Annotated in this window: 110 protein-coding genes and 5 tRNA genes (3 of these 115 running past the window's edge); 69 read left to right on the top strand and 46 right to left on the bottom strand. The window is 66.9% G+C overall.

Annotated features, from left to right (window positions below):
- The 3 genes from JQX08_RS01125 to JQX08_RS01115 all read right to left on the bottom strand — a co-directional run.
- Positions 1-205, bottom strand: partial view of a benzoate/H(+) symporter BenE family transporter gene (locus JQX08_RS01125; RefSeq protein WP_204914110.1) — the beginning only. Its footprint begins 986 nt before the window's first position; only the first 205 of its 1,191 coding nucleotides appear in the window; it begins with the start codon at positions 203-205; the stop codon falls past the left edge of the window.
- A gap of 12 nt (positions 206-217) precedes the next feature.
- A complete protein-coding gene (locus JQX08_RS01120) occupies positions 218-817 on the bottom strand; it encodes a LysE family translocator (RefSeq protein WP_204914108.1) in 600 nt (199 codons plus the stop codon).
- A 131-nt stretch (positions 818-948) separates the two neighbouring features.
- Positions 949-1,398, bottom strand: coding sequence for a MarR family winged helix-turn-helix transcriptional regulator (locus tag JQX08_RS01115; RefSeq protein ID WP_204914107.1), 450 nt, complete (start codon positions 1,396-1,398; stop codon positions 949-951).
- Between the two features lie 80 nt (positions 1,399-1,478).
- On the opposite strand from JQX08_RS01115, the gene JQX08_RS01110 reads away from it, so the two are divergent.
- Both JQX08_RS01110 and JQX08_RS01105 read left to right on the top strand, forming a co-directional pair.
- The gene (locus JQX08_RS01110) at positions 1,479-2,645 is read left to right on the top strand and encodes an aminotransferase-like domain-containing protein (RefSeq protein ID WP_204914105.1); all 1,167 of its coding nucleotides are present in this window, start codon (positions 1,479-1,481) and stop codon (positions 2,643-2,645) included.
- Between the two features lie 12 nt (positions 2,646-2,657).
- Positions 2,658-3,260 (top strand): glutathione S-transferase N-terminal domain-containing protein, encoded by a 603-nt coding sequence (locus tag JQX08_RS01105; protein ID WP_204914103.1) that lies wholly within the window; start codon positions 2,658-2,660, stop codon positions 3,258-3,260.
- A gap of 66 nt (positions 3,261-3,326) precedes the next feature.
- On the opposite strand, the gene folE is transcribed toward JQX08_RS01105, so the two are convergent.
- The 4 genes from folE to JQX08_RS01085 form a co-directional block, all read right to left on the bottom strand.
- Positions 3,327-3,872 (bottom strand): GTP cyclohydrolase I FolE, encoded by a 546-nt coding sequence (gene folE / locus JQX08_RS01100; protein WP_204914101.1) that lies wholly within the window; start codon positions 3,870-3,872, stop codon positions 3,327-3,329.
- 108 nt (positions 3,873-3,980) lie between these two features.
- Positions 3,981-4,538, bottom strand: a complete 558-nt coding sequence (locus JQX08_RS01095) for a Smr/MutS family protein (protein WP_204914099.1) — start codon at positions 4,536-4,538, stop codon at positions 3,981-3,983.
- 47 nt (positions 4,539-4,585) lie between these two features.
- Entirely contained in the window at positions 4,586-4,906 is a 321-nt protein-coding gene (locus tag JQX08_RS01090) for a hypothetical protein (RefSeq protein ID WP_204914098.1), read from the bottom strand.
- Between the two features lie 107 nt (positions 4,907-5,013).
- On the bottom strand, positions 5,014-5,607 hold the full coding sequence (locus tag JQX08_RS01085) for a cysteine hydrolase family protein (protein WP_204914097.1): 594 nt from the start codon (positions 5,605-5,607) through the stop codon (positions 5,014-5,016).
- Positions 5,608-5,749: 142 nt separating this feature from the next.
- Between JQX08_RS01085 and prmB the strand changes: the two genes are divergently transcribed.
- The gene (prmB, locus tag JQX08_RS01080; protein WP_204914096.1) at positions 5,750-6,670 is read left to right on the top strand and encodes a 50S ribosomal protein L3 N(5)-glutamine methyltransferase; all 921 of its coding nucleotides are present in this window, start codon (positions 5,750-5,752) and stop codon (positions 6,668-6,670) included.
- Positions 6,671-6,712: 42 nt separating this feature from the next.
- Here the strand turns inward: prmB and JQX08_RS01075 are convergent, their stop codons facing one another.
- Together JQX08_RS01075 and JQX08_RS01070 are read right to left on the bottom strand one after the other, a co-directional pair.
- Positions 6,713-7,495 carry a hypothetical protein gene (locus JQX08_RS01075; RefSeq protein WP_204914095.1) on the bottom strand — a complete coding sequence of 261 codons (783 nt, stop codon included), beginning with the start codon at positions 7,493-7,495 and terminating at the stop codon, positions 6,713-6,715.
- Between the two features lie 54 nt (positions 7,496-7,549).
- Entirely contained in the window at positions 7,550-8,521 is a 972-nt protein-coding gene (locus JQX08_RS01070) for an alpha/beta hydrolase (protein ID WP_204914094.1), read from the bottom strand.
- 129 nt (positions 8,522-8,650) lie between these two features.
- On the opposite strand from JQX08_RS01070, the gene aroC reads away from it, so the two are divergent.
- The 6 genes from aroC (at position 8,651) to JQX08_RS01040 (ending at position 13,286) form a co-directional block, all read left to right on the top strand.
- On the top strand, positions 8,651-9,742 hold the full coding sequence (gene aroC / locus JQX08_RS01065) for a chorismate synthase (protein ID WP_204914093.1): 1,092 nt from the start codon (positions 8,651-8,653) through the stop codon (positions 9,740-9,742).
- Positions 9,743-9,746: 4 nt separating this feature from the next.
- Positions 9,747-10,913: an MFS transporter gene (locus tag JQX08_RS01060; RefSeq protein ID WP_204914092.1), complete on the top strand. Its 1,167-nt coding sequence runs from the start codon at positions 9,747-9,749 to the stop codon at positions 10,911-10,913.
- Positions 10,910-11,524, top strand: coding sequence for a methylthioribulose 1-phosphate dehydratase (locus JQX08_RS01055; RefSeq protein WP_239481944.1), 615 nt, complete (start codon positions 10,910-10,912; stop codon positions 11,522-11,524). The genes JQX08_RS01060 and JQX08_RS01055 overlap by 4 nt, the downstream gene beginning before the upstream one ends.
- An 89-nt stretch (positions 11,525-11,613) precedes the next feature.
- Positions 11,614-12,159: a 1,2-dihydroxy-3-keto-5-methylthiopentene dioxygenase gene (locus JQX08_RS01050; protein WP_204914089.1), complete on the top strand. Its 546-nt coding sequence runs from the start codon at positions 11,614-11,616 to the stop codon at positions 12,157-12,159.
- Positions 12,160-12,294: 135 nt separating this feature from the next.
- Positions 12,295-12,978 carry an acireductone synthase gene (mtnC, locus tag JQX08_RS01045; protein WP_204914088.1) on the top strand — a complete coding sequence of 228 codons (684 nt, stop codon included), beginning with the start codon at positions 12,295-12,297 and terminating at the stop codon, positions 12,976-12,978.
- Positions 12,979-13,094: 116 nt separating this feature from the next.
- The gene (locus JQX08_RS01040) at positions 13,095-13,286 is read left to right on the top strand and encodes a PLDc N-terminal domain-containing protein (RefSeq protein ID WP_204914087.1); all 192 of its coding nucleotides are present in this window, start codon (positions 13,095-13,097) and stop codon (positions 13,284-13,286) included.
- A gap of 3 nt (positions 13,287-13,289) precedes the next feature.
- Here JQX08_RS01040 and JQX08_RS01035 read toward each other — a convergent pair whose 3' ends face one another.
- Together JQX08_RS01035 and JQX08_RS01030 are read right to left on the bottom strand one after the other, a co-directional pair.
- Entirely contained in the window at positions 13,290-13,763 is a 474-nt protein-coding gene (locus JQX08_RS01035; RefSeq protein WP_204914086.1) for a methylated-DNA--[protein]-cysteine S-methyltransferase, read from the bottom strand.
- Between the two features lie 3 nt (positions 13,764-13,766).
- The gene (locus JQX08_RS01030; RefSeq protein WP_204914085.1) at positions 13,767-14,648 is read right to left on the bottom strand and encodes a DNA-3-methyladenine glycosylase family protein; all 882 of its coding nucleotides are present in this window, start codon (positions 14,646-14,648) and stop codon (positions 13,767-13,769) included.
- A gap of 172 nt (positions 14,649-14,820) precedes the next feature.
- Here JQX08_RS01030 and speE point away from each other — a divergent pair, with 172 nt between their 5' ends.
- Positions 14,821-15,681, top strand: a complete 861-nt coding sequence (gene speE, locus JQX08_RS01025) for a polyamine aminopropyltransferase (protein ID WP_204914084.1) — start codon at positions 14,821-14,823, stop codon at positions 15,679-15,681.
- A gap of 298 nt (positions 15,682-15,979) precedes the next feature.
- The gene (locus tag JQX08_RS01020) at positions 15,980-17,818 is read left to right on the top strand and encodes an amidohydrolase (protein WP_204915304.1); all 1,839 of its coding nucleotides are present in this window, start codon (positions 15,980-15,982) and stop codon (positions 17,816-17,818) included.
- A 114-nt stretch (positions 17,819-17,932) separates the two neighbouring features.
- Here the strand turns inward: JQX08_RS01020 and JQX08_RS01015 are convergent, their stop codons facing one another.
- Positions 17,933-18,703, bottom strand: coding sequence for a 2-keto-4-pentenoate hydratase (locus tag JQX08_RS01015; protein ID WP_204914083.1), 771 nt, complete (start codon positions 18,701-18,703; stop codon positions 17,933-17,935).
- A gap of 10 nt (positions 18,704-18,713) precedes the next feature.
- Positions 18,714-19,607, bottom strand: coding sequence for a TauD/TfdA dioxygenase family protein (locus tag JQX08_RS01010; protein ID WP_204914082.1), 894 nt, complete (start codon positions 19,605-19,607; stop codon positions 18,714-18,716).
- A gap of 108 nt (positions 19,608-19,715) precedes the next feature.
- On the opposite strand from JQX08_RS01010, the gene JQX08_RS01005 reads away from it, so the two are divergent.
- A complete protein-coding gene (locus JQX08_RS01005; RefSeq protein ID WP_204914080.1) occupies positions 19,716-20,744 on the top strand; it encodes an AraC family transcriptional regulator in 1,029 nt (342 codons plus the stop codon).
- A gap of 4 nt (positions 20,745-20,748) precedes the next feature.
- Here JQX08_RS01005 and JQX08_RS01000 read toward each other — a convergent pair whose 3' ends face one another.
- A complete protein-coding gene (locus tag JQX08_RS01000; RefSeq protein WP_204914079.1) occupies positions 20,749-21,177 on the bottom strand; it encodes a TOBE domain-containing protein in 429 nt (142 codons plus the stop codon).
- Between the two features lie 128 nt (positions 21,178-21,305).
- On the opposite strand from JQX08_RS01000, the gene JQX08_RS00995 reads away from it, so the two are divergent.
- Positions 21,306-21,713 (top strand): phosphotransferase system, HPr-related protein, encoded by a 408-nt coding sequence (locus JQX08_RS00995; RefSeq protein ID WP_204914077.1) that lies wholly within the window; start codon positions 21,306-21,308, stop codon positions 21,711-21,713.
- A 49-nt stretch (positions 21,714-21,762) separates the two neighbouring features.
- On the opposite strand, the gene JQX08_RS00990 is transcribed toward JQX08_RS00995, so the two are convergent.
- From JQX08_RS00990 to JQX08_RS00970, 5 genes are all read right to left on the bottom strand, one after another.
- The gene (locus JQX08_RS00990; protein WP_204914075.1) at positions 21,763-22,131 is read right to left on the bottom strand and encodes a hypothetical protein; all 369 of its coding nucleotides are present in this window, start codon (positions 22,129-22,131) and stop codon (positions 21,763-21,765) included.
- A 105-nt stretch (positions 22,132-22,236) separates the two neighbouring features.
- The gene (locus JQX08_RS00985; protein ID WP_204914073.1) at positions 22,237-22,707 is read right to left on the bottom strand and encodes a PA2171 family ribosome-binding persister protein; all 471 of its coding nucleotides are present in this window, start codon (positions 22,705-22,707) and stop codon (positions 22,237-22,239) included.
- 82 nt (positions 22,708-22,789) lie between these two features.
- Positions 22,790-23,275 (bottom strand): VOC family protein, encoded by a 486-nt coding sequence (locus JQX08_RS00980; RefSeq protein WP_204914072.1) that lies wholly within the window; start codon positions 23,273-23,275, stop codon positions 22,790-22,792.
- A gap of 102 nt (positions 23,276-23,377) precedes the next feature.
- On the bottom strand, positions 23,378-24,391 hold the full coding sequence (locus JQX08_RS00975; RefSeq protein WP_204914070.1) for an alpha/beta fold hydrolase: 1,014 nt from the start codon (positions 24,389-24,391) through the stop codon (positions 23,378-23,380).
- A 98-nt stretch (positions 24,392-24,489) separates the two neighbouring features.
- On the bottom strand, positions 24,490-25,929 hold the full coding sequence (locus tag JQX08_RS00970; RefSeq protein ID WP_204914068.1) for a methyl-accepting chemotaxis protein: 1,440 nt from the start codon (positions 25,927-25,929) through the stop codon (positions 24,490-24,492).
- Positions 25,930-26,222: 293 nt separating this feature from the next.
- Here JQX08_RS00970 and JQX08_RS00965 point away from each other — a divergent pair, with 293 nt between their 5' ends.
- Positions 26,223-27,092, top strand: a complete 870-nt coding sequence (locus JQX08_RS00965) for an SMP-30/gluconolactonase/LRE family protein (RefSeq protein WP_204914066.1) — start codon at positions 26,223-26,225, stop codon at positions 27,090-27,092.
- A 5-nt stretch (positions 27,093-27,097) separates the two neighbouring features.
- The gene (locus JQX08_RS00960) at positions 27,098-29,185 is read left to right on the top strand and encodes an LTA synthase family protein (RefSeq protein WP_204914064.1); all 2,088 of its coding nucleotides are present in this window, start codon (positions 27,098-27,100) and stop codon (positions 29,183-29,185) included.
- Between the two features lie 236 nt (positions 29,186-29,421).
- On the opposite strand, the gene JQX08_RS00955 is transcribed toward JQX08_RS00960, so the two are convergent.
- The gene (locus tag JQX08_RS00955; protein ID WP_204914062.1) at positions 29,422-30,435 is read right to left on the bottom strand and encodes an AraC family transcriptional regulator; all 1,014 of its coding nucleotides are present in this window, start codon (positions 30,433-30,435) and stop codon (positions 29,422-29,424) included.
- A gap of 104 nt (positions 30,436-30,539) precedes the next feature.
- Between JQX08_RS00955 and JQX08_RS00950 the strand changes: the two genes are divergently transcribed.
- The 9 genes from JQX08_RS00950 (at position 30,540) to JQX08_RS00910 (ending at position 39,516) form a co-directional block, all read left to right on the top strand.
- Positions 30,540-32,015, top strand: a complete 1,476-nt coding sequence (locus tag JQX08_RS00950) for a flavin-containing monooxygenase (RefSeq protein ID WP_204914060.1) — start codon at positions 30,540-30,542, stop codon at positions 32,013-32,015.
- Positions 31,999-32,934, top strand: a complete 936-nt coding sequence (locus JQX08_RS00945; RefSeq protein ID WP_204914058.1) for an alpha/beta hydrolase — start codon at positions 31,999-32,001, stop codon at positions 32,932-32,934. The genes JQX08_RS00950 and JQX08_RS00945 overlap by 17 nt, the downstream gene beginning before the upstream one ends.
- Position 32,935: 1 nt before the next feature.
- Positions 32,936-33,697 (top strand): SDR family oxidoreductase, encoded by a 762-nt coding sequence (locus JQX08_RS00940; protein WP_204914056.1) that lies wholly within the window; start codon positions 32,936-32,938, stop codon positions 33,695-33,697.
- Between the two features lie 235 nt (positions 33,698-33,932).
- Positions 33,933-34,277 (top strand): ribonuclease E inhibitor RraB, encoded by a 345-nt coding sequence (locus tag JQX08_RS00935; RefSeq protein ID WP_204914054.1) that lies wholly within the window; start codon positions 33,933-33,935, stop codon positions 34,275-34,277.
- Between the two features lie 133 nt (positions 34,278-34,410).
- Positions 34,411-35,118, top strand: a complete 708-nt coding sequence (locus JQX08_RS00930; protein WP_204914053.1) for a type 1 glutamine amidotransferase — start codon at positions 34,411-34,413, stop codon at positions 35,116-35,118.
- A 305-nt stretch (positions 35,119-35,423) separates the two neighbouring features.
- Complete coding sequence (locus tag JQX08_RS00925) at positions 35,424-36,833, top strand: circularly permuted type 2 ATP-grasp protein (protein ID WP_204914051.1); 1,410 nt, start codon at positions 35,424-35,426, stop codon at positions 36,831-36,833.
- A 2-nt stretch (positions 36,834-36,835) separates the two neighbouring features.
- A complete protein-coding gene (locus JQX08_RS00920; RefSeq protein ID WP_204914048.1) occupies positions 36,836-37,786 on the top strand; it encodes an alpha-E domain-containing protein in 951 nt (316 codons plus the stop codon).
- Complete coding sequence (locus tag JQX08_RS00915; RefSeq protein WP_204914046.1) at positions 37,783-38,580, top strand: transglutaminase family protein; 798 nt, start codon at positions 37,783-37,785, stop codon at positions 38,578-38,580. The genes JQX08_RS00920 and JQX08_RS00915 overlap by 4 nt, the downstream gene beginning before the upstream one ends.
- Before the next feature lie 201 nt (positions 38,581-38,781).
- Positions 38,782-39,516: a proteasome-type protease gene (locus tag JQX08_RS00910; RefSeq protein ID WP_204914045.1), complete on the top strand. Its 735-nt coding sequence runs from the start codon at positions 38,782-38,784 to the stop codon at positions 39,514-39,516.
- An 8-nt stretch (positions 39,517-39,524) separates the two neighbouring features.
- On the opposite strand, the gene JQX08_RS00905 is transcribed toward JQX08_RS00910, so the two are convergent.
- A complete protein-coding gene (locus tag JQX08_RS00905) occupies positions 39,525-40,334 on the bottom strand; it encodes a cytochrome c (RefSeq protein WP_204914042.1) in 810 nt (269 codons plus the stop codon).
- A gap of 98 nt (positions 40,335-40,432) precedes the next feature.
- Here JQX08_RS00905 and JQX08_RS00900 point away from each other — a divergent pair, with 98 nt between their 5' ends.
- The 3 genes from JQX08_RS00900 (at position 40,433) to JQX08_RS00890 (ending at position 45,277) form a co-directional block, all read left to right on the top strand.
- Positions 40,433-41,320 (top strand): AEC family transporter, encoded by an 888-nt coding sequence (locus JQX08_RS00900; RefSeq protein ID WP_204914040.1) that lies wholly within the window; start codon positions 40,433-40,435, stop codon positions 41,318-41,320.
- Between the two features lie 588 nt (positions 41,321-41,908).
- Positions 41,909-43,117 carry an acetyl-CoA C-acetyltransferase gene (locus JQX08_RS00895; RefSeq protein ID WP_204914039.1) on the top strand — a complete coding sequence of 403 codons (1,209 nt, stop codon included), beginning with the start codon at positions 41,909-41,911 and terminating at the stop codon, positions 43,115-43,117.
- 15 nt (positions 43,118-43,132) lie between these two features.
- Positions 43,133-45,277 (top strand): 3-hydroxyacyl-CoA dehydrogenase NAD-binding domain-containing protein, encoded by a 2,145-nt coding sequence (locus JQX08_RS00890; protein WP_204914037.1) that lies wholly within the window; start codon positions 43,133-43,135, stop codon positions 45,275-45,277.
- Between the two features lie 53 nt (positions 45,278-45,330).
- On the opposite strand, the gene ptrC is transcribed toward JQX08_RS00890, so the two are convergent.
- Together ptrC and JQX08_RS22320 are read right to left on the bottom strand one after the other, a co-directional pair.
- On the bottom strand, positions 45,331-45,537 hold the full coding sequence (ptrC, locus tag JQX08_RS00885; RefSeq protein ID WP_204914035.1) for a type III secretion system co-regulatory protein PtrC: 207 nt from the start codon (positions 45,535-45,537) through the stop codon (positions 45,331-45,333).
- A 45-nt stretch (positions 45,538-45,582) separates the two neighbouring features.
- A complete protein-coding gene (locus JQX08_RS22320; protein ID WP_283246493.1) occupies positions 45,583-45,708 on the bottom strand; it encodes a hypothetical protein in 126 nt (41 codons plus the stop codon).
- A gap of 271 nt (positions 45,709-45,979) precedes the next feature.
- Between JQX08_RS22320 and JQX08_RS00880 the strand changes: the two genes are divergently transcribed.
- A complete protein-coding gene (locus tag JQX08_RS00880; protein WP_204914033.1) occupies positions 45,980-46,708 on the top strand; it encodes an amidotransferase in 729 nt (242 codons plus the stop codon).
- Between the two features lie 33 nt (positions 46,709-46,741).
- On the opposite strand, the gene JQX08_RS00875 is transcribed toward JQX08_RS00880, so the two are convergent.
- Positions 46,742-47,713 carry a magnesium and cobalt transport protein CorA gene (locus tag JQX08_RS00875; RefSeq protein ID WP_204914032.1) on the bottom strand — a complete coding sequence of 324 codons (972 nt, stop codon included), beginning with the start codon at positions 47,711-47,713 and terminating at the stop codon, positions 46,742-46,744.
- Between the two features lie 150 nt (positions 47,714-47,863).
- Here JQX08_RS00875 and JQX08_RS00870 point away from each other — a divergent pair, with 150 nt between their 5' ends.
- Positions 47,864-48,715 (top strand): alpha/beta fold hydrolase, encoded by an 852-nt coding sequence (locus tag JQX08_RS00870; protein WP_204914031.1) that lies wholly within the window; start codon positions 47,864-47,866, stop codon positions 48,713-48,715.
- A gap of 43 nt (positions 48,716-48,758) precedes the next feature.
- Here the strand turns inward: JQX08_RS00870 and JQX08_RS00865 are convergent, their stop codons facing one another.
- Positions 48,759-49,448, bottom strand: coding sequence for a crotonase/enoyl-CoA hydratase family protein (locus JQX08_RS00865; protein WP_204914030.1), 690 nt, complete (start codon positions 49,446-49,448; stop codon positions 48,759-48,761).
- Positions 49,449-49,674: 226 nt separating this feature from the next.
- On the opposite strand from JQX08_RS00865, the gene JQX08_RS00860 reads away from it, so the two are divergent.
- The 3 genes from JQX08_RS00860 to efp all read left to right on the top strand — a co-directional run bounded on the left by JQX08_RS00860 (position 49,675) and on the right by efp (position 51,635).
- Positions 49,675-49,764 (top strand) — tRNA-Ser (locus JQX08_RS00860).
- A gap of 118 nt (positions 49,765-49,882) precedes the next feature.
- A complete protein-coding gene (gene earP, locus JQX08_RS00855; protein WP_204914029.1) occupies positions 49,883-51,025 on the top strand; it encodes an elongation factor P maturation arginine rhamnosyltransferase EarP in 1,143 nt (380 codons plus the stop codon).
- 34 nt (positions 51,026-51,059) lie between these two features.
- Entirely contained in the window at positions 51,060-51,635 is a 576-nt protein-coding gene (efp, locus tag JQX08_RS00850) for an elongation factor P (protein ID WP_204914028.1), read from the top strand.
- A 57-nt stretch (positions 51,636-51,692) separates the two neighbouring features.
- Here efp and JQX08_RS00845 read toward each other — a convergent pair whose 3' ends face one another.
- Positions 51,693-52,121 carry an organic hydroperoxide resistance protein gene (locus JQX08_RS00845; protein WP_204914027.1) on the bottom strand — a complete coding sequence of 143 codons (429 nt, stop codon included), beginning with the start codon at positions 52,119-52,121 and terminating at the stop codon, positions 51,693-51,695.
- Between the two features lie 144 nt (positions 52,122-52,265).
- A complete protein-coding gene (locus JQX08_RS00840; RefSeq protein ID WP_204914025.1) occupies positions 52,266-52,703 on the bottom strand; it encodes a MarR family winged helix-turn-helix transcriptional regulator in 438 nt (145 codons plus the stop codon).
- 143 nt (positions 52,704-52,846) lie between these two features.
- Here JQX08_RS00840 and JQX08_RS00835 point away from each other — a divergent pair, with 143 nt between their 5' ends.
- Positions 52,847-53,350 (top strand): RDD family protein, encoded by a 504-nt coding sequence (locus JQX08_RS00835; RefSeq protein WP_204914023.1) that lies wholly within the window; start codon positions 52,847-52,849, stop codon positions 53,348-53,350.
- Positions 53,351-53,362: 12 nt separating this feature from the next.
- On the opposite strand, the gene JQX08_RS00830 is transcribed toward JQX08_RS00835, so the two are convergent.
- The gene (locus JQX08_RS00830) at positions 53,363-54,217 is read right to left on the bottom strand and encodes a LysR family transcriptional regulator (RefSeq protein ID WP_204914021.1); all 855 of its coding nucleotides are present in this window, start codon (positions 54,215-54,217) and stop codon (positions 53,363-53,365) included.
- A 97-nt stretch (positions 54,218-54,314) separates the two neighbouring features.
- On the opposite strand from JQX08_RS00830, the gene JQX08_RS00825 reads away from it, so the two are divergent.
- Genes JQX08_RS00825 through JQX08_RS00810 form a run of 4 tightly spaced genes read left to right on the top strand, consistent with a single transcriptional unit; the run spans position 54,315 to position 57,251 of the window.
- Positions 54,315-54,548 carry a DUF1127 domain-containing protein gene (locus JQX08_RS00825; RefSeq protein WP_204914019.1) on the top strand — a complete coding sequence of 78 codons (234 nt, stop codon included), beginning with the start codon at positions 54,315-54,317 and terminating at the stop codon, positions 54,546-54,548.
- A gap of 17 nt (positions 54,549-54,565) precedes the next feature.
- Complete coding sequence (locus tag JQX08_RS00820; protein WP_204914017.1) at positions 54,566-55,057, top strand: DUF3291 domain-containing protein; 492 nt, start codon at positions 54,566-54,568, stop codon at positions 55,055-55,057.
- A gap of 16 nt (positions 55,058-55,073) precedes the next feature.
- Positions 55,074-56,009 (top strand): DMT family transporter, encoded by a 936-nt coding sequence (locus tag JQX08_RS00815; protein ID WP_204914015.1) that lies wholly within the window; start codon positions 55,074-55,076, stop codon positions 56,007-56,009.
- Between the two features lie 30 nt (positions 56,010-56,039).
- Positions 56,040-57,251 carry a winged helix-turn-helix domain-containing protein gene (locus JQX08_RS00810; RefSeq protein WP_204914013.1) on the top strand — a complete coding sequence of 404 codons (1,212 nt, stop codon included), beginning with the start codon at positions 56,040-56,042 and terminating at the stop codon, positions 57,249-57,251.
- A gap of 207 nt (positions 57,252-57,458) precedes the next feature.
- Here JQX08_RS00810 and JQX08_RS00805 read toward each other — a convergent pair whose 3' ends face one another.
- The 4 genes from JQX08_RS00805 to JQX08_RS00790 all read right to left on the bottom strand — a co-directional run bounded on the left by JQX08_RS00805 (position 57,459) and on the right by JQX08_RS00790 (position 61,972).
- On the bottom strand, positions 57,459-58,805 hold the full coding sequence (locus JQX08_RS00805) for a class II 3-deoxy-7-phosphoheptulonate synthase (RefSeq protein WP_204914011.1): 1,347 nt from the start codon (positions 58,803-58,805) through the stop codon (positions 57,459-57,461).
- A 166-nt stretch (positions 58,806-58,971) separates the two neighbouring features.
- Positions 58,972-59,703: a sulfite exporter TauE/SafE family protein gene (locus JQX08_RS00800; protein ID WP_204914009.1), complete on the bottom strand. Its 732-nt coding sequence runs from the start codon at positions 59,701-59,703 to the stop codon at positions 58,972-58,974.
- A 149-nt stretch (positions 59,704-59,852) separates the two neighbouring features.
- A complete protein-coding gene (locus tag JQX08_RS00795; protein WP_204914007.1) occupies positions 59,853-60,638 on the bottom strand; it encodes an SDR family NAD(P)-dependent oxidoreductase in 786 nt (261 codons plus the stop codon).
- Entirely contained in the window at positions 60,635-61,972 is a 1,338-nt protein-coding gene (locus tag JQX08_RS00790; RefSeq protein ID WP_204914005.1) for a flavin-containing monooxygenase, read from the bottom strand. Before JQX08_RS00790 ends, JQX08_RS00795 begins: the two co-directional genes overlap by 4 nt.
- Positions 61,973-62,122: 150 nt before the next feature.
- Between JQX08_RS00790 and JQX08_RS00785 the strand changes: the two genes are divergently transcribed.
- A complete protein-coding gene (locus tag JQX08_RS00785; RefSeq protein WP_204915303.1) occupies positions 62,123-62,872 on the top strand; it encodes a spermidine synthase in 750 nt (249 codons plus the stop codon).
- A 177-nt stretch (positions 62,873-63,049) separates the two neighbouring features.
- Positions 63,050-65,209 (top strand): methyl-accepting chemotaxis protein, encoded by a 2,160-nt coding sequence (locus tag JQX08_RS00780; protein ID WP_204914004.1) that lies wholly within the window; start codon positions 63,050-63,052, stop codon positions 65,207-65,209.
- Positions 65,210-65,289: 80 nt separating this feature from the next.
- On the opposite strand, the gene JQX08_RS00775 is transcribed toward JQX08_RS00780, so the two are convergent.
- Positions 65,290-66,081 carry a crotonase/enoyl-CoA hydratase family protein gene (locus tag JQX08_RS00775; RefSeq protein WP_204914002.1) on the bottom strand — a complete coding sequence of 264 codons (792 nt, stop codon included), beginning with the start codon at positions 66,079-66,081 and terminating at the stop codon, positions 65,290-65,292.
- A gap of 357 nt (positions 66,082-66,438) precedes the next feature.
- On the opposite strand from JQX08_RS00775, the gene JQX08_RS00770 reads away from it, so the two are divergent.
- On the top strand, positions 66,439-68,124 hold the full coding sequence (locus tag JQX08_RS00770) for a DEAD/DEAH box helicase (protein WP_430472486.1): 1,686 nt from the start codon (positions 66,439-66,441) through the stop codon (positions 68,122-68,124).
- Between the two features lie 57 nt (positions 68,125-68,181).
- Here JQX08_RS00770 and JQX08_RS00765 read toward each other — a convergent pair whose 3' ends face one another.
- The 4 genes from JQX08_RS00765 to JQX08_RS00750 form a co-directional block, all read right to left on the bottom strand.
- Positions 68,182-68,949 carry a DODA-type extradiol aromatic ring-opening family dioxygenase gene (locus JQX08_RS00765; RefSeq protein WP_204913998.1) on the bottom strand — a complete coding sequence of 256 codons (768 nt, stop codon included), beginning with the start codon at positions 68,947-68,949 and terminating at the stop codon, positions 68,182-68,184.
- 146 nt (positions 68,950-69,095) lie between these two features.
- Complete coding sequence (gene htpX, locus JQX08_RS00760) at positions 69,096-69,986, bottom strand: protease HtpX (protein WP_204913996.1); 891 nt, start codon at positions 69,984-69,986, stop codon at positions 69,096-69,098.
- A 94-nt stretch (positions 69,987-70,080) separates the two neighbouring features.
- Positions 70,081-70,521, bottom strand: coding sequence for a hypothetical protein (locus JQX08_RS00755; RefSeq protein WP_204913994.1), 441 nt, complete (start codon positions 70,519-70,521; stop codon positions 70,081-70,083).
- 16 nt (positions 70,522-70,537) lie between these two features.
- Positions 70,538-71,749: a pyridoxal phosphate-dependent aminotransferase gene (locus JQX08_RS00750; RefSeq protein WP_204913992.1), complete on the bottom strand. Its 1,212-nt coding sequence runs from the start codon at positions 71,747-71,749 to the stop codon at positions 70,538-70,540.
- 176 nt (positions 71,750-71,925) lie between these two features.
- Between JQX08_RS00750 and msrB the strand changes: the two genes are divergently transcribed.
- The 4 genes from msrB to JQX08_RS00730 all read left to right on the top strand — a co-directional run bounded on the left by msrB (position 71,926) and on the right by JQX08_RS00730 (position 74,361).
- A complete protein-coding gene (msrB, locus tag JQX08_RS00745) occupies positions 71,926-72,321 on the top strand; it encodes a peptide-methionine (R)-S-oxide reductase MsrB (protein WP_204913990.1) in 396 nt (131 codons plus the stop codon).
- 106 nt (positions 72,322-72,427) lie between these two features.
- Positions 72,428-72,913: a glutathione peroxidase gene (locus JQX08_RS00740; RefSeq protein WP_204913988.1), complete on the top strand. Its 486-nt coding sequence runs from the start codon at positions 72,428-72,430 to the stop codon at positions 72,911-72,913.
- Positions 72,910-73,377 carry a MarR family winged helix-turn-helix transcriptional regulator gene (locus JQX08_RS00735; RefSeq protein ID WP_204913986.1) on the top strand — a complete coding sequence of 156 codons (468 nt, stop codon included), beginning with the start codon at positions 72,910-72,912 and terminating at the stop codon, positions 73,375-73,377. The genes JQX08_RS00740 and JQX08_RS00735 overlap by 4 nt, the downstream gene beginning before the upstream one ends.
- Before the next feature lie 93 nt (positions 73,378-73,470).
- Positions 73,471-74,361, top strand: a complete 891-nt coding sequence (locus JQX08_RS00730) for a DUF815 domain-containing protein (protein ID WP_204913984.1) — start codon at positions 73,471-73,473, stop codon at positions 74,359-74,361.
- 40 nt (positions 74,362-74,401) lie between these two features.
- Here JQX08_RS00730 and JQX08_RS00725 read toward each other — a convergent pair whose 3' ends face one another.
- A complete protein-coding gene (locus JQX08_RS00725) occupies positions 74,402-75,079 on the bottom strand; it encodes a glutathione S-transferase family protein (RefSeq protein ID WP_204913982.1) in 678 nt (225 codons plus the stop codon).
- A gap of 30 nt (positions 75,080-75,109) precedes the next feature.
- Complete coding sequence (locus tag JQX08_RS00720; protein WP_204913981.1) at positions 75,110-75,877, bottom strand: hypothetical protein; 768 nt, start codon at positions 75,875-75,877, stop codon at positions 75,110-75,112.
- A gap of 224 nt (positions 75,878-76,101) precedes the next feature.
- Between JQX08_RS00720 and JQX08_RS00715 the strand changes: the two genes are divergently transcribed.
- From JQX08_RS00715 to JQX08_RS00700, 4 genes are all read left to right on the top strand, one after another.
- Positions 76,102-76,177: transfer RNA gene (locus JQX08_RS00715), tRNA-Glu, on the top strand.
- Positions 76,178-76,192: 15 nt separating this feature from the next.
- A tRNA-Gly gene (locus JQX08_RS00710) sits at positions 76,193-76,268 on the top strand.
- Positions 76,269-76,299: 31 nt separating this feature from the next.
- A tRNA-Glu gene (locus tag JQX08_RS00705) sits at positions 76,300-76,375 on the top strand.
- Between the two features lie 15 nt (positions 76,376-76,390).
- Positions 76,391-76,466 (top strand) — tRNA-Gly (locus JQX08_RS00700).
- A gap of 101 nt (positions 76,467-76,567) precedes the next feature.
- On the opposite strand, the gene JQX08_RS00695 is transcribed toward JQX08_RS00700, so the two are convergent.
- Together JQX08_RS00695 and JQX08_RS00690 are read right to left on the bottom strand one after the other, a co-directional pair.
- The gene (locus tag JQX08_RS00695) at positions 76,568-76,978 is read right to left on the bottom strand and encodes a PA2817 family protein (protein WP_204913979.1); all 411 of its coding nucleotides are present in this window, start codon (positions 76,976-76,978) and stop codon (positions 76,568-76,570) included.
- 75 nt (positions 76,979-77,053) lie between these two features.
- The gene (locus JQX08_RS00690; protein ID WP_204913977.1) at positions 77,054-79,501 is read right to left on the bottom strand and encodes an acyl-CoA dehydrogenase; all 2,448 of its coding nucleotides are present in this window, start codon (positions 79,499-79,501) and stop codon (positions 77,054-77,056) included.
- Between the two features lie 162 nt (positions 79,502-79,663).
- Between JQX08_RS00690 and JQX08_RS00685 the strand changes: the two genes are divergently transcribed.
- The 4 genes from JQX08_RS00685 (at position 79,664) to JQX08_RS00670 (ending at position 82,840) form a co-directional block, all read left to right on the top strand.
- Positions 79,664-80,338, top strand: coding sequence for a transglutaminase-like domain-containing protein (locus JQX08_RS00685; RefSeq protein WP_204913974.1), 675 nt, complete (start codon positions 79,664-79,666; stop codon positions 80,336-80,338).
- Between the two features lie 86 nt (positions 80,339-80,424).
- On the top strand, positions 80,425-81,045 hold the full coding sequence (locus JQX08_RS00680) for a glutathione S-transferase family protein (RefSeq protein ID WP_204913972.1): 621 nt from the start codon (positions 80,425-80,427) through the stop codon (positions 81,043-81,045).
- Positions 81,046-81,116: 71 nt separating this feature from the next.
- Positions 81,117-82,049 carry an ABC transporter ATP-binding protein gene (locus JQX08_RS00675; RefSeq protein ID WP_204913970.1) on the top strand — a complete coding sequence of 311 codons (933 nt, stop codon included), beginning with the start codon at positions 81,117-81,119 and terminating at the stop codon, positions 82,047-82,049.
- A gap of 11 nt (positions 82,050-82,060) precedes the next feature.
- On the top strand, positions 82,061-82,840 hold the full coding sequence (locus tag JQX08_RS00670; RefSeq protein WP_204915302.1) for an ABC transporter permease: 780 nt from the start codon (positions 82,061-82,063) through the stop codon (positions 82,838-82,840).
- Positions 82,841-82,909: 69 nt separating this feature from the next.
- On the opposite strand, the gene fusA is transcribed toward JQX08_RS00670, so the two are convergent.
- From fusA to gspG, 5 genes are all read right to left on the bottom strand, one after another.
- Positions 82,910-84,955, bottom strand: coding sequence for an elongation factor G (gene fusA, locus JQX08_RS00665; RefSeq protein ID WP_204913968.1), 2,046 nt, complete (start codon positions 84,953-84,955; stop codon positions 82,910-82,912).
- A gap of 118 nt (positions 84,956-85,073) precedes the next feature.
- A complete protein-coding gene (locus tag JQX08_RS00660; RefSeq protein ID WP_204913966.1) occupies positions 85,074-86,429 on the bottom strand; it encodes a heavy metal sensor histidine kinase in 1,356 nt (451 codons plus the stop codon).
- A complete protein-coding gene (locus JQX08_RS00655; protein ID WP_204913964.1) occupies positions 86,426-87,106 on the bottom strand; it encodes a heavy metal response regulator transcription factor in 681 nt (226 codons plus the stop codon). The genes JQX08_RS00660 and JQX08_RS00655 overlap by 4 nt, the downstream gene beginning before the upstream one ends.
- Before the next feature lie 91 nt (positions 87,107-87,197).
- A complete protein-coding gene (locus tag JQX08_RS00650; RefSeq protein ID WP_204913962.1) occupies positions 87,198-88,385 on the bottom strand; it encodes a type II secretion system F family protein in 1,188 nt (395 codons plus the stop codon).
- 3 nt (positions 88,386-88,388) lie between these two features.
- Complete coding sequence (gene gspG, locus JQX08_RS00645) at positions 88,389-88,808, bottom strand: type II secretion system major pseudopilin GspG (RefSeq protein ID WP_204913961.1); 420 nt, start codon at positions 88,806-88,808, stop codon at positions 88,389-88,391.
- 138 nt (positions 88,809-88,946) lie between these two features.
- On the opposite strand from gspG, the gene JQX08_RS00640 reads away from it, so the two are divergent.
- Positions 88,947-89,576 (top strand): lytic transglycosylase domain-containing protein, encoded by a 630-nt coding sequence (locus JQX08_RS00640; RefSeq protein ID WP_204913960.1) that lies wholly within the window; start codon positions 88,947-88,949, stop codon positions 89,574-89,576.
- A 568-nt stretch (positions 89,577-90,144) separates the two neighbouring features.
- The gene (mnxG, locus tag JQX08_RS00635) at positions 90,145-95,988 is read left to right on the top strand and encodes a manganese-oxidizing multicopper oxidase MnxG (protein ID WP_283246492.1); all 5,844 of its coding nucleotides are present in this window, start codon (positions 90,145-90,147) and stop codon (positions 95,986-95,988) included.
- A 52-nt stretch (positions 95,989-96,040) separates the two neighbouring features.
- Positions 96,041-98,017, top strand: a complete 1,977-nt coding sequence (locus JQX08_RS00630; RefSeq protein WP_430472503.1) for a cytochrome D1 domain-containing protein — start codon at positions 96,041-96,043, stop codon at positions 98,015-98,017.
- Positions 98,018-98,038: 21 nt separating this feature from the next.
- Entirely contained in the window at positions 98,039-98,698 is a 660-nt protein-coding gene (locus JQX08_RS00625) for an SCO family protein (protein ID WP_204913959.1), read from the top strand.
- A complete protein-coding gene (locus JQX08_RS00620) occupies positions 98,695-99,318 on the top strand; it encodes an SCO family protein (RefSeq protein WP_204913958.1) in 624 nt (207 codons plus the stop codon). The genes JQX08_RS00625 and JQX08_RS00620 overlap by 4 nt, the downstream gene beginning before the upstream one ends.
- A gap of 6 nt (positions 99,319-99,324) precedes the next feature.
- Positions 99,325-100,884 carry a cytochrome c/ABC transporter substrate-binding protein gene (locus JQX08_RS00615; protein ID WP_204913957.1) on the top strand — a complete coding sequence of 520 codons (1,560 nt, stop codon included), beginning with the start codon at positions 99,325-99,327 and terminating at the stop codon, positions 100,882-100,884.
- A gap of 14 nt (positions 100,885-100,898) precedes the next feature.
- On the top strand, positions 100,899-101,858 hold the full coding sequence (locus JQX08_RS00610; protein WP_204913956.1) for a peptidylprolyl isomerase: 960 nt from the start codon (positions 100,899-100,901) through the stop codon (positions 101,856-101,858).
- Between the two features lie 363 nt (positions 101,859-102,221).
- The gene (locus tag JQX08_RS00605; RefSeq protein ID WP_204913954.1) at positions 102,222-102,719 is read left to right on the top strand and encodes a response regulator; all 498 of its coding nucleotides are present in this window, start codon (positions 102,222-102,224) and stop codon (positions 102,717-102,719) included.
- A complete protein-coding gene (locus JQX08_RS00600) occupies positions 102,719-104,485 on the top strand; it encodes a GspE/PulE family protein (protein ID WP_204913952.1) in 1,767 nt (588 codons plus the stop codon). Before JQX08_RS00605 ends, JQX08_RS00600 begins: the two co-directional genes overlap by 1 nt.
- Complete coding sequence (locus JQX08_RS00595; RefSeq protein WP_204913947.1) at positions 104,466-105,263, top strand: hypothetical protein; 798 nt, start codon at positions 104,466-104,468, stop codon at positions 105,261-105,263. The genes JQX08_RS00600 and JQX08_RS00595 overlap by 20 nt, the downstream gene beginning before the upstream one ends.
- Before the next feature lies 1 nt (position 105,264).
- Entirely contained in the window at positions 105,265-105,834 is a 570-nt protein-coding gene (locus tag JQX08_RS00590) for a pilus assembly protein (protein ID WP_204913945.1), read from the top strand.
- On the top strand, positions 105,806-106,354 hold the full coding sequence (locus JQX08_RS00585; protein WP_204913944.1) for a GspMb/PilO family protein: 549 nt from the start codon (positions 105,806-105,808) through the stop codon (positions 106,352-106,354). Before JQX08_RS00590 ends, JQX08_RS00585 begins: the two co-directional genes overlap by 29 nt.
- Positions 106,354-106,893 (top strand): secretion system X translation initiation factor, encoded by a 540-nt coding sequence (locus JQX08_RS00580; protein WP_204913942.1) that lies wholly within the window; start codon positions 106,354-106,356, stop codon positions 106,891-106,893. Before JQX08_RS00585 ends, JQX08_RS00580 begins: the two co-directional genes overlap by 1 nt.
- Positions 106,890-109,157, top strand: coding sequence for a secretin N-terminal domain-containing protein (locus JQX08_RS00575; protein WP_239481941.1), 2,268 nt, complete (start codon positions 106,890-106,892; stop codon positions 109,155-109,157). The genes JQX08_RS00580 and JQX08_RS00575 overlap by 4 nt, the downstream gene beginning before the upstream one ends.
- A gap of 2 nt (positions 109,158-109,159) precedes the next feature.
- The gene (locus JQX08_RS00570; protein ID WP_204913941.1) at positions 109,160-109,633 is read left to right on the top strand and encodes a type II secretion system protein; all 474 of its coding nucleotides are present in this window, start codon (positions 109,160-109,162) and stop codon (positions 109,631-109,633) included.
- A gap of 2 nt (positions 109,634-109,635) precedes the next feature.
- Positions 109,636-110,000 carry the 5' portion of a type II secretion system protein gene (locus tag JQX08_RS00565; RefSeq protein WP_204913940.1) on the top strand. It continues 13 nt past the right edge of the window, so only the first 365 of its 378 coding nucleotides appear in the window; it begins with the start codon at positions 109,636-109,638; its stop codon lies beyond the right edge, outside the window.
- On the top strand, position 110,000 holds a 1-nt sliver of the coding sequence (locus JQX08_RS00560; protein ID WP_204913939.1) for a type II secretion system protein. Its footprint extends 497 nt past the window's final position; only 1 of the gene's 498 nt is visible here; the start codon is cut by the window's right edge — 1 of its three bases falls inside, at position 110,000; the stop codon falls past the right edge of the window. Before JQX08_RS00565 ends, JQX08_RS00560 begins: the two co-directional genes overlap by 14 nt.

Genomic DNA, 110,000 nt, shown 5'->3' with positions numbered 1-110,000 from the left:
CGATGCTGCAGATCGCCATGCCGATCGACAGGGCCCAGATCCACGAGGAAATCTGCCCGCTGCTCAACCCGGCGGCCTGGCCGGCCTGGAACATCAGCACCAGTGAACTGGTGTAGCCGGTGAGCATGGCGATAAAGCCGGCGACGATCGCCGACGGCGAGCTGTCCGCCAGCGGACGCAGGCGCGAGTGGGTGACGTCGGTCATGAAGCGTCCTTGTCAGAAGTCGGAAAGGATCGGGTACAGCGAAGCGACCAGCAGCACCGCCATGCCGAGGTTGAAGGCGCGCAGCACCTGCGGCCTGTCCAGCCAGCGCCGCAGCAGGCTGCCGGCCACGGTCCACAGGCCGACGCTGGGGCAGTTGATCAGCGCGAACAGCGCGGCGATCAGCACCACGTTGGTGAAGAACTGCTCCTGCGGGGTATAGGTGGTGATGGCGCCGATTGCCATGATCCAGGCCTTCGGATTGACCCACTGGAACGCCGCCGCCTGCAGGAAGCTGAACGGCTTGCCGCGCGACTCGCCGCTGTCCGGTGCGCCGGAGCGGGCGATCTTCCAGGCGAGGTACAGCAAGTAGGCCGCGCCGAGGTAGCGCAGGGCGGTGTAGGCGGGCGGGAAGCGCTCGAACAGCTGGCCGAGGCCGAGGCCCACGGCGACCACCAGGACCATGAAGCCGATGCTGATGCCGAGCATGTGCGGCACGCTGCGGCGCACACCGAAGTTCACCCCGGAGGCGAGCAGCATCATGTTGTTGGGGCCGGGCGTCACCGAGGTGACGAAGGCGAAGAGGGCGAAGGCAAGCAGCAGTTCGAGGCTCATGGCAGGGTTTCCCGAAGTCAGGAAGCCAGCCTAAGCGCGGTGGGGCGACGCGTCGCGGTACAGCGACTCGCGCAAATGGCGGTACAGTTCTGCGTAGATGCGAAGAATTGCGTAGCTGTTCTAGCGGCGCGTCAGCCTTCGCTCGGCTGGCGGGTCTTGCCCAGCGCCTGGTTGACCTCGAGCCAGCCGGCGGCCGCCGCTTCGCCGGTATCGGCGAACACCCGCTGCAGCAGCTTGGTCTGTTCGCGGCGCAGCGCGGCTTCGAGCTTGGCGCCTTCGTCGGTCAGGCCGAGCAGGCGTTTGCGCTTGTCGGATTCGGCGGTGACGCTTTCCACCAGGTGCATTTCCATCAGCTGGCGCAGCGGAATATTCAGCGCCTGCTTGCTGACGCCAAGCACGCCAAGCAGCTCCGTCATGCTCGCGCTTGGGTAGCGTGCGATGAAGAACAGGATGCGGTGGTGCACGCGGCTCAGGCCGCGGCGCGCGAGCATTTCGTCGGGCTTGGCGGTGAACGCCTGGTAGCCGAAGAAGAACGCCTCGAGGGCGAGCTGCTGAGCGGTCGGGGTTTTCAGGTCAAGCATATTGACGTTTCTGTCCGGGACGGCGTAGTTTCGGTCAACCAGTTTGACCCATTTTTCCCTGCCTCCGCTACCGGTGACCCATGGCCTTCTCTGAACGCATTGCCCGCCTGAAAAGCTCCCTGATTCGTGAAATCCTTGCCGCGGCGCAGCGTCCGGAAGTCATGTCGTTCGCCGGCGGCCTGCCCGCCGAACCGATGTTGCCGAAAGTCGAGTGGGCCGAGATGCCGGCGAGCATGGGTCAGTACGGCATGAGCGAAGGCGAGCCGGCGCTGCGCGAGGCGATCGCCGCCGAGGCGCGTGCTCTGGGCATTGCCTGCGAGGCCAGCCAGGTGCTGATCGTCAGCGGTTCCCAGCAGACCCTCGATCTGGCCAGTAAGTTGTTCATCGATCCGGGCACCGAAGTGCTGCTCGAGGCGCCCACCTACCTGGCCGCGCTGCAGGCGTTCCAGCTGTTCGGCGCCGACTGCATCACTGTGCCGCAGGAAGCCGACGGCCCCGAACTGGTTGCCCTGCGCCAGCGTCTGGAGCAGCACAAGCCGGCTTTTGCCTACCTGATTCCGACCTTCCAGAATCCGTCCGGTGTGCGCTACAGCGAGGCCAAGCGCCAGGCGGTAGCGGCGCTGCTCGACGAGTTCGGCGTCACGCTGATCGAGGACGAGCCCTACCGCGAGCTGGTGTTCGACGAAGGCCGCGCCGCGCCGATCGTCAGTCGCCTGCAGAAAGCCAGCTGGATCTACACCGGCACCGTGTCGAAGACCCTGCTGCCGGGTCTGCGCGTCGGCTTCCTGATCGCCACCCCGGACCTGTTCCCGCATCTGCTGCGCCTCAAGCAGTCGGCCGACCTGCACACCAACCGCATCGGCCAGTGGCAGGCGCTGCAGTGGCTGGGCAGCGAGCAGTACAAAGCGCACCTCGCCGAGCTGCGCGACTTCTACCGGGTGCGCCGCGACGCGATGCAGGTCGCGCTGGAAGAGCACTTCAGCGACCTGGCGGACTGGAATGTGCCGGAGGGCGGGCTGTTCTTCTGGCTGACCCTCAAGGACCCGCTGGATACCCGCACCCTGCTGAACCCGGCACTCGAGCAGAACGTCGCGTTCATGCCCGGCGAGCCATTCTTCACCCACCCGGAACAGCACCCCGGCTACCTGCGCCTGAACTTCAGCCATGTGGCGCCGGAGCGCCTGGGCGAAGGCCTGCGTCGTCTGGCACTGGTGATCCGGCAAGCCCAGGCCGCCAAGGCGGCATAAAAGGAGAGCGCGGTGTACAAGGTCTACGGCGACTACATTTCCGGCAACTGCTACAAGGTCAAGCTGATGCTGCACCTGCTCGGCCGTGACTATGAGTGGATGCCGATCGACCTGCTCAAGGGCGAAACCGAGACGGCGGAGTTCCTCGCCAAGAACCCCAACGGCAAGATTCCCGTGCTGGAACTGGAGGATGGCACCACGCTGTGGGAGTCCAATGCCATCCTCAATTTCCTCGCCGAGGGCAGCGAGCTGCTGCCGAGCGAGCCGCGCCTGCGCACGCAAGTGCTGCAGTGGCAGTTCTTCGAGCAATACAGCCACGAGCCCTATGTCGCGGTGGCGCGCTTCATCCAGCTCTACCAGGGCATGCCGGAAGCGCGCCGGGCCGAGTACGAGGTTTGCCACAAGCGCGGCCACAAGGCCCTGCGCGTCATGGAACAGCAGCTCAACAGCACGCCGTACCTGGTCGGGGATCGCTACACCATCGCCGACATCGCCCTGTACGCCTACACCCACGTGGCGCACGAAGGCGGTTTCGACCTCAGTGGCTATCCGGCGATCAATGCCTGGATGGCGCGGGTCGCCAGCCATCCGCGGCATGTCGGCATGCGCGACTGACACTGTCGGTCGCACCTTGAAACGAAAAAACCGGCCAATGGGCCGGTTTTTTCATGGCAGCGGCGATCAGTTGATGAGGCTGAGGAACTCGCTGCGTGTCGCGGCATTCTCGCGGAACTCGCCAAGCATCACCGAAGTGACCATCGACGAATTCTGCTTCTCCACGCCGCGCATCATCATGCACATGTGCTGCGCTTCGATGACCACCGCCACGCCGAGTGCGCCGGTGACCTTCTGGATGGCCTCGGCGATCTGCCGGCTGAGGTTTTCCTGGATCTGCAGGCGCCGTGCATACATGTCGACGATCCGCGCGACCTTGGACAGGCCGAGCACCTGGCCATTGGGGATGTAGGCCACGTGCGCCTTGCCGATGAAGGGCAGCAGGTGGTGCTCGCACAGCGAATACAGCTCGATGTTCTTCACCAGCACCATTTCGCTGTTGTCGGAGCTGAACAGGGCACCGTTGGTGACCTCTTCCAGGGACTGTTCGTAGCCGCGGCAGAGGTACTGCATCGCTTTGGCGGCGCGCTTGGGCGTATCGCGCAGACCTTCGCGGGTCACGTCCTCGCCGAGCTGGCCGAGAATCGCGGTGTAGTTCTGTTCCAAAGACATGGATCTACCTGTTGGCTTATCTAAAGAGGACGCAAAGGCGCAGGGTAGGGCGCGAGTGCGTTGGTGGCAAGCTGAAGGGCGCCGTGTTGGCAGGCATTTCGCGCCGGATTACTCGTCCCGGCCGTCGAGCATGGTGCGTTTGAGCAGCAGATAGATCGCCCCGGTGCCACCGTGCTTGGGCAGGCAGGAGCAGAAGCCCAGCACCTGCGGATGCTGACGCAGCCAGGTGTTGACGTGGCTCTTGATCAGCGGGCGCTTGCCGTCCATGCGCGCCGACTTGCCGTGGGTGACGCGGACGCAGCGCACTTCCAGGCGGGCGGCTTCGGCGAGGAATTCCCAGAGCGTGTCGCGCGCCTTCTCCACGGTCATGCCGTGCAGGTCGAGGCTGCCTTCGAAGCTGACCTGGCCGAGCTTGAGCTTGCGCATCTGGCCTTCCTGGACGCCGTCGCGCGACCAGTGCAGTTCATCCTCGGCGCCGACGTCGATGACGAACTGATCGGAGAGGCCATCGACCTTGGTGGATTCGACGCGTTGCGTCGCGGCCTCGCGCAAGGTGGCGATGCGGCTGCGGTCGGCCTTCGGTTTGCCGGTGTCGGCGCGGTCGTGCTTGATCGGCTTGACGCCGTGCATCTGGGTTTTGAACAGGGAAAATTCGTCGTCTTGCATGAGGGCCTCCGCGCAGGGCCCTAGTTTAACGTCCCGGCAGGCGGGCGTCAGTCATGCTTCTTCATCAGGTGCGGCGACAGGCTCAGGTCATTGCCGCGGCGCAGCTTACGGCGGCAGGCGCGCCAGGCGAGCACGCCGAACCACAGCAACAGCAGGCCGGTGATCAGCAGGGCGATGGCCGCCCCGGTCGAGGCGTTGAAGTTGCCCAGGGTGGGCGGGTGGCCGAACAAGGTGGCGGCGCCGGCCATGGCCAGCAGGATGCCCAGCGTAGCGAACAGGGCGGCGAGCGCTGCGCCGAAGCGCCAACGCCAGATGCGCGGGCCGCGAGGTCGCAGGCGACGTGCATCGAATCCACCGGATAATTTCATGCCGACTTCCTCACAAGTTACCGGCGGTATGACCGGGAGCCGGCGGCGAGGTTCTGGCCGCTGCGCGGTTTGGACCACGCAGCCGGTGAAAAGTGCGGCGGCGTGGGTTAAATCAGTGCGGCGGCGTTCGGCAGGACGACCGCGAAGTTGTCCGCCAGGGCTGCCATTTCGACGCGGTGCAGGTCGACGGCGCTGATCACGCTGTCGCCATAGGGTAGATCGCGGGTGGCGCACGCGGTATCGACCAGGGTGCAACGATAGCCGTAATCCTTGCAGGCGCGCACTGTGGTGCTGATGCTCGAATGGGTCATGAAGCCGCAGATGATCAGGTCGAGGCGGCCGATGGCCTGCAGTCGATCATGCAGGTCGGTGCCGGCGAAGGCATTCGGCAGACGCTTCTCGACGATCTGTTCGCCAGGATGCGGTGCCGCCTCGGGGAGGAACTGGCCGCGCGGACCGCGCGGATCGAGGAAGCTGTCCGGCACGCCGAGGTGTTTGACGTGCACGATCGGCGTGCCGATGGCGCGCGCCGCAGCCAGCAGACTGGCGATCTCGCCCAGCGTGGCATCCAACCCCGGCAACGGCACGACACCGCTGCGGTACTCCCCCTGGGCATCGATGATGATCAGGCAGGCGTTCTGCAATGTCGCGGGGGCATAACTACGGCCGGTGATCTGGAGGAGGGTAAGGGGGCGGGACATGCATGCAACTCCTGGAAAACGCGCGATGCCCCCATTGTCACCCCGCTGGTCGGCGCTGTGAACCTCCCCTGTGTTTTTAGGCGCCGCTGGCATTCGTTATCCACGGCTCTACAATGCGCGCCTGGCCTTTGGAGATACCACCGTGACCGCACCTTCTTCGCAACTGCGCACACTGCGCGACCACATCCGTTGGGCGGTCAGCCGCTTCCACAGCGAGGGCCTGTTCTTCGGTCACGGCACCGACAACGCGTGGGACGAGGCGCGCCAGCTGGTGCTTGGCGCGCTGCATCTGCCGTGGGAGATCGCCGACAGCTACCTCGACTGCCGCCTGGAAGACGACGAGCGCGAGCACCTGCAAGCGCTGCTGCGCCTGCGCATCGAGGAGCGCGTGCCGACCGCCTACCTGCTCGGCGAGGCGACCTTCTGTGGCCTGACGTTCAGCGTCGATGAGCGGGTGCTGGTGCCGCGCTCGCCGATCGCCGAGCTGATCCAGCAACAGTTCGCGCCCTGGCTGCCGCAGGAACCGACGCGCATTCTCGACCTGTGCACCGGCTCCGGCTGCATCGGCATCGCCTGCGCCTATGCCTTCCCCGAGGCCGAGGTGGCGCTCGCCGATCTGTCATTCGATGCCCTGGAAGTGGCCTGGCAGAACATCGAGCGTCACGATCTGGAGGCGCGCGTGTACACGGTGCAGAGCGATGGCTTCGATGGCCTGCCCGGGCAGCGCTTCGACCTGATTGTCTCCAACCCGCCGTATGTCGATGCGGAAGACTTCGCCGACATGCCGCCCGAGTATCACCACGAGCCGGAGATGGGCCTGGCCTGTGGCGAGGACGGCCTGGACCTGGTGCGCCGCATGCTGGCCGAAGCGGCCGATCACCTGACCGAGCAGGGGCTGCTGATCATCGAAGTGGGCAACAGCCAGGTGCACGTCGAGGCGCTGTACCCGGAAGTGGACTTCACCTGGCTGGAGTTCGAGCACGGCGGTCACGGGGTGTTCCTGCTCGCCGCGGCGCAATGCCGTCAGCACCAAGAACTGTTCCGTTCGCGGGTTGGCGGCTAAGCAGGGAGCTGTTTGGCGCTTATCTCTACGTGCAGATAAGCGCTAGCGGGTCGCCATCCAGATCAGCAGGCCGGCCTGGAACACGGCAAATGCCACCAGGCAGGTGATGGTGAAGCGCAGGGTGCCATCCTCGCGCTTGAACACGCTGATGCGCTCTTCCAGCTTGCGTAGCCGGCTGTCCTGCTCAACCAGGTTGCGGTCGGCCTGCTCGAGCATCGCTGCGGCGTCGAGCAGGCTGATGCTCTGCACCTTGTCCTTGTGCCAATCGCTGTGCAGCACGTTGACCCGGTCGGCCTTGTAGCTGGCCTTGAGCTGCAGCGGGTCGAGGTATTCGACGTCGAAGCCCTGCACGCGCAGGAAGTGGTCGCGCAGGGTCCGTGCGTCTTCGCTGAGCGCGTCCTTGATGCCCAGCGCGCCGCCTTCGACCTGATAGTGCGCCCAGCGCTGCTTGGCCCAGGCGATGCCCTGGGCGGCCAGGAAACGGCCGAGACCCCGGTTCGGCGGCTCGACCTGCAGGCCGCTGTCGGTGCCGAAGCGCACTTCCTTGCTGCGGTGGTCGGCCCACACCTCGAGCACATTCTGCTCGCGCCGCACGCGTTGGCCGGGCAGCTCGATGGTCAGGCGCAGCAGGCTCTGCGCCGGGCTGTGCCGCTCGAGGCGGCCGAGCTGGACGAAGCGCAGCGGCCGCACGCCGGTGCTGCGGTCGGTCGGCAGCGGCGCCAGGCGCAGCAGATGAAACTGCTCCGGCCCCAGTTCGGCCCACGGGTGGGGCTGAACGGGTTGTTCCGGGGCGTCGGCGGGAGTGGCGGTGCTGGTCTCGGTCATGGCTGATTTGGGACGTTGATGCCAGGTGATACCGGAGTATCGGCCGCTTCGGCGTCAACTAGAGGCTGGCGATGTGCTATTGCGCTTGATGAAGTCGATCAGGCCGCCGAGCAGTTGCCTGGCCAGCGGCAGTTTCGGGTCATTGTACGAGGCCAGCTGGCGCTGCACATCGTTCGGCACGATGCGCAGCACGTGATTCATGCCGGCAATCAACAGCAGCTCGGCATCCGGCTTGGCGGCGTGCAGCGCTTCGGCGTCCGGCACGCCGACCTGGATGTCATGCGTGCCCTGGATGATCAGCGCCGGAATGCTCAGGGAGGCGAACGCGGCGGCCGGGTCGTAGCGGAACAGCGAAATCAGGTAAGGCTGCACGCTGGGACGGAACACCACCTGCAGCGCTTCCGGCACCTGCGTGTCGACGTGTCCGGCCTTGAGGCTGGCGATCAGCGCCTCGCTGCGCGGCAGCAGCGGCGCGGGCAGGCGCGCCTGCAGCTGCTCGCGGAGGACCTGATCGATGGGCCGCGCGCTACCTGCGATCGACACCAGCGCGGTGGCGCCGCTGCGTCCGGCGGCCAGGGTGGCGATCAGCGCGCCTTCGCTGTGGCCGACCAGGATCAGCGGGCCGAAGCGCGGGTCGGCGCGCAGCTGCTGGCTCCAGGCCACGGCATCGTCCACGTAGCGCTCGACGCTGAGGTCGCGCTCATTGGGCGTGGCGGCCAGGCTGGCGGCCACGCCGCGCTTGTCGTAGCGCAGGCTGGCGATGCCCTGGGCGGCGAGCGCCTGGGCCAGGCGCTTGAGGCTCTCGTTGCGGCCGCCGAGCGGGTTGTTGCCGTCGCGGTCGGTGGGGCCGGAACCGGCGATCAGCAGCGCCACGGGCATCTGCTCCTCGGTCTTCGGCAGCAGCAGGGTGCCTTTCAGCACGCCCGCGCCGGTATCCAGCTCGGCCGGTCGCTGCAGCACGGTGTAGGGGCTGGCGCTGGCCAGGCTGGCGAAGAAGGACAGGCTCAAGAGGATCACTCGCAGCATGGGAGGGGCTTCGGAAGGGCGATCTGCCTTGGAACGGCTGGACGGCAGAAGGTTCGTGGATGAACTGCCCAGGCGTGGCGGGTATACTCGTCGCCCCTGAGATTCTGGCTGATTCTGCGGAGCACCCTGATGTCCGGCAACACCTACGGCAAGCTGTTCACTGTCACCACCGCCGGCGAAAGCCACGGCCCGGCGCTGGTCGCCATCGTCGATGGCTGCCCGCCGGGGCTGGAACTGTCGCTGGACGACCTGCAGCGTGACCTCGACCGCCGCAAGCCGGGCACCAGCCGCCATACCACCCAGCGTCAGGAAGACGACGAGGTGGAAATCCTCTCCGGGGTGTTCGAAGGCAAGACCACCGGCTGCCCGATCGGCCTGCTGATCCGCAATACCGACCAGAAGTCCAAGGACTACTCGGCGATAAAGGAACTGTTCCGCCCGGCCCACGCCGACTACACCTACCACCACAAGTACGGCATCCGCGACTACCGTGGCGGCGGCCGCAGCTCGGCGCGCGAGACCGCGATGCGCGTCGCCGCCGGCGCGATCGCCAAGAAGTACCTGGCGACCCTGGGCATCCAGGTGCGTGGCTACATGAGCCAGCTCGGCCCGATCGAAATCCCGTTCAAGACCTGGGACAGCGTCGAGCAGAACGCCTTCTTCAGCCCCGATCCGGACAAGGTGGCGGAGCTCGAGGCCTACATGGACCAGCTGCGCCGTGACCAGGATTCGGTCGGGGCGAAGATCACCGTGGTCGCCGACGGCGTGCCGCCGGGCCTCGGCGAGCCGATCTTCGATCGCCTGGATGCCGAACTGGCCCATGCGCTGATGAGCATCAACGCGGTCAAGGGCGTGGAAATCGGCGCCGGTTTCGCCTCGGTGAGCCAGCGTGGCACCGAACACCGCGACGAGCTGACTCCGCAAGGTTTCCTCAGCAACAATGCCGGCGGCATCCTCGGCGGCATTTCCTCTGGCCAGCCGATCGTCGCCAACCTGGCGCTCAAACCGACTTCCAGCATCACCACCCCGGGCCGCTCGATCGACGTCGACGGCAACCCGGTTGAGGTGATCACCAAGGGGCGTCACGATCCTTGCGTGGGTATCCGCGCTACGCCGATCGCCGAGGCGATGATGGCCATCGTGCTGATGGACCACCTGCTGCGTCACCGCGCGCAGAACGCCGGCGTCAGTGTCGCCACGCCGGTGCTGCCGCAGCTGTGAGGTCATGACTGCCGCGTTGCCGTATTGGCGGCTGTCCAGCTTCTACTGGTTCTACTTTTCCCTGCTCGGCGCCACGGCGCCGTTCCTGGCGCTGTACTTCCATCACCTGGGCTTCTCCAGCGCGCGGATCGGCGAGCTGGTGGCGATTCCCATGCTGATGCGCTGCGTGGCGCCCAACCTGTGGGGCTGGCTCGGCGACTACACCGGCCGGCGCCTGGCGATCGTGCGCTTCGGCGCGTTCTGCACGCTGCTGTGCTTCGCCGGCATCTTCGTCAGCCACAGCTACGCCTGGCTGGCGTTGATCATGGCCGGCCATGCGTTCTTCTGGCACGCGGTGCTGCCGCAGTTCGAGGTGATCACCCTGGCGCACCTGCGCGAGCAGGCGGCGCGCTACAGCCAGATCCGCCTGTGGGGCAGCGTCGGCTTCATCGTCACGGTGGTCGGTCTCGGCCAACTGTTCGAGCTGTTCAGCCTGGACGCCTACCCCTGGGCGCTGGTCGGCATCATGGCCGGCATCGTCATCAGCAGCTGCTGGGTGCCAAATGCGCAACCGCAGCAGCACCCTGGCGTGGCCGGTGAGGGCGGCTTCCTGGCGCAGCTGCGGCGCCCCGGGGTGCTGGCGTTCTATGCCAGCGTGGCACTGATGCAGCTGAGCCACGGGCCGTACTACACCTTTCTTACCCTGCACCTGGAGAGCCTCGGCTACGCGCGCGGGCTGATCGGCCTGCTGTGGGCGCTCGGTGTGGTCGCCGAGGTGGTCCTGTTCCTGGTGATGAATCGCCTGCTGGCACGTTTCAGCCTGCGCCAGGTGCTGGTCGCCAGCTTCCTGCTCGCCGCGCTGCGCTGGCTGCTGCTCGGCAACTTCGCGGAACACCTGGCGGTGCTGCTGTTCGCCCAGTTGCTGCACGCGGCGACTTTCGGCGCCTTCCATGCCGCCGCCATCCACTTCGTCCAAGGCAGCTTCGGCGCCCGCCAGCAGGGGCAGGGCCAGGCGCTGTACGCGGCGATGGCCGGCACCGGCGGTGCCCTCGGCGCGCTGTACTCCGGTTACAGCTGGAATACCCTGGGGCCGGCCTGGACCTTTGGCATCGCCAGCCTGGCGGCGCTCGCTGCAGCCGTTATCATCGCCATCCGTTTACCCGCATCCGCAACACGAGGGGAGTGCCCATGAGCCGCGAACAGCTGGCCCAGGAAATCATCGACGCCGGCCGCTTCCTGTATGGACGGGGCTGGTCCCCGGCCACCAGCAGCAACTATTCGACCCGCCTGGCGGCCGATCAGGCGCTGCTCACAGTGTCCGGCAAGCACAAGGGCCAGCTCGGCACGGACGACGTGCTGGCCACCGACCTCGACGGCAACAGCCTGGAGGCGGGCAAAAAACCCTCGGCGGAAACCCTGCTGCATACCCAGCTGTATCGCTGGAACGGCGGGGTCGGCGCGGTGCTGCATACCCATTCGGTGAACGCCACGGTGCTGTCGCGACTGACCGCCGGCGACCGGCTGGTGCTGGAAGACTACGAACTGCAGAAGGCCTTCAGCGGCGTGAGCAGCCACGAAGGCCAGGTCATCGTGCCGATCTTCGACAACGACCAGGACATCGCCCGCCTGGCTGCCCAGGTGCAACCCTGGCTGGATGCGCACCCGGATTGCGTCGGTTACCTGATCCGCGGCCACGGTCTTTATACTTGGGGTCCGCGCATGAGTGATGCGCTGCGCCAGGTGGAGGCCTTCGAGTTCCTCTTCGAGTGCGAGCTGAAAGTTCGCGCCATCCTCAATCGCTAGGGCCTGCTTCCACCGAAGACGCCTGAATCAGAAGAACAGCGGCCCCGACCCGCGCAGTACGCGGGAGGCGGTCCGAGGAGTACACGACCATGAGCCGACTGACCGTCTATCACGAAGCCAGCCCCGAGCTGCCGAACAAGATGTTGACCCACGTCGAGGACATCGCCTCGACCCTGGCCAGCGTCGGCGTGCGCTTCGAGCGCTGGCAGGCGCAGGCGCCAATCGCCCCAGGCGCCAGCTCGGACGAGGTGCTCGCCGCCTACCGGTCGCAGATCGACCAGCTGATGAGCGAACGTGGCTACATCACCGTCGATGTGGTCAGCATGACCCGCGACCACCCGCAGAAGGCCGAGATGCGCGCCAAGTTCCTCGACGAGCACCGGCATGGCGAGGACGAGGTGCGCTTCTTCGTCGCCGGCCGCGGGCTGTTCACCCTGCACATCGACGACCACGTGTACGCCGTGCTGTGCGAGAAGAACGACCTGATCTCGGTGCCGGCCGGCACCCGCCACTGGTTCGACATGGGCGATGAGCCGCATTTCGTGGCGATCCGCCTGTTCAACAACCCCGAAGGCTGGGTGGCCAAGTTCACCGGCGAGGACATCGCCGGCCGCTTCCCGCGTCTCGAAGACTGAGGCGCGACTTTTCTCCCCGCTCCCTCCGGGAGAGGGGCCGGGGGAGAGGGCGTTAGGCACGCAGGAACCCAAGCCCCTCACCCCAGCCCTCTCCCAGGGGGAGAGGGGGTTGACCGAGTATTCCCAGGAGTTGCCATGCCGATCAAAGCCATCCTCACCGACATCGAAGGCACCACCAGCGCGGTGAGCTTCGTCTTCGACGTGCTGTTTCCCTACGCCGCCGCGCACCTGCCGGAGTTCGTCCTGGCCCATGCCGAGCAGCCGGAAGTCGCCGCCCAACTCGACGCGGTGCGCGCCGAGGCAGGTGAGCCGCAGGCCAGCGTCGAGCGGGTCATCGACATCCTCCTGCAGTGGATCGCCGAGGACCGCAAGGCCACGCCACTCAAGGCGCTGCAGGGCATGGTCTGGCAGCAGGGCTATCAGGCCGGGCAGCTCAAGGGCCACGTCTACCCGGATGCGGTCGAGGCGCTGAAACGCTGGCACGAGGAGGGTTACGCCCTGTACGTGTATTCCTCGGGGTCGATCCAGGCGCAGAAACTGATCTTCGGCTGCTCGGTGGCCGGCGATCTCAGCCCGCTGTTCTCCGGCTACTTCGACACCACCTCCGGGCCGAAGCGCGAGGCGGCGTCCTATGCGCGCATCGTCGCGGCGATCGGCGTGGCGGCGGACGAGGTGCTGTTCCTCTCCGACATCGTCGAAGAGCTGGATGCCGCCGAGCAGGCCGGCCTGCAGACCATCGGCCTGGCCCGCGACGGCGGCGCGCTGGCCGGCCATGAAGCCGTGGCCAGTTTTGCGGTGATCGACCTCAACAGCGTCTGAGACCTTGCCGTTGCAGGCGCGAATTCATTGGCGATCTGGGCGGCGCGGAGATCTGCTGCGGATCGCGCATGAATTCGCTCCTACACTTGGGGGACATCCCCTGAAGGAGCGGCATCATGATGGATATCGGCGGAAGCCTGGTCGGCCTGATCATCCTGGCCTTGGATATCTGGGCGATTCTGCATGTGCTGAAAAGCGGCGCGGACACCGGCATCAAGGTGCTGTGGATTCTGCTGATCGTCCTGTTGCCGGTGCTCGGCCTGATCATCTGGGCGATCACCGGGCCGCGCGGCAACCTGCAGTTCTAAGCGCTACAGCAGCCAGGCACCCTCGAGCTGCAGCAACTGCTGCTTGCGCTCCACACCGCCGGCATAGCCGGTGAGCGTGCCGTTGGCGCCGATCACCCGGTGGCAGGGAATCACGATGGCGATGGGGTTGGCGCCGTTGGCGGTGCCGACCGCGCGCACTGCCTCGGGCTTGCCGATGTGCCGCGCCAGCTCGCTGTAGCTCCAGGTGCGGCCGTAGGGGATTTCCTGCAGAGCCTGCCAGACCTGCTGCTGGAACGCCGTGCCGCTCGGTGCCAGACGCAGTTCGAAGCGCTCGCGCTGGCCGGCGAAGTACTCATCCAGCTGCTGGCACACCGCATCCAGCTCACCCTCGTCGAGGTGCCAGTCGCTGGCCAATTCCCAGGGCTGGGCGGCATCCATGTGCAGCAGGCGCAGGCCGTGCTGGTCGCCGGCGATCAGCAGCGGGCCGAGCGGACTGTCGTGGTAGCGGTAGTGCATGGCTCATTCACTCGCGTAGTTGTGCCACAGGTAGACCGCCGCGTAGGCGCGCCAGGGCCGCCAGGCCTCGGCGCGGGCGGCCAGTTCGCGCGGAGCGATACCGCCGAGGCCCCACAGCGGCGCCTTGAGCAGGCCGAGGTCGGCAGTCGGGAAGGCATCCGCCTCGCCGAAGGCGCGCAGGGCGATGTACTCGGCGGTCCACGGGCCGATGCCGGGTAGCGCGCAAAGGCGTTCGACCAGCGTCTCGACGCCGTCCGCGACACTCAACTGCAAGTCGCCGCTGGCCACCGCGGCTGCAAAGCGGCGCAGCGTCGCCACGCGCTTGCCGGGCATGCCGATGCCCTCGAGCGGATCGTCGGCCAGCGCCGCCGGGCTGGGGAACAGCCACAACGATTCGCCGTGCGCGGTTTCCGCCAGCGGCTCGCCAAGGCGCTGCACCAGCCGTCCGGTGATGGTCACCGCAGCCTTCACCGCGACCTGCTGGCCGACGATGGCGCGCACCGCTTGCTCGAACGGATCGAAGGCCATCGGCAGGCGCAGCCCAGGGGCGCGGGCGAGCAGGGCGGCCAGTTGCGGGTCGCGGCCGAGGTGCGCGGCGATCGTCGCGGGATCGCTGTCCAGATCGAACATCCGCCGCACCTGCTCGGCCAGTTGCGGCGCCAGGTCGGCGCAGCTGGGGCTGAGGGTCAGCTCCAGCGCCGCCACCTCATCCAGCGGGCGCACGCTCAGCCAGCCGCTGCGCGCGCCGAGGCGAAAACTGCGGGTGTAGCGACGGGCTTCCAGCAATTCGACGCCGGCCAGGCGCCGCAAGGCGAAGTGACTGTGGAACTGCTGCCAGTGCCAGGGTTGGCGGTAGGGCAGCTGCAGGGGGGCGGAGTTGGTCATCGGCAGACGATAACGCCGCGCGGGGCCGCTGTCGCTCCGATTCTGGCGGTCCAATTCGGCCCAATGGTTCGACCTGTCATGGCGAGCGTCGTAGAATGCGCCCCTTTCAGGCCTGCGCCTGATACTCGTGCGCTATGCGCCATCACCTTCCAGCCATCAGGGGGAATGACCCATGAGCCACTACCAGGAAACGCTTTACGAGGGCTACGGCCAGCGCTTTGCCGTGGACAAGATGCTTCACGAAGTGCGCACCGAGCACCAGCATCTGGTGATCTTCGAGAACGCCCGCATGGGTCGGGTAATGGCGCTGGACGGCGTGATCCAGACCACCGAGGCCGACGAGTTCATCTACCACGAGATGCTCACCCACGTGCCGATCCTCGCCCACGGCGCGGCCAAGCGCGTGCTGATCATCGGTGGCGGCGACGGCGGCATGCTGCGCGAGGTGCGCAAGCACAAGACCGTCGAGCACATCACCATGGTCGAGATCGATGGCACCGTGGTCGACATGTGCAAGGAGTTCCTGCCCAACCACTCCTGCGGCGCCTATGACGACCCGCGCCTGAACCTGGTGATCGACGACGGCATGCGCTTCGTCGCCAACACCAGCGAGAAGTTCGACGTGATCATCTCCGACTCCACCGACCCGATCGGCCCGGGCGAAGTGCTGTTCTCGGAGAACTTCTACCAGGCCTGCCGCCGCTGCCTGAACGACGGCGGCATCCTGGTGACGCAGAACGGCACGCCGTTCATGCAACTCGGCGAAGTGCAGACCACCGCTGGGCGCATGCACGGCCTGTTCGCCGACTGGCACTTCTACATGGCTGCGGTGCCGACCTACATCGGCGGCAGCATGACCTTCGCCTGGGGCAGCACCGACGCGGCATACCGCAACCTGCCACTGGACACCCTGCGCCAGCGCTTTGCCGGCAGTGGCATCGTCACCCGCTACTACAACCCGGAGATCCACCTGGGCGCCTTCGCCCTGCCGCAGTACGTGCTGCAGGCGATCGGCAAGCCCAGCAACGACTGAGCCCAGCCCTCCGCAGAAGCCGGCGCAATGCCGGCTTTTTTGTGCCTGGCGTTTCCCGCGCGGGGTCGCTTGGGAGGCGCGCGGCAGAGCGCTGTCTAGACTCCGACGAGCGCCAGGCCGATCCATGCCCTGGCTGAACGCGCGATAGGAGACTGTCATGAATTCGGATGAAACTGACCTCGAGCGCCGCCGCCTGCTTGCCGCCGGCTCGGTGCTTGGCGCCGCGGGGGCGCTGTGGTCCGCCTTACCTTTCGCCGGCAGTGCCGGCTCCGCCCATGGCAATCCTACCGGGGGCCCGATGAGCGCCGATCTGATCCTGCACAACGGCCGGTTGCACACCGTCGACCGCGAGAAACCCACCGCCACGGCAGTGGCCATCAAGGACGGCAAGTTCCTCGCCGTCGGTAGCGATGCCGAGGTCATGGCCCTGCGTGGCGACGCCACCCAGGTCATCGACCTGCAGCGACGCACGGTGATCCCCGGTCTCAACGACTCGCACCTGCACCTGATCCGCGGCGGCCTCAACTACAACCTGGAACTGCGCTGGGAGGGCGTGCCCTCGTTGGCCGACGCGCTGCGCCTGCTCAAGGCGCAGGCCGAGCGCACGCCGACGCCGCAGTGGGTGCGGGTGGTCGGTGGCTGGAACGAATTCCAGTTCGCCGAGAAGCGCCTGCCGACCCTCGACGAGCTGAACCAGGCGGCGCCGGACACGCCGGTGTTCGTCCTGCACCTGTACGACCGCGCGCTGCTCAACCGCGCCGCGCTCAAGGCAGTCGGCTACACCAAGGACACGCCCAATCCGCCGGGCGGCGAGATCGTTCGCAATGCCAGCGGCAATCCCACTGGCATGCTGATCGCCCGGCCCAACGCGATGATCCTTTACGCGACGCTGGCCAAGGGGCCGAAGCTGCCGCTGCAGTACCAGGTCAACTCGACCCGCCAGTTCATGCGCGAGCTCAATCGCCTGGGCCTGACCAGCGCCATCGACGCCGGCGGCGGCTACCAGAACTACCCGGACGACTACCAGGTGATCCAGCAACTGGCCGCCGATGGCCAGCTGACCGTGCGCATTGCCTACAACCTGTTCACCCAGAAGCCCAAGGAAGAGCTGGCTGACTTCAAGGCCTGGACCGGCATGGTCAAGCCGGGGCAGGGCAGCGATTTTTTCCGCCACAACGGTGCCGGCGAGATGCTGGTGTTCTCCGCCGCCGACTTCGAGGACTTCCTCGAGCCGCGCCCGGACCTGGCGCAGAGCATGGAGCAGGAGCTCGAGCCGGTGGTCCGTCACCTGGTCGAGCAGCGCTGGCCGTTCCGCCTGCACGCGACCTACGACGAGTCGATCTCGCGGATGCTCGACGTGTTCGAGAAGGTCAATCGAGACATCCCGTTCAACGGCCTGCCGTGGTTCTTCGACCACGCCGAGACCATCACCCCGCGCAACATCGAACGGGTCCGCGCGCTGGGCGGCGGCATCGCCATCCAGGACCGCATGGCCTTCCAGGGCGAGTATTTCGTCGAGCGCTACGGCGCCAAGGCGGCCGAGCAGACCCCGCCGATCGAGCGCATGTTCGCCGCCGGCGTGCCGGTCGGCGCCGGCACTGACGCCACCCGGGTGTCCAGCTACAACCCTTGGACCTCGCTGTACTGGCTGGTCAGCGGCAAAACCGTTGGCGGCCTGCAGCTGTACCCGCAGGGCCTCAGTCGCGAGGTCGCTCTGCAGCTGTTCACCCACGGCAGTGCCTGGTTCTCCAGCGAGCAGGGCAAGAAGGGGCAGATCAAGGTCGGCCAGCTCGCCGACCTCGCCGCGCTGTCGGCGGACTTCTTCAGCGTCGAGGCGGAGCAGATCAAGTGGATCGAGTCGGTGCTCACCGTGGTAGACGGCAAGGTGGTGTACGCCGCTGCCGAGTTCGACAAGCTCGCTCCGCCGGCGGTGCCGGTGCTGCCGGACTGGTCGCCGGTGGCCAAGGTCCCCGGCCACTGGAAGCCCGCCGCGCCGCTGGCCGCCGCCGTGCACCAGTGCGTCGGCGCCTGTGCGGTGCATGCCCACAGCCATGAGCGGGCACGTCTGGCGCAGGTGCCAGTCAGCGACTTCCAGGGGTTCTGGGGGGCGTTCGGCTGTTCGTGTTTCGCCTTCTGAGCGCTCGCCAATCGCGAATAAATTCGCTCCTACAACTTGGTAGGAGCGAATTCATTCGCGATACGAGCCCCGCAACCGGCTATGCGAGAGCAGCCAGCGGTGCCTCGGCAATGGCTAGTCCAGCCAGCTGACGATTCCGCCGAGTCCAGCAATCTCCAGTGTCAGCCGGTCACCCGCGGCAATGCTGATGGCCGGTGCCACCGCGCCGGTCAGCAGTACGTCGCCGGCGCGCAGCGGATAACCCAGGCGGGCCCGGCTGCGCGCCAGCCAGAGCGCGGTCTCCAGCACCGCGTCGAGGCGCACCTCGGCCGGCGGGAACAGCGCCGCGTCGTTGCGCTGCAGACTGACGGTGAGGCTGTCGCCCAGCTGCTCCAGCGGCGTCACCGCCTCGCCCAGTACGTAGAGGCCGGCGGACAGGTTGTCGGCCACCGCATCGAACAGGGTGATCTGCCAGCCGGCGATCGCCGAGTCGTTGATCTCCAGGGCCGGCGCCGCGCCGGCGAGTGCCGCGCGCAGGGCCTCCAGGTCCGGCTCACCGTCGAGGTCACGGGCCAGGACTAGGGCGATTTCGGCCTCGACCTTGGGTTGCAGCAGGCGCTCGGCGGGCAGCGGCCCCGGCGCGCAGCGCGTGTCGGCGAGCAGATGGCCGTGCAGCGGCTCGCTGAGTTTCAGCGCCGCACGCATTGGCGTCGAGGTCAGCCCGGCCTTGGCGCCGGACAGCCGGCGGCCGGCCGCCAGTACGGCGCGCAGGCCGGCGAACTGCACGGCGTAGGCGTCGTCCAGGCTGGCCAGCGTGTAGCTTTCGCTGACCCGCGGGCCAGGGGTGCGGCTGGCGCGGGCATCGGCCAGCAAGCGGGCCGCTGCGTCGAATCGGGTATCGGTCATTTCGGGCTCCTTAGCGGCTCGGGACTTCGCCGACCACGGTGGTGCGGTACATCTCGCGGCGCATGCCGTGGTAGTCGGCGACCGGATAGTGCCAGACGCTGCGGTTGTCCCAGATCGCCAGGGTGCCCTGGCTCCAGCGCATGCGGCAGCCGAACGCCGGGCTGAGGGCGAGCTTGAACAGGTAGTCCAGCAGCGGTTGCGCCTCATCCGGGCGCAGGCCGGCGATGCCGCTGGTGTAGGCCGGGTTGGCGAACAGCACCTTGAGGCCGCTTTCCGGGTGACGGGTGATCAGCGGGTGCGAACGCACTTCGCCGTCGACTTCGCCGTAGTGCACCGCCATGTTTTCCAGCAGGTCGTTGTGCTTGGCGCTCGGCCCGTAGGCGCGCTCAGGGCTGTGCACGCCGTCGAGGCCTTCGAGCAGCGACTTCATCTTCGGCGACAGCCAGTCGTAGGCCAGCGCCAGGTTGGCGTAGCAGGTATCGCCACCGTAGGGCGGGATGTCGTGGCCATACAGCAGGGTGAAGGCCGGCGGACGCTCCTGGAAGGTCCAGTCGGAATGCCAGGCGCCACCGAAGACGAACGGCACTTTCTCGTTGGCTTCCTTGACCACCTTGACCACATGCGGATGGTCCGGCATCCCCGACACATAGGGCTCGCGGCCGAACTCGCCGAACTGCAGGGTGATGGCTTCGAGGTCTTCGACGCGTAGCGACTGGTTGCGGATGAACAGCACCTTGTGCGCCACCAGCGCCTTGCGCAGCTCGGCGAAGCCGGCCGCGTCGAGGCGGGTCAGGTCGACGTCGTCGACATCGGCGCCCAGCGCGCCGGTGGTCGGGGTGACACGGAACTGCGCATAGCTTGCCGGCCGGTTGTGGCTGGGCAGGGTGAAGTAGAACTCGCTCATGGCGGGGCCTCTTGTTGGTGTTGTAGGCGTGTTCAGCATGCGAGGCTGTGCTAGGGTCGTCCATGATCATCCCGGTCAAAAAATGATAATGACTGCCAGGAGTCGAGCATGGACTGGCGCCAGAAGCGCGAAATCACCGGTATCCGTCACGTCCTGGAAGTCGCCCAGAGCGAAGGCGTGAGCGTCGCCGACTGCCTGGTCGGCAGCGCCGTTGGCGCGGAGGCGCTGCAGCAGCGCAACGCGCAGGTCGAGGCCTGGCAGGAACTGGCGGTGATCCGCAACCTGATCCAGCGCGCCGGCCGCCCCGGCCTCGGCGTGCTCACCGGGCAGCGCTACCACCTCACCTCGCTGGGGCTGCTCGGCTTCACCATGCTCGCCAGCCGCACCCTGGAGGAGGCGTTCGTCACCCTCGGGCGCTTCCAGCGCCTGGCGCTGACTCTCTGCCCGGTGCAGGCCGAGCCGGAAGCGCGTGGCATCTGGACGCTGTTCGATTCCAGCGTGCTGCCGCTGGATGCCCAGCCGTTCGTGGTCGAGCGCGGTTTCGCCGCCAGCCTGCGGGTCGCCGCCGAGCTGCTGCAGGGGCCGGTGGTGCCGCTGGCCATCGAGTTCGCCATGCCGGCGCCGGCGGACGACAGCGTCTACCGCGAGGCCTTTGGTTGCCCGATCCGCTTCGCTGCCGGGCGCAATGGCCTGCTGTTCGCCCGTGCCGACCTGCAGCGCGTGTTGCCGCAGGCGCATGCCGACGCGCGCGAACAGGGCGAGGCACTCTGCGAGCAGGCCTGCGCCGCGCTGTCATTGAGCCTGAGCGGCACGCCGACCGCACGCCTGGTGCAGCAGCTGCTGATCCGCGACTCAGCCAGCCTGTTGGATGCCGCGACAGCCGCGCAGCGCCTGGGTATCGCCGAGCGCACCCTGCACCGGCGCCTGGCCCAGGAGGGCCAGTCGTTCCAGCGGCTCGGCGAGGCGATCAAGCGCCAGCTGGCCGAGCAGCTGCTCAGCGATTCGCAGATGGACATCCACAGCATCGCCCAGCGCCTCGGTTACGCCGAGGCGGCCAGCTTCTCGCGGGCGTTCAGTCGCTGGACCGGGCAGTCGCCGGGGCGTTGGCGGCGCCAGGCGGCGTTACCCCTCGGCTAAATGCTCAGGCCGGCACGCCGAGGATGATGTGCGAGGCCTTGATCACCGCGGTGGCCGGCACGCCGATGGCCAGACCGAGCTCCTTGACCGCCTCGCGGGTGACCATGGCGGTGATCTGCGCGCCGCCGGGCAGGGCGAGCGCCACCTCGGCATTCACCGCGCCCTCGGTGATCGAGGCCACCGTGCCTTGCAGGCAGTTGCGCGCGGACAGGCGGATGTCGCTGCCTTCGGTCATCAGCATGACCCAGGGCGCCTTGATCAGCGCGATGGCCTGCTTGCCCACGGCCAGGCCCAGGGATTTCACGCTTTGCAGGGTGACCACCGCCACCAGGCTGTCGCCGCCGGGCAGGGCCAGCACCACTTCGGCGTTGACCGCGCCTTCGACCACGGCGCTGACGGTACCCTTGAAGACATTGCGGGCGCTGACTTTCATGGGGCGTGCTCCAGTGCGGGAAGTCATTCAGGTATAGCAACGGCGCGCCGCCGTGTAGGCGGGCTTTTCCCTGAATCTTTCGCCGTCGCTGCCAGTCCACTCCAGTAAGCACAGCAGAGGAGAAGGTCATGAGCAGCGAGCATCGCGAGAGGACTGGCAAGGGCAGCGACGACAGCGACGAACGCACGGGCGCACTGGAGCCGCTGGATTTCAGTGACGAGCTGGATGAGCGCGAACGGCGCGCCAGCGGTCCCGCCGAGTCAGGCGAAACGAACCTGCGCGGCGCTGAAACGCTGGGCGCGGGTCAGTACGAAGACAATGTCAGCGAGGACGACCTCAGCCCGGAAACCCTGATCCCTGATGACGGTGCGCGTTCGCCACGCGAGCGCGGCCAGGACTTCCCGGCCGACTTCGACCTGAGCATCGTCGACGAAGAAGAGATCGGCGCCGGCCACGGCCTCGACGAGGCCGAGCTGGGGCGGGTCAAGCCGCTCGATGGCAAGCGCTGGAGCGGCCGGCCGCGCGGCCAGCACTAGGTCTGACGTCACCCGGCCGCCATCGCGGCCGGGGCATTTTTAATTTGGCCTAATTGCCGCCGTTGCTGCTGCCGGTTGACTCACCGGTGCCGCTGCCCGGCTGGTGGCTGGTGCCGGGGCCTGTGTGGTCGGTAGGTTCCTTGTCGGTGCTGCTACCGCTGTGGTTGGTGTTCGACGCCGGTGCGCCGCGGTCGAGGCTGCCGTCGCTGTGCTCGCGGTCGATGGTGGTGCCGTTGTCCGTGCGCTTGTCGAGCGGGCGGCCGTCGTTGGCGGGGATCTCCGGCGGTGGCGGGGCAGTGGGGGCGGGTACCGCGGACGGGCTGGCCGGTACGGGACTGTCGGTGGCCGCCGGCAACGCCAGCGGGGCACCGAGCAGCACCGCGCCGAGGACACAGGCAGAGAAGGCGCGCGTGTTCATCTCGATTCTCCCGGGAAAGGGGCCTTACCTAGCTTCAGGCCTCCGGCGACCGGGAAGGTTCGAAGTAAATCGCGCTGGGCGTCGCGCGCGACGCATCCCGCCGGCTCAGGCCGCGTGCGCGGTCATCGACTCCTTCAGCGCCTTGCGGCGGGCTTCCATCTGCGCGCCGAGCGCTTCCAGCTGGTCCTTGCCGAGCAGCTTGCTGGCCTTGGGAAACATGTCCTTTTCCTCCTCCTCGATGTGATGCTCGAGGAGTTCCTTCAGCACCTTGGCGTGGCCGGCGAACGGCAGGGTCGCCGGGTCGGTCTTGAGCAGGTCCGGCAGCACCAGGGCGTCGACCGTGCGGTGCTCTTCCTTGGCTTCGTGGTACAGCACCGCGTCCTTCTTGCCGCCGGCCTTCAGGTAGGCGGGGTAGAAGATTTGTTCTTCGATCTCGGTGTGCACCGACAGCTCGGCATACAGCCGGTTGACCAGCTCGCGGCGCGTCTTGATGCCGCGCTCGGTGGTGTGGCTGAGTTTTTCCAGTAGCTGCTTGACCACCACGTGGTCCTGCTTGAGTAGCTCGACGGCGTTCATGGGGTTCTCCAGGCGGGGGACGGTTTGGCGCGGGGGCCATAAGCAATGACCCGCCGCCTGCCTGGATGGTTCGGGCTTTCGTTCAGCCCTGGCCGGCGCGCTGCAGGGCAGCGATGTCGAGCTTCTTCATTTGCATCAAGGCGGCCATGACCCGCTGGCCCTTGCCCGAGTCGCCACCGGCAATCAGCGCCGGCAGGGCGCGCGGCACGATCTGCCAGGACAGGCCGAACTTGTCCTTCAGCCAGCCGCACTGCTGGGCCGCCGGATCACCGCCGGCGGAGAGGTGCTCCCAGAAATGGTCGATTTCCGCCTGGGTGTCGCAGTTGACCTGCAGCGAGAGCGCCTCGCTGAAGTGGAACAGCGGTCCGCCGTTGAGCGCGATGTAGGGCTGGCCGTCGAGTTCGAAGGCGATGGTCATCACCGAGCCGGGCGGCTTGCCGTGGAATTCCTTGCCGGCTTCGCCGTAGCGCGAGATGTCGGTGATCTTCGAGTTGGCGAAGATCGCGGTGTAGAAGGCGACGGCCTGTTCGGCCTGGTCGTCGAACCACAGGCAGGGGGTGATACGCATGGCGATGGCTCCGGTGGCGGGAAGGACCAGTATGGTCGTCCGGCGCACTGGCGAATCGACAGCGTCGGCGCAGAAACCTGCGCCTGGCGCCGCGCAACCGGCTCAGGGCTGGCGCGCGAGCTGGTCCAGCAGCGTCTTGTGGAAGCGCTCCGGGGCTTCCACCTGAGGCGAATGACCGAGCTCGGGGAACTCCACCAGCGTGCCGTGCGGCAGGCGGGCGGCGGCCTGGCGACCGAGTTCCGGGTAGTTGCCGAGGCGCGCGGCGATATCCTTGGGTGCGCGGTTGGCCCCAGGCGCGGTACGGTCCTTACCGCCGATCATCAGCAGGGTCGGCGTCTGAAGACGAGCGAACTCGTGGATCACCGGCTGGCTGAACAGCATGTCCGAGGTCTGCGCCTGGTTCCACGCCACCAGGCGCTTGTCCGGGCCGTTGTACAGACCGGCGAGCATGGTTACCCAGCGGTCGTACTCGGGCTTCCAGTGGCCGTTGTAGTAGAAGCGCTGCTGGTAGGCCTTGATGCTCTCGTAACTGGTCTTAAGTTCGCCCTGGTAGAGCTGGTCGATGCTCGCATAGGGCACGCCGGCGGCCTGCCAGTCTTCCAGGCCGATGGGGTTGACCAGCACCAGACGCTGCACATTCTGCGGGTAGTTGAGGGCAAAGCGCGCAGCGAGCATGCCGCCCATCGAATGGCCGATCACCGTAGCCTTGTCGATTCCGCGCGCGGCAAGCAGCTGCTGGGTGTTCTGCGCCAGCTGGTTGAAGCTGAACTGGTAGCCCTGTGGTTTGGACGAGGCGCAGAAACCGATCTGATCGGGGGCGATGACCCGGTAGCCGGCCTGGCTAAGCACCGCGATGCTCTGCTCCCAGGTGGCCGCGCAGAAGTTCTTGCCGTGTAGCAGCACCACCGTGCGGCCATTGGCCGGTGCCTTTGCGGCGATGTCGAGGTAGGCCATCGACAACTTCTGGCCCTGCGAGTCGAACTCGAAGTGTTGCAGCGGATAGGGGTAGGTGAAGCCTTCCAGGCGCGCGCCGTAGCTGGGCGCGGCATCGGCCAGCGCAGCGCCGGCGCTGAGTGCCAGGGCGGGTAGGAGCAGGGTGGCGGCGAGTTTGGGCATGGACGTTCTCCTCGATAGGCTGGGGCTTTTGTACGACAAGCCCCGCCTCGCGAGAAGCACTGCCCGGCCGGGCAATCGTGCCGGGATGTTTCCCGTGCCTAGTCGCGCACCCGCTGGTGCAGCTGTTGCGACAGCCGCTCGAGGCGTTCGCCGAGGGCCACCAGCGACTCCTGCTCGGCGAGCAGTTCGGCGCTGGCGGCGCGCTGGCGCTGACTGGCTTCACGCTGCGCGGCGCTGTTGTCGCGCACGCGGGCCAGCTGGCGGTGCGCGTCGTCGAGCGCCTGGCTGTGCTGGAGGATCGCGCCGGACAGGTTGTCGGTGAGCGCGGCGTTGTCGCTGAGCGCCGCGCCGACGTCGCTGACCTGCGCGGCGCCGGTGTCGACGATCTGCTGCGACTCGCCGAGCACGCCCTGCACGGTGTCGGCGGTCTGGTTGCTGCGTTGCGACAGGTTGCGCACCTCGTCGGCGACCACCGCGAAGCCGCGCCCGTGCTCGCCGGCGCGCGCCGCCTCGATGGCCGCGTTGAGCGCCAGCAGGTTGGTCTGCTGGGCGATGGCGCTGATCATCTGCATCGACTCGGCGATGCGCTGGTTGCTCTGCTGGATCGCCTGCATGCTGCCCTGGGCCTGCTGCATGCGCTCGGCGCAGGTGTTGACCTGGTTGCTGCTGTGCTGGGTGTCGCGGCTCAGCTGCTGCATCTGCGCGGTGCTGGCGGCCAGGTCGTCGAGCACGCGGTGCAGGGCGACGTCGAGCTCGTGCATGGCGTCGGCCTGCTGCTGCACGTCGCCGTCGATGCTCTGGCAGCGCAGGCGGATGGTGTCGAGGGTGCGGTACAGCTGCTGCGACAGCTGACGCAGATCGCCGGCGCTGTCGCGCACTTCACTGAGCAGGCCGCTCAGCGCGTGGCTGCTGGAGGTGGCTTCGCGGCTGCTCTGCTCGATGTCCTGCAGGTGCTGCTGGGCGTCGTCGAGCGCCTGCTGGCGCAGCCGCGCGCTGTACCACTGACCGAGCCAGGCGGTCAGCAGCGGCAGGAGGAAGCCGGAATATTCGTTGACCCGCGCATCGCGCGCGCTCAGCTCGAACTGCGGCAGGCTGGCGCCGCTGCGGTCGAGGACGATCAGCCAGACCACGAAGACGATCTGCAGCACCGTCCAGAACGCCGCGGAGACCCCGCCGATCAGCAGGTAGGCGAGGCCGATCAGCGCCACCGGCCAGAGGATATGCGCCGAATGCAGGCCGCCGAGGTGGTAGACCAGGAACATCGCGTAGGCGCTGGTCAGGCCGATGACCAGGTTGGCGATGCCGCGCAGCGGCAGCCAGGCGTTGCGCAGGCTCAGCAGTGCCAGCGGCATGCCGATGATCAGCAGGAACGAGCCGCGCACCAGCGCGCCGTAGCCGAGGTGGCCCCATTTGACGCCGCTGTAGAGGCCCACCAGCAGAGCGCAGACGCCCATCAGCGCGAGCATGCGGCCGAGCAACTCGTCGCTGTGGTTGAGTGGGGTGGGTGGCATGAAGGTGGCGAGTAGCCCGTGTTGCATGGATGAAAAACTCCATTGTCGTTTTATGCCGACTGTGTCGGTCGTTGCTGCTGCCACTTGAGGCGCTGGCGCAGGATGCGGCGCGGCGTTTGCCTGATGGCAAATGGCCTTGCCACGGTACTGGGCGAGACGCCGCGCGGCGACCCGTCGACGATGAACTGGCGCTGCATTGAGCCCCTGAATGGCTGGTTAGCTGCGTGGCTTATGGCTGGGCGCCGCCCGCTGCGCTGCCGCCGACAAAATTTTCACGGGGCGCAGTCGAGAATCCGCGCACTTCCGATTCGAGACCGCCCATGCCCCTGACCTTGCAACCCACCCACCGGCGGCGCTGGCTCTGGCTGCTTGCCGCGCTGCTGGTGGGTGGGCTCGCCGTACCGGCCTGGCGGCATCTGTTCCCGGTCACTGCTGCGGCGGGCTGGGACTACCGCGTCTACCAGCAGGGCATCAGCCGCGTCAGCGCCCTCGCGCTGGACGGCAAGGGCGGCCTGTACGTCAGCCAGGAAGCGCTGGACGGCCGCGGCACGATTCTCCTGCTGGCGGCCGACGGCCAGCGCCGCGAGGTGCTCGGCGGGCTGTCCAAGCCAGACGGTCAGGCGATGTTTCGTGGCGGCCTGGTCACCGGCCAGGAAGAAGGCCCGGGCCCGGTGCTGTGGCTGCACGACGGCCAGCGCAGCGTGCTATTCCAGGCCGACAGCGTCGAAGGCATCGCCGCTGACGGACGCTACGTGTACGCCATCGAAGACAAGACCAGCGGCGGTCGGCTGCTGCGCTACGACGCCGATAGCGGCACGCTGGAGGTGCTGCGCAGTGGGCTGATCGAAGGCGAGGGCGTCAGCCTGTGCGACGACGGCCGGCTGTTCTATGTCGAGAAGGCCAAGGGCTGGGTCAAGCAGTGGCAGGCCAACGGCGTCGACCGCCTGGTGGTCGACGGCCTCAACCAGCCCGGCTTCGTGCAATGCACGGCAGACGGCCTGTGGATCACCGAAGACGCCACGCACATGGCGCGTCTGCTGCTGGTCGACCCAACCGGGCGTTTGCAGGTTATTCTCCGCCACCTGCGTTCGGCTCAGACCATCATTCCGGTCGACTCCAGCCGCTACCTCGTGGCGGAACAGGGACGCGACCGTATCCTCGAAATCAACCGTCAATCCATGGACCCCTAAGCCCAATGACCTCCACGGAAGCCTTGAGTCAGAAACCGCCGTTCCGCATCAGCCACCCGACCATCAAGAGCCACCTGGCCTTCACCCTGCTCAGTGCCCTGGCGCTGCTGGTGCTCTACACGCTGCTGCGCGGGGCCTTGCTGGCCTACAACCGCGACCTGATCGGCGACAGCCCGCTCGCGGTGTTTATCGAAGCCTTCTACAACGGCATGCGCTTCGACCTGCGCGTGATCGTCTACGCCTGCGTGCCGCTGCTGCTGTCGCTGTTCAGCCTGCGCGCCATGGGCGCGCGCGGTCTGCACCGGCTGTGGCTGACGTTCTTCGCCAGCGTCACCCTGTTCCTCGGCCTCACCGAGCTGGATTTCTATCGCGAGTTCCACCAGCGCCTGAACAGCCTGGTGTTCCAGTACTTCGAGGAAGACACCCGCACGGTAATGAGCATGCTGTGGAATGGCTTCCCGGTCGGCCGCTACCTGCTGGCCTGGGCGCTGGCCACGGTGCTGCTGTACCTGCTGTTCAAGCGCATCGACCTGCTGACCCGCCCCAAGGCCGCGACCGCCGTGGCGCCGGGCGCGGCGCGTAGCGCTTCGCCCTGGTACCTGCGTGGTGCGGTGTTCGTGGTGTGCCTGCTGGTGGCGGTGGTGATCGCCCGCGGCCACCTGCGCCAGGGCCCGCCACTGCGCTGGGGCGATGCCTATACCACCGACTCGATGTTCGCCAACCAGCTGGGCCTGAACGGCACGCTGACGCTGGCCGACGCCGCCTCGCACAGCTTCTCCTCGCACCGCGACAACGCCTGGAAGGCGACCATGGAAGACGCGCAGGCGCTCAAGCTGACCCGCGAGATGCTGCTCACTCCGCTGGACACCCTGGTGGATGCCGACAGCGCGGCGGTGCGTCGCGACTTCAACCCGCCGGCGGCGAACACCCTGCCGATCCGCAACGTGGTGGTGATTCTCATGGAGAGCTTCGCCGGCCACTCGGTTGGCGCGCTGGGCAGCCCGATCAAGGGCATCACCCCTTACTTCGACAAGCTGGCCGAAGAGGGCCTGCTGTTCGACCGCTATTTCTCCAACGGTACCCACACCCACCAGGGCATGTTCGCCACCATGGCGTGCTTCCCCAACCTGCCGAGCTTCGAGTACCTGATGCGCTCGCCGGAAGGCGCACACCAGTTCTCCGGCCTGCCGCAGCTGCTCAGCGCGCGTGGCTTCGACAACCTCTACGTGTACAACGGCAACTTCCAGTGGGATAACCAGTCCGGCTTCTTCAGCAACCAGGGCATGACCAACTTCATCGGTCGCGAGGACTTCGTGAACCCGGTGTTCATGGACCCGACCTGGGGCGTTTCCGACCAGGACATGTTCGACCGCGGCGCCGCCGAGCTGGCCAAGCTGCCCACCGACAAGCCGTTCTACGCGCTGCTGCAGACGCTCTCCAACCACACGCCGTATGCGCTGCCGAAGGACCTGCCGGTGGCCCCGGTCACCGAGCACGGCACCCTCAACGATCACCTGACCGCCATGCGCTACGCCGACTGGGCGCTCGGCCAGTTCTTCGAGAAGGCCAAGCAGGCGCCGTACTACAAGAACACCTTGTTCGTGCTGGTCGGCGACCACGGCTTCGGCGGCCAGCAGCAGCTCACCGAGATGGACCTGTTCCGCTTCAACGTGCCGATGCTGCTGATCGGTCCGGGCGTGCAGGAGAAGTTCGGCAAGCGCAACCACACCGTCGGCACGCAGATCGACATCGTGCCGACCATCATGGGTCGCCTGGGCGGCGAAACCCGTCACCAGTGCTGGGGCCGCGACCTGCTCAACCTGCCGGCGGGCGACACCGGCATCGGTGTGATCAAACCGTCGGGCGGCGAGCAGACGGTGGCCATCGTCAACGCCGAGCGCATCCTCATCCAGCCCAAGGGCTTCGAGCCGCGCCAGTACCGCTACCAGCTCGGCGCGCAGCCGGCGGCTGAGCGGGAAAGCGAGATCGACCCGCAGCTCAAGCAGCACCTCGAGGGCTTCCTGCAGACGGCGACCAACAGCCTGCTGAACAACACCGCCGGGGTGAAGGACAGCAAGCAGCAAGAGCAGTAAGCAAACAGGGGCCGCAAGGCCCCTTTTGTTTGGTGCGGGTTTTGTGGTTCTCCATGCAGGCACCTTCCTCGCAGGCCCGGGTGCCGGCGCGAGTTCCACTGGATTCCCGCCTACGCGGGAATGACGGTTCTTGCGGACCAGGCTTCAGAGGCTCGACGCAGCCCAGGTTGTCTCGTCATTCCCGCGCAGGCGGGAATCCAGCAACGCGCAGCTCAGCGCTGTCGGTTGGCGACCCGCTACTGACGACGGTAGTGCTGCGGGGACACGCCTTTCCAGCGCTTGAACGCGTGGCTGAAGTTGGACGCTTCGCCGTAGCCGAGGCGGGCGGCGATCTCCTCGAGGCTCAGGCCGGTAGCCAACAGCTCCTCGGCGAGCACCTCGCGCACCTCGTCCTGCAGCTGGCGGAAGCTGGTGCCTTGCTCCTCCAGGCGGCGGCGCAGGGTGCGCGAGGTGGTGTTCAGCTCGCCGGCCAGGCTCTCCATGCTCGCCAGGTAGGCGGGTTTCGCCAGCAGCCGGTTGCGGATGCGCCCGGCCAGGCCGGTGCGCACCCGGCGCTTGGTCAGCAGTTTCTGGCACTGGTCCTCGCAGTGGCGCACCACTTGCGGATCGGCGCCCGGCAGCGGCAGGTCGAGCACCCGGCTGGGGAACACCAGGCAGTTAGTAGCGGCCTCGAACTCGGGGGCAACGCCAAACCAGTCGTCGTACGCCGCGCTATCGTCCGGCGCGCCGAGGCGAAAGCTGGCGCGGTCGAGGGCCAGCGGGCGGTTGGTGAGGTCGCGATGGATGTTCATGATCGCCGCGGCATCGCGCTCGACGATGAAGCGCCGCAGGTCGCCGGGGAGGGCGCTGTCGTCGAGGAACAGCAGGGCCTGGCCGTCGCGCTCCTCCAGGTAGATGCGCGTGAAGGCGTAGGTCAGGTCGACGAAGCGCAGGCCGATGGACGCCGCGCTGCGAAAGCTCGGGCTGCTCAGCAGGGCGAAGCCCCAGATGCCATAGGTGTTGAGGTGGTAGCGCATACCGGCCTGCACGCCGAGGCCGGGCAGGTGGCCGAGGGCACCGACCAGGTTGCGGATCAGCTGCAGCTCCTGCTCGCTGCCGACCTCGGCGTCGGGGTCGGCCAGCGTCTGCCCGTTCAACCCGGTGCCGGCCAGGCAGCGCTCGGCGCTGAGGCTGTGATCGACGCCGAGTTGGACGAGCAGCTGCACGCTGGTCGCACTGCGGCGGGCGGGTTGGCGGGGCGGCTTGTTCATCGGTGGCGCACGGTTGTCCGGAAATCACATGTGATGACCGACTATGCCATAACGACGTCGCGTCCAGCTGCATTAGCATCCTCGGGATTCGAGAGGAGATAACAATGCACAAGAGTCCTTTGAATACGGCGCCGTTGCGCGTGCTGATCATTGGCGCGGGCTTCGGCGGCCTGGGCCTGGCCATCCAGTTGCAGAAGGCCGGCATCGGCGATTTTCTGATTCTGGAGAAGGGCGCCCAAGTCGGCGGCACCTGGCGCGACAACACCTACCCGGGGGCGGCTTGCGACGTGCCCTCGCACCTTTATTCGTATTCCTTCGAGCCGAAGAGCGACTGGTCGCGCAAGTTCGCCCCGCAGGCGGAAATCTTCGCCTACCAGCAGCACTGCGCCGACAAGTACGGGCTGCTGCCGCAGATTCGCTTCAACACCGAGGTGGCCAGCGCCGAGTTCGACGAGGCGGCGGGGCTCTGGCGGGTACTCACCAGCGACGGCGAGACCTTCAGCGCCCAGGCGCTGGTGAGTGCTTGCGGGCAGCTCAACCGGCCGGCCTATCCGCGTCTGCCCGGCATGGAGCAGTTCCGCGGCGAGGTGTTCCATTCCGCGCGCTGGAACCACGCCTATGACCTGCGCGGCAAGCGCGTGGCGGTGGTCGGGACTGGCGCCAGTGCCATCCAGTTCGTCCCGGCGATTGCCCCCGAGGTCGCCCAGCTGCACCTGTTCCAGCGTTCGGCGGCCTACGTGATCCCCAAGCCGGACCGCGCCTACAAGCCCTGGGAGCTGGCGGTGATGCGCCGCTTTCCGGCGCTGCAGAAGGTCGACCGCCTGCTCAAGTACATCCAGCACGAATCGCGGGTGCTGGCCTTCTCGGTGTTCCCCTCGCTGATGAAGGTGATGCGCGGCGCGTTCGCCCGCCATCTGGCGCGCGGCATCGCCGACCCGCAGCTGCGTGCCAAGCTCACCCCGGACTATCCGCTCGGCTGCAAGCGCATCCTGATCTCCAACGACTACTACCCGGCACTGGCGCGGGCCAACGTCGAGGTGGTCAATGACGGCATCCGCGAGGTGACCGCCAACGGCGTGGTCACTGAAGATGGGCGCGAGCGCCCAGTGGACGCGATCATCTACGGCACCGGCTTCGCCGCCACCGACTTCCTCGCGCCGATGCACATCACCGGGCGCGGCGGTCTGGACCTCAACCAGGCCTGGCGCGCCGGCGCCGAGGCGTACCTGGGCATCAGCGTCAGCGGCTTCCCCAACCTGTTCATCCTCTACGGACCGAACACCAACCTCGGCCACAACTCGATCATCTACATGCTCGAGAGCCAGTTCCGCTATGTGGTCGGCTGCCTGCGCGAACTGCGCGACCAGGGCCTGCGCGCCATGGAGCTGAAGCCCGAGGTGCAGCGCCGCTTCAATCAGGATCTGCACAAACGCGTGCAGCACACCGTGTGGGAGCAGGGCTGCACCAGCTGGTACAAGACCGCCGAGGGCAAGAACACCAACAACTGGCCCGGTTTCACCTTCACCTATCGTCAATACACCCGCCGTCCGGAGCTCGCCGACTATGAATGCACCCGTTGACTTCACCGCCGCCGATGCCGGCCAGCCGCTGCTCCGCGCCGTGCTGCGAGGCACCTTGCGCCTGCTGTTCCGTGGCCTGGTGCGCCCGCCGATGCCGATCGCCGGCCAGCGCGCGCTGATCAAGGCACTGACTGCGATGCCGCTGAAGGTCAGCGGAGTGACCCGCAGCGCCGGCGAGCTCGGCGGACGCCCCTGCGAGTGGCACCGGCCGCAGCACGACAGCGGTGCGGTGCTGCTCTACCTGCACGGCGGCGCCTACCTGATTGGCGCGCCGTCGACGCACCGGGCGATCTGCACCATGCTGGCCAAGCGCGGCGGCCTGGCGGTGTGTGCCCTGGACTACCGCCTGGCGCCGGAGCATCCCTATCCGGCGGCCCGCGAGGACGCGGTGGCGGCCTACCGCGCCTTGCTCGATGCCGGCTATCGCGCCGAGCAGATCTTCATCGGCGGCGACTCGGCCGGCGGCAACCTCAGCCTGATCACCACCCAGCAGCTCAAGCGCCTGGACCTGCCGCTGCCGGCCGGGCTGGTCTGCCTGTCGCCGTGGACCGACGCCAGCGGCGAGCACCTGCACCAGCCGCCGGCCGGCGATCCGCTGCTGCACCCGGCCTGGCTGGATCAGGCCATCGCCTTGTATTGCCCGCCGGGTCTGGATCGCTGCGACCCGGGCCTGTCGCCGCTGCATGGCGACCTGGCGCTTCCGCCGCTGCTGATCCAGGTCGCCGAGGACGAGGTGCTGCTCAACGACAGCCTGCGTCTCGCCGAACGCGCGCGTGCCGCTGGCACGCGGGTGCGCCTGGAGCGCTATCCGGGGCTCTGGCACGTGTTCCAGGCGCACGTCGGCATGCTCAAGGCCGCGGACCTGGCCCTGGCGCGCATCGTCGCCTTCATTCACGAACAGCAGGAAGCCCGCAGCTGACATGGACAACATCCTCATTACCGGTGCCGCCTCCGGCATCGGTGCGGCGACCGCGCGGCTGTTTCATGCGCGTGGCTGGAAGGTCGGCCTGCTCGACGTCAACCACAGCGCGCTGGCCAGCCTCGCCGCCGAACTGAACGGTGCCTGGCATGCGCCGCTCGACGTGACCGACGCGGCCGCGGTGCAGCAGGCACTGGCGGACTTCTGCGCGCAGCACCAGGGCCAGCTGCGCCTGCTGTTCAACTGCGCCGGGGTGCTGCGCTTCGGCCATTTCGAGGCGATCAGCCTGGACGAGCACCTGCGCATCCTCGACATCAACGTGCGCGGCCTGCTGCAGATGACCCACGCGGCGTTCCCTTATCTCAAGGCCACGCCCAGTGCGCAGGTGATCAACATGAGCTCGGCCTCCGGGCTGTATGGCACGCCGCACATGGTCAGCTACTCGGCGTCGAAGTTCGCGGTGCGCGGCCTGACCGAGGCGCTGGACCTGGAATGGCGGCGCCACGGCATCCGCGTCGGCGACCTGATGCCGCCGTTCGTGCGCACGCCGATGGTCGACAGCCAGCAGTTCGAGCCGCCGACCCTGCGGCGCATGGGGGTGAACCTGCAGGCCGAGGACATCGCCGCGGCGGTGTGGCAGCAGGCCCAGGGCGCCGCGGTGCACCGCCCGGTGAGCGGGTCGTTCCGCCTGATGTACGCCTTCGCCCAGGTGACGCCGGCCTGGCTGAACCGCCTGACGATGGGCTGGCTCAGCCGCGAGTAGGCGGCGCGGGCGTCTAGTCCGCTTGTCCGCTGCCGGGGGCAAAACCCGCCTGCCAGCGCTAAGCTCCAGGCAGGGTTCTGGTCGGCCAGTCTCGGTCGATCACCCTGCCTGGGCTGCGGTACTGGGCCTGACACCTGTCTCGATGCGTTATGTGTCTATCGCTATGCCGATCGCAGTGATCGGCCTGGAGGGAAATGCGGAACCATTCATACATCGATTGAAAGGAGGTCATCTTATGAGCACTGCCTTCCACGATGATGCCAGCAGTAAAGTGCTGCACCGCATGAAAGAGGGTGGCTTCGACTTCACCCGGTTCCATCCAATCGAGTTCTACGTCATTTTTCCCGATGAGGAGCGGGCGCGAATGGCGGCGAAGAAATTCCGTCAGGGCGAATCGTTGAATACGCAGGTCAGTGCCGGCGAGAACGGTGACTGGCAACTGGCGGTGAGCAAAGTCATGTATGCCACCTATGAGGACATCGGTGACTTCTCGCAGGACATGGAGTCGCTGGTCACACCGCTTGGCGGTGTGCTCGATGGTTGGGGCGTCACCCAGGAAATCCGTGGCCCGCGGGCCTGATACCTTCACGTCGTAAGGAAGCGCGCCGTCATTCCGCAGCTCGAAGGAATGACGAGCGCTTCATCGAAGCCTGCCCCGTTCCGAATCCGGCACGCGCTTTGCCTGAGATCGGGCCCACGGAGGTAGTTCAGATATGACCGATATCTTGATTCTCACACACGTCGATTTCTGCCCAGCCGGCCATCTGGCACGGGTGCTGGACGAACATCAGCTGGATTTCAGCGTCCTGCGCGTCGACCTTGGCGAGCTGGACGGCTACGACCTGGACCTGCCCAAGGCGGTGGCGGTAATGGGCGGGCCGATGAGCGTCAACGATCCGTTGCCCTGGATCGCGACAGAAATTGACGCATTGCGCCACTTCATCCACCGCGATATCCCGCTGATCGGTCATTGCCTGGGCGGCCAGCTGTTGGCCAAGGCGCTGGGCGCGCGGGTCAACCGGATGCCTTACACCGAGGTCGGCTGGCAGCCGCTGCAGCGCGCCGCGCTGGCGGACAGCGCCTGGCTCAGCCAGCTGCCGGACGAATTCGTCGTCTACCAATGGCACAACGAGACCTTCGACTTGCCCGACGGTGCGCAGCGCCTGCTGTCCAGTCCCTGGTGCCCGAACCAGGCGTTCGTCTGGGGCGACAAGGTACTCGGCCTGCAGGGCCACCCGGAGATGACCGAGGACCTGGTGCGCCTGTGGCTGCGTGACTGGGCGCACGTGCTCGACGAGACGCAGGCCAGCCAGCAGAGCATCCGGCAGATGCTCACCGACCTGCCGACCAAGGTTGCGGCAATGAACGGCGTCGCCGAGCGTTTCTACCGCCACTGGCTAGGCCTGGCCCAATTGGTGTGAATGCAGCGGACGGGCGGCTGCTCGCCCGTCCGGTCCTGCCGAGCGCTATCGGCAGCGAACCATTTCCTTTCCGCTCGACTCCTATCTTTCACCTCGCCCACTCGCGGCGCGACGGCACCGGCTGTGCGGTCGCTGGCCATGCACCTGCCGTGGAATAGGGCGTGCCCTGATTGTGGCTCCTTTGGCGTGCACGGTTGTGGTGCGCTGCAAGGCTGCTGTTTGTCTAAGTGATTGAATCAAAAGGGCTTGATTCGATGGCACGGCGCTTGCGATGAGCGAAGTGCCTGCGTGACAAGGAGTTCGGCATGACTCGTATCTTCTACGACGAGATGTACGCTGCCGACGGCCAATGCCGTCCGCATTACCGGGAATTCGCCCGTTGGCTGCATGAGACTCCGGACGACCTCCTGGCTCAGCGCCGCCGCGAAGCGGACCTGCTGTTTCACCGTGCGGGCATCACCTTCACGCTGTATGGCGACGATCAGGGCACCGAGCGCCTGATTCCCTTCGACATCATTCCGCGGGCCATCCCGGCCAGCGAATGGAAGGTGGTGGAGGCGGGCTGCATCCAGCGCGTCAAGGCGCTGAACATGTTCCTCGCCGATCTCTACCACAGCCAGCGCATCATCAAGGCCGGCATCATCCCCGCCGAGCAGGTGCTGGCCAACGACGGCTACCAGCTGGCCATGCAGGGCCTCGACCTGCACCGCGACATCTACGCGCACATCGCCGGGGTCGACCTGGTACGTGACGGCGACGGCACCTACTACGTGCTGGAAGACAACCTGCGCACCCCGAGCGGCGTCAGCTACATGCTCGAGGACCGCAAGATGATGATGCGCCTGTTCCCCGAGTTGTTCGCCGCGCAGCGCATCGCGCCGATCAACCACTACCCGAACCTGCTGCTCGACGCGCTGAAGAGCTCCAGCCCGCTGGATAACCCCAGCGTGGTGGTGCTGACGCCCGGGCGCTTCAACAGCGCCTACTTCGAGCATGCCTTCCTCGCCCGCGAGATGGGCGTGGAGCTGGTGGAGGGTGCCGACCTGTTCGTCCGCGACGATAAGGTGTTCATGCGCACCACCTCCGGCGCGCGCCAGGTCGACGTGATCTACCGCCGCCTCGACGACGCCTTCCTCGACCCGCTGGCCTTCAACCCCGACTCCATGCTCGGCGTACCCGGCCTGCTGGCCGCCTACCGCTCGGGCAACGTGGTGCTGGCCAACGCGATCGGCACCGGGGTGGCGGACGACAAGTCGGTGTACCCGTTCGTCACCGACATGATCCGCTTCTACCTCGACGAGGAGCCGATCCTGAAGAACGTGCCGACCTGGCAGTGCCGCAAGCCGGACGAGCTGTCCCACGTGCTGGCCAACCTGCCTGAACTGGTGGTCAAGGAAACCCAGGGCTCCGGCGGCTACGGCATGCTGGTCGGCCCGGCGGCCAGCCAGGCGGAAATTGCCGAGTTCCGCGAGCGCATCAAGGCCCGCCCGGAGGCCTACATCGCGCAGCCGACGCTGTGCCTGTCGACCTGCCCGACCTTCGTCGAGAACGGCATCGCCCCGCGACACATCGACCTGCGCCCATTCGTACTGTCCGGCCGCGAGACGCGCATCGTGCCGGGCGGGCTGACCCGCGTGGCGCTGCGCGAAGGCTCGCTGGTGGTCAACTCGTCGCAGGGCGGCGGGACCAAGGACACCTGGGTGGTGGAGGACTGAGCATGCTTTCGAGAACCGCCTCCGACCTGTACTGGATGTCGCGCTACCTGGAACGCGCCGAGAACCTCGCGCGCATGCTCGACGTCAGCTATTCGCTGTCGCTGATGCCGCAGGACGGCCGTGGCGATGGCCTCGACGAACTGGCCATGCCGCTGCTGATCACCGGCACCCTCGACGAATACCTGAGCCGTCACGGCCAGCTGCATGCCGAGCGCATGCTGCACTTCTTCGCCCTCGACGAGGCCAACCAGGCCAGCATCTACTGCTGCCTGCAGGCCGCGCGGACCAACGCCCACGCGGTGCGCGGGCGGATCACCGCGGACATGTGGGAGAACATCAACGCCACCTGGCTGGACATCCGCGGCATCGCCGAGCAGGGCCTCGGCCGTTACGGCATCAGCCGCTTCTGCGAGTGGGTCAAGGAGCGCTCGCACCTGTTCCGCGGCGCCACCTTCGGCACCATCATGCGCAGCGACGCCTACCGTTTCATCCGCATCGGCACCTTCATCGAGCGCGCCGACAACACCCTGCGCCTGCTCGATGCGCGCTACGAGATGCTCGGCGAGGAAGTCGACGAGGTCGACGACCGCTCCGCGCACAGTTACTACCAGTGGAGCGCGTTGCTACGCGCGCTGTCGTCGTTTGAGGCATTCGCCGAGATCTATCGCGGCTCGCCGAATGCCCGCAAGGTTTCCGAACTGCTCCTGCTGCGTCCGGACGTACCGCGCTCGCTGCGCTCGTGCATGGAGGAGCTGCACCAGATTCTCGCCAGCCTGCCCGGCGAAAACGGCCGCCCGGCCCAGCGCCTGGCTGCCGAACTGGACGCGCGCCTGCGCTACAGCGGCATCGACGACATCCTCGAAGAAGGCCTGCACGCCTGGCTCACCGACTTCATCCTGCTGGTTCGCCAGCTGGCCCGTGCCATCCACAGCTCCTATCTGGAGGTCCTATGAGACTTTCCATCCGCCACGACACCACCTACCACTACGAAGATCAGGTGCGCGCGAGCATCCAGTACCTGCGCCTGACGCCGCACGACAGCGAGCGCCAGCAGGTGATCAGCTGGCAGCTCAACTTGCCGTGCCAGGTGCGCGCGCAGCTCGATCCGTACGGCAACATCCTGCATGTGCTGACCCTCGACGAGCCGCATGACTCGATCGTGATCGGCGCGCGCGGCCAGGTGGAGATCGACCCGAGCCGCGAGGCCGAGCACGAGGCCGGCTCGCCGTTGCCGTTCCTGCGGCACACGCGGCTGACCGCCGTCGACGAAGCGCTGGCCGCCTTCGCCCGCCAGCAGTGCGAGACCCGCCGCGACCGCGCCGCGCTGGTCGGGCTGATGGAGGCGCTGAACGCCGAGATCGTCTACAAGCCCGGCGCCACCCGCGTCGACACCACCGCGGCGGAAGCCTTCGCCGCACGGGCCGGGGTCTGCCAGGACCACACCCATGCGTTCCTCGCCTGCGCGCGCAGCCTCGGGGTGCCGGCGCGCTATGTGTCCGGCTACCTGCATTCCGAGGACAACGGCCACCTGGCCAGCCACGCCTGGGCCGAGGCTTGGCTGGACGGCGCCTGGTACAGCTTCGACATCACCAATGGCCTGGCCCGCCCGGAGCGCCACCTGAAGCTGGCGGTCGGTCTCGATTACCTGGACGCCTGCCCGGTGCGCGGCATGCGCCGGGGTGGCGGCGGCGAGCAGATGCACGCCAAGGTGCAAGTCGCACCGCTGCTGATGGTGCAGGAGCAGTAGGGGGAGGGTATTCGTAGGATGGGTGGGGCCGCCTAGGCGAGGAGCGTAGCGACGATACCCATCGCCGCGTTGCTGATGGGTAGCGTTGCGCTCAACCCGTCCTACGAGCTCCATCCGCCGAGTCGTCGCGCGCTGAACGCCGGGCGCTGCCCTGGGGTCGAAACGAGGGTCGCCCATCGCCCTGCACAAGAAGGCATATCCATGACTTACTGCGTCGCCATGAACCTGGCCGATGGCCTGGTGTTCGTCTCCGATTCGCGCACCAATGCGGGTATCGACCACATCGCCACCTTCCGCAAGCTGTTCACTTTCGGCGTGCCCGGTGAGCGGCTGATCGTGCTGCAGACCGCCGGCAACCTGGCCACCTCGCAGTCGGTGATCAACCTGCTCAAGCAGCGCAGCGCCGACCCCAACCTGGTCAGCCTGCACAGCGTGCCGACGCTCTACGACGCCACCGCGCTGGTCGCCGAGACGATCCGCGAGGTGGTCGCCCGCGACGGCGCGCCGCTGGCCGGCAACACCGACCTGACCTGCTCGTTCCTGGTCGGCGGGCAGATCGCCGGCAGCCCACCGGACCTGTACAGCATCTATCCGCAGGGCAACTTCATTCAGGCCACGGTTGATACGCCGTTCCTGCAGCTCGGCGAGAGCAAGTACGGCAAGCCGATCCTCGACCGCAACCTGCATTACGCCACCTCGCTAGAAGAGGCGCTGCGCTGCGCGCTGGTGTCGTTCGACTCGACCATCCGCAGCAACCTGTCGGTCGGTTTGCCGCTGGACCTGCTGGTCTATCACAAGGACAGCCTGATCCTGCCGGAGGGCTACCGGGTCGGTGAGGACGACGACTACTACAGCGACATCCGCAAGCGCTGGGCCAGCGGCCTGCAGGAACTGCTCGGCGCCTTGCCGGCACCGCCGACCAACTACAACGTGTAAGGGCCGGCCTACTGGTCGGCGCCGACCTTGCGCCCGGCCATGTGCCGTAGGTAGGCAATCAACTCACCCAGCTGCTGGTCGCTCAGTGCTTCGCGGCTGAACCCGGGCATCTTGCCCTGCGGCCAGCGCCGCAGGCTCTGCGGATCGCGGATGTAGCGGGCCAGGAAGTCGGCGGCGAAGTACTCGGTGGGGTTGTGCGGCAGGTTCAGGTCCGGACCGAACTGCGCATCGCCGGCGCCGTTGAGGCGGTGGCAGGCCAGGCAGTTCTTCTGGAACTGGGCGAAGCCTGCCTGCACCGCCGGAGCGGCATCGGTCGCCGGGGTCAGCGCCGGAAAGCGCTGTGCCACCGCGTCCAGACAGCGAATCGTCACCACCTGAAACGGCCACTGTTCGCTGCCGATATCGGCCAGCTGCGGATCGCTCCATACCAGGTAGAACGGCCCCGCGCTGGGCTTGCCGGCGCCCAGCGGTGGCCAGGGCGCGGCTGGGTCCTCGATCGCCAGCCAGGCACGCGCGCCGCTGCGCGCCAGCAGCGGCGCGGCCGACAGCTCCGCGGCGAAACCGTCCTTGGCCACCAACTGCAGGTGATCGCCGGGCTGCACGCCATCCAGCAGGCTGGCCAGCGGCACGGCGCGGTAGTGCATGGCGCGCTTGTAGGCGACGTCGGCGGGAATCTCGATCGGCTGCGCCTCGCGGTGGGCGAGCAGGGCGGCGGTGTCCCACTGCCGCGTGCCGCCCGGCAGTTCCAGGCGCAACTCGGCGGCGTGCAGTGCCGTGCTGGCCAGCAGGGCGAGAACGAAGGCAGGCAGGCGACGCATGGCGGTTTGGCTCGCAAAGGCTGAAAAGCGGCACCCTAGCACAATTGCCGCTGATCACCGGAGCCCGCTAGCATGCGGGTTTTCAGAAGGGGATGAGCATGCTGGGCGAGTTGTTTGCAGTCATGGCACCAGTGATGATCGTCGCCGGAATCGGCTACTTCTGGGCCCGCTCGGGGCAGGCCTATCCCACCGAGTTTGTTGCCCAGTTGGTGCTGTACGTCGGCACGCCGTGCCTGGTGCTGTCGACCCTCAGCCAGGCGCAGATCGACCGCCTGGCCTTCGCTCAGGTCGCCGCCGCCTGTGCCCTGGTCACCGTGGCCATGGGGCTCACCGGGCTGTTGCTCAGCCGGCTGTTCAAGCAGGACTGGAAGGTGCTGGTGCCGGCTTACTTGTTTCCCAACTCCGGCAACATGGGCCTGCCGATGAGCCTGTATGCCTTCGGCGAGCAGGGCCTGGCGCTGGCGGTGGCGTTCTTCCTGGTGCTTTCGGTGGCGCATTTCAGCCTCGGCCTGGTGCTCTCCGGCGCCGAGCGCTCGCCGCGCAAACTGCTCACCCACCCGATCCTCATCAGCCTCGCCCTGGCCATGCCGCTGGTGGTGTTCGATCTGCACCTGCCGCGCTGGCTGAGCAACACCGTCGGCCTGCTCGGCGGCATGACCATCCCGCTGATGCTGCTGACCCTCGGCGTGTCGCTGGCCAGCATTCGCGTCAAGCACATCGGTGACGGCCTGCTGCTTGGCGGCTTGCGCTTGCTGTGCGGGGCGGCCATCGCCTGGGCGATCGGCACGGCACTCGGCCTGACGCCGCTGGAACAGGGCGTACTGATCCTCCAGTCGGCGATGCCGGTGGCGGTATTCAATTACCTGTTTGCGGTGCGCGCGGGACGTTCGCCGGAGCAGGTCGCCAGCCTGGTGCTGTGCTCGACGCTGTTGGCGTTCGGGTTCTTGCCGTTGCTGCTGCTGGGGTTGTTGCCCGCGGCTGGATGACGCGGGCGCGTCGTCCAGTTGCGCGGGCGGAAGTGGCAGATCAGGTGAAGAAGCGGGTGAAGTTGGGCAGGATCAGTATCACTGTGGTGGCAAATACGATCAGGCCCGCTTGGCGGATCTTGGCTTTCTTATACATGGCCGTTGCCTTTTGTTCTTGTTCGGTGGCGTCTGTTGCCGGCTCTAACGGCGTGTCCGGCGAACGCGTCACGCCGAAGCGTGGACAAAAAAACCGCCCCGGCAAAACCCGGCGGCGGCCCCTTGCACTGGTAAATCTAGGGCCTGCGTCACGGCTTCTTTAGAAGAGTTCGCGCCCAAACTCAGTGTTTTAGTGCCACTGAGTTATGCCAGACCGGCGCCGCTCGTGCCGAACCCTTGCGCCAGACCCTTCGCCGCACGGTTCTCAGACGTTAGTCCTAGCCCGACCGTTCGTCTGAGCGCTGCAGTCAATGGCGCTGAGCGCTTCGGTCATTGAGCCTGAGGGCCCTGCGAGTAAGGTGTAGAGCGCTCAAACAAGAACGAGTGGAGCTCGGGCTGCGCCCCGATTGCACACTGCCACCGACTCCTCCCTCCGGGAGGCCAGAGGACGACATGACTACCGAAGCTTGGATTTTCGACGCGGTGCGGACCCCGCGCGGCAAAGGCAAGAAGGACGGCGCGCTGCACAGCGTCAAGCCCGTGACCCTGGTGGCCGGCCTGCTCAAAGAGCTGGCGCGGCGCAACCAGCTGGACACCAGCCAGGTCGACGACGTCGTGCTGGGCTGTGTCAGCCCGGTGGGCGATCAGGGCGCGGATATTGCCAAGACTGCCGTGATGGCTGCCGACTGGGACATCAGCGTCTCCGGCGTGCAGCTCAACCGCTTCTGCGCGTCCGGGCTGGAAGCCGTGAACATGGGCGCGATGAAGGTGCGCTCGGGCTTTGAGGACCTGGTGGTGGTCGGCGGCGTGGAATCCATGTCGCGCGTGCCGATGGGCTCCGACGGCGGCGCCTGGGCGCTGGACCCGGAAACCAACCTGCACACCAGCTTCGTTCCGCAGGGCGTCGGCGCCGACCTGATCGCCACCCTGGAAGGCTTCAGCCGCGCCGATGTTGATGCCTTCGCCCTGCGTTCGCAGCAGAAGGCCGCGCGCGCCAGCGCCGACGGTTCGTTCAAGAAATCGCTGATCCCGGTGGTCGACCAGAACGGCGTGGTGGTCCTCGACCACGACGAGTTCATCCGTGGCGACTCCACCCAGGAAGGCCTCGGCAAGCTCAAGCCGAGCTTCGAGATGATGGGCCAGATGGGCTTCGACGCCACCGCGCTGCGCCAGTACAGCCACGTCGAGCGCATCGAGCACGTGCACACCCCGGGCAACAGCTCGGGCATCGTCGACGGCGCCGCGCTGATGCTGATCGGCTCCGAAGCCAAGGGCAAGGAACTCGGCCTGAAGCCGCGTGCGCGCATCGTCGCCACCGCGGTGACCAGCACCGACCCCACCATCATGCTCACCGGCCCGGCGCCGGCGACCCGCAAGGCGCTGGCCAAGGCCGGCCTGAAGGTCGACGACATCGACCTGTTCGAGGTCAACGAAGCCTTCGCCTCGGTGGTGCTCAAGTTCATGAAGGACATGGGCGTGCCGGAGAGCAAGGTCAACGTCAACGGCGGCTCGATCGCCATGGGGCACCCGCTCGGCGCCACCGGTTGCGCCATCCTCGGCACCCTGCTCGATGAGTTGGAGAAGCGCGGTCTGCGCTACGGCCTGGCCACGCTGTGTGTTGGCGGCGGCATGGGTATCGCAACGATCATCGAGCGTGTTTGAGGCCGGAGAAGAAAAATGACTGACGCCATCCGTTACGAAAAAGGCCAGGACAATATCGTCGTCCTGACCATCGATATGCCCGGCCAGAGCGCCAACACCATGAACGCCACCTACGTGGCCGCGATGGGCGCCACCGTGGCTCGCCTGAGCGCCGAGCAGGCGGACATCGCCGGGGTGATCATCACCTCGGCGAAGAAGACCTTCTTCGCCGGCGGCGACCTGAACGACCTGATCAAGGTCACCAAGGCCGAAGCCAGCGACTTCTACCACCACGTACTGGGCCTCAAGGCGCAGCTGCGTACTCTGGAGACCCTCGGCAAGCCGGTGGTCGCGGCCATCAACGGCGCGGCGCTGGGCGGCGGCTGGGAAATCTGCCTGGCGTGCCAGCATCGCATCGCGCTGAACGACAAGGGCGTGCAGCTCGGCCTGCCGGAAGTCACCCTCGGCCTGCTGCCGGGCGGCGGCGGGGTGGTGCGCATGGTGCGCCTGCTGGGCATCGAGAAATCGCTGCCGTACCTGCTCGAAGGCAAGAAGGTCGGCGCCCAGGACGCCCTCAAGGCCGGCCTGATCCACGACATCGCTAATGACCGCGAGGAGATGCTGGCCAAGGCGCGCGCCTGGATCGCCGCCAACCCGGCCGCCAAGCAGCCGTGGGACGTCGCCGGCTACAAGATGCCCGGCGGCACGCCGTCGAGCCCGAATGTCGCGCAGATGCTCTCCATCGCGCCGTCGGTGCTGCGCGACAAGACCAAGGGCTGCTTCCCGGCGCCGGAGAAGATTCTCAGCGCCGCGGTCGAAGGCGCCCAGGTCGATTTCGATACCGCGCACATCATCGAGGCGCGCTACTTCACCGAGCTGGTCACCGGCCAGGTGGCGAAGAACATGATCGGCACCTTCTGGTTCCAGCTGAACGAGATCAATGCCGGCAAGTCTCGCCCGCAAGGTTTCCCGGTCAGCGCGACGAAGAAGGTCGGGGTGCTCGGCGCCGGCATGATGGGCGCGGGCATCGCCTACGTCAGTGCGGTCGCCGGCATCGATGTGGTGCTCAAGGATGTCTCGCTGGAAGCCGCCGAGAAGGGCAAGGCCTACTCCGCCGGCCTGCTGGACAAGCAGGTGGCGCGCGGCAAGCTCAGCGCCGAGAAGCGCGACGCGCTGCTGGCGCGGATCAAGGCGACCGCCAGTGACGCGGATTTCGAGGGCTGTGACCTGATCATCGAGGCGGTGTTCGAAGACCGCGCGCTGAAGGGCAAGGTGACGGCTGCCGCCGAAGCTGCGGCGTTGAGTGATGCGGTAATCGCCTCGAACACCTCGACGCTGCCGATCACCGGCTTGGCCACCGCAGTGGCCAAGCCGGAGAAGTTCATCGGCCTGCACTTCTTCAGCCCGGTCGACAAGATGCCGCTGGTGGAGATCATCCGCGGCGAGCAGACCAGCGACGAGACCCTGGCGCGTGCCTTCGACTACGTGCTGCAGATCAAGAAGACCCCGATCGTGGTCAACGACAGCCGTGGCTTCTTCACCTCGCGGGTGTTCGGCACCTTCACCAACGAAGGCCTGGCCATGCTCGGCGAAGGCGTCAACGCGGCGATGATCGAGACCGAAGCGCGCAAGGCCGGCATGCCGGTCGGCCCGCTGGCGGTGTCCGACGAAGTCTCGATGAGCCTGATGGCGCACATCCGTGCGCAGACTGCCAAGGACCTGCAAGCCGAAGGCAAACCGCTACCGGCGCACCCGGCGTTTGCCGTGGTCGACCTGATGGTCAATGAGTACAAGCGCCCGGGCAAAGCGGCCGGCGGTGGCTTCTACGAATACCCGCAGGGTGGCAAGAAGCACCTGTGGCCGGAGCTCAAGGCGCGCTTCGAGAAGGCCGATCGGCAGATTCCCGCGCTCGATGTGCGCGATCGTATCCTGTTCATCCAGGCCATCGAGACCGTGCGTTGCGTCGAGGAGAACGTGCTGCTGTCGACCGCCGACGCCAACATCGGCTCGATCTTCGGCATCGGCTTCGCCGCCTGGAGTGGCGGTGCGCTGCAGTTCATCAACCAGTACGGCGTGCAGGACTTCGTGGCTCGCGCCCAGTACCTCGCCGAGCAGTACGGCGAGCGTTTCGAACCGCCGGCGCTGCTGCTGGAGAAAGCGGCCAAGGGCGAGCGCTTCTAAGTCGCCTGGCAAGAAAAAACCGGCCCTGGTGGCCGGTTTTTTTCGTCTGCGCTTCAGCGCGCCGACAGTTGAGCGTGGCGCATCACGGCCTGCTGGATGGCCCGCCGCTCCTGATTGGGCGTGGGCAGGTGCAGGGTCAGCAGGCTGCCGTCGTCGAGCTGGAAGGCCAGCTCTGACTCGAAGCACAGCTGATCATCTTCGAGGCTGGCGTAGGTCACGCCATAAGCCTGCTGGATACCGAGGTGCGATGCGCTGGCCATGACAATTCTCCGTGGGGAGCCGGCGCCGCTGGGCGGCGCCAAGGCTTACTGCGGTTTCTTCTCGGTGCGGGCGGCGACCTTGCGGGTCTTGACCTGGTAGCGCTGCGGGTCGCTGCTGCCGATGAAGGCGGAGGCGGCGATCAGGCTGGCGATGGCGGCGTATTTGCTCATGACGATGTCCTCACAGTGGCGAAGGGGGTGGGCCCCGTTGGAGGAGATCATTGCCAAGTCGGCGCGGCGGCAGAAGTGAATGCCCTTCATGGTCAGTATCACGGCCAATGATGATTGCCCGCGTTGTGTTTTATTGACGCGCGCTGTAGCCGGCCATTTGAGGCTTTTTCCTGAGCGCTTAAGGTTTTATGTCGGAAGCCTGTTTTCTTGCCGCCTGGCCTGTGTTAGATAAAACGCACAATCGACACGTTCCACCGCCTCAGGACACTTCATGACGCTGCGCATCTGCATTCTGGAAACTGACAACCTTCGCCCCGAACTGGTCGATCAATACCAAGGCTACGGCCACATGTTCGAAAAGCTGTTCAGCCGTCAGCCGATTCCGGCGCAGTTCAGCGTGTACAACGTGGTGGCGGGCGAGTATCCGGCGGACACCGAGCAGTTCGATGCCTACCTGGTGACCGGCAGCAAGGCCGACTCGTTCGGCCCCGATCCGTGGATTCAGGTGCTCAAGACCTACCTGCTGGAACGCTATGCGCGCGGCGACAAGCTGCTCGGCGTGTGCTTCGGTCATCAGCTGCTGGCCCTGCTGCTCGGCGGCAAGGCCGAACGTGCTGTGCAGGGGTGGGGCGTGGGCACCCACCAGTACCGCATCGCCAAGCAACCGGAGTGGATGACCCCGGCGATCGATGACTTGACCCTGCTGATCAGTCACCAGGACCAGGTCACCCAGCTGCCGGAGAACGCCACGCTGATCGCCTCGAGCGACTTCTGCCCGCACGCCGCCTATGCCATCGAGGACCAGGTGCTGTGCTTCCAGGGCCACCCGGAGTTTATCCACGACTACTCGCGCGCGCTGCTCGACATTCGCCAGCAGCACCTCGGCGAGCAGATCTACCAGCAGGGCATCGCCAGTCTCGATCAGGACCACCAGGGGCATGTGGTTGCCGAGTGGATGATGCGTTTCGTCGCCACCGGTCGCGACAAGCAGCCGGCGTAACGGTGGAGCGGGGCGCGTCCGCGCCCCGCATCGCTACAGCCAGTCCATGCGCTTGAAGTTGGCGTACAGCCCGCCGCAGCCGGCAATGATGATCCCCCATACCCCGAAGTAGCCGTACTGCCAGCTCAGCTCCGGCATGTTCTGGAAGTTCATCCCGTAGATCCCGGCAATCGCCGTGGGGAAGGCGAGAATCGCCGCCCAGGCGGCGAACTTGCGCTGCACCACGCTCTGCCGCGAGGACTCCAGCAACAGGCCGATTTCGATCGCGTGGTCGGCCATCTCGCGCTGTGCCACCAGGTCCTCCAGCAGGCGCTGGACGTGGATCGCCACGTCGCGGAAGTACGGGTGCATGAGCTTGTCGATGAAGGGGAAATCCAGGTGCTGCAGGTCCTGGCAAATCTCCTCGAGCGGCGCCAGGTAGCGGCGCAGGCGCAGCAGGTCGCGGCGGGTGGCCTGGATCTGTTCGACATCCTCCTGGCTCAAAGGATTGTTGAGCACCTGCTGCTCCATCTCTTCCATGCGATCGTGGTACTGGTCGAGCAGCGGCCGGTAGTTCTCGATCACGAAGCTCAGCAGCGCATAGAGCACGAAGTCCTCGCCGTGCTCGAGCATCTGCGGCTGTGCCTCGCTGCGCTGGCGCACCGCGGCGTAGGAGGGTGATTCGCCGTAGCGCGCGCTGATCACATAGCCCTTGCCGGCGAACAGCTGGGTCTCGATGAACACCAGCTTGTCGTCGTCGACGATCGGCGAGTAGACCACCATGAACAGCGCATCGCCGAAGGTTTCCAGCTTCGGCCGGGTGTGCTGCAGCAGCGCATCCTCGACGGCCAGCGGGTGCAGATTGAACTGCTGCTGCAGGCTGAGCACTTCACTGCTGCCTGGGTCGTGCAGGCCGATCCACACGAAGTGGCCGTCCTGCGCGGCCCATTGGGCGCCTTGATCGAGCGAGATATCGGAGACTTTCTTACCTTTGGCATACACCGCCGCGGCTACGACTCGGGCCATGACTTCGTGCTTCTCCTGGCTGGCTGGGGCGGCGCCGTGCGGCGCCGCATTGAGCATGGCAGATGTATTACCTGCGCGGTTATGGTGGAGCTAGAGCAACTGCTCTAAATTCGTCGCTGACGTAACCGCCCCAGAACAAGGAGCCTCACCATGTCCGAAGCCGTGCCCTTTGCCGGCGGCCGCTGCCAGTGCCCGTACACCACCTACTCGGCGGGTTCCGGCGCGCCGGTGCTGCTGATCCTGCCAGCGCTGGGGGTGGCCGCGCGCAAGTACGAAGCGCTGGCGCAGAGCCTGGTGCAGGCCGGTCTGAACGTGCTGGTGGCGGATTGGCCGGGGCAGGGCGAGAGCCGCCCGCGGCCGTCTCGACAGTTCGACTATGGCTATCGACAGCTGGTCGAGGACTTCGTGCCGCAGCTGCGCGGCGCCGCCGAGCGGCACTTTCCCGGCAGCCTGCAGGTGCTGGTCGGGCACAGCCTCGGTGGCCAGGTCGCCACGCTGTACGCCGCGGCGCATCCCAATAGCGGCGTGACGGTGATTGGCGTGGCCTGCGGCAACATTCACTACCGCCATTGGCAGGGCTTGCGCCGGCTGATGACGCCGACTGTGGCGGTGATCTTCAACCTGCTCACTGCCGTGCTGGGCTACCTGCCCGGCAAGCGCATCGGCTTCGGCGGCCACGAAGCGCGCCAGCTGATGCGTGACTGGGGTCGGGTGGCCTGGACCGGCAGCTTCCGCCACACCGGTCTGGCGCAAAGCCGCAGCGCGGACAATCCGACCCGCTCGCTGTACATCGCCATCGACGGCGACACCTTCGCGCCGCCGGCTTCCACGCGCGGTTTGGCGGAAATGATCCAGGCGCCGCCGCAGATTGACCTGCTGCCCTCGCCACGCCCACCGCAGGAGAATCCGCACAGCGCCTGGCTCAAGGCGCCGCACAGCGTGGTCGAGCGGATCGCCAGCTGGCTGGCGCAGCAACCGGCCCAGGTGGAACGACGCGCATAAAAAACCCGGCACACGCCGGGCTTCTTGCAGGGCTGGGTGGGGCTCAGACCGCGTGCTGACGATCCAGCTCGATGGACTTGTCGAGGGTCTCCAGCAGCGCCTTGCGCACTTTCAGCTTGGTGTTGCGGTGTGCGGTCATGTTGATCTTCTTCAGCTGCTGCGCCGCGGCGAGAGCAGTGGCCTGCAGCTCTTCAGCCGGCACCACCTTGTCGAGGAAGCCGGCGTCGACCGCGTCGTGCGGGTTGAACATTTCGCCGTTGATCACCGAGCGATGGAACACCGACTTGCGCAGGCGGTCACGTGCCAGCTCGATGCCGACGTGGTGCATGGTCATGCCGATCTGCACTTCGTTCAGGCCGATGCTGAACGGGCCTTCGACGCCAATGCGGTAGTCGGCAGAGAGCAGGATGAACGCACCCTTGGCCACGGCATGGCCGGGGCAGGCGACGATCACCGGGAACGGGTGGGCGAGCATGCGGCGCGCCAGGGTGGAGCCGGCAGCGACCAGGTTTATGGCGTTCTGCGGGCCGGAGGTCATCACCTTGAGGTCGTAACCGCCGGAGAGAATGCCCGGCTGGCCGGTGATGATCACCACCGCACGATCCTGCTCGGCACGGTCCAGCGCGGCGTTGAAGGCGGCGATCACGTCCGGCGAGATCGCGTTGACCTTGCCATTGCTGAGGGTGAGGGTGGCAATGCCGTCTTCGAATTGGTAGCTGATCAGGTCGCTCATGGCGGAGTTCCTTGCGGCGTGGCAGAGACTGAAAGGTGGGCAGACGTTACCCATCGACATACCCGAGGTAAAGCGCCTTGACTGACCAGCGGGTCACCTCAGTACGGTCGGCGCAATCCAGTCTTCTGGCTTAAGCGCATGAATCTTCTGCAAAAAAACTTTGCCTTTGGCGATCCATTCGGCTAGATTAGCGCGCCTCGACGGACCGCAGCGTCTGTCGAGATCCGGTGAAGTGTCCGAGCGGTTGAAGGAGCACGCCTGGAAAGTGTGTATACAGGAAACTGTATCAAGGGTTCGAATCCCTTCTTCACCGCCACTTTCGCAAAAGCCCGAGAACGATGTTCTCGGGCTTTTTTGCTTTCTGGAGTCCGACACGGGTCGCCACTGCCACAGTGCGGTGGTACAGATGTCGGCGTGCACGTCTGGAGCCGGCAATGAAAGCCACCTGGGACATCTTCTGCAGCGTCGTCGACAACTATGGCGACATTGGTGTGACCTGGCGTCTCGCTCGCCAGCTGGTGGCCGAGCACGAGCAGGGCGTGCGTCTGTGGGTGGATGATCTGCAGGCCTTCGCGCGCCTGTGTCCGCAAGCCGACCTCGCTGCCGAGCGCCAGTGGCAGCACGGCGTCGAGGTGCGCCACTGGCCGGCCGAGTGGCAGCCGGTCGAGGCTGCCGACGTGGTGATCGAGGCGTTCGCCTGTCATCTGCCTCCTGTCTATGTCGCGGCGATGGCCGCCAAGGGGCAGGTGCTGTGGCTGAACCTGGAATACCTCAGCGCCGAGGACTGGGTGGGCGGCTGCCACGGCCTGCCGTCGCTGCAGGCCAGCGGGCTGGCTAAGTACTTCTTCTTTCCTGGCTTCAGCCGCGACACCGGCGGCCTGCTGCGCGAAGCCGGCCTACTCGCACGGCGCCAGGCTTTTCAGACCGATCCTGAAGCGCGTCGGGCGTTCCTCGCCGAGCTCGGGGTGCAGCTGCAACCCGGTGCGCGGCTGATCTCGCTGTTCGCCTATGAGAATGCCGCGCTGGCCGGCTGGCTCGATGCCCTGGCGGCCGGCGCCACACCGACCCAGCTGCTGGTGCCGCAAGGACGCATCCTTGCCGATCTGCAGGCCTGGCTGAAGCTCGACGAACTGGCGGTGGGCGGCAGCTGGCGGCGCGGTAACGTGCAAGTCCATGTCTTGCCATTCGTGCGGCAGGAACAGTACGACCTGCTGCTGTGGAGCTGCGACTTCAATGCGGTGCGTGGCGAGGATTCGTTCGTGCGTGCGCAGTGGGCAGGGCGGCCGCTGCTCTGGCACATCTATGAGCAGGACGAGCACGCGCACTGGGACAAGCTCCAGGCGTTTCTCGATCGTTATCGGCAAGGCCTGTCACCGGCTGCCGACGCTGCACTGGCTGGTTTGTGGCGCGCCTGGAACGCCGGCGAGGGCATGGCCGACAGCTGGTCGGCCTGCCTGCAAAGCTGGCCGGAGCTGAGCGAGCACGCCGAGCACTGGTGCACCGAACAGGCCGCCCAGTCCGATCTTGCCGCGACGCTGGTGCTGTTTTACCGAAATTGGATATCATGCGCGGCCTAGAAATTCGTATCTCCATCTAAATCCGGATATTCGTATGAAAACCGCACAAGAAATGAAGCCCAACAGTGTGGCCCTGATCGACGGTCAACCTTGGCTGATCCAGAAAGCCGAGTTCACCAAGTCCGGTCGTAACAGCGCCATCGTCAAAATGAAGCTGAAGAACCTGATCAACGGCTCGAAGACCGAGACCGTTTACAAGGCCGACGACAAGATGGAGCCGGTGATCCTCGAGCGTAAGGAAGTGACCCTGTCCTACATCAGCGGTGACGACTACGTGTTCATGGATCCGGAGTACAACTCCTACGAGCTGCGCGCCGACGATCTGGAAAGCGTTCTGCCGTTCATCGAAGAAGGCATGACCGACATCTGCGAAGCCGTGTTCTTCGAAGGCAAAGTCATCTCCGTTGATCTGCCGACCACCATCGTGCGTCAGATCACCTACACCGAAAACTCCGCGCGTGGCGACACCTCGGGCAAGGTGATGAAGCCGGCCAAGCTGAGCAACGGTACCGAAGTCAAAGTCGCTGATTTCTGCAACATCGACGACTGGATCGAAATCGATACCCGCGACGGCTCCTACAAAGGCCGTACCCAGGCACCGCAGGCCTAAGCCTCTAGTGCAAGAAAAAGCCCGGCATCGCCGGGCTTTTTCGTTTCTGCGGTTTGCTCAGACGCTAACGTTCAGGCGCACGTCGATGTTGCCGCGGGTGGCGTTGGAGTACGGGCAGACCTGGTGGGCAGCGGCGACCAGCTCTTCGGCGGCGGCCTGGTTGAGCCCCGGCAGGCTGATGTTCAGTTGCACTTCCAGGCCGAAACCGCCGGGGATCTGGCCAATGCCGACGTTGCCGGTGATCGAGGCGTCGGCCGGGAAGGCTTGTTTCTTCTGGCTGGCGACGAACTTCAGGGCGCCGATGAAGCAGGCCGAGTAACCGGCGGCGAACAGCTGTTCCGGGTTGGTTGCTTCGCCGCCTTGGCCGCCGAGTTCGCGCGGGGTGGTCAGTTTCACGTCCAGGTAGCCGTCCGAAGAAACGGCACGGCCGTCGCGGCCCCCAGTGGCGGTAGCGGTGGCGGTGTAGAGCGCTTTGATGGCTTGCATGGCGGTATCTCCAGAATAGTTGTGCGGTAATGATTTGCGCGCTAACTAAGTGCGTGGAGCGAAAGTTAGACGCAAATTAGTTAGTGCGCAAGATAATCTTTGGAAGAGTTTGCGATAAACGCAGTGCTAGCGAGGCATAAGGCTCTAAATGGCGCTTTGCAGATTGCTGCGCAGGTCGACCAGCTCTTCCTTGAGCTCCTGAAGCTCGGGCAGTTTCTGGCCGGTGGCCTTGAAGATACAGGCAGGAATGGCCGCGGCCTGTTCCTCCAGGGCGCGGCCCTTGGCGGTCAGGCGCAGCTCCACGACGCGCTCGTCGGCGCTGCTGCGAGTGCGGTTGAGCAGGCCTTCCGCTTCCAGGCGCTTGAGCAGCGGAGTCACTGAGCCAGGGTCGGTGAGCAGGCGCTGGCTCAGCTCACCGACGGTGATGCCGTCCTCTTCCCACAGCACCAGCATCGCCAAGTATTGAGGGTAGGTGAGGTTTAGCGCCTGGAGCAGGGGCTTGTAGACCTTGGTCATCGCCAACGAAGTCGAATAAAGGGCGAAGCACAGTTGATTGGCGAGGCGTAGCTGATCGTGAGCCATGGTGGCCTCCGCAATGGGTATAGCGATTACGTTAGCGCGCATGACTACTGCGTTCAAAGGTTTTGCGCAAAGCCGGGCGCTTGCCCGGCCACGGCGGCCTCCGGCATGCTCGGCGCTGACCCTCACACGCAAGGAGCGCACCCATGAGCGAAGTCGAAAATCCCTATCAGACCCCCGTGGCCGACCTGCATACCGATTCCAGCGCGCCGCCGTTGGCCGCGCGCGGCTCGCGGCTCGGCGCGGTGCTGATCGACAGTTTGCTGATGAGCGTGCTGACCGTGCCGGTGTTGTATCTGATCGGCTTCTACGAGGGGCTCGACGAAGGCAAGCAGCCGAGCCTCGGCCTGCAGTTGGCCGGTGCATTGTTCGGCATGGTGGTGTTTTTGCTGCTCAACGGCCATCTGCTGCGACGCTATGGCCAGACCATCGGCAAGCGGCTGCTGAAGATCGCCATCGTCGACCTCAACGGCGACACCCCGGCCTGGCTGCCGATGTACCTCAAGCGCTACCTGGTCTGGGGGCTGCTGGTCTACATCCCTTACATCGGTGGGCTGCTGGTGCTGGTCGATTGCCTGTTCATCTTCCGTGGCGACCGGCGCTGCCTGCATGATCTGCTCGCCGGCACCCGCGTCGTCGCGGTGCCTTGAACACCACGGCGATCAGAGACGGAAGCCCTCGGCGATGTGCTCGGCGAGGGTTTCCGTGACTTCGCTCTGGCTGGCCTGATTGCGCAGCAGGACGATGCTGGTCAGCGGTAGCGTCGGCAAGCCTTCGGCTGCGCCGATGATGCGCATGTCCGGGGTGATCAGGCTCTGCAGCTGGGCGGTGACCGCCAGGCCGGCACTGACCACGGCAAAGATCGCCGACAGGCTCGGGCTGGTATAGGCGATGCGGTACTCGCGCTCCATGGCGTCCAGCGCGTTGCAGGCCCAGGCGCGGCAGAAGCAATCCACGTTGAACATCGCCAACGGCATCGGCGTCTGCTCGTGCGGGCTGAAGCCGATCGCTTCGGCCCACACGAAACGTTCCTGACGCAGCAGCTGGCCAATCTCCTTGCCCGGCTCGCGGGTGACGATGGTCAGGTCGAGGTCCTGGCGCTGCAGCAGCATGAACGACGGCTCGCAGTGCACCTCGACCTGCACCAGCGGGTAGGCCTGGGCGAAGCGCGAGAGGATGCCCGGCAGAAAACGCATGACGTAGTCGTCCGGCGTGCCGATGCGCACCACACCGACCATGTGCGGCTCGCGCAGGGTGCTCAGCACTTCGCCGTGCAGCTTGAGGATGCGGCGCGCGTAACCGAGCAGCACCTGGCCCTCTGGCGTCAGGCGCACCTGGCGGCCGTCGCGCTCGAACAGCGAGCGCCGCACCACGTCATCTTCGAGGCGCTTCATCTGCATGCTCACCGCCGACTGGGTGCGGTTGACCACCTCGGCGGCGCGAGTAAAACCGCCGTTATCGGCAATGGCGACGAAGCTGCGCAGCAGTTCGGTATCGATGCTCGGATACTGGGCCATTCATCAATCTCCAAGATGGCTTGCATAAGAAACATTCGTTGGATTGATCTTAAGCCCGCCGCGACACTAGCGCCATCCCCACCTGGAGGGCGGTGAAATGAAAGGACAACGCGGCTTCATCGATACCCTGCAACTCCCCGCGGCCCCGCGCGTATCCGGTCACTGGTGGCGCGCGTTGCGTCTGCAACTGCGGCGCTGGACGGAGCTGGCGCGGCAACGTCGGCAACTGGCCATGCTCAGTGACTATCAACTCAAGGACATCGGCTTGAGTCGGGCGGATATCATGGAAGAGAGCGACCGGCCATTCTGGGACGATCCCCTGAAACCCTGAGCGCACAAGGAAGCACCATGCAGGCGACTTATCACCTTGCACAGATCAACATCGCGAAAGCCCGCGAGCTGCTCGACCACCCGCTGTTGAGCGGCTTCGTGGCGCAACTCGACACCATCAACGCGCTCGCCGAGCGTAGCCCCGGATTCGTCTGGCGGCTGCAGACCGAGGAGGGCGACGCTACCTCGATTCAGGCCTTCGACGATCCGCAGATCATCGTCAACATGTCGTTGTGGACATCATTCGAAGCGCTCAAGGACTACGTCTACAGCGGCGACCACCTGGCTGTGCTGCGCCAGCGCGCGAGCTGGATGGAGAAACTGGCGACGCCCAGCCTGGCGCTGTGGTGGCTGCCGGCCGGCACGCTGCCCAGCGTCGACGATGGCAAGCGTGCGCTGCGCCTGCTCGCCGAGCAGGGCCCCAGTGCCGCGGCGTTCACTTTTGCCCGGTCGTTTGCCGCGCCCGGGGCGGCTGAGTCTGATTCCCTGATCCTCACGTTGGAGCACTGATGTTGGCGGCAATTTCATGATGCCGGTGCGCAAGAGCGCCGACCCGTTCCTGTTTCAGTTCATGTTCGGCCTCTGTGCGATCTGGGGCTTCCAGCAGGTCGCGATCAAGCTGGCGGCGCCGGATATCGCGCCGATGCTGCAGGTCACTCTGCGCTCGGCGATTGCCGCGCTGCTGGTCGGCGTGCTGCTGCTCTGGCGCGGTGAGGCGCGTGGCCGCCTGCGCGCGACCTGGTCCGGCGGCACGCTGGCTGGCGTGCTGTTCGCCCTGGAGTTCTTCTTCATCGCCCTGGGCCTGCGTTACACCTCGGCCTCGCACATGGCGGTGTTCCTCTATACCGCGCCGATCTTTTCCGCGCTCGGCCTGCACTGGCTGCTGCCCAGCGAACGGCTGCGCGCGTTGCAGTGGCTGGGCATCGGCGTGTGTTTCGCCGGCATCGCGCTGGCCTTTGGCGGTGGCGGCGGCTGGGGCGGGCTGGCCTCAGAGACGCTGCTTGGCGACCTGTTCGGCCTGTGTGCTGGTGCGGCGTGGGGCGCGACCACCGTGGCGGTGCGCAAGTCGCGGCTGTCCGAGGCGCCGCCGACCCTGACCCTGTTCTACCAACTGGCCGTCGCCACTTTGCTGCTGTTCGTCTATGTGGCCGCCAGTGGTCAGCTCGGCCCGGTGCGCTGGACGCCGATCGCCATCGGCAGCGTGCTGATGCAGGGGGTGGTGGTGTCGTTCCTCAGTTACTTCGCCTGGTTCTGGCTGTTGCGCCGCTACCTGGCGTCGAACATGGCGGTGTTTTCCTTCATGACCCCATTGTTCGGGGTCAGCTTCGGCGTACTGGTGCTCGACGAGCCGCTGAGCCTGAACTTCATCGGCGGCGCGGTACTGGTGCTGCTTGGCATCACCCTGGTCAGCGGCGAGACCTGGTTGCGCAATCGCTTGGCCGGCGCCGGGCGTGTGCCTTAGGGTAGGGCATCGTCCGTTCGAGGTTGCGCCATGCCCACCGTCGAGTCGTTGTCGCTGCAACAAGCCCGTCGCCTGGCACTGAGCGCGCAAGGTTTCGGCCGGCGGGTGCCAAAGCAGGTCAAGGCAAACCACCTCTCGCAGCTGATCGAGCAGCTGGGCGTGGTGCAGATCGACTCGGTGAATGCCTTGGTGCGCTCGCACTACCTGCCGCTGTTCTCCCGCCTCGGCGACTACCCCCAGGCGCTGCTTGAGCAGATCGCCTGGGGGCCACGGCGCAGTCGCAAACTGTTCGAATACTGGGGCCACGAGGCCTCGTTGCTGCCGCTGGAGCTCTATCCGCTGCTGCGTTGGCGCATGCGCCGGGCGGCCAACGGGCAGGGCATCTACCCGCAGCTGGCGCGTTTCGGGCGCGAACAGCAGGACGTGGTGCAACGGGTCCTGCAGACCGTGCGCGAGCAAGGCGCGCTGGGTGCCGGCAGCCTGAGCACCCGCGAGGAGCGCGCGGGGCCCTGGTGGGACTGGAGCGCGGAGAAGCATGCGCTGGAGTGGCTGTTCGCTGCGGGCGAAGTGACGGTCGCCGGGCGGCGCGGCTTCGAGCGCCTCTACGATCTACCCGAGCGGGTGCTGCCGGCGGAGTTGCTCAATGGTCACGAGCCGGACGAGGCAGCCGCACAGCGCCAGCTGCTGTTGCGCGCGGCAACCAGCCTGGGGGTGGCGACCGCCCAGGACCTGCGCGACTACTTCCGCCTCGACCTGCGCGACACCCGCCAGCGCCTGGTCGAGCTGGTGGAGAACGGCGAACTGGTCGAACTGCGTGTGCAGGGCTGGAACCAGCCGGCCTACAGCGCCGGCGAGCCCCGGGTGCTGCGGCGCCTGCACGCCAGCGCTTTGCTGTCGCCGTTCGACTCGCTGGTCTGGGAGCGCGAGCGCACCGAGCGTTTGTTCGATTTTCGTTATCGCCTGGAAATCTACACGCCGCCGCACAAGCGGGTGTACGGCTACTACGTGTTGCCGTTCCTGCATGGCGAACGCATTGCTGCGCGCGTCGACCTGCGCGCCCAGCGGGCGCACAACCGGCTGGCGGTGCATGCGGTGCACGAGGAGGCGCGGGGGCTGGACGAGGAGGGTCTGCTCGCGTTGGCTGGGCAATTGCGCGCATTGGCGGATTGGCTGGGGTTGGCGCATGTCCAGCTGAATTGCACGCGGGCCGGCGGTGCGCGGTTGAAGCCGTTACTGGGCTAGCGGGGCGGCGATTGCCGTCGGTGCCTGGGTATAGGGGGCGCTGGTGGGCCTGGGACGGTAACGCCAGCGTCTACGGGACGATTTCTGGGTCCCCGCCTGAGCGGGGACGACGGGGGCGTGAGCACAGCGCACTACCTCACCCCGTCATTCCCGCGCAGGCGGGAATCCAGCGGCCGGCAACATCATCCCCGGTCGTCAGGCCAAGGCCTAGCGGCGAACCTGCTTGAGGGTCTCGGCGATCATGAACGCCAGCTCCAGCGACTGGTCGGCGTTCATCCGCGGGTCGCAATGGGTGTGGTAGCGGTCGGACAGGCCGTCCTCGGTGATCGGCCGCGAGCCGCCGATGCACTCGGTGACGTTCTGCCCGGTCATCTCGATGTGGATGCCACCGGCGTAAGTACCCTCGGCCTGGTGCACGTCGAAGAACTGCCGCACTTCGCGGAGGATCTGCGCGAAATCGCGGGTCTTGTAGCCACTCGAGGCCTTGATGGTGTTGCCGTGCATGGGGTCGGAACTCCACAGCACCTGGCGGCCGTTTTCCTTCACCTTGCGCAGCAGTTTCGGGAAGTTCGCTTCGACCTTGTCGGCACCCATACGCACGATCAGGTTGAGGCGGCCTGGGTCGTTGTCCGGGTTGAGGATGTCGATCAGGCGGATCAGCTCGTCTGGGTCCATGCTCGGGCCGACTTTCACGCCGATCGGGTTGCCGACGCCGCGCAGGAACTCGACGTGCGCGCCGTCCAGCTGGCGGGTACGGTCGCCGATCCACAGCATGTGCGCCGAGCAGTCGTACCAGCCGCCGGTGAGGCTGTCCTTGCGCACGAAGGCCTGCTCGTAGTTGAGCAGCAGCGCCTCGTGGGCGGTGAAGAAGCTGACTTCGCGCAGTTGCGGCGAGGTGTCCAGGCCGCAGGCACGCATGAACGCCAGGGTCTCGTCGATGCGGTCGGCGAGCTGGCTGTAGCGCTCGGCCAGCGCCGAGTTGGCGATGAAGTCGAGGTTCCACTTGTGCACTTCGTGCAGGTCGGCGAAACCGCCCTGAGCGAAGGCGCGCAGCAGGTTCAGGGTGGCGGTGGCCTGGTGGTAGGCCTGCAGCAGGCGCTGCGGGTCCGGCACGCGGCTGGCGGGGTCGAAGCCGATGCCGTTGACGATATCGCCGCGGTAGGCCGGCAGGGTCACGCCGTTGATGGTCTCGTCGTTGGCCGAGCGCGGCTTGGCGAACTGACCGGCCATGCGCCCGACTTTCACCACCGGGCAGCCGGCGGCGAAGGTCATGACGATCGCCATCTGCAGCAGCACCTTGAAGGTGTCGCGAATCTTCAGCGTGGAGAACTCGGCGAAGCTCTCCGCGCAGTCACCGCCCTGGAGCAGGAAGGCGCGGCCCTGGGTGACCTCGGCGAACTGGCGGCGCAGCTCACGCGCTTCGCCGGCGAACACCAGCGGCGGGAAGCTCGCCAGGGTGCGTTCGACTTCGCTGACGCGGGCGGCGTCCGGGTAGATAGGTTGTTGCTGGATCGGCTTGTCTCTCCAGCTTTCGGGGCTCCAGGCTTGGCTCATCACGGACTCGATTCGGCAGTGTTCTAGGAATGTCCGCATGGTAACTCATCGCCGCCACGGCTGGCTGCCGATGGCGGTGATAGCCAGGCTGTATCAATGCCTCGGCGCTTGGCTCGCCTGGAGTGGCGAGCGATGCGTAACCCCTCCGACGAGCAGTGACGCCGGCTTAGGCGCGCCAGGCGAGCAGCGCTCCGGTGACGCACAGCAGCAGGTAGATGCCGATGCGAAAGTGCTGTTCGGCGACGCGGTGGTGCAGGCGCTCGCCGAGCAGCACGCCGACGGCCAGCAGCGGCAGGTAGGCGGCGATGTGTGGCAGCGCGGGCGTCAGGCTGCCCTTGGCCAGGAACGCCAGGGTCAGCAGGCTGTTGAGGCTGAACCAGACGCACACCAGAGTGGCGCGAAAGCGTGCCTTGTCCAGTTCGGTGGCGGCCAGGGCGTAGACCAGCAGCGGCCCGCCGGAGGCGAACAGGCCGTGGGTGATGCCGGCGGCGCCGATCTGCAGGCGGGTCATCCACAGCGGCGGCTGCGCGGCGGCCTTGTTCTGGCCCATGCGCAGCAGTTCGCGCACGGCGAACCAGACGATCAGCACGCCGAAGCCCTGCTTCAGCGAGGCGTCGCTGAGCCATGGGCTGAGGACGACCCCGGCCACGGTGCCGAGCGCCATGCACGGCAGGATCAGGCCGAGCAGCAGGCGGCGGTCGATGTGCTGGCGCAGCTTCCAGGTCAGGTAGCCGCTCATGAAGATGTTCAGTGCCACCAGCACCGGCAGCATGTCCTTGATCGGTAGCACCAGGGCGCCAAGCGACAGGGCGATCACCACGCTGCCGAAGCCGGTCATGGCCTCCAGGGTGTAGGCGAGGAAGATGAAGGCGCCGAGTAGCAGCCAGGGGTCGAGCATGGTCAGTGTCCTTGGACGGGCGATGGTGTAGGGCGGAGTGATCAGCGAGCGCGACGAACTCGGCGTGGCCTGCTTATCGCGAATGAATTCGCTCCTACGGGTTGTTGATGGCGCCGTAGTAGCGGATTGCTCCGCAATCGGGGCTGGAGTCAGTGCGGTAGTTCACCCGCGAAGCGGCGGCTCATCTGCCCGTAGTAGAAGCCCGGGGCGATGCGCCAGAGCAGGCTGGCCAGCCTGCTGCCGCGATCCGGGAACAGCCGTTCGCGGCCGGCGGCATCGGCCTGCAGAATCTGCTCGGCCATCCACTCGGCGCCGCGCACCTTGCCGATGGTCGAGCGCGCATGGCCGGCGGGCTGGCCGTCGGCGCCGAGCGCGTGGCGTTCGATGCTGGTGTCGAGAAAGCTCGGGTAGACCAGCAGCAGGCCGATGCCGTCCTGGCTCAGTTCGGCGCGCAGCACCTCGAAGAACTGGCTCAGCGCCCCCTTTGCCGCGCAATAGCCGGCGCGGCCGAGCACCGGCAGCCAGCCGGCCATCGAGCCGATGGTGACGATCCGGCCCTGGCTCTGGCGCAGCAGCGGCAGGGCGGCGAGGCTCAGCTCCACCGGTGCCTGGTAGTCCACCGCCATGACCTTGCGGAACACCGCCGGGTCGGTGCGCGTGGCGGGCGAGCGGTGGGTGATGCCGGCGTTGTTGATCAGCAGGTCGAGGCGCCCGAAGCGCTCGCGGCAACGCTCGAGCAGGCGCTGCTGCAGCTGCGTGTCGGTGATGTCGCCGGCGACGGCGGAGACGCGTTCGTCACCCAGCTCGCGGACCCGCTGGGCGAGCAGCGTGTCGTCGATATCGGTGAGCAGTAACTGATCGCCACGCGCGTGGCAGCTGCGCGCCAGCGCCCAGCCGAGGCCGTTGGCGGCCCCGGTGATCAGGGTGACGCTCATGGCTGCGCGACTGGGTGGAGCGCGGCGCTACTGGCCGCGGGCAGGCCGGCGGCCAGTTCCTGGCTGTGCTGCTTAATGCTGGCGCGGTAGCTGTCCTTATGCACGTAGTAGGCCATGCGCTCGAGGTCCAGGTAGTCGTAGCCGCCGTCGAGGCGGATGCCGGCGCGCTCGCGCTTGAGCGCCTTGAAGCGCTGCGCCGCATCGCTGCCGCTCTGCAGCTGGCGGATGTAACGGGCGACCAGTTCGGCCTGCTCGTCACGGCCCTGCCAGCCGAGGCCGGACGCCTCGACCATGCCCATCATGAACAGGTCGTCGTACTCCGGGTGGAACACGTTGAGGTACAGCTGTGGCGCACCGGCGCGCTGCGGCCAGTTGAGGTGGGCGCGGTCGATGAACGGGTAGTCCAGCTTGTAGCCGGTACCCATCAGGATCAGGTCGTACTCGGCCTGCTCGCCGTCGGTGAAGGTCACCTGCTTGCCGTCGATCTTGGCGATGTCGCGGCGCGCCTTGATGTCGCCGTGGCCGAGGTGGTGCAGGACCAGCGAGTTCATCACCGGGTGCGATTCGTAGAGCTTGTAGTCGGGGTCGGGCAGGCCGTACTGCGACGGCTTGCCGACCAGCGCGCGGACCAGCAGACCGTCGAGCTTTTGCTTGAGCGGGCGCGGCAGCTTGATCGCGCCGCCGAAGGTGTCGGTCGGCTTGCCGAGGATGAATTTGGGCAAGAAGTAGTAGCCACGACGCACCGATAGGTCGACTGAGGCGGCGCGGTGCACCGCGTCGACGGCGATGTCGCAGGCCGAGTTGCCGCAGCCGACCACCAGCACGCGCTTGCCCTCGAACACCGCTGGCGAGCAGTACTCGCTGGAGTGCAGCAGCTCGCCGCCGAACTCGCCGGGCAGACGTGGCAGGTTGGGGGTGTGCAGGGTGCCGTTGGCGATCAGCACGCCGTCGAAGTGCCACTCGCGCTGTTCGCCGGCGCGCTCGCTGGTCAGCTTCCAGCCCTGTTCCAGGCGCTCGACGCTGACCACGCGGGTGTTGAACTGATAGTGCTCGTAGAGGCCGAACTGCTTGGCGTAGTCGCGGAAGTAGCGGCGCATCTCGCTGTGGTGCGGGTACGGCGCGACGTCGGCGCGCATCGGGAATTCGCTGAACTCGGTGGTGCCCTTGGAGGAAATCAGGTGCGCCGATTCGTACATGGTGCTGTGCGGGTTATCGATGTCCCACAGGCCACCGACGTCGCTGTGCAGCTCGAAGCCGACGAAGGGAATGCCGTGCTTGTGCAGCTGCCGGGCAGTGCACAGGCCCATGGGGCCAGCGCCGATAATGGCGTACATAGGGAACCTCGACCGTCTTGTTGGTATGACGGAATTATCCCGTGACCGGGGCCTGCTTCTTCAATGACAATCGGCGCCGATAACCATTGGGCGGTTGGTCGGCGATGTCACGCCGCGTCCGGGAGGAGTTGGTTGGTGTCGCACGAAGACTTGAAAGAAGAGCGCCTGCTGGCCGAAGTGCACGATGCCTTCGGCGTGATCCGCGTGGTCGAGATCGGCGACTACCGGTTCCTCGAGTTCGGTGAGGCCATCGAGCAGAGCTGCGTGTTCACCGCCGATCCGAGCTGGCTGGAGTACGACTACACGCGCGCCATGCTGCTCGCCGCGCTGGCCCATTCGGGTGCGGAAAGCGCGCTGTTCCTCGGCCTCGGCGCCGGCACCCTGACCCAGGCCTGCCTGAAGTTCGTCAGCACTCTGGAAGACGTCGAAGCCATCGAGCTGCGTCCCGAGGTGCCGCGTCTGGCCATCGAGTACCTCGGTCTCGACGACGACCCGCGCCTGACCCTGCGCGTCGGCGACGCTATGGAACTGCTGCCCACCGCCGAGCGTGCCGACCTGATCTTTCTCGACCTGTACACCGACACCGGCCCCGGCGTCGGCCACCTCGCCTGGAACTTCCTCCAAGCCTGTCAGCAGCACCTCAATCCGGGCGGCTGGCTGGTGATCAACCAGTGGGGCACCGACGCTGGTGCGCCGCTGGGCGCCGCGCTGCTGCGCGGTCTGTTCTACCGCCATTACTGGGAGATTCCGGTGAAGGAGGGCAACGTGGTGCTGCTTATTCCCGCCGATCTCGATCAGACCCTCGATGTTGCCGCGCTGAGCGAGCGGGCCCGCGCGCTGGCGCCGCGCCTGGGCTACTCGCTGCAGTCGCTGATCGACGTGATGCGCCCGGCGAGCTGACGCGCTGCACCGCGATCCGCAGCGCTGGGTGGTTTTGGTGCATTTGCCGCGCGCAGCGCCGCCCCGAAGCTGCGGGGTTTCCCGCCGCAGACCCCGCAACCCGCAGGCTAGACGCTCTCTGGCCTGCATATTGCTGAGATGCTGGCTCCTTGATGTCATGTAGTAAGGAGCCCCCGCATGTCTCTTCTGCAAAGTACCGCGATGCACCTGTCGCCCGCCGAGCGCGCCTGGCTGCCCTGGTTCGGCAAGGCCGGCAAGCTGGCGATGTCGCGCGCCTGCTGGCTCAACCGCAGCATCTACCCGCAGGTCGAACGGACCTTCGAGGGCATCGCCCAGACCCGCGTGCGCATCCTGCAGAACTGGGCGCGCGCCAACTGGGAACACATGGCCGAGCTGGCCGCGGCGCTCGGTGACCAGCTCGCCAGTGGCGACGCCAGTCTGCTTGCCGAGAAGCGCCGTCAGGCCGGCGATTTTTCCGAACTGTTCGTCGTCGGACGTGACGGCAAGGTCCTTGCTTCGACCCACGCCGCCCACGTCGGCGCCAGCGATCTGCAGCCGGCGGCGCTGGCCGCCGGGCTCAAGCAGGCGTTCCTGCACGGCCCCTACGTCGACCCGTTGACCCAGGCCATCGGCCCGTCCAGTTCGCGCTTCCACGATGCGGTGACGCTGATGTTCTACCAGCCCATCAAGGTCGCCGGCGAGGTGCAGGGTTGCCTGTGTGGACGGGTGCCGAACGACGTGCTCGGCGACCTGATCCAGCGCGAAGCCGGGCACATCTACCCGGAGTCCGGGGACAACTACCTGTTCATGGTCGAGGCGCGCTTCGACCGGCGTATAGAGCCGGGCACCGCGCTGTCGCGCTCGCGCTTCGAGGACAACACCTTCAGCCACGGCGAGAACCTGAAGAGCGGGGTGAATACCGACTGGGGCGTGGTGCGTGTGCGCGAGCACACCGAGCTGGAGCTGCGCTTCGTCGATCCGGCCACCGGCCAGTTGCACCCCGGGGTGCGCGAAACGATCCGCAACGGCGCCAACCTGTTCGTCACCTATCCCGGCTACTCCGACTACCGGCACATCCCGGTGATAGGCAAGGGCGTGACCTTTGAGCTGCCCGGCTCGCCCGACCGCTGGGGAATGATGTGCGAGGCCGACCTGGAGGAGGTCTACCGGCGTCGTTCGCTGAGCCTCGGGCTGATGAAGACCTATCTCGCCACCGTCACCGTGCTGTTCGCCATCCGCAGCCTGCTCCAGCACTTCAGCGGCCTGCCGTTGTGGGCGCTGGACCTGGTCGACGGCGGCATGCTGCTCGGCGGCGCCTGGTGCTTCGCGACCTTCGGGCCGAAGCGTCTGGCGGCGCGGATGATGGGTATGACCGAGGTGATCCGCACCATCGCCGAAGGCGAGGGCAACCTGCGCCAGCGCCTCGACAGCAGTCGCCTGGTGGCGGACGAGACCGGCGACATGGGCCGCTGGATTAACAGTTTCATCGACAACCTCGACGGCATCGTCGGCCAGGTGATCCAGGCCTCGCTCAGCGTGCGGCAGACCAACGAGGCGATGCTCGACCGCAGCAGCGAGGCGGGCAAGACCACCCGCGAGGTGACCGAGGCGGTGCACCGCATGCTGTTGCTGGTCGAGGAGCAGCTCGGCGAGATCCAGCAGGCCTCGATGACCGCCGAGGAAATGAAGCAGGCGATGGATGAGGTGGTCGAGCGTGCCCGCGAGCGCTTCGCGGTGGTGCGCGCTGGCACCCAGTCGATCCGCGACGTGGTGGCGCGCTCGGCGCGCAGCGTGCAGTCGCTGGACAGTCGCATGGGCGAGATCGGCAACATTGTCGGCCTGATCACCGATATCACCAACCAGACCAACCTGCTGGCCCTCAACGCGGCGATCGAGGCGGCGCGGGCAGGCGAGCACGGACGGGGTTTCGCCGTGGTGGCCGGCGAGGTGCGCACCCTGGCGTCGCGCACGGCCAGCGCGGCGGCGGACATCCGCAGCATGGTCGAGGGCCTGCAGAGCGAGACCCAGGAGGCGGTGGCGTTCATGCAGGAAGGGGTGAAGAACGTCGACAGCAGCCTGCGCATGACCGAGGAAGCGTCCTCGGAAAACCTGCATCTGCACCAGACCGTCGAGCGCATGTTCGAGATCATCCAGCAGCTCAACGAGCGCAGCCTGGACTACGGGCAGAGCATCCGCAGCGTCGACCAGGCCTCCGGGGAGATGGGCGAGACCGTCGGTGTGCTGCACTCCAGCGCCGAGACGGTGCGCCACACGGCGAGCAAACTGCAGCAGCTGGTCGGCCAGTTCCGGGTCAGTTCGACGGCAGTGGCGGCCTGACCCGTAGGAGCGAATTCATTCGCGATAACCGGCAGCTCTGCGTTGCCGCTGTTCGCGAATGAATTCGCTCCTACAGGTTGTCAGCGGCCCTTGAAGTCGCCGGGCCGGCGCTCCTGCATGGCTCGCAGGCCCTCGGCGGCGTCTTCGCTGGCCATTAGCGCCGGCACCTGGGTGGCGAAGCTGGCGATCGCCGCACTTTCGCCTTCGGTGAGCGCCTGGCGGGCCGAGGCGAGGGTCGCCTGGACGCCCAGTGGGGCCTGCTCGGCGATTCGCTCGGCGAGCTGCAGGGCACGCGGCATCAGCTCTTCCGGGGCGACCACTTCCTGGACCAGGCCGAGGCGGTAGGCCTCGAAGGCGTCGAACTGGTCGCCGGTGAGCAGCCAGCGCATCGCATTGCCCCAGCCGGCGATCTTCGGCAGGCGCAGGGTGGCGCCGGCGAACGGGAAGATGCCGCGTTGCACTTCCATCTGCGCGAAGCGCGCATTGCTGGAGCAGAGGTTGATGTCCGAAGCGAGCATCAGCTCGATGCCGACAGTGAAACAGTAACCTTGCGCAGCAACGATCACCGGCTTGCTGACCCGCTGGCCGCCAAAGGTGCCGAACGGGTCGCGGCCCTTGGCCGGGACTTTCCAGCCGGCCGCCAAGCTCGGGCCGATGCTGGGCAGGTCCATGCCGCCGGTGAAGTGCTCGCCGTGGGCGAACACCAGGGCGACCCGCGCGTCGGGGTCGCGCTCGAACTCGCCGTAGGCCAGGCACAGCTCGGTGAGCATCGTCAGGTCGAAGGCGTTGCGTTTGTCGACACGATCCAGGCCAATCAGCAGGAGGTGGCCACGCTTTTCACGGGTGACGCGGCCGCTGGAGCTGTGAGTCATGCCGGCATTTCCTTTGTGTGGGGTGAGGGCGCGAACGCCTTGTATAACGCGGCATTGCAGGGTTTGTCCAAGCCTGCCGCAGATGACCGTCCAGCCGGCTGGGCCGGGATTTTCTGCGCGTGGCCGATTTTTTGCTGTATAGTGCGCGCCGGCCGTAAACCGGTCGCGTTAGAGGTAGTGCAATCTCCCCCGAAGCCTCGCTTCGGCAGCGTGTCCGCTCTGCGGGCTATCCTTGACGATTCACCCATTCACACTTTTCGCAGATCCCCGCCATACAGGCTGCCAGGGTGACCCATCGGGTCGGACACGGCATGCGCAGTCTAGGGCATGGGTCTTTGCGGATTTAGAGGCAGACCCATGACTCAGGTAACCGGCGGCTTCGCCGAGCTCGACCTTCTTCCTTCTATTGTTGCGGCGGTCATCGCCACCGGCTACGAAGAGCCTTCGCCGATCCAGGCGCAAGCGATCCCGATGATCCTCGCCGGCCACGACGTGATCGGCCAGGCGCAGACCGGTACCGGCAAGACCGCGGCCTTCGCGCTGCCGATCCTCAGCCGCATCGACCCGGCCAAGCGTGAGCCGCAAGTTCTGGTGCTGGCGCCGACTCGCGAGCTGGCCCTGCAAGTGGCCACCGCGTTCGAGACCTACTCCAAGCAGATGCCGGGCGTGAACGTCATCGCCGTGTACGGCGGCGCGCCGATGGGCCCGCAGCTCAAGGCGATTCGCCAGGGCGCGCAGATCATCGTCGCCACCCCGGGCCGCCTGTGCGACCACCTGCGCCGCGACGAGAACATGCTGTCCACCGTGCACCACCTGGTGCTCGACGAAGCTGACGAGATGCTCAAGCTCGGCTTCATGGACGACCTGGAAGTGATCTTCAACGCGATGCCGGAAAGCCGCCAGACCGTGCTGTTCTCCGCCACGCTGCCGGCTTCGATCCGTGCCATCGCCGAGCGCCACCTGCGCGAGCCGAAGCACATCAAGATCGCCGCCAAGACCCAGACTGTGACCGCGATCGAGCAGGCCCACCTGATGGTGCATGCCGATCAGAAGATCCCGGCGGTGCTCAGCCTGCTGGAAGTCGAAGACTTCGACGCGCTGATCGCTTTCGTGCGTACCAAGCAGGCCACCCTGGACGTCACCTCGGCCCTCGAAGCCAAGGGCTACAAGGTAGCCGCACTGAACGGCGACATCGCCCAAAACCAGCGTGAGCGCGTCATCGAATCGCTGAAAGACGGTCGTCTCGACATCGTGGTTGCCACCGACGTGGCGGCGCGCGGTCTCGACGTGCCGCGCATCACCCACGTGTTCAACATCGACATGCCGTATGACCCCGAGTCCTACGTGCACCGCATCGGTCGTACCGGCCGTGCCGGTCGCGAAGGCCGTGCGCTGCTGCTGGTGACCCCGCGCGAGCGTCGTATGCTGCAGGTCATCGAGCGCGTGACCGGCCAGAAAGTCGCCGAGGCGCGTCTGCCCAACGCCCAGCAGGTGCTGGATGCGCGTATCCGCAAGCTGACTGCCGGCCTGCAGCCGCTGGTCGCCACCGCCGAGGCTAGCCACGGCGAGCTGCTCGACCGTCTGGTTGCCGACCTGGCGTGCGACCCGCGCGCCCTGGCCAGCGCCCTGCTAGCCAAGGTGACTCAGGGTCAGTCGCTGAGCCTCGCCGAGCTGGAGCGCGAGCAGCCGCTGGTGCCGGGTGGTGGCCCGCAGCGCGAGCGCGCCCCGCGTGGCGAGTTTCGCGAGCGTGACGCCAGTCGTGGTGATCCGCGCGAGCGTCGCGCGCCGATGCCGCTGGGCGAAGGCCGCGTACGTTGCCGTACTGCGCTGGGTCTGCGCGACGGCATCGCCGCCCGCAACTTGCTCGGCGCGATCCTCAACGAAGGCGGCCTGGCCCGCGAAGCGATCGGTCGCATTCAGGTGCGCGAGACCTTCAGCCTGGTCGAGCTGCCGGAAGAAGGCCTCGAGCGTCTGCTCGGCAAGCTGAAGGACACCCGCGTCGGCGGCAAGCAGCTCAAGCTGCGCCGTTATCGCGAGGACTAATCCTCGGCCAAGAAAAAGCCCCGCCATGTGCGGGGCTTTTTCGTTTCCGGGTGGCGCTCAGTCGAAGCGGTAGATGTCCATGCCCAAGGCGCCGAGGGTGAAACCTTGGTGAACCAGGGCGAAGTGCTGGCCGGCACCGCGGGCGAAGTACAGCGGCAGCAGGTGCTCGTCGCTCGGGTGGTTGCGCGCCGCGTGTGGCGCCCGGTTGCGGTAGTCATGCAGCGCCGTTTCGTCGTCGCTGGCCAATTGCTCGACGATCCAGTCGCGGAACTCGCGAGCCCAGGGCTCGACGACTTCCGGTCCGGCGCGCCAGTCCAGTTCGCCGAGGTTGTGGGTGATGCTGCCCGAGCCGATCAGCAGTACGCCGTCTTGCCGCAGGTGTGCCAGGGCCTGCCCCACGCGGGTCTGGAAGGCTGGGCCGAGGCGGCTGGGCAGTGACAGCTGGACGACGGGCACGTCAGCGTCCGGATACATCAGCGACAACGGCACCCAGGTGCCGTGATCGAACGGCCGCTGTGCGTCGAGCCTGGCGGGCAGGCCCTGTTCGCTCAGCAGTTCGGCCACCTGGTGCGCCAGTTCGGGCGCACCGGGGGCGGGGTATTGCACGGCGTAGAGCTCCGCCGGAAAACCACCGAAGTCATGCCAGGTCGCTGGCTGCGCGGCGCTGCTGAGCAACAGTTCAGGGCTTTCCCAGTGCGCGGACACCACCAGGATGACGCGCGGCTTGGGCAGCTCGGCAGCCAGGCGGGCGAGCGCGGGGCCACTCGCGCCGGGTTGCAGGGCGAGCATCGGCGAACCGTGGGAGATGAACAGGCTGGGCAACATGGGGCAGTCCTCGTAAGTCATGCGCTATTGTCCCCAGGCTATCTATCGACAACCAGCATAAATTCTTGGCGATTCCCATCGAATCAGCTGATGGAGTGAGCCATAAAAAAGGCGGCCCGCAGGCCGCCTTTTCAGTTGTGTGCCGATCAGGCTGCGCGACGGCGCAGGGCCTCGATGCGCTGCTCCAGCGGCGGGTGGCTCATGAACAGGCTCTTCAGGCCGTGCTTGATGCCGCCGTTGATGCCGAACGCGGTCAGGCTGTCGGGCATGTGCACCGGCACGCCTTGTTCGGCGCGCAGGCGCTGCAGGGCGTTGATCATCGCTCCGGTGCCGGCCAGGTGAGCGCCTGCTTCGTCGGCGCGGAATTCGCGGCGGCGCGAGAACCACATGACGATTGCGGTGGCGAGGAAGCCGAGTACCAGTTCGGCGACGATGGTCGCGATGTAGAAGGCCGGACCGTTGCCTTCCTCGGTCTTGAACACCACCTTGTCGACGAAGTTGCCGATGATCCGCGCGAAGAACATCACGAAGGTGTTCACCACGCCCTGCACCAGGGCCAGGGTGACCATGTCGCCGTTGGCCACGTGGCCGATCTCGTGGGCCAGCACGGCCTTCACTTCATCCGGCGAGAAGCGCTCGAGCAGGCCCTGGCTGACTGCGACCAGCGCGTCGTTCTTGTTCCAGCCGGTGGCGAAGGCGTTTGACTCGTAGGCCGGGAAGATCCCGACTTCCGGCATCTTGATGCCGGCGTCGCGGGACAGCTCTTCGACGGTCTGCAGCAGCCATTGTTCGTGACGGGTGCGCGGCTGGCTGATGATCTGGGTGCCGGTGCTCATCTTCGCCATCCACTTGGAGATGAACAGCGAGAACAGCGAGCCGGCGAAGCCGAACACGGCGCAGAACACCAGCAGCTGCTGCAGGTTGAGATCGACGCCGTTGGCTGCCATGAACCCGTTGAAGCCGAACAGGCTGAGGGTGATGCTGGCGATCAGCACCACCGCCAGGTTGGTAGCCAGGAACAGCAGGATGCGCATCATGGTGTAAAGCTTCTCCTCACGGCGAGAGACAGAGTTATTTTGCTATGCGGGCTATATAAGGGTTGCCCCGAGCCCGTTCAACCGAGCGACTATTTCAAGCTATGTCGCTAGCGCCGTCGAACAGCAGTCGCGCCAGGCGGGCGACCCGCTCGCTGTGCCCGCTGGCGATGGCTTCGCGCAGCTGATGAGCGAGGCTGGCACACACGCGGCGCACGCTGGCGGGGAGGGGCTCGTCGTCGCGGACTGCATGCGGCAGCCCGCGCGACAGGCGCAGGAAGCCCTTCTCGCTGAGTACCGCCTGGTCCAGTGCGTCGTACTGGATGGTTGATTCATAGCGCAGATAACCCTCGTCGGCCAGCCACAGCAGCGCGCCCAGGCAACTCTGGTGGCGCTTGCTGGGCAAGCCGAACTCGTCGGGTTCTTCGCGGCCGATCAGGTCTTCGACATACAGCGCGATCTTGCGCGGGAAGGCCTGGTAGAGCGCCAGCAGGCCGGCGGCGCAGTCCTTGTAGAAGTCGTCGATCTGCAGGTCCATGCGGGCGCCGTCGCGATTACTGGCTGTAGGTCTTGAGGAAGTTGCCGATGCGCCCGATGGCCTGCTCGAGGTCGTCGACGCGCGGCAGGGTGACCACGCGGAAGTGGTCCGGCCACGGCCAGTTGAATGCTGTGCCCTGGACAACCAGCAGCTTCTCGGAGAGCAGCAGGTCGAGGACGAATTTCTCGTCGTTGTGGATCGGGCAGACCTTCGGGTCGATCTTCGGGAAGGCGTACAGCGCGCCCATCGGCTTGACGCAGCTGACCCCAGGGATGTCGTTGAGCAGTTCCCAGGCGCGGTTGCGCTGCTCGAGCAGGCGGCCGTTGGGCAGCACCAGGTCATTGATGCTCTGGTAGCCGCCGAGCGCGGTCTGGATTGCATGCTGGCTTGGCACGTTGGCGCACAGGCGCATGTTGGCGAGGATATCCAGGCCTTCGATGTAGCTCTGCGCCTTGTGCTTCGGCCCGGAGATCGCCACCCAGCCGGAGCGGAAGCCGGCGACCCGGTAGGACTTGGACAGCCCGTTGAAGGTCAGGCACAGCACGTCCGGGGCCAGCGAGGCGGTGGAGATGTGCTGGGCTTCGTCGTAGAGGATCTTGTCGTAGATCTCGTCGGAGAACACCACCAGGTTGTGCTGGCGCGCCAGTTCGACGATATCCAGCAGCACTTCCTTGGAGTACACCGCGCCGGTCGGGTTGTTCGGGTTGATCAGTACCAGCGCCTTGGTGTTGCTGGTGATCTTCGCCTTCATGTCGGCGATGTCCGGGAACCAGCCGGCCTGCTCGTCGCACAGGTAGTGCACCGGCTTGCCGCCGGCCAGCGCCACCGCGGCGGTCCACAGCGGGTAGTCCGGGGCGGGGATCAGCACCTCGTCGCCGTTGTTGAGCAGCGCCTGCATGGCCATCACGATCAGCTCGGACACTCCGTTACCGAGGTAGATGTCCTCGATGCCGACGCCTTCCACCTGCTTCTGCTGGTAGTACTGCATCACCGCCTTGCGCGCGCTGAACAGGCCCTTGGAGTCGCTGTAGCCCTGCGCGGTCGGCAGGTTGCGGATCACGTCCTGGAGAATCTCGTCGGGCGCTTCGAAGCCGAACGGCGCCGGGTTGCCGATGTTCAGCTTGAGAATGCGTTGACCTTCTTCTTCCAGGCGCTTGGCGTGTTTGAGCACCGGGCCGCGGATGTCGTAGCAGACGTTGGCGAGCTTGTTGGATTTGCTGACCTGCATAGGAGAGTCCTGAATGAACGAACGCCGCAGAAATGGCTGGTAAAGAGTCAGCTGGAGGCGGCTTGGCAGCCTGTAACGCGGGTGACAGACTGGCGGCTTAAGAGTGCGGCAATCATACGTGCGGGCCGGGGCATGGAAAAGGTACCGGCTGGCTTTTTTGATCATGAGGTAAGCCAATGGAAAAGCTCGAAAAACCCCTGGAAGAATGGCGTGACGAACTGTCCGACACGCAATTCCATGTCTGCCGTCTGGGCGGTACGGAGCGCGCGTTCACCGGCGAGTATTACGCGACGAAAACCCCCGGCATTTACCACTGTGCCTGCTGCGCGACGGCACTGTTCGATTCCGACGCCAAATACGATTCCGGCAGCGGCTGGCCGAGCTATTTCCAGCCGGTGTCCGAGCAGGCGATCGCCAGCAAGGAAGACTTCAGTCACGGCATGCACCGTATCGAGGTGAAGTGCGCCAAGTGCGACGCGCACCTGGGGCATGTGTTCCCGGACGGCCCGGCGCCGACCGGCCTGCGCTACTGCATCAATTCGGCGTCGCTGAAGCTCGTGCCGAAGGCCTGAGCAAGGGCTCGCCCGGGTGGCGGGCCTTTTTCTTGATGAAAAAGATTGTGTGCAATTTAATTGCTGGCTATTTTGTTGGCTCCTTCACCAATCAGGACCTGCATTCATGAGCGCGTCGCTTCTCGATATCCCGTGCGCCACCATCAAGGGCGAACAGAAAACCCTCGGCGACTTTGGCGCCAAGGCGCTGCTGGTGGTCAACACCGCGAGCAAATGCGGCTTCACTCCGCAGTACGAGGGGCTGGAAAGCCTGTGGCAGGAGTACAAGGACAAGGGCCTGGTGGTGCTCGGCTTTCCGTGCAATCAGTTTGGCAAGCAGGAGCCGGGTGACGAGGGGGCGATCAGTCAGTTCTGCGAACTGAACTTCGGGGTGAGCTTCCCGCTGTTCAAGAAGATCGACGTCAACGGCGCCAACGCCCACCCGCTGTACGTGCAGTTGAAGAAACGCGCCCCCGGCCTGCTCGGCAGCCAGGCGATCAAGTGGAACTTCACCAAGTTCCTGCTCGACGCCGAAGGCCGTGAGATCAAGCGTTTCGCGCCGACCACCAAGCCGGAAGCGCTGCACGCCGAGATCGAAGCGCTGCTGAAATGAGCGATCTGCCGGCGGAACTGACCTCGCTGCAGCTCGACGAACAGCTGTGTTTCAAGCTGTACGCTGCCTCGCGCGCGGTGATCCGTGGTTACAAGCCGATGCTCGAAGCCCTCGGGCTGACCTACCCGCAGTACCTGGCGATGCTGGTGCTGTGGGAGTGGCGCGATGTGCCGCCGGCCCAGCCGACGGTGAAGGCGCTGGGCGAACGCCTGCAGCTCGATTCGGGAACTCTCACGCCGTTGCTCAAGCGCCTGCAGCAGCTCGGCCTGGTCGAGCGGCGCCGTGCAGTGCACGACGAGCGAGAGGTGCACCTGCATTTGAGTGAGGTGGGAGCGGCGCTGCGTGATCGGGTGCCGCCGCTCAAGGCCCGTCTGCTGTGCGACAGCAGCGTCGGCCTCGAAGAGCTGCGCGGCTTACGCAGTCAACTGGGCACGTTGCTCGATCGTTTGTTGGCTGCGTCCTAGAGCGCGGCGTTGGCGTGGAGTGCGGGTTGTCCCGTGCGCCTGCGCTGGCATAATCGGCGCTCGCCCGCCCATTCGAGTTATCAGGAGCGCACCGTGGACGCCCGCTGGACTACCTTTCTTGATCGTGCCGAGGCCGTCCTGGCTCGTCTGGAACCCTTGTTGCCGAGCCTGCGCGTGGCCATCGACTGGCGCGAGTGTCTGGCGGCGCGCTGGCATCGCGAGGGCCACAACGGCTATCTGCAGCCGCTGCAGGTCAGCCTCGACATGCGCCTCGACGACCTGCTTGGCGTCGATCGGCAGCGCGACCAGCTGGCGCGCAATACCCGCCAGTTCGTCGATGGCCTGCCCGCCAACCACGCCCTGCTTTGGGGCGCGCGCGGTACCGGCAAGTCGTCGCTGGTCCGCGCGTTGCTGGCCGAGCATGCCGGTGCCGGCCTGCGCCTAATCGAGATCGAGCGGGATCATCTGGCCGACCTGCCGCGGGTCGTCGAGCAACTGGCCAAGCTGCCGCAGCGCTTCGTGCTGTTCTGCGATGACCTGTCGTTTGAGGCGGGCGAGGGCGACTACCGGGTCCTGAAGAGCGTGCTCGACGGCTCGCTGGAGCGCGCGCCGGACAACGTGCTGCTGTATGCCACCTCCAACCGTCGCCACCTGGTGCCGGAAAAGCAGAGCGACAACGAGAACTGGCAGATGGTCGACGGCGAGCTGCATCCCAATGAGGCGGTGGAGGACAAGATCGCGCTGTCCGATCGCTTCGGGCTTTGGCTGTCGTTCTATCCGTTCAGCCAGGAGCACTTCCTTGACGTGGTGCGCCACTGGGTCGGCGTGCTGGCTGCGCCGACCGGCCTGCGTTGGGCGTGGGACGAGGCGCTGGAGAAGGAGGCGATTCGCTGGGCGCTGGGGCGCGGCAACCGCAACGGTCGCTGTGCCTACCAGTTCGCCCGCTATTGGGTGGGGCTGAAACTGCTCGAACCCGGCGCCTGATTGGCCTGCAAGAAGAAGCCCGGCAAATACCGGGCTTTTTTCATGGGGCGGTGCTGAGGAACTTGCTGCGAATCTTGGCGACCGTCGCCTGCTCGCCGGGTAGCAGGTTCTGCACGCTGTCGCGCTGCTCGATGCGCGCGACCAGGGCGGCCAGGGCCGGCCAGCGCTGTGCATCCAGGCGCTCGCCGCCATGCGCCATGTTGATCAGCTGACAGGCGATGGCCAGGTCGGCGATGCTCAGGCGGTTGCCGACGAAATACTCGGCCTGGCCCAGGGTCTTCTCCAGGTAGTCGAAATGCGGTGGCAGCTTCTCGTGCAAGGCAGTTTGCACGATCTGCTCGTCGCAGCTCTGCCCCAAGGTCGGCTTGACGATGCGATTGCGGAACACGCAGAAGGTCGCCAGGGGCCCCAGTTCGTAGTCGGCGTATTTTTCCAGCCAGCGAATCCGCGCTGTTTCCTGGGCATCTCGGCCGTACAGCGGTGTGCTTTCGGGATACTGGGCTTCCAGGTACTGGCAGATGACGCTGGAGTCGGCGAGGGTGAAATCGCCGTCGCGCAGCGCAGGGATGCGCCCCAGTGGGCTCATGTCGCGAAACCAGTCGGCTTTTTCGCCAGGCATGGTCATCTCATGCTGATAGGCGAGGCCTTTCTCGGCGAGGCACAGGCGCAGCTTGCGGACGAACGGGGAGAGTGGCGCGCCGTAGACGGTGAGGGTCATGTCGTGGGTTCCTGTGCGGGAGGCGGGCGATCAGTCGTAGATCTGCTTCTTCTTCCAATCGTCGCTGTCCAGCGACTTGAGACCGTCGGTCAACTCATTGGTGTCGTCCGCGGCGGGTTTGCCGGTGTCGAGCACCATCGCGTTGGCGCGCGCCAGCTGCATTTCCAGGCGCTGCAGTTCGGTTTCGTAGGGGGTAGGGTCCGGCAGCTTGCGCAGATACTGCACGCCGCGCTCGAAAGCCAGGCGCGCCTGGCCCGGCTGATTCTGCTGCAACGCCAGATGCCCCAGGTTGGAGAACAGCTCGACGTTGGTGGTGATCAGCATGCGGCGGATTTCCTGATTCCAGTACTTGGCGTCCTGGGCGGGCAGGGCGCCCTCCTTGGCGGCGCGGCCGATCTGGCCGTGCAGGCTTTCCAGCTGGTAGCGGATGTCCTTGGCCTTGGCGTCGCTGAGGATCTTCTGCGGGGTATTGCTGACCGGGATGGATTCGCCCTGGGCGATTTGCCCGCGCAGCTCCTCCATCTGTTCCTTGAGAGCGGCGTTGTGCTTATCCAGTGGCAGCAGGCGCTCACAGCTCTGCAGCTGCAGCTTGGCCAGCAGCAGTTTCAGTCGCGGCGTCATGTACTGGCCGGGAAGGGCTTCGGAGATGTCGCGGCTGCGCCGCACACGGTCGGTGAACTCGGCTTTCTGGCGGGCACGCTCCAGATTGCGGTTCTCGAGCATGTGGTTGATATAGCCGATGACAATGAGGATGGCGATGCCACCCACGATCAACAAAGTGATAACGAGCGGAGACACCTTGACACCTCTCATTGTTTTTTCGCGAGTGTAGAGTGTTGCTCGCGGCAGTCCTAGTGGGGGTGCTCTTTTTGCCCTGAAGTCGTTGATTTTAAAAATATTTTGAATGAGGGTTGACGAGGTTTCAAAGGCTCCATAGAATGCGCGCCACTTTCAGCGCAAGCCGCAAGGCAAAAACTGAAAGCCGGAAGCAGGCGTTTTAGCTGTTGTAAGTTCCGGGCCGCGTCCCCTTCGTCTAGTGGCCTAGGACACCGCCCTTTCACGGCGGTAACAGGGGTTCGAGTCCCCTAGGGGACGCCATTTTCCAAGTTGTATGCGGGAATAGCTCAGTTGGTAGAGCACGACCTTGCCAAGGTCGGGGTCGCGAGTTCGAGTCTCGTTTCCCGCTCCAGTTTTACCGAACAATGCCTGTGGTGTTGTTTGTCCCCTTCGTCTAGTGGCCTAGGACACCGCCCTTTCACGGCGGTAACAGGGGTTCGAGTCCCCTAGGGGACGCCAATTTCAAAGTTGTATGCGGGAATAGCTCAGTTGGTAGAGCACGACCTTGCCAAGGTCGGGGTCGCGAGTTCGAGTCTCGTTTCCCGCTCCAAATAAACGAAAACGCCGCTCATCGAGCGGCGTTTTCGTTTCTGCGCCAGACGCAGTCAGTCAAAAGGCCCGCCGGCTATGCCGCGCGGGCCTTTTGCGTGTTCAGTGCTTGCTGCTGTCGGCGGGCATCGCCAGCAGCTGCTTCTCCAGGTTCCAGTCGAACGGTTCGTCGTTCTCTTCCGCTTCGTAGCGGCGCTCGTCGAGGCGCTGGAACAGCTCGATCTCTTCGTCAGGCATGAAGTGCAGGCAGTCGCCACCGAAGAACCACAGCAGGTCGCGCGGTACCAGGTGGGCGATCTGCGGATAACGGTGGAACACCTGGCTGATCAGCTCCTGGCCCAGGTACAGGTTGCCTTCGAGGTTCTGCGGCAGCTCGCGCAGCAGTTCGTCGAAGCGCTCGAGGAACAGGGCGTGGGTGTCGTCTTCCACCTGCTCGGCTTCGCCCAGGGCGACCAGGATGCCGCGCAGGTGATTGAGCAGAGCGAGGTGATGGTCGAGGTGGTTGGTGGCCATGGCGCTGGTCCTGAATGCGAAAACGGGCGCGGAGTATAAGACTCCCCGCGCCCGCTGTCGTCCATGTGGCGGCGGCTAACGGACTTTGCCGCGACTCAGCTTGAGCTCGTCCTTGGCGAAGTCGTCGACGTCGATCACCGCGCGGCGTGCCATTTCCGCAGCGCGCAGGCGATTGACTTCGGCGTCGTCGAGCACGCCGGCGGCCAACGCCGCGTCCAGCTCGGGTTGCCCCGCCGTCGAGTTGAACTGCTCGGCCTTGAGCGCCTGGTGGAGCTTCTTGCGCTCGGCCTGGCTGGCCTCCAATAGGTCGACGGCATGCTGCAGCGCGCCGACCGGGTCCTGCGGGTCGGTGGGCCGATAGCAGCCTTCGAGCAGCGCCTCCAGTGCCGGGTCGCCGCTGTTGTGGCCGAGCAGGGCGGCAATCTCGCGGTCCTGGGCATCCGACGGGCCTTTGTGGCGGCGGCCCAGGGGGAACACCAGCACGCGCAGCAGGCAGCCGAACACGCGGTTGGGGAAATTGCGCAGCAGTCCGTCGAGCGCGGCTTCCGCCTGGCCGAGGCTTTCCGCCAGCGCCCAGTGCAGCGAGGGGCGCAGGTACTCGGGGTAATCGAGGTCGTGGTAACGCTTTAGCGCGGCGGAGGCGAGGTACAGGTGGCTGAGCGCGTCGCCGAGCCGCGCCGACAGGCGTTCGCGGCGTTTCAGTTCACCGCCGAGCAGCATCATGCTGAAGTCGGCGAGGAGGGCGAAGGCGGCGGCCAGGCGGTTCAGCGCACGGAAGTACGGGCGGCTCACGTTGTCGCCGGGGACTTCACCGAACGCACCGAAAGTCAGGCCCAGCAGCAGGCTGCTGGCGGCGTTGCTCACAGCGAAGCCGACGTGGCGCAGCAGCAGATCGTCGAACTCGACCAGCGCCTGGTCGTGATCCTCGCGCCCAACCAGGGCCATTTCCTTGAGCACGTACGGATGGCAGCGGATCGCCCCCTGGCCGAAGATCATCAGGTTGCGCGAGAGGATGTTCGCGCCTTCCACGGTGATGAAGATCGGCGCGCCCTGCCAGGAGCGGCCCAGGTAGTTGTTCGGGCCCATGATGATGCCCTTGCCGCCGTGCACGTCCATGGCGTGGCCGATGCACTCGCGTCCGCGCTCGGTCAGGTGGTACTTGAGGATCGCCGAGAGCACCGAGGGTTTCTCGCCGAGGTCGACCGCGCTGGCGGTGAGGATGCGCGCCGCGTCCATCAGCCAGGCGTTGCCGCCGATCCGCGCCAGGGCCTCCTGGATACCCTCGAAGGCATTCAGAGGCACGTTGAACTGCTCGCGGACTCGCGCGTACTGGCCGGTGACCAGACTGGTGGCCTTGGCCGCGCCGGTGCCGACTGCCGGCAGCGAAATCGAACGGCCGACCGACAGGCAGTTCATCAGCATCATCCAGCCCTTGCCCAGGTATTCCTGGCCGCCGATCAGGTAGTCGAGCGGCACGAACACGTCCGTGCCGGAGTTCGGCCCGTTCATGAATGCGGCACCGAGCGGCAGGTGACGACGGCCGATCTCTACCCCGGGGGTGTCGGTGGGGATCAGGGCCAGGCTGATGCCCAGGTCTTCTTCCTCGCCGAGCAGATGGTCGGGGTCATAGGCCTTGAACGCCAGCCCCAGCAGGGTGGCGACCGGGCCGAGGGTGATGTAGCGCTTCTCCCAGTTGAGGCGCAGGCCGAGCACTTCCGCGCCCTGCCACTGGCCCTTGCAGATGATTCCGGTGTCCGGCATGGCGCCGGCGTCGGAACCGGCCAGCGGGCCGGTGAGGGCGAAGCAGGGGATGTCGTCGCCGCGCGCCAGGCGTGGCAGATAGTGATTGCGCTGCGCCTCGGTGCCGTAATGCAGCAGCAGTTCGGCCGGGCCGAGCGAGTTGGGCACCATCACCGTCGAAGCCAGATCGCCGCTGCGGGTCGCCAGCTTCATCGCCACCTGCGAGTGGGCGTAGGCGGAGAAACCCTTGCCGCCGTACTCCTTGGGGATGATCAGGGCGAAGAAGCCGTGTTCTTTGATGAACTGCCAGGCGCGCTCCGGCAGGTCCATCTGCTGGCCGATCTCCCAGTCGCTGACCATCGCGCAGAGCTGCTCGGTCGGACCGTCGATGAAGGCCTGCTCCTCGTCGCTCAGGCGCGCCTTGGGATAGTCGAGCAGGGTGTTCCAGTGCGGCCGACCGCTGAACAGCTCGCCGTCCCACCACACGGTGCCGGCTTCAATGGCGTCGCGCTCGGTCTCCGACATCGGTGGCAGGACGCGCTGGAACCACTTGAACAGTGGCGCGGTAATCAGCTTGCGGCGCAGCTCCGGCAGCGCTAGCGGCAGGGCGACGAGCAGCCAGAGCGCGCCGAGCATCACCATCAGCCAGGCGGGCACCGTGCTGAACAGCGCCATCGCCAGCAGGTAGACAGCGACGATGCCCAGGGCGGGATAGGGTGGGGTGCGGCGATGGGCGAGCAGCAGAACGCCGACGACCAGAATCAACAACCAGACAGCACACATGCACGATCCTCCATGGATGACGCGGCGGCGAAGGGCGCCGGTCAAAGCGTAGTCACCGCCGGCGCCGAGGATGGCGCCAAGCGCGGTGAGCTTGGCCGAAACGTCGTGACTGGCGCGCAGAGCGCTCGCTAGACTGGCTGGCGAACCCTTGGAGATCTCCCCATGCGCGAGTACCTCGAGCCCGGCCGCTTCATCGATAGTGACCACCCCCAGGTGGTGGAGTTCGCCGAACAGCGCCGCGGCAGCAGTCGCGACCCGCTCGAACAGGCGGTCAAGCTGTACTACGCGGTGCGCGACGAGATCCGCTACAACCCCTACAGCTTCAGCGTCGAAGGCGATGGCTTGAAGGCCAGCCAGGCGCTGCAGGCTGGCGAGTCCTACTGCGTACCCAAGGCCCTGCTGCTCGCCGCCTGCGCTCGTCACTGCGGGATTCCGGCACGCCTCGGCCTGGCCGATGTGCGCAACCACCTGGCCACTCCGCGGCTGCTCGAAATGCTGCGCAGCGAAGTGTTCGCCATGCACGGCTACACCGAGCTGTACCTGCGCGGGCGCTGGGTCAAGGCCACGCCGGCGTTCAACCGCGAGCTATGCCGCGCCTTCCAGGTGGCGCCGCTGGAATTCGATGGCCTGCAGGACAGCGTGTTTCACCCGTTCAACGATCAGGGTGAACGCTACATGGAGTACCTCGCCGATCACGGCCAGTTCGCCGACCTGCCCGAGGCGCTGTTCATCGGTCACCTGAAGCAGGCGTACCCGCACCTGTTCGCCGTCGGCTCGCCGTTTCTCGGTGGCGACCTGGAGGCCGAGGCGCGAACCATGAAGCGTCTCGATAGTTAACATCAGCATTCGCGTCTGGTCTCTGGCGCCCGGGATGGTAGGGTGCTGGGCTCGAGCCATACGTTCAGGGCGAGGAGACGCGAGCGATGCTGAAAATCTGGGGCAGGAAGAACTCGTCCAACGTGCGCAAGGCGCTCTGGTGCGCCGAGGAAGCGGGCGTCGCCTATGAGGCGCTGGACGCCGGCGGTGCCTTTGGCGTGGTGAACGAGCCGGCCTACCGGGCGAAGAACCCTAACGGTCTGGTGCCGTTGCTCGAAGACGGCGACCTGGTGCTCTGGGAGTCCAACGCAATCGTCCGCTACCTGGCCGCCCAGTACGCGCCCGGCCGCCTGTACGCCGCAGACCCCATGGAGCGGGCCGCTGCGGACAAGTGGATGGACTGGACCACCAGCAGCCTGGCCGGACCGTTCCGCGAAGTATTCTGGGGCACCCTGCGTACCCCACCGGAACAGCGCGACCCGCAGGCCATCGCGGCGGCGATCCAGCGCTGCGGCGAGCTGCTGCGTATTCCCGAACAGGCCCTGGCCCAACAGCCGTGGCTGTCCGGTGCGACCTTCGGCATGGGCGACATTCCGCTCGGCTGCTTCATCTATGCCTGGTTCGAAATGCCCATCACGCGCCCGGAGCTGCCGCACCTGGCCGACTGGTACCGGCGCCTGCGCGAGCGGCCGGCGTTCCAGCGCGCGGTGATGACTCCGCTAACCTGAGACCAACGGTTGCAATTGCCCGGCTCAACCTTTATCTAACCTCCCTTCCTTTTGCAGAGTACGAATCCCTCATGAGTTCCGCCCTGTCCATCCGGCAGCTGACCAAGACCTACGGCAATGGCTTCCAGGCGCTGCACGGCATCGACCTGGACGTCGCCGAGGGCGACTTCTTCGCCTTGCTCGGCCCCAACGGCGCCGGCAAATCCACGACCATCGGCATCCTGTCGACCCTGGTGAACAAATCCAGCGGCACGGTCAACGTGTTCGGTCACGACCTCGACAAAGAGCCCTATGCGCTCAAGCGCTGCCTGGGCGTGGTGCCGCAGGAGTTCAACTTCAACCAGTTCGAGAAGGTCTTCGACATCGTCGTGACCCAGGCCGGCTACTACGGCATCCCGGCCAAGCTGGCCAAGGAACGCGCCGAGCAGTACCTGACCCAGCTCGGCCTGTGGGAAAAGCGCGACTCGGCGTCGCGCGAGCTGTCCGGCGGCATGAAGCGGCGGTTGATGATCGCCCGCGCGCTGGTCCACCAGCCGCGTCTGCTGATCCTCGACGAACCGACCGCCGGGGTGGACATCGAGCTGCGCCGCTCGATGTGGAGCTTCCTCACCGGGCTCAACGAGCAGGGCATCACCATCATCCTCACCACCCACTACCTCGAGGAAGCCGAACAGCTGTGCCGCAACATCGGCATCATCGACCACGGGCGGATCGTCGAGAACACCAGCATGAAGGCGCTGCTGAAGAAGCTGCACGTGGAAACCTTCCTGCTGGACCTGAAGGACTCGATGACCGTCGCGCCGCAGCTCAACGGCTACCCGACGCGCCTGGCCGACCACCACACCCTGGAGGTGCAGGTGGAGAAGAGCCTCGGCCTGACCGAGCTGTTCCGTCAGCTGGCGACGCTCAACATCGAGGTGCTCAGCCTGCGTAACAAGACCAACCGCCTGGAGGAGCTGTTCGTGTCCCTGGTCGAGAAGAACCTGTCGAAGGTGGCGGTATGAACACCGAGCTGATCAATTCCGAGCTGCGCGCCAACTGGGTGGCGCTGAACACCATCGTCTACCGCGAGATTCGCCGCTTCGTGCGCATCTGGCCGCAGACCCTGCTGCCGCCGGCGATCACCATGGTTCTGTACTTTGTGATCTTCGGCAACCTAATCGGCCGGCAGATCGGCGACATGGGCGGCTTCACCTACATGCAGTACATCGTGCCCGGGCTGATCATGATGTCGGTGATCACCAACGCCTACGGCAACGTGGTGTCGAGCTTCTTCGGCAGCAAGTTCCAGCGTTCGGTGGAGGAGCTGCTGGTGTCGCCGGTCTCGCCGCACACCATCCTGCTCGGCTACACCATCGGCGGCGTGCTGCGCGGCTTGGCGGTGGGCTTCATCGTCACCATGCTGTCGCTGTTCTTCACCAAGCTGCAGGTCCATCACCTCGGCGTGACCGTGCTGGTGGTGGTGCTGACCGCGACGATCTTCTCGCTGGGTGGCTTCGTCAACGCGGTGTATGCGCGCAACTTCGACGATATCTCGATCATCCCGACCTTCGTGCTGACGCCGCTGACCTACCTCGGCGGGGTGTTCTACTCGATTACCTTGCTGCCGCCGTTCTGGCAGACGGTGTCGCTGGCCAACCCGATCCTGCACATGGTCAACGCCTTCCGCTACGGCATCCTCGGCGTGTCGGACATCCGCATCGGCGTGGCCATCGCCTTCATGCTGGTGGCGACCGCAGTGCTCTACATCGTCTGCGTGCGCCTGCTGGTGAGTGGCCGCGGGATGCGCCAGTAACGCTTCGCCCCGCACCCTGCGCGGGTCGCCTTAACCCTCTCCCGGCGGGAGAGGGCAGGCCGGCGCTCTTCAATCCTCTTCCTGCACCGCCTTGTAGCTGGCCTTCAGGCGCTGCTGCACATCCTGCGGCACGTTGTGGTGGTGGCTGAGCAGGATGCCGTAGCTGCCGTGCCCGGCGGTGATCGACTTGAGCCGGCCGGCGTAGCCTTCCAGCTCCGCCAGCGGCACCTGGCCGCGGATCAGCGTTAAGCCCTGTGACAGTGATTCGGTGCCGAGCACCTGGCCACGCCGGCCGATCAGGTCAGTGGTGATGTCGCCGATCTTGGTCTCCGGCGCGGTGATCTCGATGGCCACGATCGGTTCGAGAATGATCGCCCCACCAGCGCGCAGCGCCTCAAGCATGGCCTTGCGGCCGGCGGCCTGGAAGGCGATGTCCTTGGAGTCGACCGGATGGCTCTTGCCGTCGTGGACCGTCACCTTGACGTCGACCACCGGGTAGCCGGCCAGCGGCCCGGCCTCCAGCACCGAACGCACGCCTTTTTCCACCGAGGGGATGAACTGGCCGGGAATCACCCCGCCTTTGACCTCGTCGGCGAATTGGAAGCCGGCGCCCCGCGGCAGCGGCTCGACGCGCAGGAACACCTCGCCGAACTGCCCGGCACCGCCGGTCTGCTTCTTGTGGCGGCTGTGGCCTTCGGTCTTCTGGGTGATGGTTTCCTGGTAGGGCACCCGTGGCGTGCAGGTCTGCACTTCCAACTTGTAACTGCCGGAGAGGCGGTCGAGCAGGTAGCGCAGGTGTAGCTCGCCCATGCCGCGCAGCACGGTTTCCTGGGTTACCGAGTGGTAGTCGATCTTCACGCAGGGGTCTTCCGCCTGCAGCCGGGCGAGCACCTCGGCGATGCGCTGCTCGTCGCCACGCCGTTTGGCTTCGATGGCCAGGCCCTGCATGGGCGCGGGGAAGACCAGCGGTTTGAGGCGGATCTGGTCCTCGTCGTGGGAATCGTGCAGCACCGCGTCGAACTCCACTTCGTCGATCTTGGTCAGTGCGCCGAAGTCGCCGGGGATCAATTGGCCGACTTCCTCATGGCGCTTGCCCTGCAGGCGCAGCAGGTGGCCGAGCTTGAAGGCCTTGCGCGCATCGCCGACGAACAGCTGCATGTCACGCTGCAAGGTGCCCTGGTGGACGCGGAAGATGCCCAGCTTGCCGACAAAGGGGTCCATCACCACCTTGAACACATGGGCCAGTACATGGCCCTGCGGGTCCGGCTGCGAGCGGAACGGCTTGGCGTCGTCGCCGACGCCTTTGAGGAACAGCGGCGGATTGCCTTCGCTCGGGTTGGGCGCCAGGCGCGCGAGGATGTCGAGCAGCTCGCCGATCCCCGCGCCCGTGCGGGTGGAGACGAAACACAGTGGAATCAGGTGGCCTTCGCGCAATGCCCGCTCAAATGGCTCGTGCAGCTCCTCGGGGCTGATCTCGCCTTGCTCCAGATAGCGCGCCATCAGCTCCTCGTCGACCTCCACCACCTGGTCGACCAGCGCCTGATGCGCGTCCTCCACAGACGAAAAATCCGGCGCACCGGCCGGATTGAAGAAGCAGTCGACCACCGTGCTGGCGCCGGCGGCCGGCAGGTTGAGCGGTAGCACCTCCTTGCCGAACACCTCGCGCAACTCGGCGAGCAGGCCGGGCAGGTCGACGCGTTCGGCATCGATCTTGTTGACCACCAGCAGGCGACACAGGCCGCGCTCGCCGGCCAGCTCCATCATTCGCCGGGTGCTCAGTTCTATGCCGTTCTGCGCGTTGACCACCACCAGCGCGGTCTCCACGGCCGCCAGCGCGGCAATCGCCTGGCCGATGAAGTCCGGGTAGCCGGGGGTGTCGATCAGGTTGAGCTCGGCGCCGGCATGGCTGCAGTGCGCCAGCGCCGAGGATAGGGAGTGTCGGTATTCGCGCTCCATGGGGTCGAAGTCGCAGACCGTGTCGCCACGCTCGAGACTGCCCATGCTGGCGATCGCACCGCTGCGCTGCAGCAAGGCCTCGACCAGACTGGTTTTGCCGCTGCCGCCCTGACCGACCAGGGCGACGGTGCGGATGGTTTCCATCGAATAGCTGGGCATGACCACCTCCATTCGCCGGGTTCGTCCAGTATAGGCAGGCGGCGGTCGGCTGCAGCGCGGGGCGACCAAGCCCCCGTCGTGCCGGTGCCAGGGCGGGTGGCGGCGGGTAAGCAGCCGCTCAGGTGGGAAATTCGAGGATGAAGCGCGTCCAGCCCAGCCCCGATTCGCAGCGGATCGCCCCGCCGTGGGCGACGACGATCGAGCAGGTGATCGCCAGGCCGAGGCCGGCGTGCTCGCCGGGGCCCTCGCGGCGCGCCGGGTCGGCGCGGAAGAAGCGATCGAACAGGCGTGGCAGCAGCTCGCTGGGAATGTCCGGGCCGGTGTTGGCCACGCTGAGGCTGAGCCGCTCCGCAGCAGTCTCCACTTCCAGGCGAACTTCGCCACCGGGCAGGGTGAAGCGCAGCGCGTTGTCGAGCAGGTTGGACAGCGCGCGGCGCAGCATGCCGCGGTCGGCGAGCAGCTCGCCGGCGCCGCTGCGGGTCAGGTGCACGCCGCCTTCGTCGGCCAGCGGACGGTAGAACTCCAGCAGCGCGTCCAGTTCGTCGGCGAGCTGCAGCGGCTCGCGGCTGGGCACCAGCAGGCCGTGGTCGGCCTTGGCCAGGAACAGCATGTCGTTGACCATTTGGGTCAGGCGCTGCAGCTCTTCCAGGTTGGAGTGCAGGGCCTCGCGGTAGACCTCGCTGCCACGCGGCTGGGCGAGGGTGACCTGGGTCTGGGTCAGCAGGTTGGAGAGCGGCGTGCGCAGCTCGTGGGCGATGTCGGCGGAAAACCCCGAGAGCCGCGCGAAGGCGTCTTCCAGGCGGGCCAGCATGGCGTTGAAGGCTCGCGTGAGTTCCGCCAGCTCGGCCGGCGCGTCGGTTTCGTCGAGGCGATGGGCCAGCGCATGCGCTGATACTCCGCCGGCGACCTCGGCCATCCGCCGCAGCGGCTGCAGCCCGCGGCGCGCCACCCAGGCGCCGAGCAGCGCGGTGGCCAGGGCGCTGAGGCCAACCGTCAGCCAGATCAGCCGCTGCATGCGCTGCAGGAAGTGCTGGTGGTGGGTGATGTCGAGCAGCAGGCGCAGGCGCGGGCTGTCGGCACGCCCCTCGTGCAGCGCGGCGTCGAGCACCCGGTAGTCGCTGTCAGCGCTGCGCAGGTCGTGCAGGCCGGGGTGTGCGGCGGAGCTTAACGGCGGCGCATCGTCGCTGATGAACCACAGCTGGCCGTCGGCACCGAGGATCTGCAGCGCCTGGTCGGGATGGCGGCGCAGTTCGGCCTCCAGCGCAGGGCGGCGGGCGGTCAGGCCGGTCGGGCTGTCGACGCCGTCGAGCAGGTTGCGCAGGGCGACCAGGCGGCCGCTGAGCAACTGCTGGTCGAGTTCGACGAAATGCGCCTCGCTGGCCCGGTTGAACAGCACCCCGGCGAGCAGCGACACCGCCGCGGTGCAGGCGGCGAACAGCAACGCCAGGCGACTGGCCAGCGACAGGCGCCTCATTCGCAGCGCGCCTCCAGCACGTAGCCCATGCCGCGCACGGTGTGGATCAGCGGCGCGGCGAAGCCGTCGTCGACCTTGGCGCGCAGGCGGCGGATGGCGACCTCGATGACGTTGGTGTCGCTGTCGAAATTCATGTCCCACACCTGCGAGGCGATCAACGACTTGGGCAGCACCTCGCCCTGGCGGCGCAGCAGCAGCTCAAGCAGGGCGAATTCCTTGGCGGTCAGGTCGATGCGCCGGCCGTCGCGTTCGACGCGGCGGCGTAGCAGGTCGAGGTGCAGGTCGGCCAGGTGCAGATTGGTGCTTGGCGCGGCGTTGTTGCCGCGCCGCAGCAGGGTGCGCACCCGGGCGAGCAGTTCGGCGAAGGCAAAGGGTTTGACCAGGTAATCGTCGGCGCCGGCCTCCAGGCCGCGCACCCGGTCGTCGACCGCATCGCGCGCGGTGAGCATCAGCACCGGCAGGCCAAGGCCGGCGCCGCGCAGGTTGCGCAGCACCTGCCAGCCGTCGCGGCCGGGCAGCATCACATCGAGGATCAGCAGGTCGAAGTCACCGGTCAGCGCGCGGTGTTCGCCGTCCAGGCCATTTTGCGTCAGCTCCACGCTGAACCCGGCTTCGCGCAGTCCCTGTTGCAGGTAGTGGCCGGTCTTCGGTTCGTCTTCGACGATCAGCAGTTTCATCAGGCTCGGCTTTCAATCGCTCCAGCTGCATAGGGTATACCCCGCAACCGCGGGCGGGGGCAGCCTGACGGATTTGTAATGTGCCGAACGGTTACTGAATGCTCGAGGCCAGCTCGAAGATCGGGATGTACATGAGGATGACGATGACGCCGATGACCAGGCCGATGAAGGTCATCAGCAGCGGCTCGAAGAGTTTGACGAACCACTCGATCCAGCGCCCGGTTTCCTGGTCGTAGAACTCGGCGGCGCGCTCCATCATCTCGCCGAGGTTACCGGCCTGCTCGCCAGCGCGGAGCATGCGCTGCGACACCGGGGTGGTCAGCTTGCAGGCTTCCAGCGAGGCCGACAGCGCCTGGCCCTCGCGAATCCGCGCGCAGGCCTGGTCGAGGCTGGCGCGGGCGGTCACGCCGAGCAGGCTGCGGACCATGCCGAGGGCGGTGAGGATGGGGATGCCGCCCTGCAGGAGAATCCCCAGCGAACGGTAGAAACGCGCCAGTTCGTAGACGAACAAGCGGTGGCGCACCGCCGGCACCCGCTCGATCAGTCGGGCCAGGGCGCGGCGCACGGCGACCTGGCGCAGCAGCACGGTGGCCAGTACCGCGCCGGCCAGCAAGCTACCGTAGAAACCCAGTTGATGCGCGCTGAGGAACTTGCCGGCGCTGAGCAGCACCTGCGACAGCCAGGGCAGCTTCGAGCCGAGGCCGTCGAACACCAGGCTGAAGCGCGGCACGACGTAGCCGATCAGGAACAGCAGCACGCCGCCACCAACCAACAGCAGCATCAGCGGGTAGATGGAGGCGCCGACGATGGTCTGGCGCACTTCGTCCATGCGCTTGCGATAGCTCACGTAGCGGTTCAGCGCCTCGCCGATCGCCCCGGTCTTCTCGCTGGATTGCGCCAGCGCCACGTACAGCGCCGGGAAGGTCTCGGGAAACTGGCTGAGCCCCTGGGAGAACGACTTGCCTTCATACAGCGTGCGCACCAGGCCGAGCAGCACGCGGCGGGCGTGCCCGGGGCCTTCCTTCTCCGCCAGGCTCTCCAGCGCGTCGATCAGCGCCAGGCCGGCGCCCAGCAGGGTGCTCAGTTCCTGGGTGAACAGCAGCAGCGGGAAGGCCTCGCCGCCCGGCCAGCGCAGCCGCCAATGCCGCTCGCTGTGCAGTGCGAGGACGTGCAGGCCCTGGTTCTCGGCGGCGCGCTGGGCCTCGCTGGGGGAGGGCGCGTCGAGGGTCAGCGAGACCACGCCGCCGGTCTTGCGCACCCCCTTGATCAGATAGCGCATGGTTCACCAGTTGGTGATTTCGGCGTTTTCGCCGTCGCCGCCGGGCTGACCGTCCTTGCCCATCGACAGCAGGTCGTAATCGCCGTTCTCGCCGGGCGAGCGGTAGATGTAGTCGCGGCCCCAGGGGTCCTGCGGCACCGCTTTCTGCAGGTACGGCCCGGCCCAGCGCGGCTCGTCGCTGGGCGCGGCGGTCAGCGCAATGAGGCCCTGTTCGCTGCTCGGGTAGTGGCCGAGTTCCAGGCGGTAGATGTCCAGTGCCTTGTTCAGGCCTTCGATCTGCGCGCGGGCGACCTTGGTTTCCGAACGGCCCAGCTGATTGAAGTACTTCGGCCCGACGATGCCGGCCAGCAGGCCGAGCACCACCAGCACCACCAGCAGTTCCAGCAGGGTGAAGCCACGGGCGGAGCGTTGAATGTGTCGCATGGGGAAATCTCCTGTTCGCCGGTCTCCTGAGTGAGGCAATGCAAGAGCCATGCACGTCTGCCTCGGCATGCCGTTTGCGTGCTCGGCGTGCCGGCTGCCTCAGTGCAGCCACCGCGCTCGCAGGACAGGAGAGCCAGCATGCGGATCATCGCCACGCTGTGGACCAGCGCCCTCGTCATCGTGCTCGGCGGAAACGCCGCGCCGGCGCAGGCGGACGTCTACATGGGCGTGGCCAAGGACGGCAGCATCGTGCTCTCCAACATCTACCGCGCCGAGCGCAACTACGTGCGGGTGCGCCGCGAGGCGCCGGTTGCTGCGGCGCCTGCGCCCGTGGCGCAGCCGGCCGCGCTGGCCGGCACGCAGCCATACGAGCAACTGATCGCGGCGGCGGCCACCGCCCACGACCTGCCGCCGGCGCTGCTGCATGCGGTGATCAGCGTCGAGTCCGGCTACGACCCGCGCGCCCAGTCGCCGCAAGGCGCCGCCGGCCTGATGCAGCTGATGCCGGCCACCGCCCGCGAGCTGGGAGTGAGCGATGTGTGGGACCCGGCGGCCAATGTCGACGGCGGCGCGCGTTACCTGAAGCGCATGCTCGAGTTGTTCGGCAACGACCTGTCGCTGGCCCTGGCCGCATACAACGCCGGGCCGGGCGCGGTGCGCGACAGCGGGCGGAGCATCCCGCCGATCCCGGAAACTATGCGTTACGTGCCCAACGTGCTGGAGCATTACCGGCGCCTGGTAGCCAGCCGCGCTACACCCGCGCTGTAACCCCGGTAGGCCGGTATCCAGCTGCGCGATGGGAGTGGCCTGCTCGCACGTTGGACCCCCGCCTGCGCGGGGGTGACGAGGTAGGGAGTCTGGAGACGGCAGAAGCATCGGGCGCTTGGCGCTCGGGTGATCGTAAGCAGTTTCCCCGGGCCACTTCACTACAACCCCCGTCATACCGGCGGAGGCCGGTATCCAGGTGCCCGCTGGGAGTGGCGTCCCAGGCCGCTGGACCCCTGCCTGCGCGGGGTGACGAGGTAGGAGCTGGCGGTAGCAGAAGCACTCGGACACTTGGGAATCGTGAGCACGTGCGAACGCCAGGGCTGGGGGGAATTCCCCAGTTGCGGGGTCGCGGCACACCCATTTCCCCACTCCTAACTGATCGCGCTTGGCCGACCGATTCGGGCCAGGCAGCGGGGAATCGGGGGCAGCGCTGGGGAATTCACCCCCAACCTGGGTGTTCGTCAATGCAAGGCATTGAAATCAAAGAGGATTGTTTTTGGCATAGGGCTTGCTCCGGCGCCTGCAGGCCGTCCCTATGCCCTGTGACACGACGCTGGAGAGCTCCCCCATGAACCGGCACCCCGCATTCCTCACCCTCGATAACTCGACGCCGGCGTCCGCGCGACCGTCGCTGTGGCGCTTGCGGGGTGGTGGGTTGCTGCTGGGGGTGTTGCTTGCTGGCCTGTGGTCGCCGGCGCAGGCGGCGATCCAGTGTGAACGCAACCTGCTGGCCAATGTGGTGGCCCTCGACCAGCCGCTGATGTTCAACCGCCTCGGCGCACAGAACGTCAACGGCATGATGTTCGCGCTGAGCCGCGATGTGGTCGATCGCAACCAGGTGCCGCTGCATCGCGGCGGCGCGGCGACGCCCGGCCAGGTCACCCTTCGCCCGGACAAGCGCCCGCGGCCGCTGGTGCTGCGGGTGGCGGTCGGTGATTGCGTGACCATCAGCCTGCAGAACCTGCTGGCGCCGCAGGCCAACCCGAATGGCTCCGAGCTCGAGGACGAGCTGGCCGGCGAACAGCATGTCGACGCTCAGGTCGCCGACCGCCACGTCGGTTTCCAGGTCAACGGCCTGCAACCGGTCAACGGCATCGCCGACATGGCGACCAACGCCGGGCGCAACGGCAGCGCGCTGGTCGCCCCCGGCGGCACGCGCAGCTACACCCTGTACGCCGAGCGCGAAGGCTCGTTCGCGGTGGTCAGCCACGGCGCCACCTTCGGCAGCGAAGGCACCTCGGGCAACGTCGGCAACGGACTGTTCGCCCAGGTGGTGGTGGTGCCGCGCGGCGGCAAGACCTACCGCAACACGGTCAGCGAGGAAGACATGCGCCTGGCCAGCACCGGGCGCACCCCGGCTGGCCAGCCGATCGTCGATTACGAGGCGCGCTACCCGCAGCGCGAGCCGTGGATCAGCGAAGGCAAGGCCGGCCAGCCGATCCTGGCGATGATCGACAACAACGAGATCGTCGCCAGCAACAGCGACGCCATCGTCATGGGCCCCAACCCGGACGGGCGTTTCCCGCCGGCCACCTACCCGCTGGAGATGTACGGCAAGCGCAACCCGGCGGTGCCCAACCGCCTCGAGCCGTTCCGCGACTTCGCCGTAGCGTTGCACGACCAGTCGGCCGTCACCCAGGCGTTCCCCGGCTACTGGGCCGACCCGGTGTTCGGCCACGTGCTGGAGCCGACCCGCGACTCATTCATGATCAACTACGGCGCCGGCGGCATCGGCGCCGAGGTGATCGCCAACCGGCTTGGCGTCGGCCCGATGCACGACTGCCTGTCCTGCGCCTACGAGGAGTTCTTCCTCAGCTCGCACACCGTCGGTGACGCGGCGATGCTGGTCGACGTGCCGGCCAACGTCGGGCTGGAGAACCTGCGCCCCGGCGAAGCGGCGCCGGCCGATGCGGTCGGCATCAAGGCGAGCATGGCGCTGTTCCCCGACGAGCCCTCCAACGTCAACCACAGCTACATCGGCGACTTCGTCAAGATTCGCAACATCAGCATGGGCTACGAGCAGCACGTGTTTCACCTGCACGGCCACCAGTGGCTGTTCAATCCCAACGACGACAACTCCGACTACATGGACGCCCAGGGCGTCGGCCCGGGCTCGGGCTACACCTACGAGATCGCCAACGGCGGCTCGGGCAACCGCAACCGGGTCGCCGGTGACGCCATCTACCACTGCCACTTCTATCCGCACTTCGCCCAAGGCATGTGGGCCATGTGGCGCATCCATGACGTGTTCGAGGAAGGCACCCGTCTGGCGGCTTCGGCCAATGGCGCGGACGGTTTCCACGAACAACCCTTCGGCCTGCGCAGTGGCCTGCCGGCGGCCGATGCACGGGCGCTGCCGGACGGCGAGATCGTCGCCGGTGCGCCGATTCCGGCCATCGTGCCGCTGCCAGGCAAGGCCATGCCGCCGATGCCGGGCAAGGTCACCGTGGTGCCGAAGATCAGCACCCAGCTGATCGCCCACGAGGATGACGATGACGAGGAGGAGGGTGATGACGATCACCCGAGCGCCGAGGAAGTCAGCAAGGTCATCGGCTCGGTGGCGCTGGTCGACCGCAGCGAAGCCAACCGCAATGCCGACGGCAGCCTGAAGAACCCCGGCTTCCCGTTCTGGATCGGCGGCATCGAAAGCACCGTCGGCCAACGTCCGCCAACCCCGCCGCTGGACATGCTCGACGCCAGCAAGGCGCAAGCCCTGCGCGACAGCGGCAAGGCACTGTGGGCCAACCTCGATCCGGCGCAGTCCGGGGGCTGGGACGGCGGCCTGCCGAGGCACTCGCTGGACGGCTGGGCGGCCGGTGGCGAAGCCGAAGTGATCACCAGCGCGCTGGACTTTTCCAAGACCATCCACCGTGCCAAGGCAGTGTACTTCCCCGAGGAAGGCACCGACGTCGAACAGGCGGCGATGGCCTACCACGCCCAGCCGAGCCACCCGAGTTACGCGGTGAACCCCGGCGGCGCGGTTTACGCCAAGGACTACATCACCAACGGCGCCTTGCCGGTGGCCGGCGCACCGTACTTCGAGCCGTGCATGGATGACCGGCAGAAACGCCTGACCCAGGCCGCCGGCCTCGGCGCGTTCAACAGCGGCGAGATCGACGGCCAGTCGTTCACTGGCGCCTCGCAATTCAGCGCCGACCATCCGCGCGTCTACAAGGGCGCCAACATCCAGATCGACGCGGTGTTCAACAAGGTCGGCTACCACTTCCCGCAGACCCGCATCCTTACCCTCTGGGAGGACGCCTGGCCGGTGATCAACAAGCAGCAGCCGCCGGAGCCGCTGGTGATGCGGATGAACACCTTCGACTGCACCATGTACCACCACACCAACCTGATCCCGGCCTTCTACGAGATGGACGACTATCAGGTGCGCACGCCGACCGACGTGATCGGCCAGCACATCCACCTTCCGAAGTGGGACCTGACCGCCGCCGATGGCTCGGCGAACGGCTGGAACTACGAGGATGGCGTGCTCTCGCCGGTGACCGTGGTCGAGCGCATCCACGCCATCCGCGAATACAACCACTGCCTGCCGGGCGACCCGCGCGAGGGCACGGAAGACTGTCCGCAGGCGAAGAATCACCCGTACTTCGGTCAGTTCAACCGCGCCGACTGGCACGGTGCGCGGACCACCATGCAGCGCTGGTTCGCCGACCCGGTGGTCAACGTGCACGGCATCGACCGCGGCCTGGGCAACATCTTCACCCACGACCACTTCGGCCCGTCGACGCACCAGCAGATCGGCCTCTACGCCACCGTGCTGGCCGAGCCGGCCGGTTCCAGCTGGTACCACTCGGAGACCGGCGCGCCGCTGTATGGCCAGCGCGCCGACGGCGGGCCGACCTCCTGGCAGGCGGTGGTGACCACCGGCGACAACGATGAAGACGGCAAGAACGACAGCTTCCGCGAGTTCTTCCTCGAGTACAGCGACTTCCAGCATGCCTACGAAGCCGGTGTGTACGTCGGCGCCGGGCCGGACGGCGTGCCCAACCCGGGTGCCTACCCGGCAACCGCCGACACGTTCCGCTACGCGATCAACCCGCCCGTGCGGCAGAACGGCAGCACCCTGCTCGAATCGGTGGTGGAAGTGGCCGGCGGCCAGGTCCCGGGCTGCCCGTCGCGGCCATGCCCGCAGGCGATCTCGGTGGATGACCCGGGGATCTTCGTCGTCAACTACCGCAGCGAGCCGGTCGGCCTGCGCGTGTTCGATCCCAACAAGGTGGCGCCGGACGGCAAGCCCGGCATGCAGGCCGACGGCCTCGCCGGCGACCTCAGCTACGCCCTGCAGAGCCGCACCGACCGCGCCATCCCGGCACTCAACCTGGCGCCCAGCGCGGTGACCTCGGCCACCGGGCCGACCGGTGCGACCACCCACTTCCCGCCGCATATCAATAAAGCCGGCGACCTGCCGGGCGATCCGTTCACGCCGATCCTGCGCACCTATTCCGGCGACAACGTGCGCCTGCGGGTCAACGCCGGCGGCCACGAGGAAGAGCACAACGTCACCCTGCACGGGGTCAAGTGGGCGCACACCGGCACCGGTTTCGGGGTCAACTCGACCTCCGGCTGGCGCGCCTCGCAGATGGTCGGCATTTCCGAGCAGCTCGGCTTCATGGCGCCGGTGGCGCTGATGGCCACCTCGGCGGCGGACACCGGCGACTACATGTACTCGATGGACGCCTCGATCGAGGGCTACTGGACCGGTCTGTGGGGCGTGATGCGCAACTACACGGTGACCCGTCCGGACCTTTTCGCCGTGCCGAACAACCCGCGCCCGGTCAGCGCGCGCAACGCCACTGCGTTCGACGGCGTATGCCCGCGCTTCAGCCCGAACCCCAACGGCATCGGCACGCGCGCCACGGTGCAGCGCAACTACGAGGTGGTCGCGGCGCTGGCCAACGACATCCTCGGCAACCCGCTGAACCTGACCATCGGCGACCCGGCCAACCCCGGCGGCCACGTCGGCGGGCCGCTCAAGCCGAACGGCGGGACCCTGGTGTTCAACCCGCGGCCGGTCAGCGTGCCGCAGGCGACCATCGTCGACGAGGAAGACGGCGAGGTGATCACCATCGGCGGGCAGACCGGGCCGCTGCATGACCCGACCGCGATCCTCTATGTGCGCAAGAGCGACCTCAACCCGACCACCGGCAAGCTCAAGCCCGGTGTCCCGGTCGAGCCGCTGGTGCTGCGCGCGGCCGCCGGCGACTGCATCAACGTGACCCTGGAGAACCGCCTGCCGCTGGTGATGCCGGACCTGCCGGCCTATTCGGTGATGCAGGGCATGGTCAAGCGCGACCGTTTCAGCGCGCTCGGCTCGGTGACCTTCAACAACAACCTGATGCGTCCGTCCAGCCACGTCGGCCTGCATGCCCAGCTGCTCAGCTACGACATCACCAAGTCGGACGGCTTCAACGTCGGCAGCAACATGGTGCAGACCGTGCCGCCGCGCGCCGGCAGCAGCGGTGCGTACCCGAGCCGCGTCTACCAGTACTACGCCGGCCACCTGGAGCGTGAAGGCAAACCGGTGGTGCAACTGGGGCGCAACCTGGACCGCATCGACGCCTATCCGATCGAGTTCGGCGGCCTCAACCTGCTGCCGTCCGACCCGATCAAGCAGGGCCAGAAAGGCCTGGCCGGCGCCATGAGCATCGCCCCGGCGGGCGCCACCTGGGTCGAAGACCCGGGCATGCGTGCCGCGGCCACCGTGACGGCCGCCGGCCAGCCCAGCTATCGGGACTTCAGCCTGGTCTGGCACAAGTCGCTGAACATGCGCTGGGCCGACGGTCGGCCGGTGGAGAACATGGCTTCGGAAGGGCCGGGGATTCCCAACGATCCGAAGGACAACTCGGGGATGGCGGTGAACTACAAGAGCGAGCCGCTGTGGTACCGCTTCGGCCGCGCGCCCAACGCGCCGTTCGGGCACGCCCAGGGCAACGGCTACGCGGACATCCCCAACGCGCACATGGCCTACAGTAATGATCTGGTGGGTAGCGATCCGGTCACGCCGATTCTGCGCGTCAAGCCGGGCGCACCGTTCCGCACCCACGTGCTGATGCCGTCGGGCGGCAGTCGCGGGGCGACCTTCCAGATGGATGGCCATGTCTGGGCGCTGAATCCGTTCCAGGCCGAGAAGTCCGACGCCATGGGCTATCCGATGAAGTACGCCGGAGTCGGTTCGATGCGCTTCGGCTACAACCCGCTGGCGCTGTACATCGGTGCGCAGGAAAGCGTCCTGCCGGCGGCCCACTTCAGCTTCATGCACCCCAGCGCCGGTGGCCGCAACGCGGTACCGGGCGACTATCTGTACCGGGACTATGCCGCCTTCGGCAATCTCGGTGGCATCTGGGGCCTGCTGCGCGTGAGTAACGAACCAGACCAGACACCCAGTCAGTGATCGCGCCTTCGCAGGGTTGCGCGAGGGTCACCAGCCAGGAGGGATTGCCGTGGTGAACGCCGTACGGACTACAGCATGTGTGTTGTTGATTTCCGGTTTGGCCATCGCCGGCGGCGCCGGGGTGTTGACCCACATGAAGGAGGACACGCAGCACGCACGCGAAGCCGCGCTGATCCCGACCAGCAGCAGCCACCGGCTGGTGCGCGACGGCATCGCCATCGACTTCGAGGCCACGCCGGTGGGCAACACCGGCAACCTCACCGAAGGCATGTTCGCCGACATCCGCTTCCGCCTGACCAACGCCGAGACCGGCCAGCCGATGGCCGGCCTGGCGCCCGGCGCCTGGCTCGACCAGGCGCTGCCCGACAGCGATCCGGGCACGCGCACGCTGCAGTGCAAGTCGCGAGTCGGCCTGTACCTCAAGGGCGTGATGGGCGCGCGGCCGCTGCTGGATTTCAACAGCTACTACCTGGTGCTGATGAACCAGGACGCCAGCATCACGGTGATCGACCCGGTGACCTCGCTGGGCGGCATCACCAGCACGCTGATGCGCATTCCGCTCAAGCACCGGCCGATGGACTGGACCGCCAGCCGCGGCGACCGCCAGCTGTACGTGTCGCTGCCGGCCAGCGGCGAGGTGGCGCTGATCGACACGGAAACCTTCCAGGTGGTCGCCAACCTGCCGGCCGGCAGCGAGCCGAGCCGCGTCGTCCTGCAGCCGGACGGCCGCTACCTGTGGGTCGGCAACGACAGTCGCCAGGATGGGCAGAGCGGGGTGACGGTGATCGACACGCAGACCCGCAAGACCGTGCTGAGCGCCGCGACTGGCGCCGGCCACCACGAAATCGCCTTCAGCGAAGACTCGCGCTACGCCTTCGTCAGCAACCGCGACGCCGGCACGGTGAGCATCTTCGACGTGGCCACGCTGAGCCGGGTCAGCGACCTGGCGACCGGGCCCAAGCCGCTGGCGCTGGATTACTCCGCGCTGTCCAAGGCGGTCTACGTCGCTGACGGCAAAGCCGGGCGCATCACGGTGATCGACGCGCGCAGCCTGGCGGTGCGCAAGGTCATCGACACCGGGCGCGGCATCGGCCCGCTGCGCTTCACCGAGGACGGCCGCTACGGCATCACCCTGAACACCCTGACCGACCAGGCGCTGGTGATCGACGCCGCCAGCGACGAGATCATCCACCAGCTGCAGGTCAGCGCCGAGCCGTACCAGCTGGTCTACACCCGCGCCTATGCCTATGTGCGCGGGCTGGCCTCGCCACGGGTGACCATGATCAACCTCGGCTCACTGGGGCGTGGCAAGGAGCCGATCCTGCAGAGTTTCGAGGCCGGGCCGCAGCCACCCAAGCTGGCCGACGACCTGCCACTGGCCGACAGCGTGGCGGCGGCTCGCGATGACGCGGCGGTGTTCGTGGTCAACCCGGTGGACAACACCGCCTACTTCTACATGGAAGGGATGAACGCACCGAGCTCCAACTACCTCAATCGCGGCCACACCAGCCGCGCGGCGCGGGTGATCGACCGCAGCCTGCGGGAGACCGCGCCTGGGGTGTTCAGCTCGCGGGTACGCCTACCGGCGGCCGGCGACTTCGACGTGGCGCTGATCCTCAACCAGCCGGAAATCACCCACTGCTTCCGTGCCCTGGTGATGGAGAACCCGGAACTGGCCAAGGCCCGCCAGCATGCACGGGTGGAGTTCCTCCTCGACAACCCGCGGGTGCAGACCGGTGAGCCGGTGAAGGCGCGCTTCCGCATCGTCCAGGGCCAGGACGACGAGGTGCGCCGCGGTGTGCGTGACCTGCGCGTGCGCTACTTCCGTGCCCCCGGTTCCTGGCCGCAGGAAGTCGCGGCGTACGAAGTGGGTGAGGGCGTTTACGAGGCGGCGGTGACCTTCGACGACACCGGCGCCTACTACCTGCACGTCGGCTCGCGTTCACTGGGCATGGAATTCGGTTCCCAGCCGTACGCCAGCCTGCGCGTGCAGAACAGCGGCGTCACTCCCGCGCACCAGATTCCCTGATCCGAGGAAAAGGAGCCTGTCATGTATCCGTTAGCCATCAGACCTGCCGCGCTGTGCCTGGCGCTGTTGCTGCCGTTCGGCGCGCAGGCGCATTCGCCCGAGGAACACGCCGCGCACGGCCAGCCGGAGCAGCGCCAGGAGGCGGTGCAGGTGCGCTTCGCCGACGTGCAGTTGGTCGACCAGGAAAACCGCCCGGTGCACCTGGAACGCGATTTGGTCGCCGGGCACATCGCCGTGGTCGGCTTCATCTACACCAGCTGCAGCACGGTGTGCCCGGTGATCTCCTCGATCATGGGCCGCCTGCAGCATCAGCTCGGCGAGCGCGCCGGCCGCGACGTGCAGCTGATCTCGATCAGCGTCGACCCGCTGCGCGACACGCCGAGCGTGCTGCATGCCTACGCCCAGCGCTTCCAGCACGGCCCCGGCTGGAGCTGGCTGACCGGCACGCCGCAGGCGGTCGACGCCACGCTCAAGGGCCTGGGTAGCGCGCCGACCGGGCTCAGCGAGCATCCGCCGCTGATCATGATCGGCGACGCGCGCAGCGGCGAGTGGACGCGCTTCTACGGCTTCACCGACCCGGCGCTGCTGCTGGCGAAGATCAACGCGCTGGACAGCGGCGAGCGGGTCAGCCTCGACGAACATGCCGGGCACTCATCCATGACCGCCGAGGTGGCACCATGAAGCATTGGCTTGGACTCGCTCTGGGGCTCTGCCTGGCGGCTGGCGCCCAGGCCCATGAAGGCCATGCCCCGGCGGCCGCACCCGGCGCACCGGTGGCTGAACCCGTGGCCGCCGACGGCACGCGCGATGCGCAGACCTACTTCACCGACACCCAGCTGCTGACCCAGGACGGCCAGCCGGTGCGCTTCTACAGCGACGTGCTGAAGGACCGCCTGGTGCTGCTCAACGTGGTGTTCACCCACTGCACCGACGCCTGCCCGCTGATCACCCGCAAGCTGCGCGACGTGCGCGCCGCGCTGGGCGAGGAGCTGGCCAGCCAGGTGACGTTCATCACCCTGACCAGCGACCCGCTCAACGACACCCCGGCGGTGCTCAAGGCCTTCACCCAGAAGCAGGGCGTGGAATCGCCGAACTGGCTGTTCCTCACCGGCGAGCAGGCCAATGTCGAGCTGGTGCTGGCGCGCCTCGGTCACCTGTCGGCCAGCCCCGAGCAGCACTCCACGCTGCTGATCGTCGGTGACGTGAAGGCCAAGCGCTGGAGCAAGATCCGCCCGGACGCCCCGGTCGCCGCCATCGCCGAGCGCCTGCAGCTGCTGTCCATGCCAGTGGCCGGACGCTAACCCGCCATGGCGCGCCTGGCGCTGCTGCTCTGCCTCGGCCTGGCCGTGGGCCCGGCCCTGGGCCTGACGCTGAGCGACGACGAGGCGGCCGGCAAGCGCCTGTTCGTCGAGGGCGTGAGTCTGTCCGGGGGCGAGGTGCTGGCCAAGGTCGGCGCCGGCGCCACCGTGCTACCGGCTTCGGCGCTGCCCTGCGCCAGCTGCCACGGCGCCGACGGACGCGGGCGGCCGGAGGGCGGGGTGCGGCCGCCGGACATCACCTGGCGACGCCTGACCACCCACTACGGCCAGCAGATCAACGGACGCAGCTACCCGCCGTACGGCGAGGACAGCCTGGCCCAGGTGGTCAGCGACGGCGTTGACCCGGCCGGCAACCGCCTGGACACGGCGATGCCGCGTTTCGTTCTGTCGCCACGCGACATGGCGCGCCTGACCGCTTACCTGAAACGCCTGGAGGACGACCATGACCCCGGCCTGGAAAGCGACCGACTGCGCGTCGGCACCTTGCTGCCGAGCAGCGGCGTGCTCGCCGACCACAGTCGCACGGTGGGTGCGGTGCTGCAGGGCATGATCGACGCGCTCAATCGCGGCGGCGGCATCCACGGCCGCCAGCTGGAACTGGTGGTCGCCGATCCCGGCCCCGATCGCGCCAGCGCCGAACAGGCGTTGCAGCGCCTGCTCGACGAGCAGCACGTGTTTGCCTTGCTGGCACCGCTGGCGCCGGCGCTGGAAGGGCGCCTGGATGCGCTGCTCGGGGCGGCCGGGGTGCCGGTGATCGGCTCGCTGGCTCAGTTCGCCGAGGGCGACAGCGGGCGGGCGATCTTCGCACCGTTGCCTGGCTTGCGCGAACAAGTGCTGGTGCTGGCCAACTTCGCCAGCGAGCTGTTGCCCACCGGGCCGCGCCGCGCGCTGCTGGTCTACCAGGCGGATGCCGGCCTGCAGCCGCTCGCCGATCAGCTCGCCGAGCGCTTGCGCCGCCAAGGCTGGAGCGCCGTCGAGGTCCACGACTACCGGCCGGCGGCCGCCGGGGCGGCGCTGCAGGGCCAGGCCGCGCAGACCCAGGCGCTGTTCTTCCTCGGCTCTCAGGATGCGTTCGTAACAATGAGCGACAGCCTGCCCGCCGACGACGGCAGCCCGCCGTACCTGTTTGCCATCGCCACCCAGGTGGCTGGCGCCGCGCTGCAAGTGCCGCCGCGTTATGCCGACCGACTGTTCCTGGCCTATCCGTTCCTGCTCGACGACTGGACCCCGGACGGCACCGCCGCGCTGGCCACCCTGCGCCAGAGCGCCGGGCTGAACGGCCGGCACGGTGCGCTGCAGGTCAGTGCCTACTGCGCCGCGCTGCTGTTCTTCGAAGGCATGAAGCGCGCCGGCCGCGACGCCAGCCGTGAGCGCCTGGTCAGTGCGCTGGAGAACCTGCACGGCTTCCAGACTGGCCTGACCCCCGAACTGGGCTTCGGCCCCGGCATGCGCGTCGGCGCCACTGGCGCGCACATCGTCAGCGTCGACCTGCAGGCCAACCGGTTTCGCCCGCTGGGGCGCTACGTCAAACCCGCTTCACCTTTCTGAGAGAGGTGTCCGTCATGAATCGCCTCGCTGTCGCCGCCTTGCTCTCGCTGTCGCTGCTGGCGCCGGCGCTGCACGCCGAAGAAGTCGGCGTGGCCGCGCGGGTCAACGAGGCGGAGATCAGCAACTACCGGCTGGACCGCTACTTTGCCGACTTCCTCAAGGCCAAGTCGCGCAGCGTCGCCTCGATCCGCAACCCGTCCAGCTACAAGCGCCTCAAGCGCGAGGCGCTCAACGAGCTGATCGACAAGGAACTGCTGTGGCAGGAGGCGCACCGTCAGGGCGTGGCCGTCGACGACGAGCAGGTGCGTCGCGAGCTGAGTGCGGTGAAGGCGGCGTTCTCCACCCCCGAGGCCTATCAGCGCCAGCTGGTCGAGTCGGGCTTCGACGAGGGCGCCTATGCCGAGTACCTGCGCCGCGAACTGGTTGCCCAGCGCATGCTCAACACCCTGGTGCAGCCGCTGACGGTCAGCGACGACGAGGTGCGCCGTGGCTATCAGGAACGCCGCGCGAGCTTCGCGCGACCCGAGCAGGTGCGCGCCCGGCACATCCTCCTGCGCGTTCCGGCCGGCGCGTCGGACGAGCAGGTCGAGACGGTCGCCCGGCGCATCAAGAAACTGCGCCGCCAGCTGGTTGCCGGCACTGATTTCGCCGAACTGGCCCGCGCGCAGTCGGAAGACCCCAGTGGCGCGCGCGGCGGCGAGCTCGGCTACTTCTCGCGCGGGCAGATGGTGCCGGCGTTCGAGGCGGCCGCCTTCGCCCTCGACCCCGGCGAGGTGAGCGAGCCGGTGCGCAGCGAGTTCGGCTGGCACCTGATCCAGGTGGAGGAATACGTGGCCGAAGGCCAGCTCGACGAAGCCATGGCCATGGCCACGGTGCGTGACCAACTGCTCTACCAGCGTTACGTGCTGGCCCGTGACGCGGCGCTCAACCGCCTGCGCAGCGGCAGCCGTATCGAGGTCGCGCGCGGCCTTTAGAGCCCGTTTCGGATCTGCTGCGCGTCGGAAAAACTGCGTTGAGAACGTCTTCGGAATGCTCATTTACAACTCGTAAACTCTGCTTCCTCCGTCGTTTTCGCCTTGTTTTTCTCTAGCTCGCGAGATCCGAAACGGGCTCTAGGGCGGCCGACCCGCGCCACCGCTGGCGACCCCATGTTTGGGGTGGAAACGCCGCCAGCCCCCGCCGATTCCCCGTTTGTGGGGAATCGCGCGTGCCCGTTTCCCCACCCCGCACAGCCAGATTGGTGGCTTGCCAGCCGGCCGGCAGCTGGCACGGAGCGTGCGTAGCAAGGAGTGCCGGGTGGGAATGCCGGTGTCGCCGTCGAGCATAGGGAGCGCGAAGTGACCAACAAGGTGATGATCGTCGAGGACGAAAAAATCCTCGCGCAGAATCTCCGGCTCTACCTGGAGCAGCAGTGGTTCGTCGTGCAGACCGTCGCCGATGGCGCCAGCGCCCTTGAACTGGCGCCACAGTTCCAGCCGGAGGTGATCGTTCTCGACTACCGCCTGCCGGACATGGAGGGCTTCGAGGTGATCGATGCACTGGGCCGCGACTGGCGTTACCGCTGCCTGCTGATCACCGGCCACCCGACCTGTGCGGTATGCGAGGCGGCGGCCCAGCGCGACATCGACCACATCCTGTTCAAACCGTTTCCGCTGCAGGAGATGGGCCGGGTGGTGACGCGCCTGCTGGCCAACCTGGACGCGGACCTCGGCGAGGATTTCCCGCTGCACCTGTATGACGGCTCCTGGCGTCTGGTCGAGCGGCACGAACTGCCGGGCGTCCTGCCCGCCGGGGCGGAGAAGGGCAAGGCCACGCCGCGCAACGAGTCGCGCTGATGGCCCAACAACGAGGTCCGGGGCGCGCCAAGCGCGGCTCCGGGGTAGAGGAGGTTGCCGTGGAAGCGCTGGTCGTCGAACCCGTCATCCCCGCCTGCGATACCACGCTGGCCCGATTCGACAGCGGCCTGCTGCGCGCGGCGCACGAACGCAGCGCGCAGCTCGGCGAACGGGTGGTCACTGCGCTCGACGAACTGACCAGCCTCGACCCGGCGGTGTTTGCCCACCGGCTCGGCGCGACCCTGCATTACCCGGTGCTCGACGGCCAGTCGCTGATGCACTACCTGCCGGCCTTCGAACGCGTGCCGCTGGCCCAGGCGCTGAAGCACGAATTCGTCATGATCCACCTCGACCAGGGCGTGGTGGGAGTGTTCGCCGACCCCTTCGACGACGCCAAGCTGACCTGGATCGACGAGCAGCTGCGCGGCGCCGCCCTGTACCTGGTACACCCCGGCGACCTGGCGGCCTACCTGGCGCGCCACGAGGAGAGCTACCACGCGGTCGACTCGCTGGGCGCGATGAACGAGGAAATCGCCCCCGAGGAGGATCTGGAAAACCTGTCGCTGGCGCGCATCAGCGAAGACTCGAGCGTGGTGGTCAAGCTGGTCAACTCGACCCTCTACGACGCGCTGAAGATGCACGCCAGCGACATCCACCTGGAAACCACCGGCAACGGCCTGGTGATCAAGTACCGCATCGACGGCGTGCTCAACGTGATCAGCCGCGTGCATGGCAGCGAGATCGCCGAGCAGACCGTGTCGCGGGTCAAGGTCATGGCCGAGCTGGATATCGGCGAGAAACGCGTGCCGCAGGACGGCCGCCTCAAGGTGGGCATCAGCGGCCGGCAGATCGACTTCCGCGTGTCGATCATGCCGAGCATCTTCGGCGAGGACGCGGTGCTGCGCGTGCTCGACAAGCAGGACCTGGCCGACCGCGTGCACGGCGTGCGCCTGGAGTCCCTGGGCTTCGCCGACGAGTCGCTGCGCAAGCTGCGCCGGCTGGCCGCCGAACCCTACGGCATGGTGCTGGTCACCGGGCCGACCGGCAGCGGCAAGACCACCACGCTGTACGCGATGATCACCGAGATCAACCGCGGCGTGGAGAAGATCATCACCATCGAGGACCCGGTCGAGTACCAGCTGCCGGGCGTGCTGCAGATTCCGGTCAACGAGAAGAAGGGCCTGACCTTCGCCCGCGGCCTGCGCTCGATCCTCCGCCACGACCCGGACAAGATCATGGTCGGCGAGATCCGCGACCCGGAAACCGCGCAGATCGCCGTGCAGTCGGCGCTCACCGGCCACCTGGTGTTCACCACCATCCACGCCAACAACGTGTTCGACGTGATCGGCCGCTTCGCGCAGATGGAGGTCGATCCCTACAGCTTCGTTTCGGCGCTCAACGCGGTGCTCGCCCAGCGCCTGATTCGCCTGGTGTGCACCGCCTGCGCGGTCAATCGGCGGCCGAGCGACGAGGACCTGCTGGCCTCCGGGCTCGATCCGGCGCAGGTCGACGACTACCACTTCGTCCACGCCACTGGCTGCGGTCGCTGCCGAGGCTCGGGCTACCGCGGACGCACGGCGATCGCCGAGCTGCTGCAGCTGGACGACGAGCTGCGCCAGATGATCATCGAGCGCCAGCCCATCGCCCAGATCAAGGCGCTGGCCTGCAGCCGCGGCCTGCGTCTGCTGCGCAGTTCGGCGCTGGAGCTGGTGCGTGACGGCGCAACCACCCTGGAGGAGATCAATCGTGTCACTTTCGTGGCGTGACCGGCATGTCGCCGTGCTCGGTGCCACCCAGGTGGCGCTGTTCCGGCGGCGTGGCGAACAGTGCGAGCGGCTGGCCAGCCGCGACTTCGACGCCAGTACGGCGGCGCTGCCGGCGGCCATCGAGGCGCTCGAACAGGTACTCGCCGGCCAGGCCCTGCGCGGCCGGCTCGACGTACTGCTGTCCAACCAGTTCACCCGTTTCTGCCTGGTGCCGTGGAGCTGGGACATCGGCTCGCCCGGCGAGCAGGAGCGTTACGCCCGGCACTTCCTCGAGGAAATCTACGGCCAGTCGGCCGAAGGCTGGAGCGTGCGCCTGTCACCGGAAGCCACCGGGCGCCTGCGCCTGGCCGCGGCGATTCCCGAGGACCTGCTGGAGCGCCTGCAGGCCCTGGCGCTGCTCGCCGGTTGCCGGCTGATGTCGGTGCAGCCGTACCTGATGGCGGCGTTCAACCGCTTCCGCACTCGGCTGAACCGCAGCGACTTCCTCTTCGTGGTCGCCGAACCGGGGCGCTGCAGCCTGCTGCTGGCGCGCCAGGGCGACTGGGTGCGGGTGCGCTCGGTGAGTCTCGGTGATTCCGACGCGGCGCTGGCGACCCTGCTCGGCCGTGAGGTCGAGCTGCTCGAAGCCAAGGATGCCGCGCCGGCAACCCTCTACCTGCACGCGCCGGGTCGTCCGGACCTGGCCGCCGCTGCCTTCACCGGCGCCGCGCCGCAGTTGCTGGTGGTCGAGGCCGCCGCCGACGATGCGCTGCATGCCATGGCCATGGTGGGAGCCTGACGTGCGCGCCCTGCAGCTCGACTTCCAGGCCCGCCAACCGGCCAGCGTGGCCGGCTGGCTGCTGCTCGTCGCCGGGCTGCTCAGCGCGCTGCTGGTGGCTGGCATGGGTTACTGGCTGAGCAGCGTCAGCACGCGCAATGGCGCGGAGCTGCGTGGCGTCGATGCGCAGTTGCGCAGCCGCGGGCTGGTCGAGGCGCCGCGCGCCGCCGGCAGCCCCGCCAGCAACCGCGAGGAAGCCGCCCGACTGGCCGAGATGCGGCAGATTTCCGCGCAGATGAAGCAGCCTTGGGACAACCTGTTCGCCATGCTCGAGAACCAGTCGCGCAAGGACGTGGCGCTGCTCGAACTGGCGCCGGATGCGCGCAAGAAGCAGCTGCGCATCAGCGCCGAGGCACGCGACCTGGCCGCCATGCTGGCCTTCCACCGCAGCCTGGAGCAGAGCGACGAGCTCAGCGACGTCTCGCTGCTCAATCATGAAGTGATGACCCAGCAAGCCGAGCGGCCGATCCGCTTCAACCTCCTGGCCAATTGGGAGGTGCGGGATGCGCGTGCCCCGGTTGGTCGTCCATGAGCAGCTGCGCGCTCTCGGCCGCCCTGGCGCGGTGGGTGCCGGATTGCTGCTGCTCGCCGTCGGTTATGCGCTGTTCGGCCTGTTGCCCGGCTACCACGCGGTGCAGGGCATGAACGCGCGACTGGCCAGTGGCAGCGCGCAGCTGGCGGGTCACGCCAGCGGCGGCGCGGCGCCGGTGCTCAGCGACGGCCGCCAGCTCGAGGATTTTCACCGCACCCTGCCGACCCAGCAGGACGCCGCGGCGGTGATCGACCGCATCTACGTGCTCGCCGACCAGGAGCACATCGCCCTGGCGCGCGGCGAGTACGCGCTGGGTGTCGATCCGAAGACCCACCTGGCGCGCTATCGCATTCTGCTGCCGGTGAGCGGCAGCTATCCGCAGTTGCGGCGTTTCATGCACGGCATGCTCGAGGAACTGCCGGCGCTGGTGCTGGAAGATGTCGATTTCCAGCGCAAGCAGGTCAGTGACGTGCAGCTGCAGGGCCGCATTCGTATGACCCTTTACCTGTCGAGGCGATGATGGACAGTCGGCGGCGTTGGTATTGGCTGGCGTTCCTGGGCGGTGCGGCGTTGATCGCCGCCGTTCCGGAGCTGTATTTCACCGCGGAACCGGCCGACGACGTGGCGATGCCGGCCAAGCGAGGTGCGGACACCAGCGGTCAGCTCGCCGCGCTGCGCGGCGCACCGGCGGCGACTCCTGTCAGCGCAGCGATCCCGGCGGCCGCCCGCACGGCGCACGTGCCGCAGGCCGACCTGTTCGCCGCGCACAGCTGGTACGTCGCGCCGCCGGCACCGCCACGCAGCAACCTGGCGCCGGTTGCGCCGCCACCGCCGCCAGCGCCCATGGCGCCACCCTTGCCGTTCCAGTTCATCGGCAAGCTCGACGACAGCCTGCGCCAGCAGGTGTTCCTGCTCAGCGGCGAACGCCTGCACATCGTCGGGGTTGGCGACGTGATCGACGGCACCTACCGCGTCGAGCAGATCAGCGACAGCCAGCTGACCCTGACCTACCTGCCACTGCACATGACCCAGGCGCTGGTCGTCGGGAGCCGGCTATGAACCGCCTGAGCCTGAGTCTGCTGAGTCTGGTGTTGCTGGGTGGCTGCGCCAGCAAGGTAGCGCTGGACGACGGCAAGTCGCTGGTCGAGCAGGGCCAGTACGAAGCCGGCCTGGCCCGCCTGGAAGACGCAGTACGCGCCGACCCGCGCGACACGACCGCGCAGATCGCCCTGACCACCATGCGCGGGCGGGTGATCCAGAGCCTGCTGGCGCAGGCCGACAGCCTGCGCACCAGCCGCGACTTCGCCACCGCGCAGCTGACCTACCAGCGTGTGCTGGGCATCGAGCCGAACAACAGCCGCGCTCGCGACGGCCTGTACCAGATCGAGCAGCTGCGGCATGTCGACGACATGCTGCGCCAAGGCCAGGCGGCGCTGCGTCGTGGCGACCTGGTCGGCGCGCGGCGCCAGGTGCAGAACATTCTCAACCTCGATCCGCAGTACGAGCCGGCGCTGCAGCTGGAGCAGGGCGTGCAGCGCCTGCAGGCGCAGAACCTCTCGCCGTACCCGCAGCTGCGTTCGCGGCTGGATCGGCCGGTGACCCTGGAGTTCCGCGACGCCAGCCTCAAGGTGATCTTCGAGGTGCTGGCGCAGACCTCCGGGCTGAACTTCATCTTCGACAAGGATGTGCGCCCAGACCTCAAGGCGACCATCTTCGTGCGCCAGGTGGCGATCGAGGACGCCGTCGAACTGCTCCTGCAGCAGGGTCAGCTGCACCAGAAGGTGGTCAACGACAACACCATCGTCATCTACCCGGACTCGCCGCAGAAGATCAAGGACTACCAGGAGTTGGTGATGCGCACCTTCTACCTGACCAGCGTCGACGCCAACACCGCGATGAACATGGTCAAGACCATGCTCAAGACCCGCGACGTGTTCATCGACGAACGCCTCAACACCCTGACCATGCGCGACACCCCGGACGCGGTGCGCATGGCCGAGAAGCTGTTCCAGTCGCAGGACCAGTCCGATCCCGAAGTGGTCCTCGAAGTCGAAGTGATGGAAGTCGCCCGCCAGCGCATCCTCGACCTCGGCCTGCAGTGGCCGAACACCTTCGGCGTGCTCAACGACGAGGGCAACCCGGTGGGCATCCTCGACCAGCTCAAGGGCCTCGACTCCGGGCGCATCAGTATCTCGCCGTCGCCGCAAGCGAAGATCAACGCCAAGGACAACGACATCAACACCCTGGCCAGCCCGGTGATTCGCGTCAGCAACCGCGAGCAGGCGCGCGTGCACATCGGTCAGCGCGTGCCGATCGTCAGCGCCACCTCGACGCCGTCGACCCAGGGCCCGGTGATCACCGAGAGCATCACCTACCTCGACGTCGGCCTGAAGCTGGAGGTGCAGCCGACCGTGCACCTGAACAACGAAGTGGCGATCAAGATCGCCCTGGAAGTCAGCAATGCCACGCCGCTGGCGCCGACCCAGCAGGGCACCATCCCGGTCCAGGTCGACACCCGCAACGCGCAGACCACTCTGCGTCTGCACGACGGCGAGACCCAGGTGCTGGCCGGGCTGATGCGCAACGATCATTTCGCCTCGGGCAACAAGATTCCCGGCCTCGGCGATATTCCCGGCATCGGTCGGCTGTTCGGTAGCAACCAGGACACCGTCGGCAAATCCGAGCTGGTCCTCGCCATCACCCCGCGCGTGGTGCGCAACCTGCCGTACCAGAGCCCCAGCGACATGGAGTTCGCCACCGGTACCGAGACCAGCCTGCGCACCCGGCCGATGCGCGTGCCGGTGGCGGTCGCCGCGGCGGACGCCAGCCCGCTGGCGGAACCCAACCTGTCGCTGCCGGGCACTTCCGCGTTGCCGCACCCGGCGGTCGATGCCGACACTGGCGAGCTGCTGCTGCACTGGGTCGGCCCGGCGCAGATGCGTGCCGGCGAGGAGGCGGTGATCGAGCTGCAGGCCGAGGCCGGCCATCCGCTGCGCAGCTCGACCCTGCAGGTCGCCTACGACCCGGCGCGGCTCAAGGTGCTGGAAGTGGTGGAGGGCGACCTGCTGCGCAGTGACGCCAACCGCACCTCGTTCACCCCGCGCCTCGACGAGAACAACGGCGTGCTGGTGGCCACCCAGGCGCGTTCCGGCAACACCGGGGCGACTGGCGCCGGCGGCCTGCTGCGTCTGCGCGTGCGGGCCCTGGAGTCGGGCGAGCGCGGCTCGCCGATCCGTCTGCTGAGCTTCTCCGGTGTCGGCCAGGGCGACAGCCTGGTCAGCGCGGCGCTGCCGCCGCCGCAATCCGTCACCGTGATGCCCTAGCCATGAACGCCCGGGAGCGCGGCTTCACCTTCATCGAAGTGGTGATCACCATGGCGATCATCGCACTGCTCGCCAGCATCGCCGCGCCGCTCACCGAAACCGTGGTGCGCCGCGACAAGGAACAGGACCTCAAGCGCGCGCTGTATCAGCTGCGCGATGCCATCGACAGCTACAAGGCGGCCAGCGAGGCCGGGCGCATCGAGCGCTCGGTGAGCAGCAGCGGCTACCCGCCGTCGCTGCAGGTGCTGGTCGACGGCGCTCGCGACGTGCGCAGCGTGAAAGGCGAGCGCATCTACTTCCTGCGCCGGATCCCGCGCGACCCATTTGCCGATCCGCGCCTCGAACCGCTGGAGCAGTGGGGGCTGCGCGCCTATTCCAGCCCGGTCGACGACCCGCGTCCGGGTGAGGACGTGTTCGACGTCTATTCGCAGTCCGAGGCCAGCGGCCTCAACGGCGTCCCATATCGGGAGTGGTGAGCATGAAACGGCGCGCGGCGGGTTTCACCCTGATCGAGCTGATGGTGGTGATGGCGATCATCGCGGCGCTGATGACCCTTGCGGCGCCGCGCTATTTCTCCAGCCTCGACAACTCCAAGGAGACCAGCCTGCGCCACAGCCTGTCGGTGATGCGCGACGCGCTCGACCGCTTCTACGGTGACACCGGACGCTACCCGGACAGCCTCGAAGAGCTGGTGGAGCGCCGTTACCTGCGCGGCATGCCGCTCGACCCGATCACCGAACGCACCGACCTGTGGCTGGTGGTGGCGCCGCCGGAAGGCGCGGCCGGCGCGGTCGGCGACGTGCACAGCGGCGCCAGCGGCCAGGCCCGCGACGGGAGTGCGTA

This window comes from Zestomonas insulae (assembly GCF_016901015.1).
In the GTDB taxonomy this organism is placed as follows: Bacteria; Pseudomonadota; Gammaproteobacteria; order Pseudomonadales; family Pseudomonadaceae; genus Aquipseudomonas; species Aquipseudomonas insulae.
Note: the sequence above shows the minus strand (reverse complement) of the source record. Positions and strands in the feature narration are given on the sequence as shown.

Excerpts from the sequence above, each read along its gene's own strand:
- JQX08_RS01120 (WP_204914108.1), bottom strand. The coding sequence starts at position 817 with ATGAGCCTCGAACTGCTGCTTGCCTTCGCCCTCTTCGCCTTCGTCACC.
- JQX08_RS01115 (WP_204914107.1), bottom strand. The coding sequence starts at position 1,398 with ATGCTTGACCTGAAAACCCCGACCGCTCAGCAGCTCGCCCTCGAGGCG.
- JQX08_RS01110 (WP_204914105.1), top strand. The coding sequence starts at position 1,479 with ATGGCCTTCTCTGAACGCATTGCCCGCCTGAAAAGCTCCCTGATTCGT.
- folE (WP_204914101.1), bottom strand. The coding sequence starts at position 3,872 with ATGTCTTTGGAACAGAACTACACCGCGATTCTCGGCCAGCTCGGCGAG.
- JQX08_RS01095 (WP_204914099.1), bottom strand. The coding sequence starts at position 4,538 with ATGCAAGACGACGAATTTTCCCTGTTCAAAACCCAGATGCACGGCGTC.
- JQX08_RS01090 (WP_204914098.1), bottom strand. The coding sequence starts at position 4,906 with ATGAAATTATCCGGTGGATTCGATGCACGTCGCCTGCGACCTCGCGGC.
- JQX08_RS01085 (WP_204914097.1), bottom strand. The coding sequence starts at position 5,607 with ATGTCCCGCCCCCTTACCCTCCTCCAGATCACCGGCCGTAGTTATGCC.
- JQX08_RS01075 (WP_204914095.1), bottom strand. The coding sequence starts at position 7,495 with ATGACCGAGACCAGCACCGCCACTCCCGCCGACGCCCCGGAACAACCC.
- JQX08_RS01070 (WP_204914094.1), bottom strand. The coding sequence starts at position 8,521 with ATGCTGCGAGTGATCCTCTTGAGCCTGTCCTTCTTCGCCAGCCTGGCC.
- aroC (WP_204914093.1), top strand. The coding sequence starts at position 8,651 with ATGTCCGGCAACACCTACGGCAAGCTGTTCACTGTCACCACCGCCGGC.
- JQX08_RS01060 (WP_204914092.1), top strand. The coding sequence starts at position 9,747 with ATGACTGCCGCGTTGCCGTATTGGCGGCTGTCCAGCTTCTACTGGTTC.
- JQX08_RS01055 (WP_239481944.1), top strand. The coding sequence starts at position 10,910 with ATGAGCCGCGAACAGCTGGCCCAGGAAATCATCGACGCCGGCCGCTTC.
- JQX08_RS01050 (WP_204914089.1), top strand. The coding sequence starts at position 11,614 with ATGAGCCGACTGACCGTCTATCACGAAGCCAGCCCCGAGCTGCCGAAC.
- mtnC (WP_204914088.1), top strand. The coding sequence starts at position 12,295 with ATGCCGATCAAAGCCATCCTCACCGACATCGAAGGCACCACCAGCGCG.
- JQX08_RS01040 (WP_204914087.1), top strand. The coding sequence starts at position 13,095 with ATGATGGATATCGGCGGAAGCCTGGTCGGCCTGATCATCCTGGCCTTG.
- JQX08_RS01035 (WP_204914086.1), bottom strand. The coding sequence starts at position 13,763 with ATGCACTACCGCTACCACGACAGTCCGCTCGGCCCGCTGCTGATCGCC.
- JQX08_RS01030 (WP_204914085.1), bottom strand. The coding sequence starts at position 14,648 with ATGACCAACTCCGCCCCCCTGCAGCTGCCCTACCGCCAACCCTGGCAC.
- speE (WP_204914084.1), top strand. The coding sequence starts at position 14,821 with ATGAGCCACTACCAGGAAACGCTTTACGAGGGCTACGGCCAGCGCTTT.
- JQX08_RS01020 (WP_204915304.1), top strand. The coding sequence starts at position 15,980 with ATGAGCGCCGATCTGATCCTGCACAACGGCCGGTTGCACACCGTCGAC.
- JQX08_RS01015 (WP_204914083.1), bottom strand. The coding sequence starts at position 18,703 with ATGACCGATACCCGATTCGACGCAGCGGCCCGCTTGCTGGCCGATGCC.
- JQX08_RS01010 (WP_204914082.1), bottom strand. The coding sequence starts at position 19,607 with ATGAGCGAGTTCTACTTCACCCTGCCCAGCCACAACCGGCCGGCAAGC.
- JQX08_RS01005 (WP_204914080.1), top strand. The coding sequence starts at position 19,716 with ATGGACTGGCGCCAGAAGCGCGAAATCACCGGTATCCGTCACGTCCTG.
- JQX08_RS01000 (WP_204914079.1), bottom strand. The coding sequence starts at position 21,177 with ATGAAAGTCAGCGCCCGCAATGTCTTCAAGGGTACCGTCAGCGCCGTG.
- JQX08_RS00995 (WP_204914077.1), top strand. The coding sequence starts at position 21,306 with ATGAGCAGCGAGCATCGCGAGAGGACTGGCAAGGGCAGCGACGACAGC.
- JQX08_RS00990 (WP_204914075.1), bottom strand. The coding sequence starts at position 22,131 with ATGAACACGCGCGCCTTCTCTGCCTGTGTCCTCGGCGCGGTGCTGCTC.
- JQX08_RS00985 (WP_204914073.1), bottom strand. The coding sequence starts at position 22,707 with ATGAACGCCGTCGAGCTACTCAAGCAGGACCACGTGGTGGTCAAGCAG.
- JQX08_RS00980 (WP_204914072.1), bottom strand. The coding sequence starts at position 23,275 with ATGCGTATCACCCCCTGCCTGTGGTTCGACGACCAGGCCGAACAGGCC.
- JQX08_RS00975 (WP_204914070.1), bottom strand. The coding sequence starts at position 24,391 with ATGCCCAAACTCGCCGCCACCCTGCTCCTACCCGCCCTGGCACTCAGC.
- JQX08_RS00970 (WP_204914068.1), bottom strand. The coding sequence starts at position 25,929 with ATGCAACACGGGCTACTCGCCACCTTCATGCCACCCACCCCACTCAAC.
- JQX08_RS00965 (WP_204914066.1), top strand. The coding sequence starts at position 26,223 with ATGCCCCTGACCTTGCAACCCACCCACCGGCGGCGCTGGCTCTGGCTG.
- JQX08_RS00960 (WP_204914064.1), top strand. The coding sequence starts at position 27,098 with ATGACCTCCACGGAAGCCTTGAGTCAGAAACCGCCGTTCCGCATCAGC.
- JQX08_RS00955 (WP_204914062.1), bottom strand. The coding sequence starts at position 30,435 with ATGAACAAGCCGCCCCGCCAACCCGCCCGCCGCAGTGCGACCAGCGTG.
- JQX08_RS00950 (WP_204914060.1), top strand. The coding sequence starts at position 30,540 with ATGCACAAGAGTCCTTTGAATACGGCGCCGTTGCGCGTGCTGATCATT.
- JQX08_RS00945 (WP_204914058.1), top strand. The coding sequence starts at position 31,999 with ATGAATGCACCCGTTGACTTCACCGCCGCCGATGCCGGCCAGCCGCTG.
- JQX08_RS00940 (WP_204914056.1), top strand. The coding sequence starts at position 32,936 with ATGGACAACATCCTCATTACCGGTGCCGCCTCCGGCATCGGTGCGGCG.
- JQX08_RS00935 (WP_204914054.1), top strand. The coding sequence starts at position 33,933 with ATGAGCACTGCCTTCCACGATGATGCCAGCAGTAAAGTGCTGCACCGC.
- JQX08_RS00930 (WP_204914053.1), top strand. The coding sequence starts at position 34,411 with ATGACCGATATCTTGATTCTCACACACGTCGATTTCTGCCCAGCCGGC.
- JQX08_RS00925 (WP_204914051.1), top strand. The coding sequence starts at position 35,424 with ATGACTCGTATCTTCTACGACGAGATGTACGCTGCCGACGGCCAATGC.
- JQX08_RS00920 (WP_204914048.1), top strand. The coding sequence starts at position 36,836 with ATGCTTTCGAGAACCGCCTCCGACCTGTACTGGATGTCGCGCTACCTG.
- JQX08_RS00915 (WP_204914046.1), top strand. The coding sequence starts at position 37,783 with ATGAGACTTTCCATCCGCCACGACACCACCTACCACTACGAAGATCAG.
- JQX08_RS00910 (WP_204914045.1), top strand. The coding sequence starts at position 38,782 with ATGACTTACTGCGTCGCCATGAACCTGGCCGATGGCCTGGTGTTCGTC.
- JQX08_RS00905 (WP_204914042.1), bottom strand. The coding sequence starts at position 40,334 with ATGCGTCGCCTGCCTGCCTTCGTTCTCGCCCTGCTGGCCAGCACGGCA.
- JQX08_RS00900 (WP_204914040.1), top strand. The coding sequence starts at position 40,433 with ATGCTGGGCGAGTTGTTTGCAGTCATGGCACCAGTGATGATCGTCGCC.
- JQX08_RS00895 (WP_204914039.1), top strand. The coding sequence starts at position 41,909 with ATGACTACCGAAGCTTGGATTTTCGACGCGGTGCGGACCCCGCGCGGC.
- JQX08_RS00890 (WP_204914037.1), top strand. The coding sequence starts at position 43,133 with ATGACTGACGCCATCCGTTACGAAAAAGGCCAGGACAATATCGTCGTC.
- ptrC (WP_204914035.1), bottom strand. The coding sequence starts at position 45,537 with ATGGCCAGCGCATCGCACCTCGGTATCCAGCAGGCTTATGGCGTGACC.
- JQX08_RS22320 (WP_283246493.1), bottom strand. The coding sequence starts at position 45,708 with ATGAGCAAATACGCCGCCATCGCCAGCCTGATCGCCGCCTCCGCCTTC.
- JQX08_RS00880 (WP_204914033.1), top strand. The coding sequence starts at position 45,980 with ATGACGCTGCGCATCTGCATTCTGGAAACTGACAACCTTCGCCCCGAA.
- JQX08_RS00875 (WP_204914032.1), bottom strand. The coding sequence starts at position 47,713 with ATGGCCCGAGTCGTAGCCGCGGCGGTGTATGCCAAAGGTAAGAAAGTC.
- JQX08_RS00870 (WP_204914031.1), top strand. The coding sequence starts at position 47,864 with ATGTCCGAAGCCGTGCCCTTTGCCGGCGGCCGCTGCCAGTGCCCGTAC.
- JQX08_RS00865 (WP_204914030.1), bottom strand. The coding sequence starts at position 49,448 with ATGAGCGACCTGATCAGCTACCAATTCGAAGACGGCATTGCCACCCTC.
- earP (WP_204914029.1), top strand. The coding sequence starts at position 49,883 with ATGAAAGCCACCTGGGACATCTTCTGCAGCGTCGTCGACAACTATGGC.
- efp (WP_204914028.1), top strand. The coding sequence starts at position 51,060 with ATGAAAACCGCACAAGAAATGAAGCCCAACAGTGTGGCCCTGATCGAC.
- JQX08_RS00845 (WP_204914027.1), bottom strand. The coding sequence starts at position 52,121 with ATGCAAGCCATCAAAGCGCTCTACACCGCCACCGCTACCGCCACTGGG.
- JQX08_RS00840 (WP_204914025.1), bottom strand. The coding sequence starts at position 52,703 with ATGGCTCACGATCAGCTACGCCTCGCCAATCAACTGTGCTTCGCCCTT.
- JQX08_RS00835 (WP_204914023.1), top strand. The coding sequence starts at position 52,847 with ATGAGCGAAGTCGAAAATCCCTATCAGACCCCCGTGGCCGACCTGCAT.
- JQX08_RS00830 (WP_204914021.1), bottom strand. The coding sequence starts at position 54,217 with ATGGCCCAGTATCCGAGCATCGATACCGAACTGCTGCGCAGCTTCGTC.
- JQX08_RS00825 (WP_204914019.1), top strand. The coding sequence starts at position 54,315 with ATGAAAGGACAACGCGGCTTCATCGATACCCTGCAACTCCCCGCGGCC.
- JQX08_RS00820 (WP_204914017.1), top strand. The coding sequence starts at position 54,566 with ATGCAGGCGACTTATCACCTTGCACAGATCAACATCGCGAAAGCCCGC.
- JQX08_RS00815 (WP_204914015.1), top strand. The coding sequence starts at position 55,074 with ATGATGCCGGTGCGCAAGAGCGCCGACCCGTTCCTGTTTCAGTTCATG.
- JQX08_RS00810 (WP_204914013.1), top strand. The coding sequence starts at position 56,040 with ATGCCCACCGTCGAGTCGTTGTCGCTGCAACAAGCCCGTCGCCTGGCA.
- JQX08_RS00805 (WP_204914011.1), bottom strand. The coding sequence starts at position 58,805 with ATGAGCCAAGCCTGGAGCCCCGAAAGCTGGAGAGACAAGCCGATCCAG.
- JQX08_RS00800 (WP_204914009.1), bottom strand. The coding sequence starts at position 59,703 with ATGCTCGACCCCTGGCTGCTACTCGGCGCCTTCATCTTCCTCGCCTAC.
- JQX08_RS00795 (WP_204914007.1), bottom strand. The coding sequence starts at position 60,638 with ATGAGCGTCACCCTGATCACCGGGGCCGCCAACGGCCTCGGCTGGGCG.
- JQX08_RS00790 (WP_204914005.1), bottom strand. The coding sequence starts at position 61,972 with ATGTACGCCATTATCGGCGCTGGCCCCATGGGCCTGTGCACTGCCCGG.
- JQX08_RS00780 (WP_204914004.1), top strand. The coding sequence starts at position 63,050 with ATGTCTCTTCTGCAAAGTACCGCGATGCACCTGTCGCCCGCCGAGCGC.
- JQX08_RS00775 (WP_204914002.1), bottom strand. The coding sequence starts at position 66,081 with ATGACTCACAGCTCCAGCGGCCGCGTCACCCGTGAAAAGCGTGGCCAC.
- JQX08_RS00770 (WP_430472486.1), top strand. The coding sequence starts at position 66,439 with ATGACTCAGGTAACCGGCGGCTTCGCCGAGCTCGACCTTCTTCCTTCT.
- JQX08_RS00765 (WP_204913998.1), bottom strand. The coding sequence starts at position 68,949 with ATGTTGCCCAGCCTGTTCATCTCCCACGGTTCGCCGATGCTCGCCCTG.
- htpX (WP_204913996.1), bottom strand. The coding sequence starts at position 69,986 with ATGATGCGCATCCTGCTGTTCCTGGCTACCAACCTGGCGGTGGTGCTG.
- JQX08_RS00755 (WP_204913994.1), bottom strand. The coding sequence starts at position 70,521 with ATGGACCTGCAGATCGACGACTTCTACAAGGACTGCGCCGCCGGCCTG.
- JQX08_RS00750 (WP_204913992.1), bottom strand. The coding sequence starts at position 71,749 with ATGCAGGTCAGCAAATCCAACAAGCTCGCCAACGTCTGCTACGACATC.
- msrB (WP_204913990.1), top strand. The coding sequence starts at position 71,926 with ATGGAAAAGCTCGAAAAACCCCTGGAAGAATGGCGTGACGAACTGTCC.
- JQX08_RS00740 (WP_204913988.1), top strand. The coding sequence starts at position 72,428 with ATGAGCGCGTCGCTTCTCGATATCCCGTGCGCCACCATCAAGGGCGAA.
- JQX08_RS00735 (WP_204913986.1), top strand. The coding sequence starts at position 72,910 with ATGAGCGATCTGCCGGCGGAACTGACCTCGCTGCAGCTCGACGAACAG.
- JQX08_RS00725 (WP_204913982.1), bottom strand. The coding sequence starts at position 75,079 with ATGACCCTCACCGTCTACGGCGCGCCACTCTCCCCGTTCGTCCGCAAG.
- JQX08_RS00695 (WP_204913979.1), bottom strand. The coding sequence starts at position 76,978 with ATGGCCACCAACCACCTCGACCATCACCTCGCTCTGCTCAATCACCTG.
- JQX08_RS00690 (WP_204913977.1), bottom strand. The coding sequence starts at position 79,501 with ATGTGTGCTGTCTGGTTGTTGATTCTGGTCGTCGGCGTTCTGCTGCTC.
- JQX08_RS00685 (WP_204913974.1), top strand. The coding sequence starts at position 79,664 with ATGCGCGAGTACCTCGAGCCCGGCCGCTTCATCGATAGTGACCACCCC.
- JQX08_RS00680 (WP_204913972.1), top strand. The coding sequence starts at position 80,425 with ATGCTGAAAATCTGGGGCAGGAAGAACTCGTCCAACGTGCGCAAGGCG.
- JQX08_RS00675 (WP_204913970.1), top strand. The coding sequence starts at position 81,117 with ATGAGTTCCGCCCTGTCCATCCGGCAGCTGACCAAGACCTACGGCAAT.
- fusA (WP_204913968.1), bottom strand. The coding sequence starts at position 84,955 with ATGCCCAGCTATTCGATGGAAACCATCCGCACCGTCGCCCTGGTCGGT.
- JQX08_RS00660 (WP_204913966.1), bottom strand. The coding sequence starts at position 86,429 with ATGAGGCGCCTGTCGCTGGCCAGTCGCCTGGCGTTGCTGTTCGCCGCC.
- JQX08_RS00655 (WP_204913964.1), bottom strand. The coding sequence starts at position 87,106 with ATGAAACTGCTGATCGTCGAAGACGAACCGAAGACCGGCCACTACCTG.
- JQX08_RS00650 (WP_204913962.1), bottom strand. The coding sequence starts at position 88,385 with ATGCGCTATCTGATCAAGGGGGTGCGCAAGACCGGCGGCGTGGTCTCG.
- gspG (WP_204913961.1), bottom strand. The coding sequence starts at position 88,808 with ATGCGACACATTCAACGCTCCGCCCGTGGCTTCACCCTGCTGGAACTG.
- JQX08_RS00640 (WP_204913960.1), top strand. The coding sequence starts at position 88,947 with ATGCGGATCATCGCCACGCTGTGGACCAGCGCCCTCGTCATCGTGCTC.
- mnxG (WP_283246492.1), top strand. The coding sequence starts at position 90,145 with ATGAACCGGCACCCCGCATTCCTCACCCTCGATAACTCGACGCCGGCG.
- JQX08_RS00625 (WP_204913959.1), top strand. The coding sequence starts at position 98,039 with ATGTATCCGTTAGCCATCAGACCTGCCGCGCTGTGCCTGGCGCTGTTG.
- JQX08_RS00620 (WP_204913958.1), top strand. The coding sequence starts at position 98,695 with ATGAAGCATTGGCTTGGACTCGCTCTGGGGCTCTGCCTGGCGGCTGGC.
- JQX08_RS00615 (WP_204913957.1), top strand. The coding sequence starts at position 99,325 with ATGGCGCGCCTGGCGCTGCTGCTCTGCCTCGGCCTGGCCGTGGGCCCG.
- JQX08_RS00610 (WP_204913956.1), top strand. The coding sequence starts at position 100,899 with ATGAATCGCCTCGCTGTCGCCGCCTTGCTCTCGCTGTCGCTGCTGGCG.
- JQX08_RS00600 (WP_204913952.1), top strand. The coding sequence starts at position 102,719 with ATGGCCCAACAACGAGGTCCGGGGCGCGCCAAGCGCGGCTCCGGGGTA.
- JQX08_RS00585 (WP_204913944.1), top strand. The coding sequence starts at position 105,806 with ATGCGCGTGCCCCGGTTGGTCGTCCATGAGCAGCTGCGCGCTCTCGGC.
- JQX08_RS00580 (WP_204913942.1), top strand. The coding sequence starts at position 106,354 with ATGGACAGTCGGCGGCGTTGGTATTGGCTGGCGTTCCTGGGCGGTGCG.
- JQX08_RS00575 (WP_239481941.1), top strand. The coding sequence starts at position 106,890 with ATGAACCGCCTGAGCCTGAGTCTGCTGAGTCTGGTGTTGCTGGGTGGC.
- JQX08_RS00570 (WP_204913941.1), top strand. The coding sequence starts at position 109,160 with ATGAACGCCCGGGAGCGCGGCTTCACCTTCATCGAAGTGGTGATCACC.